At 61.2% G+C, this 115,343-nt stretch carries 100 protein-coding genes, 4 tRNA genes, 1 other RNA gene, 1 pseudogene and 1 riboswitch (1 of these 107 running past the window's edge); of the genes and pseudogenes, 17 read left to right on the top strand and 89 right to left on the bottom strand.

All coding sequences use genetic code 11. The features are described from left to right. The 25 genes from tig to AAAX77_RS04035 all read right to left on the bottom strand — a co-directional run. Positions 1-849, bottom strand: partial view of a trigger factor gene (gene tig, locus AAAX77_RS04155; RefSeq protein ID WP_253276047.1) — the 5' portion only. Its footprint begins 453 nt before the window's first position; the window shows 849 of its 1,302 coding nt (coding positions 1-849); it begins with the start codon at positions 847-849; its stop codon lies off the left edge, out of view. 88 nt (positions 850-937) lie between these two features. Continuing rightward, positions 938-1,021, bottom strand: a tRNA-Leu gene (locus AAAX77_RS04150). A gap of 427 nt (positions 1,022-1,448) precedes the next feature. Further along, positions 1,449-4,280 (bottom strand): molybdopterin cofactor-binding domain-containing protein, encoded by a 2,832-nt coding sequence (locus AAAX77_RS04145; protein WP_349104899.1) that lies wholly within the window; start codon positions 4,278-4,280, stop codon positions 1,449-1,451. Further along, positions 4,280-5,182, bottom strand: a complete 903-nt coding sequence (locus AAAX77_RS04140) for an FAD binding domain-containing protein (RefSeq protein ID WP_349104898.1) — start codon at positions 5,180-5,182, stop codon at positions 4,280-4,282. The genes AAAX77_RS04145 and AAAX77_RS04140 overlap by 1 nt, the downstream gene beginning before the upstream one ends. A 241-nt stretch (positions 5,183-5,423) precedes the next feature. Further along, complete coding sequence (gene gdhA, locus AAAX77_RS04135; RefSeq protein WP_349104897.1) at positions 5,424-6,779, bottom strand: NADP-specific glutamate dehydrogenase; 1,356 nt, start codon at positions 6,777-6,779, stop codon at positions 5,424-5,426. Positions 6,780-7,035: 256 nt separating this feature from the next. Beyond that, positions 7,036-7,431 (bottom strand): DUF3343 domain-containing protein, encoded by a 396-nt coding sequence (locus AAAX77_RS04130; RefSeq protein ID WP_195193057.1) that lies wholly within the window; start codon positions 7,429-7,431, stop codon positions 7,036-7,038. A gap of 15 nt (positions 7,432-7,446) precedes the next feature. Beyond that, entirely contained in the window at positions 7,447-8,079 is a 633-nt protein-coding gene (locus tag AAAX77_RS04125) for a molybdenum cofactor guanylyltransferase (protein WP_349104896.1), read from the bottom strand. A 155-nt stretch (positions 8,080-8,234) separates the two neighbouring features. Further along, positions 8,235-8,331: transfer RNA gene (locus AAAX77_RS04120), tRNA-Sec, on the bottom strand. A gap of 36 nt (positions 8,332-8,367) precedes the next feature. Next, positions 8,368-10,335 carry a selenocysteine-specific translation elongation factor gene (gene selB / locus AAAX77_RS04115; RefSeq protein ID WP_349104894.1) on the bottom strand — a complete coding sequence of 656 codons (1,968 nt, stop codon included), beginning with the start codon at positions 10,333-10,335 and terminating at the stop codon, positions 8,368-8,370. After that, positions 10,332-11,789 carry an L-seryl-tRNA(Sec) selenium transferase gene (gene selA / locus AAAX77_RS04110; RefSeq protein ID WP_349104892.1) on the bottom strand — a complete coding sequence of 486 codons (1,458 nt, stop codon included), beginning with the start codon at positions 11,787-11,789 and terminating at the stop codon, positions 10,332-10,334. The genes selB and selA overlap by 4 nt, the downstream gene beginning before the upstream one ends. 76 nt (positions 11,790-11,865) lie before the next feature. Beyond that, a complete protein-coding gene (locus tag AAAX77_RS04105; protein ID WP_349104891.1) occupies positions 11,866-13,983 on the bottom strand; it encodes a molybdopterin-dependent oxidoreductase in 2,118 nt (705 codons plus the stop codon). A 160-nt stretch (positions 13,984-14,143) separates the two neighbouring features. Then, on the bottom strand, positions 14,144-14,983 hold the full coding sequence (locus tag AAAX77_RS04100) for a formate/nitrite transporter family protein (protein WP_349090740.1): 840 nt from the start codon (positions 14,981-14,983) through the stop codon (positions 14,144-14,146). 39 nt (positions 14,984-15,022) lie between these two features. Further along, positions 15,023-15,526: a hydrogenase maturation peptidase HycI gene (gene hycI / locus AAAX77_RS04095; protein WP_215693726.1), complete on the bottom strand. Its 504-nt coding sequence runs from the start codon at positions 15,524-15,526 to the stop codon at positions 15,023-15,025. After that, positions 15,526-16,107, bottom strand: a complete 582-nt coding sequence (locus AAAX77_RS04090; protein WP_349104890.1) for a formate hydrogenlyase maturation HycH family protein — start codon at positions 16,105-16,107, stop codon at positions 15,526-15,528. Before AAAX77_RS04090 ends, hycI begins: the two co-directional genes overlap by 1 nt. Beyond that, on the bottom strand, positions 16,108-16,890 hold the full coding sequence (locus AAAX77_RS04085) for an NADH-quinone oxidoreductase subunit B family protein (protein ID WP_006234107.1): 783 nt from the start codon (positions 16,888-16,890) through the stop codon (positions 16,108-16,110). A gap of 2 nt (positions 16,891-16,892) precedes the next feature. Beyond that, positions 16,893-17,609 (bottom strand): formate hydrogenlyase complex iron-sulfur subunit, encoded by a 717-nt coding sequence (locus tag AAAX77_RS04080; protein WP_349104888.1) that lies wholly within the window; start codon positions 17,607-17,609, stop codon positions 16,893-16,895. Position 17,610: 1 nt separating this feature from the next. Beyond that, positions 17,611-19,383 carry a hydrogenase large subunit gene (locus AAAX77_RS04075; RefSeq protein ID WP_349104887.1) on the bottom strand — a complete coding sequence of 591 codons (1,773 nt, stop codon included), beginning with the start codon at positions 19,381-19,383 and terminating at the stop codon, positions 17,611-17,613. 4 nt (positions 19,384-19,387) lie between these two features. Continuing rightward, complete coding sequence (locus tag AAAX77_RS04070; RefSeq protein ID WP_349104886.1) at positions 19,388-20,953, bottom strand: hydrogenase 4 subunit F; 1,566 nt, start codon at positions 20,951-20,953, stop codon at positions 19,388-19,390. A 3-nt stretch (positions 20,954-20,956) separates the two neighbouring features. Further along, complete coding sequence (gene hyfE / locus AAAX77_RS04065; protein ID WP_035138044.1) at positions 20,957-21,610, bottom strand: hydrogenase 4 membrane subunit; 654 nt, start codon at positions 21,608-21,610, stop codon at positions 20,957-20,959. A gap of 10 nt (positions 21,611-21,620) precedes the next feature. Further along, the gene (locus AAAX77_RS04060; RefSeq protein ID WP_349104885.1) at positions 21,621-23,078 is read right to left on the bottom strand and encodes a hydrogenase 4 subunit D; all 1,458 of its coding nucleotides are present in this window, start codon (positions 23,076-23,078) and stop codon (positions 21,621-21,623) included. Between the two features lie 16 nt (positions 23,079-23,094). After that, entirely contained in the window at positions 23,095-24,018 is a 924-nt protein-coding gene (locus tag AAAX77_RS04055; RefSeq protein WP_055309580.1) for an NADH-quinone oxidoreductase subunit H, read from the bottom strand. Between the two features lie 17 nt (positions 24,019-24,035). After that, positions 24,036-26,054 carry a hydrogenase 4 subunit B gene (hyfB, locus tag AAAX77_RS04050; RefSeq protein ID WP_349104884.1) on the bottom strand — a complete coding sequence of 673 codons (2,019 nt, stop codon included), beginning with the start codon at positions 26,052-26,054 and terminating at the stop codon, positions 24,036-24,038. Next, positions 26,047-26,664: a 4Fe-4S dicluster domain-containing protein gene (locus AAAX77_RS04045; protein ID WP_349104883.1), complete on the bottom strand. Its 618-nt coding sequence runs from the start codon at positions 26,662-26,664 to the stop codon at positions 26,047-26,049. The genes hyfB and AAAX77_RS04045 overlap by 8 nt, the downstream gene beginning before the upstream one ends. 78 nt (positions 26,665-26,742) lie before the next feature. After that, complete coding sequence (fdhF, locus tag AAAX77_RS04040) at positions 26,743-28,965, bottom strand: formate dehydrogenase subunit alpha (RefSeq protein ID WP_117746397.1); 2,223 nt, start codon at positions 28,963-28,965, stop codon at positions 26,743-26,745. Between the two features lie 76 nt (positions 28,966-29,041). Next, positions 29,042-29,560, bottom strand: coding sequence for a 4Fe-4S dicluster domain-containing protein (locus tag AAAX77_RS04035; RefSeq protein ID WP_022095206.1), 519 nt, complete (start codon positions 29,558-29,560; stop codon positions 29,042-29,044). A 428-nt stretch (positions 29,561-29,988) separates the two neighbouring features. Here AAAX77_RS04035 and AAAX77_RS04030 point away from each other — a divergent pair, with 428 nt between their 5' ends. The 3 genes from AAAX77_RS04030 (at position 29,989) to AAAX77_RS04020 (ending at position 32,045) form a co-directional block, all read left to right on the top strand. After that, entirely contained in the window at positions 29,989-30,312 is a 324-nt protein-coding gene (locus AAAX77_RS04030; RefSeq protein WP_349104882.1) for a type II toxin-antitoxin system RelB/DinJ family antitoxin, read from the top strand. Further along, positions 30,305-30,781, top strand: a complete 477-nt coding sequence (locus AAAX77_RS04025) for a hypothetical protein (RefSeq protein WP_349104881.1) — start codon at positions 30,305-30,307, stop codon at positions 30,779-30,781. Before AAAX77_RS04030 ends, AAAX77_RS04025 begins: the two co-directional genes overlap by 8 nt. Positions 30,782-31,049: 268 nt before the next feature. Then, a complete protein-coding gene (locus AAAX77_RS04020) occupies positions 31,050-32,045 on the top strand; it encodes a hypothetical protein (RefSeq protein ID WP_349104880.1) in 996 nt (331 codons plus the stop codon). Positions 32,046-32,255: 210 nt separating this feature from the next. On the opposite strand, the gene AAAX77_RS04015 is transcribed toward AAAX77_RS04020, so the two are convergent. The 16 genes from AAAX77_RS04015 to glp form a co-directional block, all read right to left on the bottom strand. Then, positions 32,256-32,329 (bottom strand) — tRNA-Gly (locus tag AAAX77_RS04015). A 6-nt stretch (positions 32,330-32,335) separates the two neighbouring features. Continuing rightward, positions 32,336-32,412, bottom strand: a tRNA-Pro gene (locus AAAX77_RS04010). A gap of 91 nt (positions 32,413-32,503) precedes the next feature. After that, positions 32,504-33,862, bottom strand: coding sequence for a branched-chain amino acid transport system II carrier protein (gene brnQ, locus AAAX77_RS04005; RefSeq protein ID WP_349104879.1), 1,359 nt, complete (start codon positions 33,860-33,862; stop codon positions 32,504-32,506). A 67-nt stretch (positions 33,863-33,929) separates the two neighbouring features. Continuing rightward, on the bottom strand, positions 33,930-35,069 hold the full coding sequence (locus AAAX77_RS04000; protein ID WP_349104878.1) for an aminotransferase class V-fold PLP-dependent enzyme: 1,140 nt from the start codon (positions 35,067-35,069) through the stop codon (positions 33,930-33,932). Then, entirely contained in the window at positions 35,066-35,317 is a 252-nt protein-coding gene (locus AAAX77_RS03995; protein ID WP_117746402.1) for a DUF3343 domain-containing protein, read from the bottom strand. Before AAAX77_RS03995 ends, AAAX77_RS04000 begins: the two co-directional genes overlap by 4 nt. 19 nt (positions 35,318-35,336) lie before the next feature. Beyond that, positions 35,337-35,963, bottom strand: a complete 627-nt coding sequence (yedF, locus tag AAAX77_RS03990) for a sulfurtransferase-like selenium metabolism protein YedF (protein ID WP_349104876.1) — start codon at positions 35,961-35,963, stop codon at positions 35,337-35,339. 57 nt (positions 35,964-36,020) lie between these two features. Beyond that, positions 36,021-37,070: a selenide, water dikinase SelD gene (gene selD / locus AAAX77_RS03985; protein ID WP_349104875.1), complete on the bottom strand. Its 1,050-nt coding sequence runs from the start codon at positions 37,068-37,070 to the stop codon at positions 36,021-36,023. Further along, on the bottom strand, positions 37,063-38,289 hold the full coding sequence (locus tag AAAX77_RS03980) for a glycosyltransferase family 4 protein (protein WP_349104874.1): 1,227 nt from the start codon (positions 38,287-38,289) through the stop codon (positions 37,063-37,065). The genes selD and AAAX77_RS03980 overlap by 8 nt, the downstream gene beginning before the upstream one ends. A gap of 12 nt (positions 38,290-38,301) precedes the next feature. Then, positions 38,302-39,066 (bottom strand): acyl-CoA dehydratase activase, encoded by a 765-nt coding sequence (locus AAAX77_RS03975; protein WP_349104873.1) that lies wholly within the window; start codon positions 39,064-39,066, stop codon positions 38,302-38,304. 155 nt (positions 39,067-39,221) lie between these two features. Further along, on the bottom strand, positions 39,222-40,385 hold the full coding sequence (locus tag AAAX77_RS03970) for a double-cubane-cluster-containing anaerobic reductase (RefSeq protein ID WP_349104872.1): 1,164 nt from the start codon (positions 40,383-40,385) through the stop codon (positions 39,222-39,224). A gap of 154 nt (positions 40,386-40,539) precedes the next feature. After that, a complete protein-coding gene (locus AAAX77_RS03965; protein WP_138340013.1) occupies positions 40,540-41,823 on the bottom strand; it encodes a double-cubane-cluster-containing anaerobic reductase in 1,284 nt (427 codons plus the stop codon). Positions 41,824-42,254: 431 nt separating this feature from the next. Further along, the gene (locus AAAX77_RS03960) at positions 42,255-43,325 is read right to left on the bottom strand and encodes an ATP-binding cassette domain-containing protein (RefSeq protein ID WP_349104871.1); all 1,071 of its coding nucleotides are present in this window, start codon (positions 43,323-43,325) and stop codon (positions 42,255-42,257) included. Between the two features lie 3 nt (positions 43,326-43,328). Then, a complete protein-coding gene (gene modB, locus AAAX77_RS03955; protein WP_349104869.1) occupies positions 43,329-44,762 on the bottom strand; it encodes a molybdate ABC transporter permease subunit in 1,434 nt (477 codons plus the stop codon). A gap of 68 nt (positions 44,763-44,830) precedes the next feature. Further along, complete coding sequence (modA, locus tag AAAX77_RS03950; protein WP_349104868.1) at positions 44,831-45,703, bottom strand: molybdate ABC transporter substrate-binding protein; 873 nt, start codon at positions 45,701-45,703, stop codon at positions 44,831-44,833. 203 nt (positions 45,704-45,906) lie between these two features. Beyond that, entirely contained in the window at positions 45,907-46,386 is a 480-nt protein-coding gene (locus AAAX77_RS03945; RefSeq protein WP_349104867.1) for a MogA/MoaB family molybdenum cofactor biosynthesis protein, read from the bottom strand. A 10-nt stretch (positions 46,387-46,396) separates the two neighbouring features. Further along, positions 46,397-47,659, bottom strand: coding sequence for a gephyrin-like molybdotransferase Glp (glp, locus tag AAAX77_RS03940; protein ID WP_349104865.1), 1,263 nt, complete (start codon positions 47,657-47,659; stop codon positions 46,397-46,399). Between the two features lie 210 nt (positions 47,660-47,869). Between glp and AAAX77_RS03935 the strand changes: the two genes are divergently transcribed. Both AAAX77_RS03935 and AAAX77_RS03930 read left to right on the top strand, forming a co-directional pair. Next, positions 47,870-49,291 carry a chloride channel protein gene (locus AAAX77_RS03935; RefSeq protein ID WP_349104864.1) on the top strand — a complete coding sequence of 474 codons (1,422 nt, stop codon included), beginning with the start codon at positions 47,870-47,872 and terminating at the stop codon, positions 49,289-49,291. An 87-nt stretch (positions 49,292-49,378) separates the two neighbouring features. Continuing rightward, a complete protein-coding gene (locus tag AAAX77_RS03930) occupies positions 49,379-50,341 on the top strand; it encodes a diacylglycerol kinase family protein (protein WP_349104863.1) in 963 nt (320 codons plus the stop codon). 85 nt (positions 50,342-50,426) lie between these two features. Here the strand turns inward: AAAX77_RS03930 and AAAX77_RS03925 are convergent. The 4 genes and pseudogenes from AAAX77_RS03925 to AAAX77_RS03910 form a co-directional block, all read right to left on the bottom strand. After that, positions 50,427-50,726 (bottom strand): annotated as a pseudogene (locus tag AAAX77_RS03925) (peptide chain release factor-like protein); the annotation flags it as partial. 164 nt (positions 50,727-50,890) lie between these two features. Further along, the gene (locus AAAX77_RS03920; protein ID WP_152067730.1) at positions 50,891-51,469 is read right to left on the bottom strand and encodes a xanthine phosphoribosyltransferase; all 579 of its coding nucleotides are present in this window, start codon (positions 51,467-51,469) and stop codon (positions 50,891-50,893) included. Between the two features lie 159 nt (positions 51,470-51,628). Beyond that, positions 51,629-52,933 (bottom strand): MFS transporter, encoded by a 1,305-nt coding sequence (locus AAAX77_RS03915; RefSeq protein ID WP_349104861.1) that lies wholly within the window; start codon positions 52,931-52,933, stop codon positions 51,629-51,631. Positions 52,934-53,076: 143 nt separating this feature from the next. Then, positions 53,077-54,360 carry an O-acetylhomoserine aminocarboxypropyltransferase/cysteine synthase family protein gene (locus AAAX77_RS03910; RefSeq protein ID WP_349104860.1) on the bottom strand — a complete coding sequence of 428 codons (1,284 nt, stop codon included), beginning with the start codon at positions 54,358-54,360 and terminating at the stop codon, positions 53,077-53,079. Between the two features lie 231 nt (positions 54,361-54,591). Here AAAX77_RS03910 and AAAX77_RS03905 point away from each other — a divergent pair, with 231 nt between their 5' ends. Beyond that, entirely contained in the window at positions 54,592-55,038 is a 447-nt protein-coding gene (locus AAAX77_RS03905) for a C-GCAxxG-C-C family protein (RefSeq protein ID WP_349104859.1), read from the top strand. Between the two features lie 66 nt (positions 55,039-55,104). Here the strand turns inward: AAAX77_RS03905 and AAAX77_RS03900 are convergent, their stop codons facing one another. The 3 genes from AAAX77_RS03900 to rpsA form a co-directional block, all read right to left on the bottom strand. Continuing rightward, positions 55,105-55,743: a YigZ family protein gene (locus tag AAAX77_RS03900; RefSeq protein WP_349104858.1), complete on the bottom strand. Its 639-nt coding sequence runs from the start codon at positions 55,741-55,743 to the stop codon at positions 55,105-55,107. 331 nt (positions 55,744-56,074) lie between these two features. Continuing rightward, an RNA gene (gene rnpB, locus AAAX77_RS03895) (RNase P RNA component class A) lies at positions 56,075-56,436 on the bottom strand. Between the two features lie 324 nt (positions 56,437-56,760). Then, on the bottom strand, positions 56,761-57,927 hold the full coding sequence (rpsA, locus tag AAAX77_RS03890; protein ID WP_022095232.1) for a 30S ribosomal protein S1: 1,167 nt from the start codon (positions 57,925-57,927) through the stop codon (positions 56,761-56,763). Positions 57,928-58,242: 315 nt separating this feature from the next. On the opposite strand from rpsA, the gene AAAX77_RS03885 reads away from it, so the two are divergent. Then, positions 58,243-59,001 carry an HAD family hydrolase gene (locus tag AAAX77_RS03885; RefSeq protein ID WP_349104856.1) on the top strand — a complete coding sequence of 253 codons (759 nt, stop codon included), beginning with the start codon at positions 58,243-58,245 and terminating at the stop codon, positions 58,999-59,001. A gap of 189 nt (positions 59,002-59,190) precedes the next feature. Here AAAX77_RS03885 and AAAX77_RS03880 read toward each other — a convergent pair whose 3' ends face one another. After that, positions 59,191-60,510 (bottom strand): L-serine ammonia-lyase, iron-sulfur-dependent, subunit alpha, encoded by a 1,320-nt coding sequence (locus AAAX77_RS03880; protein ID WP_349104854.1) that lies wholly within the window; start codon positions 60,508-60,510, stop codon positions 59,191-59,193. A 271-nt stretch (positions 60,511-60,781) separates the two neighbouring features. Between AAAX77_RS03880 and rpiB the strand changes: the two genes are divergently transcribed. Then, positions 60,782-61,249: a ribose 5-phosphate isomerase B gene (gene rpiB / locus AAAX77_RS03875; RefSeq protein WP_349104853.1), complete on the top strand. Its 468-nt coding sequence runs from the start codon at positions 60,782-60,784 to the stop codon at positions 61,247-61,249. Positions 61,250-61,400: 151 nt separating this feature from the next. Here rpiB and ndk read toward each other — a convergent pair whose 3' ends face one another. From ndk to AAAX77_RS03855, 4 genes are all read right to left on the bottom strand, one after another. Continuing rightward, entirely contained in the window at positions 61,401-61,805 is a 405-nt protein-coding gene (ndk, locus tag AAAX77_RS03870; protein WP_006234152.1) for a nucleoside-diphosphate kinase, read from the bottom strand. Positions 61,806-62,189: 384 nt separating this feature from the next. After that, positions 62,190-63,620 carry an argininosuccinate lyase gene (gene argH, locus AAAX77_RS03865; protein WP_349104851.1) on the bottom strand — a complete coding sequence of 477 codons (1,431 nt, stop codon included), beginning with the start codon at positions 63,618-63,620 and terminating at the stop codon, positions 62,190-62,192. A gap of 118 nt (positions 63,621-63,738) precedes the next feature. Continuing rightward, positions 63,739-63,909 carry a hypothetical protein gene (locus AAAX77_RS03860; protein ID WP_349104849.1) on the bottom strand — a complete coding sequence of 57 codons (171 nt, stop codon included), beginning with the start codon at positions 63,907-63,909 and terminating at the stop codon, positions 63,739-63,741. A gap of 233 nt (positions 63,910-64,142) precedes the next feature. Then, complete coding sequence (locus AAAX77_RS03855; RefSeq protein ID WP_035138001.1) at positions 64,143-65,369, bottom strand: argininosuccinate synthase; 1,227 nt, start codon at positions 65,367-65,369, stop codon at positions 64,143-64,145. Between the two features lie 555 nt (positions 65,370-65,924). On the opposite strand from AAAX77_RS03855, the gene AAAX77_RS03850 reads away from it, so the two are divergent. Beyond that, complete coding sequence (locus tag AAAX77_RS03850; RefSeq protein WP_349104847.1) at positions 65,925-66,752, top strand: HAD family hydrolase; 828 nt, start codon at positions 65,925-65,927, stop codon at positions 66,750-66,752. Positions 66,753-67,025: 273 nt separating this feature from the next. On the opposite strand, the gene polA is transcribed toward AAAX77_RS03850, so the two are convergent. After that, the gene (polA, locus tag AAAX77_RS03845; RefSeq protein WP_349104845.1) at positions 67,026-69,776 is read right to left on the bottom strand and encodes a DNA polymerase I; all 2,751 of its coding nucleotides are present in this window, start codon (positions 69,774-69,776) and stop codon (positions 67,026-67,028) included. Between the two features lie 166 nt (positions 69,777-69,942). Here polA and AAAX77_RS03840 point away from each other — a divergent pair, with 166 nt between their 5' ends. Beyond that, positions 69,943-71,340: an aminopeptidase gene (locus tag AAAX77_RS03840; RefSeq protein ID WP_349104843.1), complete on the top strand. Its 1,398-nt coding sequence runs from the start codon at positions 69,943-69,945 to the stop codon at positions 71,338-71,340. Positions 71,341-71,443: 103 nt separating this feature from the next. Then, positions 71,444-72,253 (top strand): YaaA family protein, encoded by an 810-nt coding sequence (locus tag AAAX77_RS03835; protein ID WP_161144724.1) that lies wholly within the window; start codon positions 71,444-71,446, stop codon positions 72,251-72,253. 23 nt (positions 72,254-72,276) lie between these two features. On the opposite strand, the gene AAAX77_RS03830 is transcribed toward AAAX77_RS03835, so the two are convergent. After that, positions 72,277-72,792: a hypothetical protein gene (locus AAAX77_RS03830; protein ID WP_349104841.1), complete on the bottom strand. Its 516-nt coding sequence runs from the start codon at positions 72,790-72,792 to the stop codon at positions 72,277-72,279. 63 nt (positions 72,793-72,855) lie between these two features. Then, a riboswitch (TPP riboswitch) is annotated at positions 72,856-72,971 on the top strand. Here AAAX77_RS03830 and thiC point away from each other — a divergent pair. After that, positions 72,964-74,298 carry a phosphomethylpyrimidine synthase ThiC gene (gene thiC, locus AAAX77_RS03825; RefSeq protein WP_117820371.1) on the top strand — a complete coding sequence of 445 codons (1,335 nt, stop codon included), beginning with the start codon at positions 72,964-72,966 and terminating at the stop codon, positions 74,296-74,298. Its footprint overlaps the riboswitch before it by 8 nt. Before the next feature lie 182 nt (positions 74,299-74,480). Next, on the top strand, positions 74,481-75,311 hold the full coding sequence (thiD, locus tag AAAX77_RS03820) for a bifunctional hydroxymethylpyrimidine kinase/phosphomethylpyrimidine kinase (RefSeq protein ID WP_349104839.1): 831 nt from the start codon (positions 74,481-74,483) through the stop codon (positions 75,309-75,311). Between the two features lie 60 nt (positions 75,312-75,371). On the opposite strand, the gene AAAX77_RS03815 is transcribed toward thiD, so the two are convergent. The 4 genes from AAAX77_RS03815 to AAAX77_RS03800 form a co-directional block, all read right to left on the bottom strand. After that, a complete protein-coding gene (locus AAAX77_RS03815; RefSeq protein WP_260699160.1) occupies positions 75,372-76,031 on the bottom strand; it encodes an SGNH/GDSL hydrolase family protein in 660 nt (219 codons plus the stop codon). Positions 76,032-76,109: 78 nt separating this feature from the next. Continuing rightward, positions 76,110-77,243 carry a TIGR02452 family protein gene (locus AAAX77_RS03810; RefSeq protein WP_349104838.1) on the bottom strand — a complete coding sequence of 378 codons (1,134 nt, stop codon included), beginning with the start codon at positions 77,241-77,243 and terminating at the stop codon, positions 76,110-76,112. 138 nt (positions 77,244-77,381) lie between these two features. Then, positions 77,382-78,077 (bottom strand): Bax inhibitor-1 family protein, encoded by a 696-nt coding sequence (locus tag AAAX77_RS03805; protein ID WP_055309825.1) that lies wholly within the window; start codon positions 78,075-78,077, stop codon positions 77,382-77,384. Between the two features lie 83 nt (positions 78,078-78,160). Further along, positions 78,161-78,499 (bottom strand): hypothetical protein, encoded by a 339-nt coding sequence (locus tag AAAX77_RS03800; protein ID WP_117746758.1) that lies wholly within the window; start codon positions 78,497-78,499, stop codon positions 78,161-78,163. Between the two features lie 250 nt (positions 78,500-78,749). Here AAAX77_RS03800 and AAAX77_RS03795 point away from each other — a divergent pair, with 250 nt between their 5' ends. The 3 genes from AAAX77_RS03795 (at position 78,750) to AAAX77_RS03785 (ending at position 81,301) form a co-directional block, all read left to right on the top strand. Next, positions 78,750-79,799, top strand: a complete 1,050-nt coding sequence (locus AAAX77_RS03795; RefSeq protein WP_117640318.1) for an inorganic phosphate transporter — start codon at positions 78,750-78,752, stop codon at positions 79,797-79,799. A gap of 67 nt (positions 79,800-79,866) precedes the next feature. Continuing rightward, positions 79,867-80,490 carry a DUF47 family protein gene (locus AAAX77_RS03790; RefSeq protein ID WP_055309822.1) on the top strand — a complete coding sequence of 208 codons (624 nt, stop codon included), beginning with the start codon at positions 79,867-79,869 and terminating at the stop codon, positions 80,488-80,490. Positions 80,491-80,770: 280 nt separating this feature from the next. Continuing rightward, positions 80,771-81,301, top strand: a complete 531-nt coding sequence (locus AAAX77_RS03785; protein WP_349104835.1) for a nitroreductase family protein — start codon at positions 80,771-80,773, stop codon at positions 81,299-81,301. Positions 81,302-81,467: 166 nt separating this feature from the next. Here AAAX77_RS03785 and AAAX77_RS03780 read toward each other — a convergent pair whose 3' ends face one another. From AAAX77_RS03780 to AAAX77_RS03650, 27 genes are all read right to left on the bottom strand, one after another. Continuing rightward, complete coding sequence (locus AAAX77_RS03780) at positions 81,468-82,142, bottom strand: DivIVA domain-containing protein (RefSeq protein ID WP_349104833.1); 675 nt, start codon at positions 82,140-82,142, stop codon at positions 81,468-81,470. 61 nt (positions 82,143-82,203) lie between these two features. Continuing rightward, positions 82,204-82,449 (bottom strand): YggT family protein, encoded by a 246-nt coding sequence (locus AAAX77_RS03775; protein ID WP_227790178.1) that lies wholly within the window; start codon positions 82,447-82,449, stop codon positions 82,204-82,206. Positions 82,450-82,506: 57 nt separating this feature from the next. Then, positions 82,507-83,229, bottom strand: coding sequence for a cell division protein SepF (locus tag AAAX77_RS03770; protein WP_349104831.1), 723 nt, complete (start codon positions 83,227-83,229; stop codon positions 82,507-82,509). Positions 83,230-83,289: 60 nt separating this feature from the next. Further along, entirely contained in the window at positions 83,290-84,027 is a 738-nt protein-coding gene (locus tag AAAX77_RS03765; RefSeq protein ID WP_349104830.1) for a YggS family pyridoxal phosphate-dependent enzyme, read from the bottom strand. 119 nt (positions 84,028-84,146) lie between these two features. After that, entirely contained in the window at positions 84,147-85,004 is an 858-nt protein-coding gene (locus AAAX77_RS03760) for a PhoU domain-containing protein (RefSeq protein WP_349104828.1), read from the bottom strand. 92 nt (positions 85,005-85,096) lie between these two features. Continuing rightward, on the bottom strand, positions 85,097-85,900 hold the full coding sequence (gene pstB / locus AAAX77_RS03755; protein ID WP_055309817.1) for a phosphate ABC transporter ATP-binding protein PstB: 804 nt from the start codon (positions 85,898-85,900) through the stop codon (positions 85,097-85,099). A gap of 12 nt (positions 85,901-85,912) precedes the next feature. Next, positions 85,913-86,818, bottom strand: a complete 906-nt coding sequence (gene pstA / locus AAAX77_RS03750) for a phosphate ABC transporter permease PstA (RefSeq protein ID WP_006234250.1) — start codon at positions 86,816-86,818, stop codon at positions 85,913-85,915. 3 nt (positions 86,819-86,821) lie between these two features. Beyond that, positions 86,822-87,748: a phosphate ABC transporter permease subunit PstC gene (gene pstC / locus AAAX77_RS03745; RefSeq protein WP_152067753.1), complete on the bottom strand. Its 927-nt coding sequence runs from the start codon at positions 87,746-87,748 to the stop codon at positions 86,822-86,824. A 1-nt stretch (position 87,749) separates the two neighbouring features. Then, positions 87,750-88,586 (bottom strand): phosphate ABC transporter substrate-binding protein, encoded by an 837-nt coding sequence (locus AAAX77_RS03740; RefSeq protein WP_349104826.1) that lies wholly within the window; start codon positions 88,584-88,586, stop codon positions 87,750-87,752. Continuing rightward, positions 88,583-89,383, bottom strand: a complete 801-nt coding sequence (locus AAAX77_RS03735; RefSeq protein WP_349104824.1) for a polyphenol oxidase family protein — start codon at positions 89,381-89,383, stop codon at positions 88,583-88,585. Before AAAX77_RS03735 ends, AAAX77_RS03740 begins: the two co-directional genes overlap by 4 nt. A gap of 210 nt (positions 89,384-89,593) precedes the next feature. Continuing rightward, positions 89,594-90,748, bottom strand: a complete 1,155-nt coding sequence (gene ftsZ, locus AAAX77_RS03730) for a cell division protein FtsZ (protein WP_022094491.1) — start codon at positions 90,746-90,748, stop codon at positions 89,594-89,596. Between the two features lie 198 nt (positions 90,749-90,946). Continuing rightward, on the bottom strand, positions 90,947-91,735 hold the full coding sequence (locus tag AAAX77_RS03725) for an FtsQ-type POTRA domain-containing protein (protein ID WP_022094490.1): 789 nt from the start codon (positions 91,733-91,735) through the stop codon (positions 90,947-90,949). Positions 91,736-92,159: 424 nt separating this feature from the next. After that, positions 92,160-93,071, bottom strand: coding sequence for a UDP-N-acetylmuramate dehydrogenase (murB, locus tag AAAX77_RS03720; protein ID WP_349104823.1), 912 nt, complete (start codon positions 93,069-93,071; stop codon positions 92,160-92,162). A 5-nt stretch (positions 93,072-93,076) separates the two neighbouring features. Beyond that, positions 93,077-94,495: a UDP-N-acetylmuramate--L-alanine ligase gene (gene murC, locus AAAX77_RS03715; protein WP_148332204.1), complete on the bottom strand. Its 1,419-nt coding sequence runs from the start codon at positions 94,493-94,495 to the stop codon at positions 93,077-93,079. A 97-nt stretch (positions 94,496-94,592) separates the two neighbouring features. Next, a complete protein-coding gene (gene murG, locus AAAX77_RS03710; RefSeq protein WP_349104821.1) occupies positions 94,593-95,708 on the bottom strand; it encodes an undecaprenyldiphospho-muramoylpentapeptide beta-N-acetylglucosaminyltransferase in 1,116 nt (371 codons plus the stop codon). Further along, on the bottom strand, positions 95,698-97,191 hold the full coding sequence (gene ftsW / locus AAAX77_RS03705; protein WP_349104819.1) for a putative lipid II flippase FtsW: 1,494 nt from the start codon (positions 97,189-97,191) through the stop codon (positions 95,698-95,700). The genes murG and ftsW overlap by 11 nt, the downstream gene beginning before the upstream one ends. 35 nt (positions 97,192-97,226) lie before the next feature. Further along, positions 97,227-98,633: a UDP-N-acetylmuramoyl-L-alanine--D-glutamate ligase gene (gene murD, locus AAAX77_RS03700; protein ID WP_349104817.1), complete on the bottom strand. Its 1,407-nt coding sequence runs from the start codon at positions 98,631-98,633 to the stop codon at positions 97,227-97,229. Positions 98,634-98,642: 9 nt separating this feature from the next. Then, positions 98,643-99,662: a phospho-N-acetylmuramoyl-pentapeptide-transferase gene (gene mraY, locus AAAX77_RS03695; protein ID WP_006234262.1), complete on the bottom strand. Its 1,020-nt coding sequence runs from the start codon at positions 99,660-99,662 to the stop codon at positions 98,643-98,645. Positions 99,663-99,665: 3 nt separating this feature from the next. Continuing rightward, positions 99,666-101,090 carry a UDP-N-acetylmuramoyl-tripeptide--D-alanyl-D-alanine ligase gene (gene murF, locus AAAX77_RS03690; RefSeq protein ID WP_195245715.1) on the bottom strand — a complete coding sequence of 475 codons (1,425 nt, stop codon included), beginning with the start codon at positions 101,088-101,090 and terminating at the stop codon, positions 99,666-99,668. Positions 101,091-101,216: 126 nt separating this feature from the next. After that, entirely contained in the window at positions 101,217-102,917 is a 1,701-nt protein-coding gene (locus AAAX77_RS03685; protein ID WP_306421710.1) for a penicillin-binding protein 2, read from the bottom strand. A gap of 182 nt (positions 102,918-103,099) precedes the next feature. Further along, complete coding sequence (locus AAAX77_RS03680) at positions 103,100-103,570, bottom strand: hypothetical protein (RefSeq protein WP_055309808.1); 471 nt, start codon at positions 103,568-103,570, stop codon at positions 103,100-103,102. 90 nt (positions 103,571-103,660) lie between these two features. Next, entirely contained in the window at positions 103,661-104,626 is a 966-nt protein-coding gene (gene rsmH, locus AAAX77_RS03675; RefSeq protein ID WP_082421863.1) for a 16S rRNA (cytosine(1402)-N(4))-methyltransferase RsmH, read from the bottom strand. Positions 104,627-104,646: 20 nt separating this feature from the next. Beyond that, positions 104,647-105,081: a division/cell wall cluster transcriptional repressor MraZ gene (locus tag AAAX77_RS03670; RefSeq protein ID WP_006234269.1), complete on the bottom strand. Its 435-nt coding sequence runs from the start codon at positions 105,079-105,081 to the stop codon at positions 104,647-104,649. Positions 105,082-105,542: 461 nt separating this feature from the next. Next, a complete protein-coding gene (gene xerD / locus AAAX77_RS03665) occupies positions 105,543-106,484 on the bottom strand; it encodes a site-specific tyrosine recombinase XerD (RefSeq protein ID WP_171025140.1) in 942 nt (313 codons plus the stop codon). Positions 106,485-106,486: 2 nt separating this feature from the next. Next, entirely contained in the window at positions 106,487-108,148 is a 1,662-nt protein-coding gene (locus AAAX77_RS03660; RefSeq protein ID WP_055286060.1) for a CTP synthase, read from the bottom strand. 178 nt (positions 108,149-108,326) lie between these two features. Further along, positions 108,327-108,665, bottom strand: a complete 339-nt coding sequence (locus AAAX77_RS03655) for a hypothetical protein (RefSeq protein ID WP_040358312.1) — start codon at positions 108,663-108,665, stop codon at positions 108,327-108,329. A 256-nt stretch (positions 108,666-108,921) separates the two neighbouring features. Next, complete coding sequence (locus tag AAAX77_RS03650; RefSeq protein WP_006234276.1) at positions 108,922-110,403, bottom strand: DUF1846 domain-containing protein; 1,482 nt, start codon at positions 110,401-110,403, stop codon at positions 108,922-108,924. Between the two features lie 401 nt (positions 110,404-110,804). Between AAAX77_RS03650 and AAAX77_RS03645 the strand changes: the two genes are divergently transcribed. After that, positions 110,805-111,926, top strand: coding sequence for an IS110 family transposase (locus AAAX77_RS03645; RefSeq protein ID WP_349104815.1), 1,122 nt, complete (start codon positions 110,805-110,807; stop codon positions 111,924-111,926). A gap of 564 nt (positions 111,927-112,490) precedes the next feature. Here the strand turns inward: AAAX77_RS03645 and AAAX77_RS03640 are convergent. The 3 genes from AAAX77_RS03640 to AAAX77_RS03630 all read right to left on the bottom strand — a co-directional run. Next, the gene (locus AAAX77_RS03640) at positions 112,491-113,969 is read right to left on the bottom strand and encodes a YfcC family protein (RefSeq protein WP_195544182.1); all 1,479 of its coding nucleotides are present in this window, start codon (positions 113,967-113,969) and stop codon (positions 112,491-112,493) included. A gap of 147 nt (positions 113,970-114,116) precedes the next feature. Next, on the bottom strand, positions 114,117-115,112 hold the full coding sequence (argF, locus tag AAAX77_RS03635; protein WP_006234279.1) for an ornithine carbamoyltransferase: 996 nt from the start codon (positions 115,110-115,112) through the stop codon (positions 114,117-114,119). Positions 115,113-115,217: 105 nt separating this feature from the next. After that, positions 115,218-115,343: arginine deiminase family protein (locus AAAX77_RS03630; protein WP_229770747.1), on the bottom strand; the 126-nt coding region annotated here is incomplete at its 5' end.

Raw genomic sequence — 115,343 nt, 5'->3', positions numbered from 1 at the left:
CTTCTCGGCCGGCAGGCGGGAAGCCTTGTCCTGCTCGATCTCGATCTTGATGGCGTCGCGCATAGCGTCGATGCTGTCGAAGCCAAAGTCGGACTTGACGAGCTCGTCGGTGAGCTCGGGGGTGTTGCGGACCTTGATGCCCTTGACGGTGACCTCGACGGTGTGGGTCTCGGCCTCCTCGCCCTCCTCGACCTCGTCGGTCCAGGTGACGGTCTTGACGTCGTCAACGTTAGCGCCGATCAGGGCCTCGTTGAACTCCTTGGGGTTGCTGTCGCTACCGGCGATGAGCATACGGCCCTCGGCGGCAAAGTTGTCGGCGTTCTCGACGGCCTTGAGGTCGACAGTGACGTAATCCTCGGCCTCGACGGCGCGACCCTCGACGTCCTCGAAGGTGGCACGGTAGTTGAGGAGCATCTCGACCTGGTTGTTAATCTCAGACTCGGTGACCTCCGCAGGGGGCATCTCGATCTCGACAGCGTCGAAGGAGGAGAGTTCAGCGGCGGGACGCAGGGAGAACTCGACGGTGTAGGTGTAGTCCTCGTGATCCTTGGCGAGGTCGAGCTCCTTGTAGTCACCGTTCTTGGTGGGGACGATGTCCAGCTCGTTGAGGACGGCGGGCTCGTTGGCGGCGATCAGGTCGTTGGTGGCCTGAGCGAGGGTAGCCTCGGCGCCAAGAGCGGAGTCAATGACCGGACGGGGGGCCTTGCCGGCACGGAAGCCCGGGAAGCGGTACTTCTTGGCGGTGTCCTTGTAGGCCTTCTTGATCGCGGCGTCGACGTCGGCGGCCGGGATGGTGACCGTAGCGGTGAGCTTGGCGTCCTTGACGTCAGAAGCGGTGATGTTCAACACGTTCCTCCTCATACTGCCCAGCTTATCTGAGGTGCTGGTACCTTTATGCAACAAAGTGTCGCGACGACCGAGGCCGACGCAGATGCGTTGGTGCGGGCGAAAGGACTCGAACCTTCACGGGAATCCCACCAGAACCTAAATCTGGCGCGTCTACCAATTCCGCCACGCCCGCATGAGCGCACAGACTAGGAATGATAGCAGATACGAACGGCAAGCGCACGCACACCTTTTACAAGCTCACGACCTCACCACGAGTACGCATCGGATCCCCCGCCGCCCCATCGAAGTTGCGGTGGAATAGGGACTGTTTGGGGCTCCAGTCCTCCAAAACAGTCCCTATTCCACCGCAACTTCGGTAGGACTCGGCAGCCTGGCGATGCTGGCCATGCGCCGGAAAGCGTGTCCCAGTTTGGGGCCTCGGAATGGGATGCAATTTCCGCTATAGCCATCAACCGGAAACTGCAACCCGTTTTGAGCCCCTATTCCGGGATGCACTTTCCGCCAAGGCCCTCAAACGGAAACTGCAGCCCACAATTCAGTTGAAAAGTGGGCTGCAGTTTCCCCGGGCTAGGCAATGAGCGGGTACAGCGCCTCCTCGCCTACTCCCCCAGCAGGGCCTTCTCGGGCGTGATCGGCAGCGAGCGAACCTGGTGGCCGGTGGCGTGCGCCACGGCCGAGGCGACGGCGGCGAGCGGCGTGTTGATGACGACCTCGCCGATCGACTTGGCACCAAACGGACCCGTCGGCTCGTAGCTCGGCTCAAAGGCCACGCGAATGCTGCCGATATCCAGGCGCGTGGGCAGCTTGTAGCTCATAAAGTTGCCGGTGCGCAGGCGACCGCGGTCGTCGTGCTCGACGATCTCGTAGAGCGCGTGGCCGATACCCTGGGCAATGCCGCCCTCGGCCTGGACGCGCGCGAGTGCCTCGTTGATCACGGTGCCGCAGTCCACAGCCGCCGCGTAGTCCACCACGGTCACCTTGCCGGTGGCCTTATCGACCTCGACCTCGGCAATGCCGGCCATAAACGGCGGAGGCGAAACGGGCAGGCAGGCAGAGGCATGCGAGGTGAGCGCGTCACCGCCCGCGATGTTCTTGACGCACAGATTGGCAAAGTCGCGCAGCGTGAGGTAGCGGTTCTGCTCGCGCGCGGCACGCTCGTCGGACAGGCGCACGTACTGGCCATCGAAGACCACGTCGGCAGCGTCCACGTCCCACATCTGGGCGGCCTTGGCGCAGATCTTCTCGCGCAGCTCGGTCGCGGCGTTCTTGGCTGCCAGGCCCGTCACGTACGTGCCCGAGCTCGCGTACGAGCCGGCGTCGAACGGCGACACGTCGGTGTCTACGCCGCGCACCACGATCAGCGAACTCTCCACGCCCAGCTCCTCGGCGGCAATCTGCGCCAGGATCGTGTCGACGCCCATGCCGTTATCGGTGGCGCCGGTGCCGATGGTAATGAAGCCGTCTTCCTCCAGGCGCATGTCGATGCCGGCGATATCCACGTTGGAAATGCCCGAGCCCTGCATGGTGAGCGCACAGCCCAGAGCACGCACACGGTCGCCCAGGTCGACGGCCAGCGGCTTGTCGCGCCAGCCGATCATGTCCATCGCGCGCAGCAGGCAGCGGTCGAGCGCGCAGGCGTTGAGCTTCTCGTTGTAGTACTGCGGCATGATCTCGCCCTCGCGCACGATGTTCTTAAGGCGCAGGTCGGCGGGGTCCATATGCAGCATGTCGGCGAGCTCGTTGACGGCACTCTCCACGGCAAACTGGCCCTGGGTGGCACCGTAGCCGCGATACGCGCCGCCGCGGTTGGTATTGGTATAGACGGCGTCCCAGCTAAAGCGGCTCGCCTTCACATGGTTGTAGATGGGCAGGCTCTTGTGGCCCGAAAGGCCGATCGTCGTGGTAGCGTGCTCGCCGTACGCGCCGGCGTTGGACAGCGTGTGCAGGTCGATGGCCGTGATGATGCCGTCGTTCATGGCGCCCAGCTTAACGGTCATCTGCATCTGGTGGCGCGAGTTGCCCGCGGTGATGGTCTCCTCGCGCGTGTAGCAACAGTAACTCGGACGCCCGGTCTGCTGCGTCACAAACGCAACGAAGATCTCGCAGCAGCCCGTCTGCTTGGAGCCAAAGCCGCCGCCGATGCGCGGCTTAATGACCTGCACCTGCGACTGCGGAATGTCGAGCGACTGCGCGACCATGCGGCGCACGTGGAAGGGCACCTGCGTAGAGGTGGTCACCGAAATACGCCCGAACGCGTCGGTCGTCGCGAAGGCGCGAAAGGTCTCCATGGGTGCGGTCTGCGTGGCCTGGCTGGTGTAAGTGCGGGTAAAGACAATGTCGCTCTGGGCGAAGGCCTCGTCCAGGTTGCCAAAATCGCTGGTACCGCTGCACACCAGGTTGCGAGCAACGTCGCCGCCCTGCGGGAACATAAAGGTCACGTCGCCCTCGGGGTGGACCACGATGTCGTTATCGAGCGCCTTGGTAAAGTCGAGCAGCGGCTCGAGCACCTCATAGTCAACCTTGATGAGCTTGAGCGCCTTGTCGGCAGCCTCCTCGGTCTCGGCGGCGACGATCGCCACCTCCTCGTTTTGGTAACGGACGAGGTTCTCGAGAATTAGGCGGTCGTAGGGACTCGGCTGCGGATAGCTCTGGCCAGCGATGGTAAAGCGGCGCTGGGGCACGTCCTCATAGGTGTAGACGCCCACGACGCCGGGCACCTTCAGGGCGCGCGACGTATCGATGGAGCGGATCTTGGCGCGGGCATACGGGCTGCGCTTGAGTTTGACAATGAGCGCACCGGCGGGCACCATATCGCCGGTGTAGACGGGACGACCCTCGAGCAGGGCCTTCGAGTCCTTCTTGGGCTGCTTCTTGGTGATCTGCTTGTACGCGACACCGTCGGAGCTCGTCTCGTTGACGGGCAGCTCGGGCATCTCAAAGCCAACCTGCACGCCAGACTCATTGAGGAAGCGCACGATGGCGCGCAGCTGGCTCTCGTAACCGCTGCAACGGCAGAGGTTGCCGGCGAGCTGGCGCGAGAGTTCCTCGCGCGTGGCGACGAGGCTCGGGTCCTCCTTGGCGGCGCGGGCAAGCGCCAGCACGTTCATGATGAGGCCGGGGGCGCAAAAACCGCACTGTTCGGCGCCTTCGGCAGCCATCGCACGGGCCAGCGCCTCGGATTCGGCCTTGAGGCCCTCGAGCGTGGTGACGGAGCGGCCCTCAACGCGCGCGGCGGGAACCGAGCAGCTCAGCACCGGGTCGCCGTCGAGCCACACCGTGCACAGGCCGCAGTTGGTGGTCTCACAGGCGCAGCGCACCGACGCGCAGCCCTGCTCGCGCAGCAGCGCAAAGAGCATGGTGTCGGGGGCAATCTGAACCTTGACCTTGCGGCCGTTGAGCGTAAAGGAAAGATCGATGAGTTTGGCAGCCATTAGCGCACCTCACTAGAATCGACGCCGGGCACGCGGCGGCAGGAATACTCGTCCGTGGCGAACTTAGGCACTTGCACGGTCTCGAGCTCGCGGGCAAGCGCGGCCGAAAGCTCGATGCCGGCGGCGCGACGCAAAGCCTGGATGGCGAGCGGGGCCGAGATGCGACGGCGGTAGTCTGCCGAGCCCCACAGGTTGGTGCCGTAGCTCAGCGCGCGTACGGACGCGGCCAGGGTGCGCAGCTCGTCCTCGGAAGGCTGCTCGGCGGCAAGGCCGCATGCCTCGCCCTGCAGCAGAGTCGCGCGCAGCGGGCGGGCACCCACGGTGACATGCCAGCTGTTGTCCCACCAGGCGGCGGTGACGTTTAAGGAGGGGAAGTCGGTCGCGGCCTTGCGCACGGCCTCGTAGCTCGCACGGTAGTCGTGCTTGACGACCACGATGTGCTCGATCACGTCGCGCACGTAACCCATGTCCACGAACTCGGCGAGCGGCACGCGGCCGGCGCCCGTCAACTCAACATAGGAATCGAGCGCGAGAAAGGCGGAGAGAACGTCCGAGAAGCCAAAGCGGCCGTAGATGCTGCCACCCACCGTGGCGGTATTGCGCAGCTGCACGCCCACGATATCGTGGACGGCGAACTCAAAGACGTTGTTGACAAGCGCGTTGAGCTCGACATGGCGCTCGAGCTGGCGCAGGGTGCACATGGCGCCGATGCGAAACTCGGTCTCGGTCTCCTCGATCTGATCGAGTCCGCAGGCAGAAAGGTCAATCGCCGTCGCCACGCGACGCGAACCCAGGCGCATCCAGATGCCGCCGCCCACAATCTTGTTGTTGCGGTTCTTCTGTAAGAGCTCATAGGCTTCGGCCGCGTTTCCAACACGGACGTAGGTACCGAACTTGAGCACGTTCTCCCCCATCTCTTCACTTGTCCAGTACTTTTAAGTGTACCAAACGAGGGGCCGCACACCGTTTTAGGACAAAATCCACCCACCCATCCATAACTTGCGGTGATATACGGACTGATTAGCCGTTCTGGGACGCAAAACAGTCCGTATATCACCGCAAGTTATGAGGAGTCCTCCGGGATAGAAAAGGCTCCCAGCCAGATAGCTGGGAGCCTCATCGCATGCTATGTCGAGCGAAGATTTAGCAGACGCCCTGGGCGAGCATAGCGTCGGCGACCTTCAGGAAGCCGGCGATGTTGGCGCCCATGACGAAGTTGCCCTCCTGGCCGTACTCCTTGGCGGTGTCGTCCACGTTGTGGAACATGCCACGCATGAGCTGCTCGAGCTTGCCGTCGACCTCCTCGAAGGTCCAGGACAGGTGCTCGGCGTTCTGGCTCATCTCCAGGCCGGACACGAGAACACCGCCGGCGTTGGCAGCCTTACCGGGCATAAAGGCGACGCCGTTCTCCTGGAAGTAGGTCGTGGCCTCGATGGTCGTGGGCATGTTCGCGCCCTCGCCGACCACCTTGCAGCCGTTGGCGACGAGTGCCTGGGCGTCCTCGAGCAGCAGCGTGTTCTCGCGAGCGCAGGGCAGCGCGATATCGCAGGGAAGCTGCCACACGCCGCGGCCGTCGCCCTCGTGCCACACGGCGTTGGGCTTCTCGTCAACGTACATAGCGAGCGTAACGCCCTTGTCGTGGCCAGAGCGCTTCTTGTTGTAGATGTGCTCGAGCACGGTGTAGTCGATGCCGTCGGGATCCTCGACCCAGCCGTGGGTATCGGAGCAGGCGAGCACCTTGCCGCCGAGCTGAGTGACCTTCTGGACCGCGTAGATAGCGACGTTGCCGGAGCCGTGAACGACGACGTTCTTGCCCTCGAAGGAGTCGCCGCGGCTCTTGAGGTACTCGTCCACAAAGTAGGCCAGACCGTAACCGGTGGCCTCGGTACGGGCGAGCGAGCCGCCAAAGGAGAGGCCCTTGCCGGTAAGAACGCCGGTCCACTCGTTGGTCAGGCGCTTGTACTGACCGAACAGGTAGGCAACCTCGCGGCCGCCAACGCCCAGGTCGCCGGCGGGAACGTCGGTGTTGGGGCCGATGTGGCGATAGAGCTCGGTCATGAAGGACTGGCAGAAGTGCATGATCTCGTTGTTGGACTTGCCCTTGGGGTCAAAGTCGGAGCCGCCCTTGCCGCCGCCCATGGGAAGGGTGGTCAGGCTGTTCTTGAGGATCTGCTCCAGGCCCAGGAACTTGAGCATACCCAGGGTGACCGTCGGGTTAAAGCGCAGGCCGCCCTTGTAGGGTCCAATGGCAGAGTTGAACTCGACGCGATAGCCGCGGTTGACCTGAACCTTGCCCTGGTCGTCGACCCAGGGAACACGGAACATGACGATGCGCTCGGGCTCGACGAGGCGCTCCAGCAGGGCGGCCTCCTCGTACTCGGGGTGGGCGTCGAGCGCCGGCTGGATGGTGCCGAGGATCTCGGTCGCGGCCTGGATGAACTCAGGCTGCTCGGGATAGCGGGCCTTGAGCTCTTCGAGAACTTTCTGCGTGTAGCTCATGCTTCCTCCAATGATGGGAAACGAAAAATGTTGATCGCGGCACCCTATGCGCCGCGAACTTTATCGAGTATGGATAATATCGCACTGTTGCGGGAAAGTTTCGCATAAGCAGACGGGCAGATGTTTCGTTTTGATTACGATGCAGGTAAAAGCGTTTTTGAGTGCCTGACATGCAAAACCCGTGTTTCAAACCTGTTTCGTCCACGTGTTCCAAACCACAACAAAGGCGCCTGTCCCCAATGTGGTGGTGTGGTGGTTAGAGGACGAGCTGATGGTAGTCGGCGGGGGTTATGCGGCCCTCGGTGGCGGCGCGGAAGGCGGCGAGAGCATCGCCCGAGAACGGCATGGCCCAGCACAGCCCGCAGCCAGCGGTGATGGAGCCGGGCAGCGGCATGATGCGCCCGGGCACGCCGGCATCCAGGCAAAGCTGCTCGCACTCCATCACATCGAAGGTGCTGTCGAACGAAACGATAATCTTGCGCTCGTGGTCGAGGGCATCACCGGACGGGCCTTCGCGATGTGCCTCGCGATACGCCGCGGCGGCCGCTTCCTCTTCCGCAGTATGTCCACAGCCACCGCAGCCGCAGGTACAGGGCTCGGAACCATCGCAAGTGCAAGGCTCTCCCGTGTCGGGACAAATATCGTGAGACATGGCAACTCCAATCGTCTAGGCGAGTAACTCGGCCGCCGCAAACTCCTCGGGCGTATTGACGTTTTCGAAGCAGAGCGTCGAGCCCGCGGCCTTAACGATCTGCGGTTCATCCATATAACCAGCCTGAACGCGATTGATCAGGCAGCGAATGCGCTGGCGGTCGCAGGCGAGCAGCTCATGGGCGGCCGGCGCACACGCGTCACGGCGCCAGACGGCGCAAAGCGGCTCAATCCCCCGCTCCTCGCACGGCACGCACACGTCGAGCGCCTCGGCCTCAACACGATCGGCGAGCGCGCCGATGAGTTCCGGCGAGACAAACGGCATATCGCAGGCGACGATCGCCACGAACGGCAATCGCGCCGCGGCCAACGAGCTCGCGATGCCGCGCATGGCACCCGCCGGCCCCTCAAGGTCCGACACTATTCGCGGCACCAGACCGCCAAACGTGCGCTCCTCAAGATAGGCAAGCTCGCTGGGGCGCGAAGTCGTCACGACCAACTCGCCGGCAACTGTCGCCAGCCGACCCAGCACGCGCTCGATGAGCGGTTCGCCGCAAAACGTCATGCGCGCCTTATCGCGGCCCATGCGTGAGGACAGCCCGCCCGCTTGGACGACGCAAGAAAGATCGACCCGTCTTACGATAGTCATACGGCAAAACACCTCCATCGGCATGCTCGAAACCCGACACACGAAGCCAGATACCGTCGCCGATAAAGCGGGCGGCACGGCAAACCCACGCAAAAACAAAACAGCGCCTTTGCGGCACGCAGCAAGACCGCGAGCACAAAAGCGCTGGTAGCGTATGGCGGAAACGTATGTGAATCGAACACATCCAAGACGTTTTGCACGCCTCGCAACGGTTTTGAGGACCGCGGAGCCCACCGGAGCCCATCCGTTCCCAAGTGCGGCGGTATTTTACCAAACCGAGCAGCCAATCTAGCGTAGGGACCTCAGGCCGCCGGCATCCTTGTCGAGGACTGTGAAGCGTACGGCATCCAGGTGCTCCAAGATGCTGATGGCACGTTTGCGCGACACGCCCAGGGCCTCGCGCAGCACGCTCGTGGTGGCAGCGCCGCCGGCTGCCTCAATGGCGGCGGCGACGAGTTCGCGCGCATGGGCCTCGGCGGTAGTGGACAGGGCAACGTCGCGTTCGACCTTAACGATCGAGCGGTTGAGCGAAAGCTCGCGCAGGGCACGCGTCATGGTGTCGCGGCCGAGCTGCAGTTGTTCGCCTACCTCGGGCAACGTCGGCGCATCGAGGCCGGCCCCATCGAGCAGCGCCACGATGCGCTCACACGCCTCATGCACCACGCGTGCCGCCGCGGCGGCCGAATGCGGATCGAATACCTCGGCGCCCTCGGCGGCGCACACGCCACGCGAGCAGCCCTCGGCAATCAGAGCCGAGGCAACGCCTTCATCAGCGGCAGGCCACGCAGCATGGGCAACGGCGCCAGGCGTAAAGCCCGTCTCCTTGGGAGCCGCCGCGTGCATGGCTGACAGGGTCGCCGCCAGCGCATCCATAGCGGCGTCGAGCGCGGAAGAATCTGCATACAGCGAGCCATCCGAGCCAGCAAGCGCGCAAGCAGCGCCCTGCGCCACCAGCCCGCGCAGCGCGGTATCGACCTCGCCGATACCAAGATCAAAACCCCTAGCAACATCAACGGCCGCAACCGGCAACGTCTGCAGCGCCAGCCACGCCTCAACACCAGCGGCGATATCGCCGGCCTCAAGCGCCACATACAGCGCACGCTCTCCTTCGGCAAGCTCGCGCGAACGACGGCAACGCGAAAGCAGCACACGCCCGCCGCCAATGAGCATAACGGGCGAATACGACAGCACCACAGCATGGTCTCCGGCTCGCAGCGGCAACGGCTCCTCCAAGCGCACCTGCACGGTACGGGTCTCGCCCACCGCCATGGGGGCCTCGCCCTCCAAAAGCATGATGCGGCCGACAACCTCGGCCGTACCCGCCATCACGTGCACACGCGCGCCCGACTCGAGCACGCGCGGCTTGGCACCCTCGCGACCCAGGTAGGTGAACGTCATCATAAAGCGTAACGTCTGACCAAAACGGTCTGCCACGCCCAGCATCTCGCCGCGGTCAAGTGCCGCGACACCGTCACCAACCAGGTTGAGCGCCACGCGTTGCCCAGGCAGCGCGCGCGGCGTATCGCCATGCACCTGAATCCCGCGCACACGACAGACCGTACGCGATGGCAAAGCCATCAGCTCGTCGCCCACCGCAACCGGCGCATCGTGCAGCGTTCCCGTCACGACGGTGCCGACGCCCTTAATCGTAAAGCAGCGGTCAATCGGCAGGCGAGGCGCGGCATCGCTCCGCTCGGCACGGTCGCGACAGGCATCCCAGCAAACACCCACCTGCTCGTCGAGCACCGCAAGCAGCCCGTCGATCCCCTCGCCCGTCTTGGACGACACGGGCACGATCGGCGCGCCCGCAAACACGGTACCCGACAAAAAGTCATCGACATCGAGCTCGGCAAGCTCGGTCATCTCGGCGTCGGCCAGGTCGCACATCGTCAGCGCGACCACCATATGCGTAACGCCCAACAGCTCCAGCACATGCACGTGCTCGCGGGTCTGCGGCATTACGCCCTCGACGGCCGAAACCACCAGCACGCCCACGTCGATACCCGTGGCGCCCTGCACCATGGCGCGCAAGTAATGCGCGTGGCCCGGCACGTCGACCAGGCCAACGATCTTGCCGCTCGGCAGCGCCAGCTCGCCAAAGCCCAGCTCCACGGTCATACCGCGACGGCGCTCAACCTCCAGACGGTCGGGATTCTTGCCGGTCAGTGCCTCGATCAGTGCCGACTTACCGTGGTCGACGTGGCCCGCCGTGCCAACGATAACGGGACACTCCACCAGCGCTTTAACCTCACTCATCGAGCAATCGCCTTCTTAACGCACGCGACGAACGTCGTTGCCGCCGTCTCGATATCGCGGTCGCCCACGAGCGTACGCACGTCAAACAGGACGCGATCGTGCGAGGCGCGCGTGACGACCGGCGTGTCGAAATCTTGAACGAGCGAGCGCTTGAGCGCGTCGACTGTCAGGCGCTCGTCAACAAGACGCACGGCCACGCACATGGTGGGCAGCTCGACGGTAGGCAGCGAGCCGCCGCCGGGAGTCGACGACTCCTCGACGATTTCCAGCTGCACGGCACACGGGCAGCCAGCCTTATCGAGGCCCGCCACCATCAGCTCGCGCAGTTTGCGTGCGCGACGCTCCAGATGTGTCTGCGGAAACGTGAGCATGTTGAGCACCGGCACCTCGCGATGGGCCACATCCGCCCCATCCATGTAAATGCGCAGTGTGGCCTCGAGCGCCGCCAGTGCGAGCTTACCCGGACGCAGGGCACGCATAAGCGGATGCGACCCGCAGGCCTGGACCAGATCGCGACGGCCCATGATAATGCCCGCCTGCGCGGCGCCCAGCAGCTTATCACCCGAGCACGACACGATATCGAGTCCCGCCGAAACCGAAGCCGGCGTGGTTTCTTCGCCACCGCGCACCAAGATGTCGTCGGGCAACAGCGCGCCCGAGCCCTGGTCCTCGTAGAACAGCAGGCCGTGCTTATGGGCCAGTGCGGCGAGCTCCCTTGAGCTCACTTCCTCGTGAAAACCCTCGATGCGATAGTTGGAAGGATGGACCTTGAGGATCATGGCCGTATCGGGTGTGATGGCTTGCTCATAATCTGCCAGGTGCGTGCGGTTGGTGGCGCCGACCTCGACGAGTTTGGCGCCCGAAGCCTCCATAACATCGGGGATACGGAAGCTGCCGCCAATCTCGACAAGCTCGCCGCGGCTGACGATAACCTCTTTGCCCGCAGCATGAGTCGCCAGCACCAGCAACACTGCGGCGGCGTTGTTGTTGACCACAAGCGCGTCCTCGGCACCGGTGAGAGAGCGAATCAGCCGCGCGGCGTGCTCCTTGCGCGACCCGCGCGAACAGGTGTCGACGCTGTACTCGAGCGTGCTATACCCGCGCGCGACCTCGGCCACGGCTTTGGCAGCTGATTCCGCGAGCGGGGCGCGACCCAGGTTGGTATGGATAACCACACCCGTGGCGTTGACGGCGGGACGCAGGCTCGGCAGCGCGGAGCGATGCGCACGCCACTCGATGGCCGAGGCCAGCTCGCGCTTGGAACGCGGGGCGGCGCCGGCACGAATCGCGGCGCGCTCCTCGTCGAGCTCGGCCGTGACGGCGGCATGCACCACCGCGTCGCAGGTCTCCCCCGCCGCCTTCACAACCGGCCACTCTGCGAGCAGCTCGTTGACGGAGGGAATGGCGCGCAGGCGGGCGCGCACCTCATCGGACATGTTCTGGCTATCGCTCATGTGCGGCCTTTCAAAACCAAAGGTGAATCAATCGTTCGAATGTCAAACTATCAGCCAATTCGATCAGCTGAGTCAATTACTCGCTATTATCCTCGCGTGCCGCGATCTTTTCCACGCGAACGGCGTTTTCCTGGGTGAGCGCAGCGCCCGTCAACGGGTCCCAACGCAACGGCGTATGGTCGAGCGGGCCCACGCCCAAGGCTTGAGCGCCACCGGCATCGGCGCCAAACGAACGCCCGCCGGGAGCGGCCGAGGTGAAGATGCACGCCGGATGCAGATAGGGCGTCGTCTCCACGCGCACGCGGTCGCGGCCCATGTCGCTCACGAGTTCGACGATCTCGCCGTCGGCGATGCCCATGTGCGCAGCAGCATCGGCATTCATCTGCACGGCATCCAGGTCCGACCCAGCCTCGGCGGCACCGGCCGCCGCGAGTCTGCGCGAGGTATGTGACTCAAAGGGTCGATTGCCGCTAATGAGGCGAAACATCCCCGGGCTGGGCTCCACCATCGGCGCAATCCAGCCTGGCACGCGCCCCAGGCCGGCTCGCTCCCATACGTCACTTGCCAGCGCAATCTTGCCGCCGGCGAGCGGAATCACCGGCTCGCCCGTGCGCGTCGGCAGCGCCACGCCGGTGTCGGCCCAGCCGTGCTCCTTGAACTCGTCCAAATCGATCCCAAAAGGCGCCACCTGGGCAGCCGCCAGATCGTCAGACGTAAACTGGAAGTACTCACCCACGCCACACGCCTGCGCCAGACCGGCAAAAATCTCCCGACCGGGACGCGTGTCGTCATGCTGCACAGGCAGCACGGCGTTGCGGTAGAACACGCGCGCATCGTTAGCGCCCACGACCGTGCCTACACCGCGGTCGGCCTCCAGATACGTCACGTCGGGCAGCACGAAGTCGGAAGCGCGCGCCGTCTCGGACCAGCGAATGTCAATCGTCACGAGCAAGTCGAGCTGCTGCAAAATACCCAACCAAGCCTGTGCATTGCCATAGCCCGCACCAGGGTTACTGGCATAGACGATGAGCCCACGCAAATCGCCGGCAAGAATCGACTGACCGATGGTCGTGCACAGGCCGCGCACCGGATCGACCAGCGGATAGCGCTCGGACCCCAGCTTGGGCCCGCACGGCACCGGCGGCGTCGCAAAGCGTGCGGGATCGAGGTCGCCCAACACAAGCGGCGTGGGCGGGTTGAGGGCACCGCCCTCATGCCCGATGCAGCCCAGCAGCACATCGACCAAGCAGATAGCGCGCGCGGTCTGGGTGCTATTGGCATACGCGATGCCGATGCCACCATGAAAGCCTGCATCCACCACAGCGGCAGGCGCGGCGGCAGCTAGCTCGCGCGCCGTGGCGACAATCTCTGCGGCCGGCACGTCGCACATCGACTCGGCCCACTCGGGCGTCCAAGCACGGGCCGCCTGCGCCAGCTCGTCAAAACCCGTAGTATAGCGGTCCACGAACTCGTGGTCGTACAAGCCCTCGGCAATCAACACGTGGACAATACCCAACAGCAGCGCCAAGTCGCAGCCCGGACGCACGCGGAGCCAGCGATCGGCAAGCGCGGCCGAGCCGCTGCGCCGGGGGTCAACCACGATGATCTTCGCTCCGCGCCGGCGCGCATCGTTGAGCGCATCAACGGTCCCCATCGTCGACGAATCGACAATGGAACGCCCCAGGTACATGATGCAGCCGGTATGCGCAAGGTCGGAGGCGGGACTATAACCCAGGCTGTGTTCCCAACCGGTAAGTCGGCTTACCTCGCAGGCGCCATCGGCACCGTACACGTTGGGCGAACCCAACGCATGCATAAGGCGATAGGCCCAGTAGCGGTCGAACGAGGGAACGCCGAGCGTCATGCCCAGCGCACGGGGGCCGCACTCGTCAACAATCCCCAAAAGACGCTCGGCAATCTGAGCAAACGCCTCGTCCCAGGTAATCGCATCAAACCCCGAGCCATCCCGGCGGCGTCGCATGGGGTGCACAATGCGGTCGCGCTCGTCAAACGGCATTGCCAGGCGATGCCGTCCGCGGGCGCACAGGGCACGCGCCGCGCACGGATGCCCCGCAACCGGCAGCTCAGCCACCACACGTCCATCCTCAACATGGGCCGCAAAGGCGCAATCGGCATAGCATCCCCCGCATGTCGTCACCACGGAGCGACCGTCATGCATAACTATCGATGCCATCTCGACTATTCCTTCCAGCTCAGGGGTTCAAGCCCCACCGCACCACAGCTCTGCCACCAGCTGCCGCGACGCAAAACCCGCAGCATCCACCGCAGCAAGACACGAAGAGCCTCCCAAAAGGCAAACGCCCCTCGGGAGGCCCGTACGTGATTCCGGCTTATTACGCCTCGGACTTCTTGGCGTAGACAAACCAGTAGCCGAGCGCGATCAGAACCGCACCGCCCACGATGTTGCCCAGCGTGGCGGCGGACAGGTTAAACGCAATGCCCGCAGCGTTGAGCGCATCGGCGCCGGCGACGTCGGCACCATAGCCGCACGCGTGCATCACGGCACCCATAGGCAAAAAGTACATGTTGGCGACGCAGTGCTCAAAACCGCAGGCCACAAAGGCGGCGATGGGCAGCAGAATGCCCACAACCTTATCGACCACGGTCTTACCGGCGGTACCGATCCACACGGCCAGGCACACAAAGATGTTGCACAGGATGCCGCGGAAGAAGATCGTCACCCAGTCGATCGTCACCTTGCCGGCGGCGACGCTCACCATGGAGTTGGCGACCGCCTCGCCGTTGAGCTTATAGATGCCGGCCATGTACACCAAAAAGACGATGAACAGGGCACCGACAAAATTGCCGACCCACACGACGACCCAGGCCTTAAGCATCTGAACCAGGGTGATCTTTTTGCTCTTGAGTGCGCAGACCATAAGCGAATTGCCGGTAAACAGCTCGGCGCCGCACACCAGCACGAGCACCAGGCCCAGGCAAAAGCACAGACCGCCCACGACGCGCTGAGCGCCCCAGCCCAGCGTGCTATCGCTCAAGAACACGGTAAAGAACAGGCCGCCGAAGGCGATAAACGCGCCGGCGAACATTGCCAACAGAAAGGCCTTAGCGACCGGCAGGTTAGCCTTGGTCACGCCGGCGGCCTCGGTCTTGGCCTCGATCGCGGCGGGCGCCAGGCAATCGGGAGAGGGGTACTCCACCTTGGAATCTGCCATGTCAATCACTTCTTTCCTAATCAGCAGGAACAAGCGCTCCTATTGCTCTTGCCCCAAGCGGACAAAGTGGGAAAAGTCGTTGGCGGCCACGGCGTCGTACACGGCGTCGACGGCCTCAAAGACTTCCGGGGACATGGGGTTGTAGAACTCCGTGTCGCCCGGCTGAATCCCGACGAAGACGATATCATCACACGATTGCTCAATCTCTTCGATCAGAATCGACAAAGGAAGCGAATGCGTGGTGAACATCGATTTGCGCGCGACGTCGGTCTTATCGAGCAAGCGGATGGCGCCGACGGGCAGCGCCATGTCGGCGGCATCGACCAAAACCAAACGCGGCGGACGCTCGCGCTTGACCTCGATGATGTCATCCTCGGGCGTCTGACCGCCGTCGATGGTGTACCAACCGGCGATAGGCGTGTCCTCCATCTTTTTGGAGAGCACGGGGCCGGCGGCATCGTCGGCGCGCAGCACGCTTCCCGCCGTGAGCACGATACCCGCAAATGGGGCGCCGTTCACACGACCATCCACAACGCGACCCATTACTGCAACCTTCCCGTCAGATACACGCCCGACACATCGCGCACGCGCACCACCAGATCGCGGAACTTCATTAAGAACGCGACCTGCTGGGCATGCAGGCCAAAGTCGTCGTCGAACACCGAAATGCCAGCCTTGGCAGAACCGCGAAAACCGCGCTCGTCGAGCAGCGCATCGCAGGCCTCGAGCAGCGACGGCACCGCCGCCTTGTCGAGCTGGCACTCACCAAAGGAGCGGATGGCCTCGAACTTGGTCTTGGCCTCCCCCTCCGGCAGCGCATCGACGAGCGAATAGAACACATCCACCGGCACCGACAGGCGCGGCTCAAAGCAATCGAGCACGCCGGTGTGGTGGCCCACGGCGAGCGTGTAGTACAGCACGTCGCAGGCCTCCTGGGGAACGTCTTCCTCGGTCTCCACAAACTTACGCGTGAGCTCATAGAAGACCACCTGGTCGGGCGCGTGGCCCAGGCAGGGGTCGGCGACGCCCTCGGCGGCCTCGTCGCTTGCGCGCGAGGCATCGCCAAAAGAGCCGCCGAGCATACCGGGGCCCGCAAAGTAACCAGAGCGGTCCGTGAGCTCCATCTAGCGACCTCCGGCCAGCACCAGATCCTGCAGCGCCGAGTATACCTCGACGCGGCGCGGATCGTCCTGCTTGTCGATGAGCAGCGCCATGGCACCGCGGATATCGCCCTTGGGCGCGCCCTCGAGCGTATCCATAAACTCGTTGGCCAAGTCGCGGCCGTAACGGTAGCCGCTCATGGCGCGAGCTTCGCGCTCAATGGCAACGCGCAGCTTGTACGGCACGCCGGGGTGCAGGATATCGGCCTGCTCGCCGGCGGCCTCCACCGTGGTCTCGGCATGGAGTTTTTGGTCCAGCAGACCAAGTGCCATGGCAAAGCCGTAGACGGTCTGCGCGGGGCTGGGCGGGCAGCCGGGGATGTAGACATCGACCGGCAGAATCTTGTCCGTGCCGCCCCAGACGCAATAGTTGTCGTAGAAGATGCCACCGGTGCAGCCGCACGCGCCATAGGACACCACGATCTTAGGATCGGGTGCGGCCTCAAAGGCGCGCAGGGCCGGCATGCGCATGGCACGCGTCACGGCACCGGTGTACAGCAGCACATCGGCGTGACGGGGCGAGGGCACGACCTTGATGCCAAAGCGCTCGACGTCGAAGACGGGCGTGATGGAACCGAAGATCTCGATCTCGCAGCCGTTGCAGCCGCCGCAGTCAACACGGTAGACATACACCGAGCGCTTGATCTTCTTAAGAAGGGTCGCCTTGGCCTTCTCGATGCTCTCGTCGAGCTCGATCTTGGTCGGGCGGTACTGAAGCCGCTCGGGCAAAAGCGTGGGTTCGGCCATGGTTACTCCTCCTTCGTATCAAAATCCATGATGATGCCCTCGACCGGCGCAGGACCGGCGGGAATCTCGGGCGCATCGGGGTTGAGCTCGCGGTCGATATACTCCGGGTTCACGCCGTGGCCGCCCAGATACTCCATGCCGGGGCCCTGGGGCTCGCCGGACGCAAGCGTCTCGTTGGCAGCCATGCCGTGTGCGTTGCCGGTCTTTACGGCCGAGGCGGCGCGCAGGGCGTCGAGCTCGCGCTTGCATTCCTGGCACATACCGACGGTACGGGCGGCCTGGATGGCCTCCATGCCGCCGGTCTTTTGCAGCAGGCGCTTGGCGTAGTCGATTTCCTTGTGCGGGGCAAACGGCTTGCCGCAGCGCGAGCAGTGCTCGAGCGTGTAGACGCTCTTGCTGGTGAGGTCGTCCTTGCTCATGACGGCCAGCTCAAACTCCTCGGTGAGCTTGATGGCCTCCATGGGGCAGGCTTCCTCGCAGCGGCCGCAAAAGATGCAGCGGCCGTAGTCAATCGACCAGGTAATGGTATCGGCCGCAAGGTCGGTGTCCATGCGAATGGCATCGGCCGGGCACGCCACGCCGCAGGCTCCGCAGGCGATGCAGAGCTCGGCATTGTGCTCGGGCTTGCCGCGCATGTCCTTGTTGGTGGGGAACGGCGCAAACGGGTACTTGACCGTCGCGTCGCCGGCCTTGGCGTTAACCTTCCAAAGCTTCAGCATATTAGAGCGCCTCCTCATCGAGCGGAGCGGCCATGGTGCCCTCGCCCGCAAGCGGCGACTTGTCGCGCCAGACGTTCTCGAACTGCTCCTTATCGAGCACGTGGTCGCGCTTGGCGGCGACATCGGTCACCGTCACGCGGTCGGTGCAGGAGTAGCACGGGTCGAGCGAGCCGACGATCAACGCCGCGTCGCCCACGGTGTTGCCGCGGAACATGTAGCGCAGGACCGGCCAGTTGCTGTACGTGGCGGCCTTGGCGCGCCAGCGGTAGCACTTCTGGTTGTTGCCGAGCATGGCCCAGTGCACGTCCTCGCCGCGCGGCGCCTCGGTGGCACCGATGGCGTACTTGTGCGGGGTGTACCCCCAATCCGTGGTGAGGATGGGGCCCGACGGGCAGTTCTCGAGCATGGTCTCGATCATGTCGATCGAGTCGTAGACCTCCTGGATGCGAACGGCGGTACGGCCGAAGGCATCGCAGGTGTCGGCCGTGGCGGCGTGCATCTTTTGGACGTCCGGATCGGCGTAGCCGTCGAAGGGATGGTCAAAGCGCACGTCGCGGGCATAGCCCGAGCCACGCATGAGCGGGCCGACCGGCGAGAAGTCACGTGCGATCTTGCGGTCCAAGATGCCGATACCGCTCGTACGCTCAATAAAGTTGGGCGTGGAGAGCAAGACGTCGACGAGTTCCTGAACCTCGGAGCGCAGCTGGTGGATGGTCGTGAGCGTGGAAAGCTTCTGCTCGGCCAAAATGTCGCGACGCACGCCGCCGATCACGTTGAGGCCGTAGGTCTTGCGGTGACCGGAGAGCTTCTCGGCCAGGTCCATGGACTTCTCGCGGACGCGGAAGAACTGCTGGAAGCCGGAGTCGAAGCCCGTGTAGTGCGACGCCAGGCCAATGTTGAGCAGATGCGAGTGCAGGCGCTCGACCTCGAGCATGATGGCGCGGATGTACTGGGCGCGCGGCGGGACATGAATGCCCTGGGCGCGCTCGACGGCCTCGGCATAGGCCACCGAGTGGGCGCAGCCGCAGATGCCGCAGATGCGGTCGGCGAGGAACGTCACGGCGTCATAGTTCAGGCGCGTCTCAGCGACCTTCTCCATGCCGCGGTGCACGTAGAACAGACGGTAGTCGGCATCGACGATCGTCTCGCCCTCAACGAACAGGCGGAAGTGGCCGGGCTCGTCGGAAGTAATGTGCAACGGGCCCATGGGGACGAGCGTCGTCTCCTTGCCCTTGGTATCGGCCAAGAACTCGTAGTTTTCCATGTCGCTCGCGGGAGCGGGACGGAAGCGGTAGTCCATGGAGTCCTTGCGCAGCGGGTACAGGCCGCTGGGCCAATCGTCGGGCAACACCAGGCGACGACGGTCGGGCAGACCCTCGGGAATCAGGCCGAACATGTCGCGAAGCTCGCGCTCGCCCCACACGCAGGCGGGGACAAAGGGCGTCACGGACGGGAACGTCATCTTGGCGGGATCGACCTCGGTGCGCACGGTCACCCAGCCGGGGTCCTCCCCCTCCATGGAGATGACGTAGTACACGGCGTAGCGACCGCACAGACTGCGCTCGTCGTTGCCGATGATTACGGGAATCCAGCCGTAGCGCTCGTAATACAGGTAGTGGACGGCCTCGGGCAGCTTGTCCTGCTTGACGGTGATCGTCAGCTGGTCCTCGCACTGCCATTCGACCTTCTCGATAGCGCCCGGCACTGCGGCGCGCAGGGCCTCGACGTGGCTTTCGCAGCGACGAGCGTAGTCCTTCTTTTCAGGTTCTGCCATGGTGCTAATTCACCTCGCTTGTCTTGGTCTGGGAGCTGAACACCATGCGGTAGAGAGGGGCCTCGTGGAGCTCTTCGACGCTCTGGTTCAAAACGACGGACGTTGCATCCTCGACGCCGCTCGTAATGGCGACCGGGGTGGCGATACCGAACCACATGACCACGATCGCGAGGGCGATCTCGGGGATGATCATGAGGGCGGGCACCTCGTGGCGCTTCATGCCCTCGGGCGCCTTGCCGAAGATGGACTTGAGCGCGATGCCGGTAAGGGCAAAGTACACGCCGGTGAGGCCAATGGCCACGAGCACGACCACCCAGATGGGACCGGACTGGACGCCGGCCACGAAGGTGAGGAACTCGGAGATGAACAGGGCGAACGGCGGGAAGGCGGCGAGCGCGAGCAGGGCGATGATGGTGAGCGCTGCCGTGACGGGAGCGATCTCGACGACGCCCTTGATCTTGTTCAGGTCGCGGGTGTGGTAGATGTGCTGGATGTTACCGGCCATGCAGAAGGCGAGCGCCTTCGTGAAACCGTGGAAGATGCAGTGCAGCAGGCAGGCGGCGATACCGAGCGGACCACCGATACCCAGGCACAGCGCGACCACGCCGACGTTGTCGACGGAGGAGTACGCGAAGCGGCGCTTGATATCGTCCTGCTTAAAGATGCACAGGGCGGCCACCAGGATGGACAGCGTGCCCAGGATGAGCAGGAGCGTACGCGGATAGGTGTCGCCCACCGTGATGATGGACAAGGAGTAGAAGCGGATGATCACCAGCATGGCGCACTTGAGCAGCACGCCCGAGAGCAGCGCGGAGACCGGGCTCGGAGCCTGGGAGTGCGCGTCGGGCAGCCAAGTGTGCATGGGGAACAGGCCCGCCTTGGTGCCGAAGCCGATGACGATGAACGCGAACGCGAGGCGCACGAGCATCGGGTCGAACTGGTCGGCGTAGGGCATGATGGAGGTGAGGAAGGCTGCCTCATGCGCGTTGGGCATGATATCGGCGGCGTTCGCGTAGATGAGCAGCGTGCCGAACAGGCCGAAGGCCACGCCGGCGGTGCAGACCATCGCGTACTTCCAAGACGCCTCGAGCGCCTGCTTGTTCTTGTAGATGCCCACGAGGAACACGGTCGACAGCGTGGTGGCCTCGACCGCCGCCCAGGTGAGGATGATGTTGTTGGACAGGCAGGCGAGCAGCATCGTGAAAACGAACAGGCTAAACAGCGCGTAGTACTGCTTGGTGCGCTCGGCCGGCATGGTCTTCTCCTCGATATCGATCTTGATATAGGAGATGGAGTACACGCCGGTGATGAACCCGATGATGCCTACCAGAAGGACGAAGATCGACGAGAGCGAATCGAGATGGAGCCACAGGCCCAAAGCGTCGATATTCTGCCCGCTCGAGAGCATGGTTCCCGCGGTGACGACCGAAAGGACGAGGGTCGCCGCGACGGAGATGGTGTTGAGCCCCGCAAAGACGCTGTAGGACGTCGTCTTGGGGAGCGCAGCCATAATCAGGGAGAACACGAGGGGGCAAGCGAGCAGGGCGACCGCCAGCATTGAAACATCCATGGCCTACCCCTTCAATTCGGTCAGGTCGTGGGAGTCGAGCGACTTGGTGTCGTTCCAGATCCTCACGACGACGGCGGACATGATGATGACGGCGAAAATGGCGTCGGTGGCGATGCCGATCTCGATGATCTCGGGGGCCGTGGGCGCGAGCAGGGCGAGCGTCACGTGGCTACCGTTCTCCATAAGGCAGTACCCGAAGATCTGCTTGAGGATGTTGCGCTGGGAGATGATGCACGTGAGGCCGACGAAGAAGTGCGCGAAGCTGATGGCGAGGGCCGGAGTAGCCACCTCAGCGGTGGGCAGGCTCAGGCGCGTGACCACCGCGAAGCAGATGGCCACCTCCAGACCGGTGAGGATGATGGTCCAGGCCGGCTTGATGGAGGAGGTCAGCGTGCTATCGGCAGGCGAACCCATCTTTTTGTAGGCACGGTTGAGAATGAACGGAACGAGGATCACCTTGGTGACGAAGGCCGACGCGGCCCACATGAGAAGCTCGGTGGCACCGGTGGTGAGGCCCAGGGTGAGCAGCACGCCCACCAGGACAACCGACTGGATCGCGTACCACTTAATGGCGGACGGGATGGTCTTCGAGACGACCACCATGGTGGAGGTCACGATCAGAAGACCGCCCAGGATATTGACTAACGAATAACCCATGTCCTACCTCCTAACCCATCCAACTAGAGGACAGAGGACCGGCGACGACGACCATGATCATGAGGACGACGAACACGAACGCCATGGCGCGCGGAAGGGGCTGGCCGGCGGCCACGGTCTCGCTCGGCTCACCGGGCAGGACCTTACCCATCCAACGCAGGAACCATGCGAAGGTGGCGACGGTCTCGACGACCATGACGCACACGAGGACGAAGATGACCGTGTTGGAAGCACCAACCGCGAAGCCACCGGAAATAATCTGGAACTTGGAGAAGAACGTGCTCATGGGGGGCACGCCGGCGATAGCGGTCGCGGCGACCGCGAAGCCCACGCCCGTGACCGGGTACTTCTTCATGAGGCCCTGGATCTTGGGCAACATACGGGTTCCCAGCGCGAAGCTGAGGGAGCCGGCGATGAGGAAGAACAGGGTCTTGGTGAACGCGTGGTTGAAGATGTGCTCGACGGCGCCGTTGAACGCCATCTGGCTTCCGAACACGGAGAGGCCCAGGCCGAAGAACACGTAGGCGAGCTGCGCGATCGTCGAGAAGGCGAGCAGGCGCTTCATATCCTTCTGGGGCAGGTACATGAGGAAGCCGAAGAGCATGGTCACGACGGCGTCGATGATGGCGACCCAACCGACGATCTCGGGGATATCGCCGGCACTCGCAAGAGCGCGGGCGAACACGCACACGCCGACCTTCACCATGGACGCGCCATGGAGGTAGGCGGAAACGGGCGTGGGGGCCTCCATTGCGGAGGGCAGCCACATGTAGAGCGGGAACTGGGCGGACTTGGCCCAAGCGGCGAACAGGACGAGCAGCAGCACGACGGTCTTCATACCGGAATCGAGCTGGGAGATCGCGCTCAGCGCGAACGTGCCGGTTCCGGCGAACAGGAAGGCCGCGCCGATGTAGAGTCCCAGAGCGCCGATATGGGTGATGATGAGCGCCTTCATACCGGCCTTCTTGGCCGTGGGCGTCATGTAGTAGCTGATGAGGCCCCAGGAGCACACGCCGGTGATCTCGAAGAAAACGAGCTGGCCGACGATGGTGGAGCTGTAAGCGAGACCGGCCATGGCGCCGATGAACGTAGAGAAGTACACGTAGAAGCGGCGACGAGGCGCGTCGGGATGCTCCTTGTTCTTATCGCTCATGTACGGGAACGAATAGATGACGACGAGCAGGCCGATAGCGACGAACGCGGGTGCGAGCAGCGTGCTCATCCGGTCGAATATGAAGCCCATGACCAAGGTCTGGCCCATACTCGCCCAGGTTACATCGACCGCGTTCATGCCGTTTCCGGCAAACGTCGCGGCCAAGCCAACGGAAGCGACCGTGGCGATGCCGCCGGCGAAGGCGCAGATCCATTTAGCGTAGGGACGCGGCAGCATGACGATGAGCAGGGAGCCCAGCATGGGGACGGCAATCGCCACCATGGCAAAGAGGGACAAGCTCGATTCGATTGACATAGTTTCTCCCTTCTCCCTACACGCCTACGACGACGAAGACGAACGCGAGGACCGCGATGCCGACGACGGCCCAGGTCTGGTTACCGAGCACCTTGAAGCGCGAACGGGAAACGGAGTTCTCGAGCACGCCGCAGACAACGAAATCGACCAGGCACTTGACAAGGAAGACGACGGCGCCCACGAGAGCGGTGACGCCGATAGTCGCGGGCTCTCCCCAGGGGATGAAGATGGAGGTGAACCAAGCGACGACCACGACCTGCTTCATGCCCATGGCGAGCTTCATCATGGCCAGGGACGGGCCGGAGAGCTCGGCGAGCGGGCCCTCCTGGAGCTCCTGCTCGGCTTCGGCCTGATCGAATGGAAGCTTGCCGAGCTCCATGTAACAGGCGGCCGCGAAGGCGACGCCGGCGAGGATAACGGCGACGACGCTCGAGACGTTGCCCGTAACGATGTGCTGGCCCATGGTCGCAATGTCCGTGGAGCCGCACACGATGGCGACGGTGAACAGCGCGATGAGCATGGACGGCTCGATGAGCACGCTCATGAGGAGCTCGCGGATACCGCCGAAGCCCGCGTAGGCGTTGGAGGAATCCACGCCGGACAGCGCGAAGAAGAAGCGGGACAGCGCGAGCGCGTACATGATGGTGATGGCGTCACCAAAGACGGGCATGGGGCTCTCGAGCGTGAACATGGGCAGGCCCATGGCGAGCATGAACGACACCGCGAGGAACAGCGGCGGCATGATGCGCAGCACGAAGCTCGAGTCGGAACTCACGGACTCGGGACGCGCCATGAGCTTCGCGAGGTCCCGGTAATCCTGAAGGATGGACGGACCGCGGCGATTGTGCATCTTCGCGCGAATCACACGGGCGAGGCCGGAGAAGAAGGGCGCGACCAGCATGACCACGAGGCCCTGCGCTATCGCAAGAACGATGTTCATAATATCCTCTCCCCTCTCTAGACCATGACCACGGCGAGCACGAGGAAGACCACGAGCGCCGCGACGATGTAGCAGATGTATACGGAGTAGTTGCCGCCCTCGATCTTGGAGGCGAGGCCGGCCAGCTTATCGGCACCCTCGCTCGGTGCATCGACCAGGAAGCGGTCGGGCAGGGGCTCAACGCCCTGGGCGACACCGGTGAGCTTCTGGAACACGTGCGCGATGGACCAGCAGATCTTGGTGCATACCTCGCGCAGGGTGTAGAGCGGGCCCATGAAGAGCTCTACGTCTGACGCGAAGCTCGTGGCGACGACGGGCATGTGCTCGTTGGGCTCGTAGCCGCACGCCCAAGGGTCGGTCTTCTTAGCGGGGGCCTTGGTGCTGAGGCAGGACCTCAACACGAACGCGAGGCCGGTGAGGACCACGAGCGCGATGGCGATCGCGGGGGTGGAGGTGGCGGCACCGGAAATCTCGTTCACCAGAGACACGCCCGAGGTGGCTGTGACGGCAGAGCCGGCAAGCACGCTCTGGGCGACGTCGCCCAGAACCGGGGCGATGACGGGAGAGCCGATTCCCAGCACCACGCAGATGGCCGCGAGGAGCATCTGCGAGAACAACATCGGAGCCGGGGACTCCTTGGCGTTCGCGGCCTCCTGGGAACGAGGGCTGCTCGCGAACGAGACGCCGTAGGCCTTCACGAAGCACGTGACGGCCAGGGCACCGGTGATGGCGAGGGCGGCCGCGGAGGCGACGGCGAACACCATGACGACCGGGTCGGAGAGCGTCGAGATGTTGAACAGGGACTGGTAGGTGAACCACTCGGAAACGAAGCCGTTGAGCGGCGGGATAGCCGAGATGGCAAGGGCACCGATGAGGAAGCAGACGGCCGTGACCGGCATACGGCGGAACAGGCCGCCCATCTTCTCCATGTTGCGCGTACCCGTGGCATAGAGCAGGGAGCCCGCGCCGAGGAACAGCTCGCCCTTGAACATGGCGTGGTTGAGCGTGTGGTAGAGGGCGGCCATGAGCGCGATCGTCGCGATGACGTCGTTGCCCAGGGCGTGCGCCGTCATGGACGCGCCGACACCGAGCAAGATGATGCCGATGTTCTCGACGGAGTGGTAGGCCAGCAGGCGCTTAATGTCGTGCTCGTGGAGGGCGTAGACGACGCCCAGGACCGACGAGATGGATCCGAAGACCAGGACCATGAGGCCCCACCAGAGCTGGACGCCCGAACCCGCGAGCAGGTCGAGACCGACCTTGAGGATTCCCAGGATGCCGATCTTGATCATGCCGCCGGACATGAGGGCGGACACGTTGGACGGCGCCTCGGGGTGCGCCTGGGGCAGCCAGGAGTGCAGCGGGATGATACCGGCCTTTGCGCCGAATCCGAAGAACGCGAGGACGAAGCACGCGGAGGAGACGGCGGGTCCAAAGTCATGCGTACGGAAATCACTGAAGCTGAAGGAACCGCCCACGCCGTTGGTCATGAGCAGGAAGCTCGCCATGATAAGGACAAAGCCCACGTGCGCGATGACGAAGTAGAGCCAACCGCCCCTAATGGAGTTCTTGTTCTCCTCGATAACGACAAGGAAGTAGCTCGTAAGGGACATGAGCTCAAAGGCGACCAGGAACCAGAACACGTTGTCGGCGGTGATGACGAGCATCATCGAGGCGACGAAGGTGTTCATGAAGAAACCGGCGCGCCCGACCTTGCCCGGGTACTCATCGAAGTAGGACAGACCGTAGATGAAGCCCGCAAAGGCGAGGATTGAGATGAGGACCACGATCAGGCCCGCAAGGCCGTTGAGCAAGAGCTCGAGACGGGCGAACGGGAAAAAGAAGACCGTGTTGAGGGACGAAACGTCGCCAAGCACGGCCTCGAGGCCCGCGATGAACGACAGCACGGCCGCGACGGCGCCGATCAGGCAGCCGGCGGTCTTGGCGGCGTTATCGGCCTTGATCAGCAGAACCGAGGCGAGCGCACCGATGCACGAGACGGCAAGCGATGCGATAAACAGCGTCATGCTATCCATTGTTTACGCTCCCTTCTGCTTTCTCGGACAGGCCCTGGGCCACAGCGGTAACGTCGACGACTGGACCGTTTTCGATCGAGCGCAGGCGCTTGGCCTCGTCGAGCTCGCGATCGGCCGCGCCGCCCATGACGGTCAGCGCCTTGGTGGGGCACGCCGCCACACAATGCGGGCCGTCCGGATCGAAGGCACACAGGTCGCACTTGACGGCGCTGGTGTACTGGCCAGGAGCCCACGTAAGCAGGCTGCTCAGGGACTTAGGATACGAAGGCGTCGGGTCGCACATGCCTGCGACACCGGCGATAGACGTGCCATCGGGATGGATGGCTCCGAAGGGGCACGCGATGGCGCACAGCCTGCACCCGATGCACTCCTGCTCCTTGACGTGGATGCGATCGCCATCGTGCTCGATGGCATTCACCGGGCAAACCTCGGCGCAGGGAGCACCCTCGCAATGGTGGCAGGCAAGGGCGGCCGAAATACCGCCGGTCTTCACGAGCGCCAGGCGCGGCGTATCCTGAAGACCCTGCATCCGGTGGGCGTCGGCACAGGCGGACTGGCATGTTCCGCAGCCGATGCACCTCTCCGGGTTGATGTCGATGAAGCGGTTCATCCCCACTTCCTTTCAAAATAACGGGCCGGGCTCCCGAACGTACGGGACGCCCGGCCCAAAAAGCCAACGAGAACGGGACTACACGATTTGGTTCACGTGCGTCTCGTCGTCGAACTTGGCGGCGCCAGGCTCAACGTCCTGGGGAGCGGCGGCGTCCACCAGAGCCTGCTTGAGCTCGGTGTACTGACGCTCGACCTCGCCCTCAGCCCAGACCTGGTCGGCGATAGCGTCGACCTGGCAGGCGGAGAACTTGTCCTCGGGCGTATGCGAGACCGGGTCGACCTTGTGCATGGTCAGCTCGTTGCACTTGCCGATCCACCACTGGTAGGTCATATAGACCGTGCCCTTGTTGATACGGTCGCTCACGTCGGCGCGGCTGTATACCTGGCCGCGGCGGCTGTGAATCGAGACGATGTCGCCGTTCTTGATACCACGCGCCTGGGCGTCCGCGGGATTCATGCGGACAAAGCCAGGCTCGTCGGCGAGCAGCGCCAGCGTCTTGCAGTTGCCGGTCATCGAACGGCAACTGTAGTGGCCGACCTCGCGGACGGTGCACAGGATGAGCGGGTACTCATCGTCGGGAAGCTCGGAGGGCGCCTCCCAGTCGTGCGCCATCAGGTTGGCGCGGCCGTCCTTGGTGGTGAACTTGCCGCCAGCGAACATGTCGGGCGTACCGTGGTCATTCACATCGGTGCTCTTGACGGGCCACTGGGCGTAGCCGCCCTCGGGAGCCATCTTCTCGTAGGTCGCGCCCACAAAGTTGGGGCACAGACTAATGCACTCGTTCCAGATCTGCTCGGTGTTGTCGTAGTGCATGGGATAGCCCATGCGCGTGGACAGGTCCGCGAAGATCTCCCAGTCGTGACGGCACTCGCCCTTGGGCGGAACAGCTGCGTCAAAGTGCTGGAAGCTACGGTCGGATGCGGTAAAGACACCCTCGTGCTCGCCCCAAGAGGTGGCAGGCAGGATGACGTCGGCGAGCATAGTCGTCTGCGTCATAAAGATGTCCTGGCAAATGAACAGATCCAGCTCGGAGAGCGTCTTGCGCATACCGGCCGAATCGGGCTCGGTCTGCACCGGGTCCTCGCCGTAGTTGTAGAAGCAGTGCACCTTGCCCTCGTCGACCAGGTGGCCCAGGTCGGTGAGCTTGTAGCCCTCCTCGAGCGGGAGCTTTTCCTCGGGCACGCCCCAAGCCTTGGCAAACTTGGCACGCACTGCCGGGTCGGTGACCTTCTGGTAGCCAGGGTACAGGTTGGGCAGCATGCCCATATCGCAGGAGCCCTGGACGTTATTCTGACCGCGCACGGGCGCGAGGCCGGAATTGGGTTTGCCGATCTGGCCGGCAACGCAGGCGATGGAGGCGATGGTGTGCACCGTCTTCAGGTTCTGCTTCTGCTGGCATACGCCCATGCCCCAGCCAATGATGGCAGAGGGCTTCGCCGTGGCGTACATCTCGGCAGCTTGGTGGATCAACGCGGGCTCGACACCCGTGATGTCCTGTACGGATTCGGGAGTGTAGTTCTTGATGGTCTCCCACCACTCGTCAAAGCCGTTCGTATGCTCGGCGACGAATTCCTTGTCGTAGAGGCCATCGTTGACCAGACAGTTGGCAAAGGCGTTGAGGAACGCAACGTTGCAACCGTTCTTGATCGGAAGGTAGAGATCGGCGATACGCGCGGTTTCGATATGGCGCGGGTCGGCGACGATGATCTTGCAACCCTTTTCTTTGGCTCGCACGATACGCCTTGCGACGATGGGGTGCGAATCGGCAGGGTTATAGCCGAAGAGGAAAATGCAGCCCGCATCCTCCATACCGGGGATGGAGCATGACATGCAACCTGAACCAACCGTGTCCATCAGACCGAGGACAGTAGGGCCGTGTCAAGTACGGGCGCAGTTGTCCACGCTGTGGGTGCCGATGCACGCACGCGTAAACTTCTGCATGACGTAGTTCGCCTCATTGCCGCCGCCTCGCGAAGAGCCGGTGGTCATGACAGCGTTAGGACCATATTCGTCAATTATGGCCTGCATCTTAGATGCGGTGAAATCCAGTGCCTCGTCCCAGCTTACGCGCTCAAGATCCGCGCCCTTAGTGCGGCGGATCATCGGGTGCAGTACGCGAGGAGTCAAGATCTTGGTGTCGTTGATGAAGTCGTAGCCGCTCATGCCCTTAAGGCACAGCTCGCCCTGATTGGTGATGCCGTTGAGCGGTTCGGTACCCACGACCTGGCCGTTTTGGACCAGGAGGTTAAACTGGCAACCGGCGCCGCAGTACGGGCAGATCACTTTATGCTTCTCCATGACACCCTCCTTCCTTTTTCTGCTACCGAATGCTCGGTACTTATTTGACAATCATTGGGCCTGTATGGCCACCCGCCTACGCCTCGTTTTCGATGGTGGCGCGGGCACGCTCGGCAGTCAGTTCTGCCAGGCGCTCCTCGTCTACCAGGGTGAGGCCCTTGGTCGGGCACGCCTCGGCACACGCCGGACCGCCGGGACGGTCCACGCACAGGTCGCACTTGAGCACGAAGCTCTTGGTCTGCGAACCCACGCGCACATCACCCATCAAGACGGGGACCTGCGTGGTCGCAACGCTCACGGCGCCAAAGGGGCAGGCCATGACGCAGCTCTTGCAGCCGATGCAGTTGTCCTCGTTGACGCCGATGCGATGGTTCTTTGGATCAAAGAACAAGGCGCCCGTGGGGCAGGCCTTGGCGCACGGAGCGTCCTCGCAGTGGTGACATGCCACCGGCGCGGAAATCTCGTACGTTCGCGTCACGCGCAAGCGAGGTGCGGCGATGTTGCCGGGAATATCGTGTGCCTCGATGCACGCCGCCATACAGGTTTGGCACCCAATGCAGCGTGAAGAATCAGCCACGACTCGTTTATTGCCCATGTTGTTCACTCCCTCCTGAATCCCATGCCGGAGAGACCCTGTCGACGTTGCCCCGGACCGCCCGTGGTCCGGCATCGGCGTATCGAGCGCATGCGGCGAAACAGGCGCTTCGATAGAGTTCCTCCAACGATATACAGGCTAAATATACGCAGTTGCAGGTGGCAAACTTGAGCATAGGCCCTGCAATACGGGTGTATTGCAGGGGTTTTGGCAGGTTGGAATTATTCTCTAGAAGCTATAAAGGTGAGTGTATTACATGCGTACGCCTCAGAGATTTTTACGCGCTCTCATTTTGGATGTACTACGCTTGTATTCGTGTTAATGGTTATTTACTTGAGTAAAATAAAGTAATGGTTTTAAGATTCTAAGATGTCGGTATATACCGCATTTGACCGACTATATTGCACGCTAGCTAAGGGAGGGCAGTGATGTCATCGACGCAAAAACGAGCCATCCTGCAGGTGCGCATTCGCGAAGAGGACAAGCAGCATGCCGAGCGCCTCTACGACGCCATGGGCACATCGCTTGCCGAGGCTGTCCGCCTATTTGTCGCGCAGAGCATTTTGATGCGCAAGCTTCCCTTTCAGCCAGTCGCCGTGCGCTCAAAGGTTGGCACCGCCGCCTATGGATCGCTCAAAGCATATGGTGACCCCAATCGCCGCGCCGAGGAACGCAATGCCTGGATTGAGTACCTTGCCACAGAAAACGACGATTCGATTTTGGGTCCCGAGGAAGTAGATATCCATGAGTAGCACCATCATCGACGAGACCGTCATCCTGCGCTACCTGCTTGACGACGACGAAGTTCTGTCCCCGCGCGCCGCCAAGGTCATCGCCACGCGCGCCGCTCGTGTCTACCCCGAAATCATCACGCGCGTCGTGGTCACGCTGCGCGACGTCTATAAGGTTCCCCGCGTTGAGATTGCTGCGGCTATGAAAAGGCTGCTCGATGACGTCATGGTCGACGAGCCCACCGTTGTCGCCCTTGCCGTCAAACTCTTTGGCAAAACCCATATGGACTTTACCGACTGCCTCCTCGCAGCCCGAACCGCCATCTACAACGATGATGTCGTGAGCTTTGGCAAGCCCATCATCCAAGGCATGATCGATTACCGCCGCCAGCGCCAAACCGCTGCCGACGCCCGCGACCGCGCCGCCGAATCCCGCAGCCGAAGCACCGACTCCACCATCGACAAGCTCCGCCACCGCCCCCGCCACTAACCCCATCCCCTCTTAGGTTGCGGTGAAATAGTTCCTGGATTTAGGCTTATTCGAGCTTTTCAGGAACTATTTCACCGCAACTTTCTGTAAGGGTGGTTTTTAGTGCCACCGAGGGGCACTAATCAACCGTTTGCCGATATGTTTGGCTCTGGCTCATGGCTCTGACCTGCCCCGTCAAGCTTTTGGTCAGTTCATGGCAAGGTCTGGCGGACCAAATATGGGATAGCGTAGTGTCATTCACTCCCCCCTCGAGACCATGGGGTCGAAAATGAGTCATGATAAACGCTGTTCCAAACCGCAAGCAGAGCTGTTCTTCCGGTTATTCGAGGCCCATCATGGCGGGCACCTGTTTATAGCTACCAAAAAATGGGACGAACGCTGTGCCTACGCGCTCATGCAAAAAGAGATGATTATTCGACTCTACAACCATGTCTACGCTGATCCCGCGTATTGGAATGACCTCGGCGTCGAAGATCGCATCTTTCAATTGGCATCCGCTATTGCGGTCGTTGAACCGGATGCCGTGTTTTGTGGAGCAACGGCGGCGCTGCTCTATGGCATCGGTTCTGCATATTCGCTTCTCGACAAGGTGCAAGTGCTGCTACCGCGTTCCACCAGACGCGATATGTACGAATTCGTTGAATACCGACGCTGGCGACCGGGCGACGTATGGCAGCTCGGCCCGTTTACGCTAACGGATCCATATCGCACGGTGGTCGACATCGCCCGAACGAGCGCTTTTCGATATGCACTAGGCTATGTCGACGGGTTGGCTCGTGAGTACGGTGTCGAGCGTGAAGAATTGCGTGCATATGCACAAGCGAACTGCCGCGGATTGCACGGCATCGCGCGCGCATTTGACGTTTTTGAACACATGGATGGCAGGTCGGATAACGGTGGAGAATCCGAAGCACGAGCGGCAATGATTATGGCAGGAGTTGCCGCTCCCGAACTTCAGGTTGAAATCACTCGACCGGGAAACGCCGGCTATTATTTGGCAGATTACGGCTGGCAGATGCCAAACGGCTCTTGGATGCTGGCTGAGCTGCATGGGCTGGGCAAGTTTGAGGGCGATGCCCAAAATGATCCGGAACATACTGCGGCAAAAACCTATCGAGCTGCCCTCGTGCGCGACGCGAACCTGCGTGCTATGGGCCACAACGTCATTCATTTCAAGCTCTCAGACACCTACGATGTCAAAGCGTTCGGCTCCATGATGCGCGGCTACGGTATACCAACCACAAAACCCTACGCAGACTCCTGACCGGCTGTCCTCATCTTCTCGACAACAGAACCCATCATCGAACCGCCCCGCTCGGCCTCAATAAGTTGCGGTGAAATAGTTCCTGGACAACAGCTTTTGTGGCTAATCCAGGAACTATTTCACCGCAACTTAGGTGGGTATGTGGGGTCCCGGCATGTATATGAAAATGGCTCTGGTCCCAAAAGGAACCAGAGCCATTCATCTATCTTATGGAGCGGGCGACGGGAATCGAACCCGCGTCATCAGCTTGGAAGGCTGGGGTTCTACCATTGAACTACGCCCGCAAGATATGGTCGGGACGACAGGATTTGAACCTGCGACATCCTGCTCCCAAAGCAGGCGCGCTACCAAACTGCGCCACGTCCCGAAGGTGTTGAGCAGCTAAGGTCTAAACCTTGCGTGTCCCAAAGCGAAGGAAATTATAGGGGAGACTCCCCGCCTGTGCAAGCATTGATGCCTTAGCTCCTCGAATGTGCGACAAAACGACTATGGAGCAGGCCGATCACAAATGCCACCACGGCAACCGGCGCCCACGCGGCACCGATATCCGCCAACGGCAGCGCATCAAACGGCAGCCACGTGCCCCCAAAGAACACATCGCGGACCGAGGTGATCACGCTCTGCACGGCAACCACACCGCCAACCCAGACCCACACCTGCGGATGAGCGTCGCAAAAGCCGTGTACCAAACCCATGAGAACCAGCACGATGGCGACGGGATACAAGGCGTTAAGCATGGGCACCGAGAACATAAGGATCACGTCGAGGCCCACGTTGGAGAGCACGCACGAAAACGCCGCGAACACAAAGGCAAGGATCGCGAAGGGGCGGCGCATGGCCTCCTCGGAAGCCTCCGCTCCCCCTTCAACTACGTACGTCTCACAGAAATAGCGCGAGCAGCAGCTAATAAGACCGATGCACACGTTCATGCAGGCGAGGAAAAAGATCGCGAAGACCACGACCGTGCCAGCAAGCCCAAAATGCATGGAGGCCGAACGAGCGAGGATGGCAGCGCCGTTGGTGGCATCGGGCATAACCGTGCCGAGTTGCATTCCGGCAAGCGCCAGGCCGCAGTAGATGATGGCCATGAGCACGCCGGCGATCACACCCGAACGCGAGATCTCGAAGGCCACGCGCCTATCGTCGGTAACGCCCAACTCGTGGATGGTCTCGGCGATGATGATGCCGAAGGCGAGCGACGCGAGCAGGTCCATGGTCTGATAGCCAGTCAAAAAGCCCTGCACGGCGGCGCCTGCATCGTAGGGAGCCTGAGGCGCGGCAGCCGGTCCCAGTGGCGAGACCACGGCGGCACCCACGACCAACACGATGAGCGCAATGAGCGCGGGGCCCGTAATGCGGCCGAGCACGCGCGTGATGACACCCGGGCGCAGCGTGAGAGCAAACGCGACGAAAAAGAAGCCAACGGCAAACACCAGGCGAGCCGTGCCGAGCGAAACACCCTCGGGCAGTAGCGGCACCAGCATCTCGAAGGCCGTAGAGCTTGTGCGCGGAATGGCCAGGCACGGGCCGATGGCCAGATACACCGCCGCGACAAAGAACTCACCGAACTTGGGGTGCACGCGGCCGGCAAGCTCGCGTGCCGTTCCGGCAAGCGCCACGGCGATAAAACCCATGACGGGCAGGCCGATGGCGGCAATCAGAAAGCCGAGCATGGCGACCGGCGTGGCAGAACCTGCCTGCAGCGCCAGCAATGGCGGAATGATGAGGTTACCGGCGCCAAAGAGCATCGAGAACAGCGCAATGCCGACGGTAACGACATGGTCGGAGCGCAGACCGCGCGGTGCGGATGAGGCCATAGGCACACCTTTCGGGTCGAAACAAAAACGGGACGGGCAAAAGACCCGTCCCGCAAGTATATACGCTCTAGCAGGCTAAATCGCGCAAAGCGTCAATCGCAGTGTCGACTTCCTCGTCCGTGTTGAAATACCCAAACGAGAAGCGAACGACACCCTGGCGCTCGGTCCCGAGCGCGCGGTGCATGAGCGGAGCGCAATGGGCGCCGGGGCGCGTCGCAATCCCCCACCCTTGCATGAGCGCGTCCGAGATCTCGGCAGAGTCGATATCACCCACGTTGAGTGAGACGATCGCCGAGCGCACGGGCTGGTCAAACGCACCGTAGAGCTTAATCCCCGGAATCTCGCGCACACCGGCAAGGAAGCGATCCGCCAGTGCTCGCTCGTGTGCCGCAATCGCCTCGACCCCGCCTTGCGCCTCGATAAAGTCGAGACCTGCGGAAAGTCCCGCGATGCCGTGGCCGTTGAGCGTGCCCGCCTCAAGGCGCGTGGGCCACCCAAGCGGCTGCAGCGCATCGAAGCTGTGCACGCCCGTGCCGCCCATGGCCCACGGAGCCACGTCAATGCCCTCCGCCACGGCCAGGCCGCCGGTGCCCTGCGGACCCATGAGCCCCTTATGGCCGGTAAAGCACACAATGTCGAGCCCCATGGCCTGCATATCGATATGCATCGCGCCGGCAGACTGCGAGGCGTCGACGATCACCAGCGCGCCGGCAGCATGGGCCATGGCGGCCACGCGCGCAATGTCGACCTCATTGCCGGTCACATTGGAGGCGTGCGTCACCACCACGGCACGCGTGCCCGGCGTGACCAGCTGCTCGAGCTCGTCATAATCGAGAACGCCGTCCGCATCGCAACCCGCATGCTCAACCGTCACCCCCTGCTCCGCCGCCAAGCGATTGAGCGGACGTAGCACCGAATTGTGCTCAAGCACCGTCGTAACCACGCGGTCGCCGGGGCAAACCACCCCGTTGATGGCGGTGTTGAGCGCCGCGGTGGAGTTGGGCGTAAAGCACACATGGTCCGCCCTCGGGCAACCCAAAAGGCGCGCGAGTTTGGCACGGCAAGTGTGAATCGTACGCGCGGCATCGAGGGCACCCGACGTGGCGCCGCGCCCGGCATTGCCGAGCGAGCACATCGCCTGCGTCACGGCATCGATGACCGTCTGCGGCTTGTGCATGGTCGTCGCTGCGTTATCCAGGTAGATCATCGCACGACCTCCCACATATCAATCACGGTATAGCCCTCGGTGGGAACGCCCGCCGCGGTAAGCTCGCTGCGCAGCAGCTCCTCATCGGCAGGCAACGCCTTCCACGCCAGACCGCAGCCGGCAGCGACCTCCCCGGGCACGGGAATCGTTCGCCCGGGAAGGCCGCGCTCGATGCATAGGGTCTCGCACCCCATGGCGGCCGCCGTGGTGGGAAACGTGATGACAAGCGCCGGGCGCTTCTCCCTCATGGCAACTCCAACCAATACGCTACGGGCGCACGACGCGCACGGCCTGCTCCATCTTCTCCACGATCACGTACATGTTGGTGACCTCGCCCACCGCAAGCTGATCTTTAATGCCATAGTGGTCCAGGCAGGTACCGCAGGTGAGAATCTCGACACCCTGCTCGGCCAGGCCCTTCAGGTCGTCGAGCACCGGCGAGCCCTCGACGGTGAGCTTGGCGCCGCCGTTGTAGAACAGCATGGTCGCGGGCAGCTCCTCCTGCTGCGTCACGGCAAAGATAAACGCCTTCATGAGCTTGTGGCCCAGCTCGTCGTCGCCACGGCCCATGCAGTCGGTGTAGACGGAAATGACGAGTTTGCCCTTGCCGGCGCTGGCATCACAGAAGGCAGCGCCATCCTGCTCGGGATCGGCCACGGCAACGGCGCCAGAGGTCGCCACGGTCACGTGCCACTCGGCGTCCGAGATCTTCTCGACCGAAGCCGTGCAGCCCTTCTCCTGCGCCATCTTGGAAATGTTCTTGACGGCGGTCTCGTTGTCGACCGAGGTCACCACAGCGCCCTCGCCATCAAGCTGTTTGAGTGCCTTAAGCGTCTTGACGACGGGCAGCGGGCAGGCATCGCCCATGGCATTGACTTCAATCTTGGTAGACATAGTTTTTCCTTTCGAATAAATCGTTTTAGAACAGTGCATAGTTCAATAAACGTGTCGTTAACGGACAACGTGGACGGCAGGACCGCCTGGAACCAGCTCGCACACGCGACCGACGACGGCGGCGATACGTCCTTCGGCATGTAGGCGGCGCGCAAGCTCATCCACATCGGCAGCAGGTGCCGCGATAAGCAGGCCACCAGACGTCTGCGGATCGTACAGCGCGTCGAGCATGCCCGGCTCCAGGTCCTCGTCGGCAGCCACGCGCGGGCCAAAGAAGTCCTGGTTGCGGTAGGAGCCCGCGGGGATAATGCCCAGACGCGCCATGTCGAGCACCTGGTCAAAGAGCGGCACCGCCCCCGACGCAAGCTCAACCTGCACGCCCGAGCCCTCGGCCATCTCGCACGCGTGCCCGATCAGACCAAAGCCCGTAATGTCGGTGCAGCCGTGAAGCTCAAGTCCCTCGGCCAGACGAATCGGCGCCTCGTTGAGGGTGCGCATCGAGTCAAACATGGCTGCGGCCTCGTCCTGCTCGACAAGCTCACCCTTAATGGCCGTGGTGATGATGCCCGATCCGATCGCCTTGGTCAGCAGTAACGCATCGCCCACGCGCGCGCCGCTGTTGGCGAGCATGCGGTCGAGCTGCACAAAACCCGAGACGGACAGCCCGTACTTGGGCTCGTCGTCGTTGATGGTGTGGCCGCCCGCGATGGAGCAACCCGCCTCGACGCACTTGTCGGCGCCGCCCGCCAAGATCTGACCGGCAACCTCGACACCCAAGCAATTGGGGATACAGAGCAAGTTCATGGCATGACTCGGTCGTCCGCCCATGGCGTAGATATCCGACAGCGAGTTGGCAGCGGCGATCTGGCCAAAGAGGAAGGGGTCGTCCACCATGGGTGGGAAGAAGTCGACGGACTGCACGAGGCCCAGGTTCTCCCCCACCTTGAAGACGCTCGCATCGTCAGCGGTATCGAACCCGATGAGCAGGCGCTCGTTGGGAACATTGGGTAGCTCACCCAGGACCTGGGCAAGGGCTCCGGGAGCCAGCTTGGCGGCTCAACCGCTCGCGGCCGTCATCTGCGTCAGACGGATATGATCGTTAGCCATCGATGCCTCCTTTCTGTACGAGCAGGCGTTGAACGGTCTCTAGTATACGCTCCGAGCAGGCATCCCAAGAGACGCCTGAGGTGTCGAAGCACGGCGCAGGAGCGTCAAGTGCGTCCTGGATGGCTTGGGCGAGGTCGCGCTCGAAGCGCGGAAGGTCGCGGCTGTCCGGCGTATCGACATCGACCATGGTGGGCGGGGTAACCCACGCGACGGGTGCCCCAGGCAAGGCCGCCTCCATCCAAGGGCGCACGCCGGGAAGCTCGGTCATGACAACCTTGCAGCCGCAGGCGAGGGCCTCGATCGTGACGAGTGGAAGGCCCTCGAAAAACGAGGGCAGCACAAAGACCTCGCTCGTACGATACGTGCGGACGAGCTCCTCGCCGTCTACCCGCCCCGTGATCGTCACGGGAACGGTCGATGCTGCGGCTGCAGACTCGATTTGCTGGAACTCATCGTCGTGCGCATGCCCACCCACCAGCGTGAGGGAAAGATCCGGATGCGCCCCGCGGTCCACCAGGCCCAGGGCCTCAAAGAGGCTGGCCACGCCCTTCTTGAAGCAGACCTTGCCCACAAAGACCAGACTGTCGACGCGGCGCTGAACAGCGGCGTCGGGGCAGAACGCGTGATGGTCGTAGCCCGTGCCCACCACGCGCACGCGTGCCGGGTCGACCCCATAGGTCTCCACAATCTGCTGGGCCTGCTCCGCATGGAGCGAGAAGACGGCATCGAGCGCGCGCACAGCCACAAGGACGCGTTCGCGCTCAAGGCCGTGCGAGCGCATCTGGCGGATATCGGTCGAATGGCAGACGGCGCACACGGGGCGGTCGCGCACAAGCTCGCGTGCGAGGGCGCACACCAGATAGAGATGGTGGCAAAGCAGCACGTCGGGCTCAAACTCGGCCACTGCACGCTCGATCGAGCGGCAAAACGCGTCTTCGAATTCCGAGGCCATCTGAGATGTGAGATCGCGGTAGCGGGTGGACGGATAAGGCATGACATCGGACATGCCGCAGATATGAAAGGGCAGCTCAGGGGTGTCGAAGTCGACGGTATAGACGGGTACGCCCGCCGGGATGTCGCCCTGCGTGTCGCCCGGGGCGGCGCCGCAGAGGACGGCGGGCTCGCACCCGTCTGCCAGCTGGGAGCGCACGAGCGCCGAAAGATACGTGCCGCTGCCCGTGCTATCGGGCTTTTGGGCCGAGATGTTGAGGATGCGCATCGGCAGGGCCCCTTAAACCAGCGCCCGCGCGCGGACGGCAGCACCGATGGCCCCAGCAAAGCGAGCCTGGGGCGAGGTGGTCACCGGCGACCCCAGCAGCTCGCCCAACCGCTCCACCACGAAGGCGTTCTCGCACAGGCCACCGGTCAGGTAGTACGGGGCGCCCGCGGCCTGCCCGGCCATGGTCGCCACGCGCGAGACCACGCTGTCGATCACGCCACGTGCAATGTTCTCGCGCGGCTCACCGCGACCGATCAGGCTGATGACCTCGCTTTCGGCAAACACCGTGCACATGCTGCTGATCTTGGTGGGCTCACCGGAACGCGCAAGGTCGGCCATCTGCTGTTGGGAAATACCCAGACGGTCGGCCATGATCTCCAAAAAGCGCCCCGTACCGGCAGCGCACTTGTCGTTCATGGCAAACTTGGCCACGCGGCCACTTTTAAGCTGAATGACCTTGGTGTCCTGGCCGCCCACGTCAATCACCGTGCCGTGATCGCCAAACAGGCGCACGGCACCGGTGCCGTGGCAGGTGATCTCGGTCACGACCTTGTGCGCATAGGGCACGGCGACACGGCCGTAGCCGGTCGCGATCACGCGCACGTCGTCGGCAGCCACGTCGTAGCCAGCCGCTGCCAGTGCCTCGCGCAGCCGCTCGGAAGCATCGACCGAGGAGAACCCGGTTGGCTGCACGCACGTCCACGCCACCGAACCCTCCCCGTCGACCACAGCAGCCTTAGCCGCCGTAGACCCGATATCGATACCGATCCCTATCATGGCTCTCTCCCAATCTAAACATCAAAGGTAGCGGCGCGTTCAGGCGCCTTAGCTCTAGGTTTCTCAGGTGCCGGAGATTGCCCCGAAAGAGGAGCGCAGCGTACTTTGGGTTCGCAAGCGACGGTTTGAGGGGCAAGATCCGGTGCCTGAGGAAGCTAGAGGGTTTCGATGAAGGCGGCGATGCGGGTCTCGATCTGACCCATGTCGCCGTTGCTGTAGTCGGTCTCGATCTTCATATACGGAATACCCGCACCCTCGACGGCCTCCTGCATGCGTGCGCTCTCAACGTTAAAGGTGTGGCAGGCCTGCAGCACGCTCTCTACCACGCCATCGACATGGTACTTCTCGCACATGGCCAGCGTGTTTTCCATACGACCGTCGTTGGGCGTCATGACCGAGCAGTTAATGTCCAGGTAGCGGTCGGCAATCGCGCGCAGGATATCGGGAGCCTCCGGGTCGATCATCATGGCCGCCGTGCGCTCTCCCGAGCAGTCGTCCATACACACGACCACGCCGCCGTTGGACTCGATGGTACGGCCGATCTTGTTGATCACGCCGCCCACCGGGCAGCCGGTGATCAGAATGCGCTTGGCGTCTGCCGCGACCGGGCGCTCACCTGCGTCGTAGGCCTCGCGCAGCTTGGCAACCTTTTGCTCCAGCTGCTGCGTATAAGCCTCGATATCAAAGCTGAACGTACCGGCAAACATGGTGCTCATCAGGTCGACACCGCTCATGGCCGCCGGCTGGTTGGCCTGAAGCGCAAACATCTCGAGCTGGGCCGCGCGCAGGCGGTTGCGACGACGGACGGCAGCGCGCAGGTCGTCATCGGTGATAGTGATGCCGTAGAAGTTCTCGAGCTCTTCCTTGAGCAGACGGCACTCCTCGTACCAGCCCTCGCACTCGTAGGCGCGGTCGCGACCCTGCGGAAGATGCAGAATGTGCGTGCGCTTGAGCTCGTTGAGCAGTTCGTACATCTTCTTCTTGCCGTCGCAGGTGGTCTCACCGATGATCATGTCGCTAAAGTACGTAAACGGGCACTTTTGCGAGTAGGCAAAGCCGTACGTCGATTTGATGAGCGGACACAGATTTTCCGGCAGTACCTTCTCGGCCTCGGGAATCACCTCATCGGACGTACCGCACAGAGCGACACTTGCGGCCCCCGCGGCATCGATAATCTCGAGCGGCGTATAGCTACACAGATACCCGACAAGACGATTGCCCGCCTGCTTGTAATCCTTAACGCGAATAAACGCGGCCTTGCGCTGCTCGTTGAATTCCTCAAACGTGCGCGGCAACGGCTGCTCAATATTTTCCGACATATAACTCCTTAACAAACCTTTTAACCAACCAAGGAAACGACTTTCCCAGGTGCCCGAGGTTGCCGCGAAAGAGGAGCGCCGCGTACTTTGGTACGCAAGCGACGGTTTGAACGGCAAGATCGGGTGCCTGGGGAAGCCGCCGGGACGGATACCCCTAAATGGTTTCCAAGAAAGCCTCAATGCGCGTCTGGAGCTGACCGGCATCCTCGCCGGCGTAGTCGGTCGTGATGTGCATAAACGGAATACCGGCCTCCTCGGCGGCCTTCTCCACGGCAAACGACTCCATCTCATAGAGCGTGCAGAACTGCAGGGCCACGTCGACGATGCCGTCGGCATGCAGGTCCTTGGCCATCTGAACGATGTCCTTCATACGCTGGTCGTTGGGCGTAAAGACAGCGCAGTTGATCTTAAAGTAGCGCTCGGCAATGGCATCGAGCATCTCGTCGACCGTCTCGCCGGACTCGTCGACCAGGTCCTTGTAGTAGCGCGAGCCCGTGCAGGACTCCTCGCCTACCACAACGCCGCCGGCCTTCTCGATAAGGTTGAACAGTTTCCAGTTGGGCACGGCCATGGGCGTACCGGTGTACAGGATGCGCTTGGTGCCCTTGGGCGCCACGCCCTCGCCAGCCTCAACGCGCTGCTCGCACTCAGCCGCCATATCGTTAATGGCTCCGGTCAGACGCGGCGTGTCATCCATAAAGGCGGCCTGAACGGTCAGCAGGCTGTCGAGACCGCTGATGGGCGCCGGATCGGCAGCGCGGGTCGCAGCCAGACGCTGCAGGGCGCGACGCTTCTCGTTGACGGCGTGGATGGCAGCCTTCAGGCGCTCGGGCGTAATCTTGACGCCGCACTCGTCCTCGATCTTGGCCGCGAGCTTCTTGACCTCGGCCTTCCAGGTCACGAGCGTCGACTCGTCGTGTACGTTAGGAATATCCATGACGTACATGTTCTTTTGCGTGGCAAAAAACTCATAAGCCTTCTTCTTGCCATCGCAGGTGTTCTCGCCCACCACCAGGTCACTCGACTCAATGTAGGGGCAGACCTCGCCCAGCTTAAAGCCGGCAAAGCTCTTGATGAGCGGGCAGGTGTTGCGCGGCAGATGCTCCTCAACCTTGTCGGTCGCCCAGTCGGCACCCGAGCACAGGCCCACGGGGATGCCATCGCAGGCAAGTACGATCTCCTCGGGCACGTACACACAGAACGAACCGACGATCTTGGTGGCCTCGCCGGCCTCTTTCTTGTCGAGCATCTCCTTAATACGGCCGCTGTGGATGTTGGTGGCGACAAAATCCAGGTAGGACGTGGACTTGGGGCGATTGTTCTGCGTCAGGAACATATCGCCGTACATCTGGCCCACGGCGCCCAGCAGCATGTCGTGATCGGCAAGATTCATGCCGAGGCTCTCCCACATCGGATGGAAATCAAATTCTTCAGCCATGACAGTTCCCCTCTCGAACCAAAAACGGATAACAGCGGTATCGATGCACGACGGACGGCGATTGCCCGACCGTGCTCAAACCCGGAATTTTAGGGAACCTGCTTTGCGGTCGATTATTTAGTTGTGCGTCGTCTCTCCCGGAGCCGTGAACATACCTGCTCATATGCGACTCCGGGCCATATATAGGGCACGCGCGGCAACGCGGCAAATGTATGTCGTCTGCGGCATGTGCGCACCCTCCTTAACCAGTTGAGGTCAACTATATCAACGGTCATCGAACATGCGAACACCGTTGACATTCGTACGACAGCGTCGTGTACCGTCGTTTAATAAATAAGTATTTCGATTGATAAGAGTTTGTCATCTCTCATTTGACGAACGGCAAAAACAAAGCCGCCGAGGCTTATATCCCCCGATGGCATTACCCGGCGCTATCGACAAACCAAATGGATCCTGCTGGCATCAAAATGCATGCGCAACGTCTCGCCTGCTTGCGGCAGCTCGTCGACAGGCATGCCCACTTTGTTGACCTTCCACTGCAGGCGCGTCGGCGCGTCGGCGCGCGGCACGTCTAGCAGCACCAGGCGCTCAAAACGCGAATCGCTCACGCGCGCCACGTGCAGGTCGTAACTGTTGCGACCCCGCTCCGCGCGATTGTCAACATGGAAGTAGCTTGCGCGAATGCCCAGGTACGCTACATTACCGGGAACCTCGCGACCCACGTTAAAGGTCATGCCCCAGTCGAGGGCCTCGACCTCCTGGGGCCCAATCTTGCGCGCGCGGCTTGTATTCTTGCAGCCCGTTAGGCGCAGCGCCGCCAGCGTCTGCGGACGGCGGACCACGTCCTCGATGGAGCCGATTTCCTCAACATGCCCGTCGTGCATCACGCAGATACGCTGGCACAGGCGGCACGCTTCGTCGATGTCGTGGCTCACGTAGAGCACGGTGCGGTTGCATACATCGAACAGGTCGAGCATGTTCTGTTCGAGCGCACTCTTAAGATAGGAATCGAGCGCGCTCATGGGCTCGTCGAACATAAAGATGCCCGGATGCGCCGCCACCATGCGGGCAAGCGCCACACGCTGCTGCTGGCCACCCGAGAGGCGCGCGGGATAACGATCGGCGAAATCGGCCAAGCCAAAGATGCCCAGGTAGCGCTCGGCAAGTTTTTTACGCGCCGCGGCGTCGCCCGCATCCTTTACACCGGCGCATACGTTATCGGCCACCGTCATGTTGGGAAACAGCTGATAGTTTTGGAACAGCAGAGCGCATTTTCGCTCCTGGGGCGACAGGTTAATACCTGCCGCCGAGTCAAAAAAGGTCACGCCGTTGACGACGATCTTGCCCTCGTCGGGCGCCTCCACGCCGGCAATGCAACGCAGCGTGCAGCTCTTGCCGCAACCTGAGGCACCGAGCAGCGCCACACGCTCCTCGCCGGCCTCAAGCTGTATGTCGAGCATAAACCCGGGGTAGTGCTTTTTTATATCCAGAACGAGCGACATGGCTTATCGACCTCCCTTTGCGGCCGTGTCATCGCGCATGAGCTCGGCCAGCGCCTCGCGATCGATACGCAAGGCATCGCCGCCCGCCGGGTCGAGCGAATCGCCCTGTCCGGCGAGATCTTCGGCCTGTTTGCGCTTCGCACGGGAGAGACCACGCTCGCGATACTTTTGCGAATGCGCGGTGTACATGTTGATGAACAGGATGACTAAGAAACTGAACACGATTACGACGATGACCCAAAAGAGTGCCACCGACGTGTTGCCGCCCATCCACTCAAAGTAGATGGCGATGGGGATGGTCTGGGTAACGCCGGCGTAGTTGCCCGCAAAGAACAGGGTGCAGCCAAACTCGCCCATGGCACGCGCGAAGGCGAGCACCGTGCCGGCGGCAATCGAGGGCCAGCCAAGCGGCATCATAAGCTTGGTAAAGATGCGACGCTCGGACCAGCCAAGCGTGCGCGCCGCATCGAGCATCTGCGTGCCGAGGCTCTCAAAGGCACCGAGCGCCGTACGGTAGACCAGGGGAAACGACACCACCACGGCAGAGATCACCGCCGCCGGCCACGTAAAGACAATCGAGATACCGTGCGCGATCAGCCACTGCCCCACCCCGGTCGATCGACCAAACAGCATGAGGAGCAGAAAGCCGCAGACCGTGGGCGGCAGCACCATAGGAATCGTAAAGACCGAATCGAGCAGACCCTTGATGCGGCTCGTCGTACCCATGGTCTTCCATGCGGCAAACAGGCCCAGCGCAAAGGAGATCAGCAGGGCAAGGCCGCTCGTTTTTATGGACACCCAAAACGGGCGATAGTCGATGTCGCCCAAAAAGGAAGCCAGAGAGGTCAAGGGCCCCTGCTCATCCTGCAACACGACAGACGATGCTTCTACCATTTGAGCGCTATCAAGCCAACGCGCGCCGCCCTTGGCATCACCCGAGGCTGATGCAATCACCACATAGCGGTCCCCATCCGCACCGCGCTCGTCAAAGCCATAGGTATACCCGCCGGCATCAAACGTTGTTTCCGCCGTGACATACCAAGGAAGATCCACGTCCCCTAGCTGCGCACCTCCCATGCAGTTTGCGCTGTCGAGCTCACAGACGAGGGCTTTGAGACCCGATACGCACTCGTTATCCTGCGGATCCAATCCATACTTTTCGACCGCCTTGGGCGATATCCACACTACAACGCGATCGGCAGCAGGCGCCACTACAAGGTCCACGTCCTCGTCAACGGGAAACCGGTAGCCCTCAGGCTGGCCCTCCATGGCACGAGCGGTCCCCTTGGCCAACCGCTCAAAACCCTCGATCCCATAGGAAAGCCCATGAGCGGTCGCAGCAACCTGGGCCCCGTCCTCAGCAAACGCAAATCCCGGCACCCAGCAAAGCGCGAAGGTCAAAGCACAGGCGACAAGCATGCGGAATCTATAAAGCACGAAAAGCTCCAAGAGAATACAAGGAAGGAGTGAAACACAAAACGATGGAATTATCGCGCCAAGCCGCACTACGCGGAAAGCTCAAAGCCGTACTTGGCCCAAATCTTCTGGGCTTTCTTGTTGGACAGGCAAAAGTCAATAAACGCCTTGGCCTCGTCGGCGTGCTCGGAGCTCTCGGCAACGGCGCCCGGATACACGATGGGCTTGTGCGAATCCTCGGGGCACACGAAGGCCTCCTCGATGCCGTCGTAGCGGAAGATATCGGAGCTGTAGACAAAACCAGCTACACAGTCGCCTGTGGACACATAGGCGGCGGCGGTACCAACTTTGTCGGCCAGCGCGACCTTGTCGGCGATCTCGGGAGCATACTCGCCGTCGTCGCCCTCGGTGCCGGTGTAGAGGCCCACGGAGGCCAGGGCCTGGTTGGCGTACTTGCCGGCGGGGACGGTCTTGGCATCGCCGATGGCGATTTTGCCGTCCAGATTCGCGACGTCGGCGATGGCCACGACCTTGGTTTCGGAGCCCTCGGCGCGAATGATCACGAGGTCGTTGACGAACATGTCCTCACGCGTGTCGGCGTCGACGAGCTCGGCGGCCTCGGCGTCGTCCATGGTGCCCTTGGAGGCCGTGATGAGCACGTCGACGGCGGCACCGGCACGCATCTGTTCGACGAGGTCGCCGGACGCTTTAAACTGCGTGTCGGCAAAGGTGGTGCCGGTCTGGTCGGTGTAGAGCTTCTGGACCTCGGGCAGAGCCTTCTCGAGCGAGTTGGCAGCAAAGACCTGCAGCTCGACAGCTTTTTTGGAAGACGCCTTAGCAGAACTGGCATCGGATCCGGCCGGCTCGGACGTCTTATTGCCCGAGCAGCCAGCAAGGCCAAAGCCGGCGGCAGCGGCAGCAGAAAGCGAGACAAAACCGCGGCGTGAAACCATATCGAACATATTCAACCCTTTCGGACCTTGTGCCCGGGTACCCCACCGCGGACTTTAATCTGCAATCAGATTATACTTCTACGAGAATAAAGATAGTGAGAAATTATTCTCGTCAGAGAATATAGTTTCGAGTTGCCATACACCTTGGCGTCACTTCGGCGGAAAACAAAGGCGGAGCAGCCGTTCAGGTCGCCCCGCCGCAGGTAAACCGCTTAGTTGGTATGTCCGCCGCCCGCTGTCATCTGAGCCGCATGCTCCAGCTGGTCCGCTATGGCGTCCCAGCTTTCGCGGGCGGCCTTCGTAGAACCGGGAAAGTTTACGACAAGTGTATGACCTCGTTGCATGCACACGGCGCGCGAGAGCATGGCGCGGCGCGTCTTGGTCATCGAGTACGCGCGAATCGCCTCGGCAATACCCGGCACATCGCGGTCACAGACGGCACGCGTCGCCTCGGGTGTCACGTCGCGCATCGAAAGACCCGTGCCGCCGCAGGTGAGCACGACATTGGCGTGGCACTCATCGGCGGCTTCCGCAATGGCATCACCGATCTCGCTGACGTCGTCGCGCACGACCACATGTGAGGCGACCGTCCATCCCTGCGCCTCGATAAGCTCCTCGAGTGCGGCGCCCGCCTCGTCCTGGGCAAGGTCGCGCGTATCCGAGCACGTCACGATCGAAATCTTCAACTCCATAGCGCTCCTCCTATAGCACCGTTCCCTCAGGCAGGTCGACGCGCACAACGTCCACGACATCTCCCGCCTTGAGCTCGCACGGCCCTTCGTCAATACGCAGCAGGCAGTTGGCCCGCTGCATCGTGCCGAGCAGCGCCGAATTCTGCGTCTTGGCCTCGGTCACCAACAGCTCACCGGTCTCAGGGTCGCGCAAAACCGTGGCGCGATCGAAGAAGCGTCGGTCTTGGCGCTTCTTCACGCCGTGCGTCAATATCGCCTGCTGCACGGGACGCGTACCCTCGGCAAAGCCGCGCATCTTGCGGATCGCCGGGCGGGCGAGCATCTCAAAGCCCACATACGCCGCCGCGGGATTGCCCGAAAGCCCCAGGTAGGGCTTACCCCCGAGAAAACCAAACGTGATGGCCTTACCCGGACGCATCGAGATGCGATCGAAGAGCACCTCGCCCTCGCGCTGGACCAGCGCCGTCACATAGTCGTAATCGCCCGCCGAGGCGCCACCGCTCGTAATGACAAAATCGCACTCCTGCACGGCACGATGTACCAGCTCGGCAATCACCTGCTCATCATCGGGCGCGATGCCGTAGAACACGGGCTCGGCTCCTGCATCGAGTGCCTCGGCCATCAACGCCGAGGAGTTGGAATCGCGGATCTGACCGCGCGCCGGCACCTTACTCGGTGCGACCAGTTCCGTGCCCAGCGAGATGATGCCCACACGTGGGGCAGCGTGCACCTTCACGCTCGCGTATCCGGCGCTTGCCAGCAAGCCGGCGCCGGCCGGAGCCACGACCTCGCCGGCGCGCATCACAACATCGCCGGCATGGGCCTCCTCGGCAGCAGAGCGAACGTTCTCCCCTACCTTGGCAGGCGCTGAGAAGCTCACGTGCGAGCCCTCGTTGCCGTCGCCATCGAGCACGTCGACGATCTCGTATTTCACCACGGCATCGGCTCCTTCGGGTACCGGCGCGCCCGTCATGATGCGGACCGTCTCGCCCACGCCGACCGCGCCCTCAAAGACATGACCCGCTGCCTCGTGTCCGATAACGTCGAGCGTCACCGGCGCCTCGCCAGACGTCTGCGCCAAGTCCGCCGAGCGCACGGCATACCCGTCCATGGCGCTGTTGGCAAACGGCGAGATGTCGATATCGGCCACCGCGTCCTCTGCCAAGGGAAGACCGGCGGCCTGCCACACGGGAATCTCGATGAGATCCGTCGGAGCAACGTGCGACAAAACAATCGACTGCGCATCCTCCAGCGGAATGAGTTTCTCTGCCATATGCACCTCTTAATGCCACGGCGCACATCACGGGCGCCGATTCTTTATGTTTATCTCAGTATAATCCCCCGCCGCACGACGGCGGCACGGCCCATGCCCACGAATACACCTGTCGGTAACGGACGGCGAAACAGAACCGAAACCAACCTGCCGGTTTGTCTCGTTTGCCACGTTCTATAATGCTCGTGTTGCAACCCAAAAGAGGAACGTATGGCTTTTACCGACAAACCCGAAAGCGCAAACGAGGCGCAGGATCATTCCCAGCCGCTCGACGACGGCGGCCTTTTCTCCCTGAACGACGTCATCATGGCAGGCAGGCAACAGCTCACCCGCTCCGAGCATCTCTTGGCTGCCGACACGCGCCGCAACGCCCGCAACCTACTCGCGAGCTCCAAGTTGCTCGTGCTCGTCGTCATCGTCTCGCTCGCCATGGGCGTTGCCGCTTGGGCGTTTTTGGCCTCGCTGAATATCGCGACCGACTATCGCGAGCACCATGCATGGATTTACGCGCTGCTTCCCGTTGTGGGCATGGCCACCGCATGGGTCTACAAGAACCACGGTCTCGCCGCAAAGCGTGGCAACAACCTGGTCATCGACTCCGCTCTGGGCACACGCCTCATCCATATGCGCATGGCCGTCCTCACGTTTGTGTGCTCCACGCTCACGCACCTAACGGGCGGATCGGCCGGTCGCGAGGGGGCCGCGGTGCAGATCGGCGGCACCATCGCCAGCAACATCTCGAGCCTCGCCCACCTCAAAAAGCATGACCACCACGACCTCATGCTCGCCGGCATCTCGTCGGCCTTTGGTGCCGTATTCGGTTCGCCCCTTGCCGGAGCTTTCTTTGGCATGGAGATGTGCTTCATCGGCAAAATCGACTACACCGCGGGCATTTACTGCCTGGTCGCCTCGTTTACCGGCTACTTTACATCACTCGCCCTGGGTACCGAGTACGAGGCGAATGTCATCGCCAGCGTTCCCGCCATGACGCCCAAGACGGTCGTCATCGTTGTTATCAGCGCCATCATCTTCGGTCTGACGGCACGCCTCTTTGCCTGGTCGGTTCGAACCGTCAAGAGCCTGTACGGTCGCTCTATCACCAATTATCTTGTTCGCGCACTCATAGGCGCACTCGTGGTTTTGGCCGCCTATGCCCTCCTCGACGCCTGGGACTACGCCGGCCTTTCCACGTGGCTTTCCGGCGCTGGATTTGCCGGCAACACCACCCTGGCGGACGCAGCCATCAAGTTGGTCGTCACAGCGCTCACCCTGGGCGCCGGCTTTCAAGGCGGCGAGGTCACGCCCCTGTTTGGTATCGGTGCGGCGCTCGGCGGCTGGATCGGTTGCCTCGTCGGAATCGACCCCAGTTTTCTGGCGGCTCTCGGCATGCTCGGCGTGTTCTGCGCCGGCCTCAACGTGCCCATCACCACCTGCATGATGGCCATCGACCTGTTCCACGGCACGGCAGCCGGGTTCTTTGTCATCGTGGCCTTTATCAGCTACCTAACTGCCGGACACCGCGGCGTGTACCCCGCCCAGCGCATCATCTCGCCCAAGCGCCGTTCGCTTATTGTGGATGAGGGTGGTACGGTAGCGGATGCTATCGAGCGCCACAACGACCTGATAGAGTAGACGTAAGTATTCGACGTGCAGCCACAATCGGGGGCAATTCGACCTGAGCGCGACCGCACCGTCACGTCATACGCCGGGAGTCGCCCCATGCACGCAACTGATTTTGGCCGCACGCTCATCATCGCCAACCCAGCCGCCCAGTCGGGTGCGGCGCACGAAGTTGCCGAGCGTCTGCAACGCTTTTTGGACATGACTGCACGCGCATCCCAGTTTGACTTGGTGCTAACCGAGCGCATGGGACACGCCAAGGAGCTGGCCGCACAGGCCCAGGGCTATCGCACCGTTATCGCCCTTGGCGGCGACGGCGTGATTCACGAGGTCGTCAACGGGCTTATGACGCAAGAGGAGGACACCCGCCCCGCTCTTGCCATCCTACCCGTGGGCTCTGGCAACGATTTTGCCCAAACGCTCGGCATCGACGATTTCTCCGGTAAGGATTTTGGCGCGCTGCTCACCTGCGAGCTGCAGCGTCAGGACATCGGGCGCATTCGCTCGTGGAGCCCTGCGAGCGGCAGCGGCGAGGCTACCGTTGAGTACTACGACCAGACGCTCTCGGTCGGCATCGATGCCGCCATCGGCCTGGGCACCACCGAGCTGCGCAAAAAGACGGGCCTCGCCGGCGCTCCGCTCTACACCCTATCGGGACTTGAGCAGTTTGGCCTGCGCTATCGCAACTACCCCATGACCATCAGCTTTGATGGCGCGCCCGCCGAGCGCGTGCGGGCGATCATCATGGCAATTCAGCTGGGTCCTACCTATGGCTCGGGCTATCGCATCTGCCCCGATGCCGACCCCTGCGACGGCATACTCAACGTCTGCTACGCCTGCGGCCCCGTTCCGCGTGCGGTTGCCCTGCCTATGTTTCTTTCGGCCAAAGATGGCCACCATACCAAGTTGCCGCCGGTTCGCATGCGCCGCTGCCGCCATGTCGAGCTCACCTTTGAGGAGCCCGACTACCCCATCCAGGCCGACGGCGAGCCCGTTGTCGCCTCGCGCATCGAGGTCGACATCCTCGCCGGCGCCCTCCACGTCTGGCACCCCACCCGCTAGCTGCCCTAAGTTGCGGTGAAATAGGGACTGTTTATGCATCTAAAGCCGCAAAACAGTCCCTATTTCACCGCAACTTATGAGGAGGCTATTCGTCGCTGCCCGGTTTGCGACGGTTGGCCTTTTTAATGGCGTTGAAGTGTTTGTCGTTGAGCCTGCGCTGGCGCGATCGCTGTGGCACTTTGGTCTTGACGCGTCGGCGCGGTGGACGCCCGCGACGCTCAAGATCTGCCCTCAGCTTACGCAGACAGCAGCTGCGATTCTGAAACTGACTACGGCTCTCGCGCGCCGTCACGACAATTCCCGTGGGCCCATGCTTCATGCGCACCGCCGAGTCCGTCGTGTTCACACCCTGACCGCCTGGACCCGTCGCGCGAAACACCTGCACCTCGCAATCGCGTGCCAACTCCTCGGCCGACATCTCGGCATAGCGCGCATACTCGCGCCATCCCATCTTGTTCTCATCCATATCGACACCTCCCCTCATACAAAAAATGTGACAAAGGGACAGTCCCTTTGTCACATCGCATACCAATCGCTTGTGTTGCGCACTTAGGCGAAGGTGATCTCGCCGTTCTCGCAGTCCATTTCGGCGATACGAGCCAGGCTCTCGACGCGGAAACCGCGCTTGCGGAGCTTATCGCCGCCGCCCTGGAAGCCCTTCTCGACGGCGATGCCAATGCCAGCAACCTCGGCGCCCGCAGCCTCGCAGATCTTGATAAGACCCTCGAGCGCGCAGCCGTTAGCCAGGAAGTCGTCGATAATCAGGACTTTGTCGCCCTCGGACAGGAAGCGCTTGCCAACGATAACCGGGTACTCCTTCTGCTTGGTAAAGGAGTAGATGGTCGTGGCATACTGCTCACCGTCGAGATTGATGGACTGGGCCTTCTTGGCAAAGACCACCGGCACGCCGCCAAAATGCTGGGCTGCGATGCAGGCCATACCAATACCCGAAGCCTCGATCGTCAGGATCTTGTTGATCTCGACACCCTCGAACAGACGGGCCCACTCGGCGCCCATGTGGTCGAACAGCTCAACGTCGCACTGGTGGTTGAGGAATGCATCAACCTTAAGGACGTTACCGGCCTTTACGATGCCGTCATGGCGAATACGATCCTCAAGCTCCTGCATGGCGCAACCCCTTCTCGCGGCAACGATGCCGCGCGATTAATAAACGTTGTTCGATAGTCTACCACGGACCGACCCCCGCCCGCCCCACAAGCCGCATCGCACCACAAAGCCGCAAGACCGGTAGATAGGCCCGATTCATGGCAAGCCTGCCCCCACAAGCTAATGGCGGGCGCGTATCCTCACCAAACGCACCATGGCAAGCGCAAAGCCCACGGCGGCCACAGCCATGAGCACGTAGAACACCGAACGGAAACCAAACAGGAACACATCCGGACGACCTGCAACAAAACTGGTCACGGCCTCGCCCATCGCCACGCCCATCTGCCCATATAGGATATTCGACGCCACCGTAATACCGAGTGCCATGCCGGCATAGCGCGCCAAACTGCCCAAGCTACCTGCAAAACCGAGCGCCTCGCGCGGAGCCGAGCCCATGTACAGCGAGTTATTGGGGCTCTGGAAAATCGACGTACCGCACGACATAAATGCGACGCAGCACACGATCACAGGGATAGCAGAGTGCTCGTCGAGCGTGCTTACCGCAAAGAGACCGCACACGTACACGCCCAGGCCGACCGCCGTGGGGCCCTCGCAGCCAACACGGTCCGAAACCGTGCCCGAAAGCGGGCCGATAAAGGCATTCACCATCGGCAGCGCCAAAAAGAGTAGTCCAGAGATATCAGAACCAAGGCCGTGGGCGTCCTGAAAATAGAACGGCAGAATAAACTCGGATGCGCCAATAGCAACGAACACGATGAACATGCAGGCAAGGTTGATGGTGAAGGCCGAATTTGCAAAGCAGCGACGAGCGGCCTCGGCAAGGGGCATGGGACGTTCGCCGGCCTCTGGCCTAACATGCGGCAGCGTGTAGAGTCCCACGATAAACGAGATCACGCCAATGGGCAGGTTGATGAGGAAGATGCTCTCCCAGGGAAAGCTTGCCACCAGCATGCCGCCGAGCACGGGGCCACACATCATGCCGAGGGCCACAAAGGTCGCGAGAATACCCATGGCACGGCCTCGTTCGCGCGCCGGAAACGACTCGGTGATGATACCCATGTTGTTAGCCATGGCCGCCGCGCAACCGACGCCCTGAACAATGCGTGCCAGGATAAGAACCTCGAGCGAGGCCGAAAGGCCGCACAGCAGCGAACCGACCGAAAAGACGATGACGCCCAGCTGGAACACATTCACCTTGCCGCGCACGTCGCCCAGACGGCCAAACGGCAACATAGCCACGCATGTCGCAAGCAGGTACACCGAGCTCACCAGTTGAATGCGATCGAGGCCCACGCCCAGCTCCTTTTGCATCACGGGCAGCGCCACGGTCACGACAGTCGAATCCAGACACACCATAAACGTCATGATGAGCACGGTAAACAGAATCGCCCATTTGTTCTTGCCATGGGTGTCGCCCTCTAGAGCAATGTGCTCGCGGCGCAGCTGCTCTGCGGTTTTCTCCATATCCATCCTTTCGAGTGGCGCAACGCAAAAAAACGGGGCCCCGATCGCCTGCAAACAGCCGCGATTGGGGTCCCGCCTACGGAATCGGAACGAAAGGTCACCGAAGCTTTCTGCCAGCATCGGCGCCTTATGCGAACGCTAGCCTAGCACTGCTCAAGCGCCTGCTCAAGGTCGACAATCAGATCTGCCGTGTCCTCGAGGCCGCACGACAGGCGCACCATGTCGGCGGAGATGCCGCAAGCGATGAGCTCCTCATCGTTCATCTGACGATGCGTGGCATTAGCGGGATGCAGGCAGCAAGTGCGGGCGTCGGCCACGTGCGTGGCAATCTGGGCGAGCTTGAGGCTCTTCATAAAGGTCTCGGCCGCCGCGCGACCACCGTTAAAGCCAAAGCTCACAACGCCGCAGGTACCGTTGGGCATGTACTTCTGAGCCAGGTCATAGTACTTATCGCCCTCCAGGCCCGGATAGCTCACGAAGCGCACCTTGGGATGGCTCTGCAGGAACTTGGCAACGGCCAGGCCGTTCTCACAATGACGCGGCATGCGCACATGAAGGCTCTCGAGCGAGCTGTTCAGGAAGAACGCCGCCTGCGGGTTCTGCATGGGGCCAAGGTCGCGCATGAGCTGCGCGGTGGCCTTGGTAATGAAGGCACCCTCGCGACCGAACTTCTCGGCATAGGTCACGCCGTGGTAGCTCTCGTCGGGCGTGGTGAGACCCGGGAACTTGTCCGCATGGGCCATCCAGTCAAACTGGCCGTGATCGACGATTACGCCACCCAGGTAGGCAGCATGTCCATCCATGTACTTGGTGGTGGAGTGCGTGACGATGTCGGCACCCCACTCAAAGGGACGGCACATTACGGGTGTCGGGAAGGTGTTGTCGACCATCAGCGGCACGCCGTGGTCATGTGCGGCCTTGGCAAAGCGCTCAATATCGAGCACGGCAAGGGCGGGGTTTGCGATCGTCTCGCCAAAGACGAGCTTTGTGTTGGGCTGAAAGGCAGCCTCCAGCTCCTCATCGGTGCAGTCGGGGGCGACGAACGTGCAGGTCAGCCCCATGCGGCCCATGGTGTGGGCGAGCAGGTTATACGTACCGCCGTAAATGGCAGAGCTTGCGACCACGTGATCGCCGGCACCGGCAACGTTAAAGATCGCGAGGAAGTTCGCAGCCATGCCCGAGCTCGTGAGCATCGCAGCGGTGCCGCCCTCCATCTCGCAGATCTTGGCGGCAACCAGATCGCACGTGGGGTTCTGCAGACGGCTGTAGAAGTAGCCCGACTCCTCCAGGTCAAACAGCTTGCCCATGTGCTCGGACGTGTCGTATTTCCACGTGGTGGACTGGTAGATGGGCACCTGGCGCGGCTCGGCATCTCCCGGGTGATAGCCGCCCTGAACACATGTGGTACCGATGGTCTGCTCGCTCATATCTAGCTCCCTTGCCTGGGTTTTAGTTTTATTCGGTTCACGATACCGCTACCCTGCACCCCTCTCAACCCATCCCCAAGGTAGGTTATGGGACTTATTGATCAGGGGTATTTATCTCAAGCCTTGGGCATTTGCTCGATAGATAAAAATGAGGCATCCATGAAGCTCTCGATGATTACATACCCCGTCACGGGTACCATAGGCGGGTACACCGTAACCAAGGAGACAACGATGAAGCAAATCGATACGGCCCAGCTCGACATCACCGCCTGTCAGGCTCAAGCTGCCGAATACCACGCCCGTGGCTTTAACTGCGCCCAGGCCGTTGCCTGCACGCTCGCACCTGCCGTCGGGCTCGACCCCCAGACCGCCTTTACCCTCGCCGAGGGCTTTGGCGCCGGCATGGGTGGCATGACCGAGACCTGCGGCGCCATTTCGGGCGCTGTTGCCATCATGGGCTTTGTAATGAGCGACGGCATGGAGAACCCCAAGACCAAAGGCCAGACCTACAAGCTGTCGCGCGAGATTGCCAAGCGATTTGGCGAGAAGAACACGACGACCGTCTGCGGCACGCTCAAGGGCATCGGATCGGATAAAGGTCCGCTCCGCAGCTGCCCCGGCTGCATCGACGATGCCGTCGAGATCGCCTGCGATGTGCTAAAGCAGCTCGCCGAGTAAACGGCAGCAACATAAAACGACGGCTGGCGCGCTTGGGATATATCCAAAGCGCGCCAGCCGTCGCCGTTAGAACTCTGCAAATTCGGGAGCGCCGACCTCAATCTCCTCACGCCCCGCCATAAGCTCGCGCATCTTAGCGCAAAACGGCTCCTGCTCCCCCGCTTTGAACACCAAATGAATCGTCACGGTATCCGCGTAATCGGTATCCGAAACCTTGGCACCCGAATCCTGCGCCAAACGAAGCACCTGCTCATACTGCGGATAGGCCACATGCACGTCAACAGGCACGACACTCGTCATCTCGACAATCTGCCCGGCCTCCCGAGCAGCTGCCACCGCCGCCTGCGTCGCCGCAGTATAGGCGCGCACCAAGCCACCAGGTCCCAACAGCGTGCCACCAAAATAGCGCGTCACCACGCAGCAAACATTTTTGAGCTCTGCGCCGCGCAACACCTCGAGCGTCGGCATACCGCTCGTGCGGCTCGGCTCACCATCATCGCTCTGGCGCTCGCGTCCATCGACTAAAATCCACGCGGGAACATTGTGTCGAGCGTCGTAATGACGCTTGCGAACCATCTCGATAAAGGCATTCGCCTCATCCTCGGACTCAATATGGACCAGCTGGGCAATAAACCGGCTCTTGCGGTCCACAAACTCGCCCGAAGCCTCAATATTCGATTGCAGAGTAAAATAGCTGTCCAACAAAGCCCCTCAAACACAAGCAAAGCAACAAACAGCCTCAATAATAAGGCAAAGCCCGTACCGTTAGCCCCAGTAAATAGAACGGCAACGTCAATGACCAGGCAAAGACAGCGAGACGGCGTCAGCTGAGTCGATTTGGCCCGAAAGAGGAGGGAGCACGCCTTATGGCGGCGACCGACGAATGAGCGCCAAATCGGCCAGCTGACGCCGTCGAAGGCGAGAACCCGTCAGCGCGAGCAAGGTGCCTTGAAAGACGAGGGCATTGACCTTATGGTCATGCCCGAAGGCTTGTAAGGCAGATTGCCGCGCTGACGGGTTCGCAGCGTCAACATAGTTGCCAAGTGGGCCTGTAAGCCGGGTTCTGTCGTGAACGGTCATTTATCTTGTCTGCACGTTACCATGCAGCTCCACGCACGCTACCCGAACGCGGACCGGGCCGGCCCATAGCGTTCCTATTCGCGCTTGCTCCGGATGGGGCTTGCCAAGCCGTCGTGTTGCCACGACGCTGGTGGTCTCTTACACCACCGTTTCAGCTTTTCCCTTTACGCCTTGCGGCGCAGGTGGGAGTCTTCTTTTCTGCGGCGCTTTCCGTCGGATCACTCCGCCCGGCCGTTAGCCGGCATCCCGCCCTCTGGAGCCCGGACTTTCCTCACGCGTGCTGCAAGCAGCACATCGCGCGACCGTCTGGCCCACTCAGCAGTGCAAGAGTGTAACACACCGTTGCCGCAGGCAATGGCACAACGCAAACGCTCGACACGATAAACCAAGAACCGCCATGCGCTACAATGGTCCTGTCGATGGGCAACGTCGTCAGTCGAGACTCGACCGCGCTCCACACCCCTCCGTCTACTCGGTGTGTTCCCGCCTCCTCCCCGAGGCGGGATGTCGGCATTTTTCATGCACTGACAACCCAATAGCCTGTGGACAGCCCTGGCAGCATTGCGTACCTCGGCTGCAAATGCAAAAAGGGACCCGTCCATTGCGGACGGATCCCTTAAAACAAGTGATCGTCAAACCGATTTATTCGGCGTCGGTCTCCTCGTCCTTCTTCTCGGAAGGAAGCGGGGTAACCTCGATCTCGACACCCAGAGTCTCAGCAGCGGACTTCATGGACAGGGAGATACGACGACGGTCGAGGTCGATCTCCATGACCTTGACCTGAACCTTGTCGCCCACGTGGGTGACCTGAGAAGGCTGGTCGACGTGCTTGTTGGCCATCTCGGAGATGTGCACCAGGCCCTCGATGCCCTCGCCCAGATCGACGAAAGCGCCGAACGGGACAAGCTTGGTCACAGTGCCCTCGACGATAGCGCCGACGGGGTACTTCTTGACCAGTGCGCGCCACGGATCCTCGGTGGTCTGCTTGAGACCAAGGGAGATACGCTCGCGGTTGAGGTCGACGTCGAGAACCTCGACCTCGACCTCCTGGCCGACCTTGACAACCTCGGAAGGATGGTTGACGTGGTTCCAGGAGAGCTCGGAAATGTGGATGAGGCCGTCGATACCGCCGAGGTCGACGAAGGCGCCGAAGTCGACGATGGAGGAAACGGTGCCCTGGAGACGCATGCCAGACTTGAGCTTGGACAGGATCTCGGAGCGCTCGGCCTTACGGGACTCCTCGAGCACGACGCGACGGGAGAGGACGACGTTGTTGCGGTTGCGGTCCATCTCGATGACGCGAGCCTCGATGCGGGTGCCCATGTAGGAGGTGAGGTCCTTGACGCGACGGAGGTCGACGAGGGAAGCGGGCAGGAAGCCACGCAGGCCGATGTCGAGGATCAGGCCGCCCTTGACAACCTCGATAACCTCGCCCTCGACGTTCTCGCCGGAGTTGAACTTCTCCTCGATGCGGTTCCAAGCACGCTCGTACTCGGCACGCTTCTTGGACAGGACCAGACGACCGTCCTTGTCCTCCTTCTGGAGAACCAGAGCCTCGATGGGATCACCGAGTGCAACGATGTCTGCAGGGTTAGCGTCCTTGCGGATGGACAGCTCGCGGACCGGGATAACGCCCTCGGACTTGAATCCGATGTCAACGAGCACCTCGTCATGCTCGATCTTAACGACAGTGCCGTTAACGAGATCGCCCTCATCAAAGTCGGTAATCGTACCGTCGATGAGGTTGTTCATCTCCTCCTCGTTGACATCGTCAAGAGAGAAAATGGACGAGTTCTGAATCTCACTCAAAGGTGGACCCCTTTCGAACTACGGGGCCCCGATTGCTAGGACCTACAGAAGGGTGCGACAAGCACACAACGTTTAGGAACACTCGGGAGCCGACAGATACTAATGTGACGCTTATGCAATCACGTTCGTATAGGTTACGGGGAAATGAGTTCGATTTCAAGCGTGAACTGCGATTTTTTACTCGTGTGGAGACTTTTTCGTAATCTTATGAACACTCGTCTCCGCAACTTGACGATAACCAGCCAGGCATTCGGCTTTGGGGTAAAGTATCCGGAGCCAACGATTCTAGATCGATTTTTCGAGAAAGGTGCCCGCGTGCTCAAAGCAGTCGTTTTCGATATGGACGAAACGCTTCTTAGCATCAACCTTAACGCGTTCATCCTTCGCTATTTTAAGGATGTCTCTTCGATGCTCGCGGATATCGGGCGCCGCAGTCGCGGTGGCACGATGGCACGCCTCGGCACCATCCTGGTCGACCTCAACGCCAATCGCCGCAGCGGCACGGATAACCGCACCAATCTTGAGTTTTACCGCACCGAGGTCGAACGCAGGTGCGGCATCTGCCTCTCCGATCCCATCATCTACGAGGCGTTTACCTACTACGAGCGCGCAGTTCTTCCGTACAAGAATGACGAACTCATCAACGCCCACGCCATGCCGGGCGCACACGCCGCGCTCCAGGCCGTACAGGACGCTGGACTGCGTTGTGCGCTCTTTACCAACCCCAGCTTTCCCCAGGGGGCCATCGAGTGCCGCATGGGCTGGGGCGACCTGGCCGACGCCCCCTTTGAACTCGTGACGCACATGGGAAACGCCACCCGATGCAAGCCCGATGCCACCTACTATCTAGAGCAGCTTCAGGTGATGGGGCTCGAGCCACACGAGGTCCTTATGGTGGGCAACGACCCCAAGCGCGACTTTCCCAGCCCCGCCTGCGGTATTCAAACTGCCTATGTTGGCCAAGGAAAACCGGGACGCGCCACCTGGCGCGGAACCATGGAAGATTTCGCCCACGACTTTAACGCCGTAATCGAAGCCTTCTACGAGCACCAAATAGCCGACGAACTGTCGTAGGACCCCTCCCTCGCTCCAAAAAAGCGCCACAGGTTGAGCATAAGTCAGCGAAAACGCCCCTAAGCGAGCAATGTGCCTTGAAAGAGGAGGGCATAGGCCTTCTGGCCATGCCCGACGATTGAAAGGTAGATTGCCGCTTAGGGGCGTTTGCAGCGTCGACCGGTTACGCGGTTTGGTAAAACCGCGTAACTAACAAACCTGGGTTTTACCGATCATGATGTTGAGGATCTCGATGTCGGTGTCTTTCATGCCCACGCGGCCTACGTAGCCCATACTAGCGATCGTCTGTTCAACGGTATCCTGGATCAGACCCTCGCCGGCACGGAAGCCGCGGCCCTGCATGGCCATATTGTGGCCCAGAATCGCCGCATCGACGGCAGCGGAAATCTTGGCGGCACAGCTTGCCTTGGCGCCGTCGCACACGATGCCGCCCACGTTGCCAAGCGTATTCGAGACCGTCGCGCCAATCTGCTCGCGCGTGCCACCGCACAGCCAGGTAATCGCAGCGCCGGCGCCGCACGCGGCGCAAATAGCACCGCAAAACGCCGAGAGCGCGCCAATATAGCTCTTGATATGCACGGCGATAAGATCGGACAGCATCACGGCGCGCACCAGGCGCTCGTGGTCGCAGCGCAGGTACTCGGCATACTCCATGACGGGCAATGCGCAGGTAATGCCCTGATTGCCCGAGCCGCACACAATGGCGACCGGCAGTGCGCAGCCGTTCATGCGGGCGTCGGACCCGGCGGCCGCACGGGCACGGGCACGGCAGGCGACGTCATCGGCACGAGCACCCAGCAGCGTACGACCCACCTCGGCGCCCCAAGCGTGCGCGAGGCCCTCGGCACTGATCGCGCCATTCAGCTCAATCTGACGCTCAACGGCAGCGCGGGCTTCCTCAATGTCGCCGTCCTCGATAAAGTCGATGATGGACTCAATCGACATGGGCGTGTCGGCCTTATCCGCCGCCCGCTCGGCCACCACGCGCTCGGCGCATGCGGCACACTCCCCCGCTGACTTGCCGCATACCGGAATACCGTCGAGCGTATGGCACGTGACGTTGGTGTGGTGATCGGTAATCTCGACGACCGCGGTATGGCCCCCGGCCGTCGCAGTCACCTTGATGTAGAGGTTGGGCACGCCCTCGACAAGCGACACATCGCAGTAGTCGGCGTCGGCGAGGAGCTCGGCCACGCGTGCACGGTCTTCATCGTCAACGCTCTCGAGCACCTCGAGCGCGCTCTTAGCGTCGCCGCCCACGGCACCCAGCACGGCTGCGGCCTCAATACCGTGCATACCGCCCGAGTTGGGCACGGTCACGCTCTTGACGTTCTTGATGATGTTGCCCGAGCAGGCAACATCCATATGATCGGGCTCGCAACCGAGCGTCTGGCTCGCCAGCGCTGCTGCATAGGCAACGGCAATAGGCTCGGTACAGCCGAGCGCGCAGACAAGCTCGCGGTTCAAAACATCGCAAAACGCGGCATCACGGATGGAATCGATAGGCATAGGTATCTCCTGCTTGCATAACGGGCTGGGCTCTTAATAATAATTAGCTCTTTTATTTGATAACAATGCATCAAAAACCGCAACCCAGGTTCCGGTAGACGGCATTCAGGCGCAAACTGACGGCATTCATTCATGAGAAAACGGTCTTGTTGCATGCTAAAGCGTTTGACCAAAAAACGCCCAAGCGTTTACACAAAAGTCGCGCTATCATGCAGTCGAACGCGGTAAAACCTTTAGCAATTCCGCCGCACGGACCAGAGAGGAACCACTCATGAAGATTGGTATCGGTAACGACCACGCCGCCGTCGAGCTCAAGAACATCATTTCCGAGCACCTGAAGGAGCGCGGCTGCGAGGTCTTGAACTTTGGCACCGACACCTCCGAGAGCTTTGACTACCCCATCGCCGGCTACAAGGTGGGTAAGGCCGTTGCCAACGGCGACGTCGACCTGGGCATCCTGATCTGCGGCACCGGCGTCGGGATTAGCCTGGCTGCTAACAAGGTAGAGGGCGTGCGCGCCGTCGTGTGCTCCGAGCCCTTCAGCGCCAAGCTCTCCCGCATGCACAACAATACCAACGTGCTCGCTTTTGGCGCCCGCGTCGTGGGCTCCGAGCTCGCCAAGATGATCGTCGACGAGTGGCTCGACGCCGAGTTTGAGGGTGGTCGTCACGAGCGTCGCGTTAACCTCCTCAACGAGATCGATCACACGCGCGCCCTTAAGATCGTCGACGAAGCCTAAACTATTCAGTGCCACAAGCTAACAGCAGGGGCCCGCTCGGAACACATGTCCGAGCGGGCCCCTGCATAGATTTTGGAATAAAAGGGCGCCGCGGATGGAGTTCCGCGGCGCCCAAGCCACACGCTAACAGCTTTAAGGAGTCAAAGCTGGTTTAGCCAAAGAAGCGCTTGATCTCAATCTCGGCGTTCTCCAGGCAGTCGGAGCCGTGGATCACGTTGGCGTTGACATCGACGGCAAAGTCGCCGCGGATGGTGCCGGGGGCAGCGTCAAGCGGGTTGGTAGCGCCCATGAGGGTGCGCATCTTAGCAACAGCGGAGAGACCGGAAACGACCATCTTGACGACCGGACCGCTCGTCATAAAGTCGCAGAGACCGCCAAAGAAGGGCTTGTCGGCCAGATGGGCGTAGTGCTCCTCGACGGTAGCGCGCTCGAGCGTGGTCATCTCCATGCGCTCGATGACAAGGCCGCTGCGCTCAATGCGAGCAACGATCTCGCCGATCTTGCGGTCGCGCACGGCGTCGGGCTTAATCATGATGAAGGTCTTCTCGATAGCCATAAAAGTAGCCTTTCAAGTAGGTTCGCGCGTGCCCAAGTCCCATTCCGGCACCCGCCTGGACTGCATCGTAACAGAGTTTTAGCTGCAGTTAAACAAAAAGCTGTTTATTGAAACGTTGCAATTTATTAAAGCGCTCCATATGTGTCACTTCTGTTTCGAAGCCCGATTAGAGTACCATCCGACCGCCCATCAACCGCATCGAACAGAGCAGGCGGTCGGTTGCCGCCCGCGAACGTAACCCCTTCACAACCTGCCCAAAGGTCCTACAGAAGTTCTCGACAAGCCCCTCCCCCATAGCAACAAAATACGGCGCCCACATCAGCAGGCGCCCGTAAAGTGAAAACGATTTATCAATACATGGCCAAAACGGCTTCAGCCAAATCCCTACTTTACCCCGTGGCCCATCTCGACGACCTTAGTCAGCGATCCAAACACGCCCTCGTCGGCCACGAGCTGCGCCTCGGCACGCTGCAGCTGCACGGCAACGGCGGCAGGGGCGGTGCCGCCCTCGGTCGTGCGCGCGGCGACAATCGACGGGATGTCGAGCGCCTCGGTAATGTCGTGCTCAAAGAGCGGGCTTGCCTCCTGGAACACCTCAAACGGCAGGTCCTCAAGATTGCAGCCGCGCTTCTCACACATCAGTACCAGATGCCCCACCACGGCATGTGCCTCGCGGAACGGCAGACCACGCTTAGCCAGGTAATCGGCAACATCGGTGGCGGCAAGGTGACCCACGCCGCACTCGCGCGCCATGGCATCCTCGTTGACGGTCCAAGTCGAAATCATACCGGCCATAACCGACAGGCACTGCATGAGCGTATGAGCGGTATCAAGCGCGCCCTCCTTGTCCTCCTGCAAATCCTTGTTATAAGCAAGCGGCAGGCCCTTCATGGTCACGAGCAGCTGCACCAGGCTGCCATACACACGGCCGCTCTTGCCGCGAATAAGCTCGGCAAAGTCGGGATTCTTCTTCTGCGGCATGATAGACGAGCCGGTGGAGTAGGAATCAGAAAGCGTGATAAAGCCAAATTCGGAGCTCGACCACAGCACGATCTCCTCGGAAAGACGCGACAGGTGCATCGCCATGACGGATCCGGCGTAATGCAGATCGAGCAGGAAATCACGGTCGGAAACCGCATCGAGCGAGTTGGGAATCACGCCCGCAAAACCAAGTTCGGCAGCCGTCATCTGGCGATCGAGCGGATAGCTCGTACCGGCAAGCGCGGCAGCACCCAGCGGGCAGTTGTCGGCGGCATCAAAGGCGGCCTTCAGGCGCGTAAAGTCGCGCGCGAACATCCAGGAATACGCCAGCAGATGATGCGACAGCAGCACGGGCTGAGCGTGCTGCATGTGTGTGTAGCCCGGCAAAATCACCTTGTCGTACTTCTTAGCCGCATCCACCAGCACATGGCGCAGCTCTAGATTGGCCTCCATGAGCTCCTTGGCCAGCGCCTTGACGCCCAGGCGTGTGTCGGTCGCCACCTGGTCGTTGCGCGAACGTCCGGTATGCAAGCGCTTGCCAGCCTCGCCGATGCGACGCGTCAGCTCGCTCTCGATGGACATATGAATGTCCTCGTCGTTGATATCGAAGGTGAAGTTGCCGGCATCGATATCCTGTTCGATTCCGGTCAGGCCCTTGGCAATCGCCTGCTCGTCCTCGGCACTGATGATGCCCTGGGCCGCCAGCATTTTGGCATGCGCCTTAGAGCCGGCGATATCCTGCTTATAGAGATGTTTGTCGACCGGCAGCGACGCGCCAAACTCCTGCGTGACCTCGGCCACGCCCGCCTCAAAACGACCGCCCCAAAGAGCCATGGAACCGTCTCCTTTCTCCAAATACCAAAACAAGCGTCCAAAGCAATGTGCCCTGTCGCTAAAGCGATTTATCAACCGCTAGTTTTACACACTCCCTGCCGCGCGCGGGGCCATGTGGCTAATTTGCAAAGAAGTGACGCACCATGCACTTGGCGCCCAACGTCTCCCTCCGGATGTTGCCCTGCGAACCATCGATCCAGGCCTTCAGGCTCATAGGAACGTCCTCGACCCTTGCAGCATCGAACTCGGGCGCGAGGGCAAGCAAAGCATGCGCGATAGCATTGAACATAATGGATACTCCTCATATATATAGGCACAGAGCCGCCAAATTGATAGAAGGAGCCCCGCCGGACAACCCCGGCGGGGCTCGGACTCAGCCGCAGACGCGGCATCATATATGCGGGCGGAACGTAGGGGCCACCGATGTTAAGAAGTGTCAGCAAGCATAACGAAAGGTAGGGACCCCGTGCGCCCGTTATGTATCACGCGGATGGGCCGCGCGGATACCAAGGGAAGGAGGCGCTAGGCCTGGGCGGCCGCAGAGCTGGGGCCCTGGACCTTTGCCCACGTCTTGAGCGACAGCGTATCGATCTCGATAAAGCCGGCGCTGGCCTTCTCGTCAAACGTGGTGTCGCGGTCGTAGGTAGCCAGACCGTAGTCGTAGAGGCTGAAAGGGCTCTTGCGGCCGACGACATGGCAGTTGCCCTTAAAGAACTTCAGACGGACAGTGCCGGTCACGAACTTCTGGGTGTCAGCCATAAAGGCGTCGAGCGCGTTTTTGAGCGGGCTGTACCACTGGCCGTTGTACACGGCGGTGGCCCAATCCTGCTCGAGCTTAATCTTGGTCTTGAGCAGGTCGCCCTCGACGCAGATGTCCTCGAGCGCCTTGTGGGCGGTGATGAGCGTCAGGGCGCCGGGAACCTCGTAGCACTCGCGGCTCTTAAGGCCCACCAGGCGATCCTCGACCAGATCGAGACGGCCAAAGCCATTGTCGCCGGAGATCTTGTTGAGGGCGATGACGATCTCGGAGAGCTTCATCTTCTTGCCGTCGACGGCGACGGGCTTGCCGGCCTCAAACTCAATCTCGGTGTAGGTCGGGGTGTCCGGCGTGTCCTCGGGGTTCTTGGTCATAACCCAAGCGTCGTCGAGCGGCTCGTTCCAGGGATCCTCCAGGTGACCGCACTCAATGGCACGACCCCACAGGTTGTCGTCGATGGAGTAGGGGTTGTCGTTGGCACCCTCGGGAACCGGCACGTTGTGAGCGTGGGCATAGGCAACCTCGTCGGGACGGCACTTCAGATCCCACTCGCGCACCGGGGCGATAACCTTGAGCTCGGGGTCGAGGGCCTTGACGGCGGCCTCAAAACGGACCTGGTCGTTACCCTTGCCGGTGCAGCCGTGGGCGACGTAGGTCGCGCCAAACTCGTGAGCGACCTCGACGAGCTTCTTGGCGAGCAGCGGGCGAGAAAGAGCCGAGAGCAGCGGATACTTGTTCTCGTACATGGAGTTTGCGGCGATGGCCTTAGTCAGGAACTCATCAGAGAACTCGTCGCGCAGGTCGAGCACCTGGCAATCGAGAACGCCCAGGTCGAGTGCCTTCTGCTTCTTGGCATCCAGTCCGGTCTCTTCCTGGCCCACGTTGCCGCAGACACAAACGACATCGAGATTCTTCTCGTCCTGGAGCCACTTGACACATACGGATGTATCAAGACCACCGGAATATGCGAGAACGACTTTTTCCTTGCTCATGGCTGTTTCCTTTCGCCCTTGGTAGCTAGTTAGAACATCGGTCAGTTGCAAGTCACCTTGAGGTCAAAAACCGTGCAATATCAGGTTATTCAGCAGAATGCATCACAGGCATGCCCTAGAAACATGCGGCTATGTCGTGCTTAAAACCCAACGACCTCAAAATGACTCTGTTGAGGCATTGCGCCCCATGCGGACAGAGACGATTGTTGTCGTCGTCGGGAAATTGCGCGCTGGCGTCGGATGGCATTGTCTGCAGTGGTGATGATCTTTACGAACTGCATCTGCCTCTCCTTTCACCTATCGCCGGGCGCAATTCAAATATCGCAAACGGTACCTTTTCCTCGGTAAGCGGTTGTTTTTCCGTCTCCGTTTTCGATGGTCGCTATATTACGCTAAAGTGCCCGCAGCACAAGCGACAAATTCAAATTTCTGAAAAGTTTTTTCATTACTTTGTGAAGCGTGGTGCAAATACGCTCCGTTCCTGCGAAAATACGCCCGACTACGAATTGATGGTTATAACGTCTGAAACAATCTCGAAACGAAAGGCTCGCTTTTATGCAAACTTACGAATCGGACGCCAATATCGGAAACATTAAGATTCTCGCCGTCGACATGGACAAGACGCTGCTGACCGACGAGCGCGTGCTGCCCCAGGGTCTTGATGAGCGCCTAGACAAGCTCGCCGACGCCGGCATCGTATTCTGCCCCGCCAGCGGACGTCCCGCCCCCAAGCTCGAGGAGATGTTCGAGGGCATCAAAAACCGCCTCGCCTTTTGTCCCGACAACGGAGCGTGCGTGATCTATCGCGGCAGCTATATCTATAAGAGCAATATTGACGTGGAGCTGTATCAGCAGGTCTTGAGCCGTGCCTCGGAGGATCCGCGCGCTGTCCCCGTCCTTTGCTGCTTCGACGAGTTCTACGTGCTTGCCCGCGACCATCAATACCAAGACGAGATCAGCGTCTACTACAACACAATCAACTACGTCGACAGCTTTGATGGCATTGATTTCGAGTCCAACAAGATTTCGGTCTTCTTCCCCGGCTACGACGCCGAGCCCGCGTTTCGCGAGACCTATAGCCCCGAGTTCTCGGACAAGCTCTACGTCACCAACGCCGGACGCGAGTGGATCGACTTTATGAACCTGGGCGTCGACAAGGGCGCCGGCGTCGCGCACCTGTGCGAGCACTTGGGCATCGATATTGCCGACGCCGCCGCCGTGGGCGATACGTACAACGACATCCCCATGCTGGAGCGCGTCGGTCACAGCTTTATCGTAGACAATGCCGAGGAGCACATGAACGCGCACGCCAAGTGGCGCATTCCGAGCAACAACGACGGGGGCGTACTGACGCTCATCGACGCCATCCTGGCGGCTCGGTAACCGTCCCATCGGGCCTGGCCGGGCGGCACGGGTTAACTTTTCGCTCGGTCAGGTCCTGCGCAAGACGAAAGCCACATTAAGTGGCTTTCTTTGCGTGCGGAATCTACGAAAAGTTAACCCGTGCCGCCCGGCCAGGCCCTAGGTTTACTTACCTGCCGCCAAGATGGCGTCTTGGCGTCTAGATACTTGGCTGATTTTTCGGAATGAAGGGGGCTCCTTGTTGGCAAGGAGCCCCCTTCTGCTTTTGGCTACTTTGGGGTTGTTAGTACGTCTTTATTTGGCATCGGCCCAGGTTATGCCGGTGCTGGCTTCGGCGATCAACGGTACGCGGAGGTCTACTACGTGTTCCATGACGTCGCGGACCATGGTGGTCAGGCGCTCGACTTCATCGGTGGGGCACTCAAAGTCCAGTTCGTCGTGCACCTGCAGAATCATATGGGCGGCAAAGCCTTCTTCTTCCAGGCGGCGGCTTACGCGGGCCATCGCGATCTTGATGATGTCGGCGGCGGTTCCCTGCATGGGGTGGTTCATGGCCGTGCGCTCGCCAAAGCCGCGGAGCTGCGGGTTTTTGGCCTTGAGCTCCGGAATATGACGACGGCGGCCGTACATGGTCTCGGCGTAGCCCGTCTGCTTGGCGCGCGCCACCACGTTGTCGAGGAACGTACGCACACCCGGGTAGGCCTCGTAGTAGCGATCGATCATATCGCGCGCCTCGGCCATCGAGATATGCAGCGACTGCGACAGACCGTAGGCCTGCTGGCCGTACACGATGCCAAAGTTCACGGCCTTGGCGCGGCTGCGCAGGTCGGGCGTCACCTCGGACACCGGCACGCCAAACACGCGCGCAGCCGTCTCGGCGTGGAAGTCCTCGCCCTCGTTAAAGGCGCGCACCAAGTGCTCGTCACCCGAGAGATGCGCCAGCAGACGCAGCTCGATCTGCGAGTAGTCCACCGCCAAAAAGACGCTTCCCTCGCCTGCCGAAAACGCCGTCTTGACGGTACGACCCAGCTCCGAGCGCGTCGGGATGTTCTGCAGGTTCGGGTCGCTCGAGGACAGACGTCCCGTTGCCGTGATGGTCTGGTTGTACGTAGTGTGTACGCGACCGTCACCACGGCGTAGCGGGCCCAGAGTGTCCAGATAGGTGGACTTGATCTTAGACTTCTCACGCCAGTCCAAGATCAGACGCACGATTTCGTGGTCACGCGCAAGGTCGCTCAGCACCTTGGCGTTGGTCGAATAATAGCCGCGCTTGGTCTTTTTGAGACCCTTGGTCGGAAGCCCCATTACATCAAAGAGCACGTGCGACAGCTGCATGGGACTGCCGATGTTAAAGGTCTCATCACCGGCAAGGTCGCGAATGCTTCGCTCGACCTCGGTGATCTGGGTCGCCAGGCCCTCGGACAGACTGCGCAGCCGATCGGGATCCACGAGCATGCCCGCGCGCTCCATCTTGGCAAGCACCGGCACGAGTGGCATCTCGATGCCATCGAACACGTTGGCGGCGTTCTCGCGGGCCATGCGGTCGCGCAGCGGTGCGACCAGCGCCAGCGTCAAGGCCGCCGTGCGAGCGGCGGGTGCAGGAGCGTCCTCGCCGGCACCCTCTGCACCGCGCGCCGCAGGCAGCGACATCTGCAGATAGGTATCGGCCAGATATGCCTCATCGAACTCGGAGCGATCGGAATCCAGCAGATAGGCAGCGACCACGGTATCGAAGATACGCGTGGAATCGGCAGCGAGCGGATCCATGAGCTCGGGCTCAGAAGAATCGATGGGCGAAAGCTCATGCAGCAGCGCTTTCATATCCGGGCTCGCCACGCGGCCCGCCACAAACAGGCGCGCAAGCACGCCGGCAATCACGCCGTGGGCGAAGTTGAAGCCCTCAGTCTCAGCCGCCGCACAGCTGTCGCCCTCCTCGAGCGCGAACAGACCCTTGGACGTCGCCAACCACAGCATGCGCGTCAGTCCAAAGAGCGCGCCCTCTTCCTTGTCGTCGTCCACCACGGCGGCGACCCACTCGCCCGCCTCGATCGCACGCGAAACCTCGGACGCCACGGCAGCAAGCGCCTCGGCATCGCCGGCAGCGGTGCGCTCAATCGTGGGCATCTCAAACGTTCTAGCAGCGGCAGCAGCCCCGCCCTCGCCGCCGATCAGCGCCAAGAAACGGTTCTGCATGGCGGTGATACCAAGCGTACCCAGCGCCGCGGAAACCTCATCGGCAGAAAACGCCGGGAAGGACGTCGCCTCAAAGTCGAGCTCGACGGGCGCATCGGTGCGAATTGTCGCAACCTTGCGGCTCAGTAGTGCGTCATCGATGTGTGCACGCAGGTTCTCGCCCATCTTGCCCTTGACCTCGTCGGCATGCGCGATGACTTCGTCCAGGCTACCGTACTTCGCAATGAGCGCACTCGCCTTTTTGGGACCGATGCCCGGTACACCGGGGATGTTGTCGGACGTATCGCCCTTTAGACCGTAAAAATCGGGCACGAGCGCCGGCGTAATGCCGTGATACAGGTCGTCCACGCTCTCGGGCGTCATGATCGCCACGTCAGACAGGCCCTTGCGGGTCGAGACCACGTTGACGTGCTCGGTCACGAGTTGATACATGTCGCGGTCGCCGGTCACCAGTAGCATGTCGCAGCCGGCCTGCTCGCCCAGGCGCGCCATGGTTCCCAGGATATCGTCGCCTTCCCAGCCCTCGGACTGCAGAATCGGCACGTTGAGCGCGGCGAGCAGCTCCTTAATCATAGGAAACTGCGCATGCAGGTCGGGATCCATGGGCGGACGCTGCGCCTTGTACTGCGGCAGCATCTCCATACGCACGCGCGGCTTACCCTTGTCAAACGCCACGACCACACCGTCGGGGTTAAAGGCATCAATCATCTTAAGAAACATGTTCAGAAAGCCAAAGATCGCGTTGGTGGGGCGACCGTCCGGCGCGTTCATGGTCGGCGGCACGGCGTGAAAGGCGCGGTGCATGAGCGAGTTGCCGTCGATAACGGCAAAAGTGCGGCGCTTGTCAGACATATTAAATACCTCGCTTTGGGCTGGGCACGGTTTGCTCACTCCAGTTTACACGCTCCCCGCCCCGCGGCCACCTCACATCAAGCTCCCCCGCCACCGTGAGCCCGCGCGTGATACGATGGCTCACGGTACATCAACCAGCACGATCGATCCGAAAGGAGCCTGCGTCATGGAGCGTCCCTGCGCATGGAAAAAGTACACGCCACAGCAAGTCGAGGAGCTCGAGGAGCTTTGCCGCGGCTATAAGCAGTTTTTGAGCGAGAACAAGACCGAGCGCCTGTGCGTCAAGACCGGCATCAAGATGGCCGAGGAGGCGGGATACGTCGACCTGGAGACCGTGATCGCCGAAGGCCGCGAGCTCAAGGCAGGCGACAAGGTGTACGCCGCCAATCACGGCAAGGACCTCATGCTCGTCAACCTGGGCAACGCCCCGCTCGAGCAGGGCTTTAACATCCTGGGCGCCCACGTGGACTCGCCGCGCCTAGACCTTAAGCAGAACCCCGCCTTCGAGGCCGGCGACATGGCCTACCTCGACACGCACTACTACGGTGGCGTCAAGAGCTACCACTGGGTGGCCTCCCCGCTCGCGCTCGTAGGCGTCATCTGCAAAAAGGACGGCACCACCGTCGACATTAATATCGGCGACAAGGCCGACGACCCGGTCTTTACCATCTCCGACCTGCTGATCCATCTCTCGAGCGAGCAGATGGCCAAGCCCGCCAAGGACGCCGTCGACGCCGAGATCCTCGACGTGATCGTGGGCGGCCGTCCCGTCAAGTTCGATGAGGACGACAAGGACGCCCCCAAGGAGCCCGTCAAGCAGATGTTCCTGGACATCCTCAAGGAGCAGTACGACGTCGAGGAGGAGGACTTCCTCTCCGCCGAGATCGAGGTCGTGCCCGCCGGCCCCGCCCGCGACATGGGTCTCGACCGCTCCATGATTCTGGGCTATGGCCACGACGACCGCGTCTGCGCCTATCCGTCCATGCTCGCCCAGATCAATGTGGCCAATGTCGAGCGCACGAGCATCACGCTCATCGTCGACAAGGAGGAGATTGGCTCCGTGGGTGCCACCGGCATGACAAGTCGCTTCTTCGAGAACACCGTCGCCGAGATCATGACGCTCGCCGGCGAGGGCAGCCCGCTGGCCCTGCGCCGCGCGCTCGCCCGCAGCCGTATGCTCTCCTCTGACGTGTCCGCCGGCTTCGACCCGGGCTATGCCGGCAAGTTCGAGACCAAAAACGCCGCCTTTATGGGTCGCGGCCTGTGCTTTAACAAGTACACGGGCAGCCGCGGCAAGGGCGGTTCCAACGACGCTGATGCCGAGTACGTGGCCCTCGTCCGCGACATCATGGACGAGGCCGGCGTGGACTTCCAGACCTGTGAGCTCGGCCGCGTCAACGCGGGCGGCGGCGGCACCATCGCCTACATCATGGCCAAGTACGGCATGAACGTCATCGATTCCGGTGTTGCCGTCCTGTCCATGCACGCCCTGTGGGAGGTCGCCAACAAGGCCGACATCTACGAGGCCTATCGCGGCTACAAGGCCTTCATCGAGCGCGCCTAACCAACCCTTCATCAGTTGCGGTGAAATACGGACTAAACTGGCCCATAAACGGCCAAAACAGACCGTATTCCACCGCAATTTCTTTTTTGGCAGAGGAGAGTTCATGCTGCAGGTCATCATTTCGCCCGCCAAGCAGATGCGCGCGGCCCAAGATGCTTTTGAAGTCCTGGGCATCCCACCCTTTGTGCGCGAGACGGCTCGCCTCCACCGCGCACTGCTAGATATCGAGCGGAATGAAGGCAGCGGCGGCCTGCAGGCGCTGTGGAACGTGAGTGACAAACTGCTGGGGCCTTGCCTCAACACCCTGCATGAGTTCGGGCCCATCCTGAAAAGCGGCGATCTCGACAATCCCGCACTCGCTCGCCACCTCTCCCCTGCCGTCATGTCCTATCACGGCATTCAATACCAGAGCATGGCACCCGAGGTGATGGATTCCGCGCAGCTCGCATGGCTGCAAGACCATCTGTGGATCCTCTCCGGCCTCTACGGGTGCGTTCGTCCCTTTCATGCCGTCGAACCGTATCGGCTGGAGATGGGCGCGAAGCTCGCCGTTGACGATGCCCGAGACCTCTACGCGTTTTGGAGCGACAAGCTCGCGCGGGCTATCGCCCCGGCAGGCTCAAACACCACGATCGTCAACCTCGCCAGCGTAGAGTATGCCAAAGCCGTTCTGCCCCACCTCGCGGGCGACGCCACGGCCGTCACATGCCTCTTTGGCGAGGGTATCCGCAACGGGAAGCCCATCCAACGGTCGACCGCCAGCAAAAAGGCGCGCGGCTCCATGGCGCGGTGGATGGCAGAAAACAAGCTCGAGGATGCAAGCGAACTTACCGCATTCAACATCGGCTATCGACACATCCCCGAGCTTTCAGACAAAAACACCCTGGTTTTCATGAACGCGCAGGCACAATAGACCCGCCGTTTCCAAACACCCCGTTACTCCGCCAAGCCATCGGCCTTTGTAATCTCGCTCGTCGAGCCATCTTGGTAGGTAATCTTAACGTGCTCCACCTCGGATACCGCAGCGCCCGCCGGGGGCTCCAAGCGCCATTCCGTCAGCGCAATGTCCATGGTCGTGGGCACGTCCCCTTGATCTTTGAGCTTCACCGTCAGCGTTTTGAGCGTCGCATCAAACGTCACGCGTTCGATTTCTTCGCCCGGAATAGACCCGCCGCTCAGCTGCAGCTGCACAAACTCGTCGCACGGATACCAATAGTCGCCCGGTGCGGCAACCGTGTTGCCACCAGAATCTTTCATGGTCATAATCGGCAGGCCCTCGTCGGCTTCAAACCCCCAGGTGGCGCCGCCAGGACCGCCGAACGTCCAAATACAAAAGGCAATCACCAGTACGGCAAGCACCGCAAAACCAATCGCGACCAACCCATGGTGCGCACGGCTTTCCTCGGCCGATACATCCCATTGCGTCTCTCGATATAGATGCTTGTCTTCCATGTACGCCTCCCCACAGGCACGCTCGTTAGGCCAATCGTACCCATTCGAGCTATACTTGAGCCCATTACATAAACGGGGAGCTTGCAGGACAAGACGGCAGGCTGAGACTGGGCGCGCCCGCCCTGACCCGCAAACCTGATATGGGTAATGCCAACGAAGGGAGCCGTGCCAATGAGCACACAGACCGAGCCCAAGCTCGTCACGCAAATCGACTTCGCCCGTGCCGGGCAGATCACGCCGCAGATGAAGGAAGTCGCCGAACGCGAGCATCGCGACCCCGAGTACATCCGCGAGCGCGTGGCCGACGGCCGCATCGCCATTCCCGCCAACATCGTGCACATCAAAAAGGGCATGCGCGCCTTTGGCGTCGGTGAGGGCCTGTCCACCAAGGTCAACGTGAACCTGGGTATCTCGGGCGACAAGGCCGATGCCGCCGAGGAATGGAAGAAGGTCAAGATCGCCGAGGACTTTGGCGCCGACGCCATCATGGACCTTTCCAACTCGGGCAAGACGCGCCAGTTCCGCCAGCAGCTCATCGACGAGACGCCGCTCATGGTAGGCACCGTCCCCATGTACGACGCCATCGGCTACATGGAAAAGCCGCTGGTCAAGCTTACCAAGGACGACCTGTTCGAAGTCGTGCGCGCGCATGCCGAGGACGGCGTGGACTTTATGACCATTCACTGCGGCATCAACAAGTCGGTCACCAAGACCTTTAAGGAGACCGGCCGCCTCATGAACATCGTGAGCCGCGGCGGCTCGCTGCTGTTTGGCTGGATGGAGGTCACCGGCAACGAGAACCCCTTCTATGAGTTCTACGATGAGTTGCTCGAGATTTGCCACGAGTACGACGTGACCATCTCGCTCGGCGACTCCTGCCGCCCGGGCTGCCTCTACGACTCCAACGACGCCACCGAGACCGCCGAGATGATCGAGCTGGGCAAGCTATGCAAGCGTGCTTGGGCCGCCGGCGTACAGGTCATGGTCGAGGGCCCGGGTCACATGGCGCTCGACGAGATCGCCGCCAACATGAAACTGCAGAAGCGCCTGTGCCACAACGCCCCGTTCTATGTGCTCGGGCCGCTGGTGACCGATATCGGCGTGGGCTACGACCACATCACCGCTGCCATCGGCGGCGCCATCTCCGCCAGCTCCGGTGCCGACTTCCTGTGCTACGTGACACCGGCCGAGCACCTATGCCTGCCTAACGCCCAGGATGTGCTCGACGGCCTCATGGCCACCAAGATCGCCGCACACGCCGCCGACATCGCCAAAAAGGTGCCCCACGCCCGCGACATGGACGACAAGATGGGCCAGGCACGCCGCAAGCTCGACTGGGACGCCATGTGGAAGTGCGCACTCGACCCGGTTACGGGCAAGAAGCGCTACGAGGAGTCCCCCGCCGCCACCGAGGGCACTTGCACCATGTGTGGCAAGATGTGCGCCGTCCGCACCGTCAACAAGATCTTCGAGGGCACCACGATCGACCTCGGCATGGAGGACTAGCCCTGTCGCTGCGGCCGCTTCTGGCGACGAGCTGGCGCCTGTCAATTGTTGACGTGTGAACATTTGCTTACATTTGCGTAAAGATTGCATCGCCCGCCCGGGTTCGGCATAGAGTCGGCCCGGGCATCTTTATAATGCTGGCTTAAAGACCCATTTGATTCCGACCGAACAAGGGAGCGAACATGGATCGCAGTAAGGTACCTGCCGTTCTATCCATCGCAGGATCCGACTCCAGCGGTGGCGCCGGCATTCAGGCCGACATCAAGACCATCACGGCGCACCGCCTGTATGCCGAGACGGCCATCACTGCTATCACCGCACAGAACACCTTGGGTGTCACCGCCGTGCAGAACATCTCCCCGGATATTGTCGCGGCGCAGATCGATGCCGTTTTTGACGATATTCGACCCAGCGCCGTCAAAATCGGCATGGTTTCCTCTGCCGAGATTATCGAGGTTATCGCCGACCGCTTGAGCGCCTGGGACGCACAAAATATCGTCGTCGACCCCGTCATGGTGGCCACCTCGGGCGCGCGGCTGATTGCCGAAGATGCCGCCGAGGCGCTCACCCGCCGCCTGTTCCCGCTGGCGACGGTTATCACGCCCAATATTCCCGAGGCCATGGCCCTGCTCGACTACGAGGTCGACTCCGAGCGCACGCAGCAAAATGCTGCCATGCTCCTCACCCGCCGCTTTGGTTGCGCATCCCTCGTTAAGGGTGGGCATCTTGTCAACGAGGCCAACGATGTACTGGCCGAACCCGCGCCACTCGATGATGAGGGCAACCATCTGGGAGATCCACTCACCACGTGGTTCCGCCACAAGCGCATCGAGACCGACAACACGCACGGCACCGGATGTACGCTCTCGTCCGCCATCGCCTGCGCGCTGGCCCAGGGCATGCATCTTGCCGATGCCGTCAACGCGGGCAAGGCATACCTGACAGGCGCTCTGGCCGCCGGCCTAAACATGGGCAAAGGCTCCGGCCCTGTCAACCACATGTGGCAGTATTAAGATTCGCAGCCCAAGCCACCGCAAAGGCGCCCGCCCCCTTTGCGGTGGCTTGGGGTCGCGCTACTCTCCGAGCATCTCTTGGAGCTTGGCTGCCACGGCGTGACCCAGGCTCTCATGGCTTTCGGGCATCATATGCAGATAGTCGATATCGCCCGGCTCGGCAAAATCAGCGGCATTCAAAAAGTCGCAGCCAAACTGTTTAGCAGCATACGCATAGTACTCGGCAAAATGCTCCGAGGCCTCGACGGAGCGCTCGTCAAAGTCGGTCATGTACACATCGGCGATCTGCGGTTTAATCTTGATAGGCGCCATCAGCAGAATACGCGGGCAGGGCGCGGCTTCGGTCCAGGGAAACGCGCGGACGGTGCGAATCAGCGCCATGGCACCGTCAGCGATATCGGCAGCCCCCACGCTAAAGACCGTCTTGCAGTCGTTGGTGCCCAGCATAATCACGATCGCATCCAACGGCTTATGAGTCTCGAGCAGCATCGGCAACGCGCGGATGCCGTTGAGATTAGTGTCCAGATGGCACATGTCGTCACGCACCGTCGTGCGGCCGTTGAGGCCTTCCTCAATCACGTGCCAGCCCTCGCCCAGGTCGCGCTGGGCCACGCCGCACCAGCGCACATCGTGCGCATAGCGTACCGCGGTGCCGTCGCGCATGCCCGCCGGATCATAGCCGTAGGTATTGCTGTCGCCAAAGCACAGAACGTTTTTCATCGTAAGCCCTTCCTCTAGTAAAAAGTCGGCGGGAGCAGTCTCTCCCGCCGAATCGACCTATCTGTCAGCACATACCGATTACAGGTACTTGCGCCAATCGTCATCGTCTTCATCGTCCTCGGCGGCAGCCTGGGCCTGCTCGGCGGCGCGGGCAGCCGCAGCGCGAGCGGCAACCTGGGCATAGGACTCCTCGTTGCGCTCGGGGAAGTTTGCCAGCACGTGCTCGAACTTAGCGAAGTCCTCGTCCCAGCGCGTAGAGGGCACGGCAAAAAAGACCTGCTTGACCTTAAAGTCGCCCGATGCGAGCTCCTTGCGGAAGAGCTCGGCCACGGCCTCGGCGTCAAAGCCGTTGTTGTCGCAGCCCCAAGCGCCCAGCACGAGCTTCTCGCGACCCAGCTCGTCGCAGATGGCAAGCACAAAGCGGATGCGATCGCGCAGGGCGTCCAGCAGGGCATCGTCACCCACGCGATACTCCTGGCGAGCGCGCTTGGCGTTGGGTGCGGCGGCCACGATCACGTCGGCATACGCATGCACGTGGTTGCGGTCGAAGCGCACCGCAGGCACCACCAGCGCACGGTTGCGGTAAAGCTCGCAGTTGATGTTGCGGCGACGGTTCTCGCCGTACCATTTGCGCTGTTTATCGAGCACGTTGTACAGGTACGAATCGGCACAGAGCGTGGCCTCCTGACCCAGATAGCCCTGGATGTAGCCGCCGCCCGGGTTGGTGAACGAGGCAAAGGCGAGCACGGCCATGTCGCAGAATTGCGCGTAGCCTCGGCCGTTATCCAGAATGGTCTGCGTGGCAGAGGCGTCGAGCACGGTGACCTCGGGCAGGACCGGAGCGGGCTCCTCGGCGGCAGGCGCGGACTCGGTCTCCGTGGCCTCCTCTGCGGGTGCAGGCTCGGCCGTAACCTCGGTCTCGGCGGACGCAACCTCAGCGGTCTCGGCCTCGGCGGCCTCAGACTCCTCGGCAACCTGTTCCTCGACAGCGTCGGCCGCTTGGGCCTTGGCCTTCATCGCCGCGACAAAACCGGCAGGCATACCATCGAACTCGCACACGCCGGCAAGCGAACGCTCGATATCCTTGGCGCACGCTTCGGACACAGTTGACACGTGACGCTCGGCGGTCTTGGCACGGGCCTCGCGCTTGGGATTGGGCTGACCCGCTCGGTTGGACCTGCGGTTACGGTTCCTGTTGTCGACGTCTGCCATACGTGGTCACCTTTCTCGGTCTCTGCCGCTATCGGCTTTTCCCATCCATGATACCCCGCCGCGTACAAAAAAGACGGCCCCGAAGGACCGCCTTTCGCATCGATTTACACGCACGGCAAGCACCGCCGCAATTCGCCACTAGTCGCGACGGCCGAGGATGTTCAGGATGCGCAGGAACACGTTGATAATGTCCACGAACAGATTGGACGCCATGAGCACGGCGTTGGGCAGCGTGGACGGCACCGTCGTTGCCACATAGGTGTCGTAGCCGATGAAGCCGGCGAACACCACGATCACGATCAGATCGGTGATGGTCTGCGAGACTCCCATGAACATCAGCACGATCTCAACCAGAATAGTGGCGAGCAGAATACCAAAACCGATGCCATACACACGCTGGAAAAACTTGGGGAAGGTCACGCCCAAGGCGCCAAAGACAAAGGTGATGGCGGCCGTGGCGATAAAAGCGGTGTTGATGGTGGGCAGGTCATAGTTGGCAAGGCCAAACGACGCGGTCAGGCCAAAGGTACTCGCAAAGATTACGTAGCCCACAAGGGACAGGCCCACGGACTGCTTGCTGGCGGCGGCCGACATCATAACCATGCCGACGATGGTCAAAATAAACGAGCCAAAGACCAGCGGCAAGGCGGCGCCGCTCATCATCATGCGCGCAAACGACATGGTGCTCGTAAAGTAGGCGCCGGCGCCCATGGCGCAAAAGCCCAAGAAGATGAGGGCAGACATGGTAAGATTGTACGCGCGCGGCGACATCTCCTTGGCGCGGCTTGCGCCGCTCTCGACGGGGCCGTTCTGATAGCCCTGGATATCGTTCATACTTCGTCCTTTCACAAAGCGCCGTGAAAGACGGCGCAGCAGATGACAAGATTCCTGTCATTGTACCCGAATGCCGTACGTCCTTACCTACGGCGCTCGCCCTCGAGCGTGCGATCAAAGGCCCAGACCCACCAACGCATCACGTGTGCCTGCGAGCCGTCCGCCCGCTCGCGCGTCTGGTCCTCCAGATACAACTCGGTCGCGTGCCCGCCAAAACGCACCTTATAGGTCGCCGTACGGATGCCGTGGACCATCAGGCCAAACCCGGTGGTCGAGATAATTTCATCGATTGTAAAACAACGTCCGTCGACCCAGCAGACGGTGACCGGCACGACTTGTCCGCCCGCGAGGATGCGAGCCACGACGTCCACATACTGCTTGTGTACGCGCCGAGTTTTGCCATCTGTCTGTCGATATTCCATGCCTCCTATTATCGAACGCATGTTTGCATGTTGTAAAGCGAACAGACTGTGGTTTTGGAGTGTCGTAGTAATCGCACGTGTCCGCATGGCGTGTTAGCAAAAAGAACACCCGCGGTCAACAGGGCTAATATTCAATTTTAGTGCCAAAAAGTTCACTTCTCCCATCAGAACTCGGTAAAGAGACCCGCAGGAGGTGATACGATTTATCATGTTTTTGTAACGTGTCTGCAAACTTCGAGAAAGCCCATATATGGACGTAACGTTCTCAACCTTCCTCGGCCAAATTGTGTCGAACCCAGTCCTTGCCGTCACCGTGATCCTCGCGTTGGGCGCCATCTTCGTCAATGGATGGACCGACGCGCCCAACGCCATCGCGACCTGCGTCACTACGCGTTGCATGCCCGCCCGCGCCGCCATTCTCATGAGCGCCGCATTCAACTTCCTCGGCGTGCTCATCATGACGCACTTTAACGCGAGCGTCGCCAACACCATCTCACATATCGTCGACTTTGGCGGAAACAGCACCATGGCGCTCGCCTGCCTCTGCGCGGCGCTGTTCTCCATCGTCGTCTACGGCGCCACAGCGTCGCGTTTTGGCATCCCCACCTCGCAAAGCCACAGCCTTATCGCCGGCCTGACCGGTGCCGCCATCGCCCTCGGCGGTGCGAGCAGCGTCAACGTCCACGAGTGGATGAAGGTCATCTACGGCCTGGCGCTCTCCATCGGCCTGGGCTTTGTCATGGGCTGGGTCCTGTGCAAGCTCGTCTCGATTCTTTTCGCCGCCGCCAACAGGCGACGTGCCAATGTCTTCTTTAAATACGCTCAGATCGCGAGCGCCGCGGCCATGAGCTTTATGCACGGCGCGCAGGATGGACAGAAGTTCATCGGCGTGCTCTTTTTAGGCGTGGCCTTTGCCAGCGGCCAGACGAGCGTCGGCGATGCAGGCATCCCCATCTGGATTATGCTGCTGTGCTCGGCCACTATGGGTATCGGCACCAGCGTGGGCGGCGAGCGCATCATCAAGTCCGTCGGCCAGAGCATGGTCAAGCTCGAAAAGTACCAGGGCTTCTCCGCCGACCTGGCGGGCGCCGCAAACCTGCTGCTTGCCACCCTTACCGGCATCCCCGTGTCCTCCACCCACATCAAGACCTGCGCCATCATGGGCGTCGGTGCCGTCAAGCGCCTTTCGGCCATCAACTTTGGCGTCGTCAAGGACATGATGTTCACCTGGTTCTTCACCTTCCCTGCCTGCGGACTCATCAGCTTTGTCATGGCCAAGCTGTTCATGATGTTCATCTAGTCAAACCGAGCGTCCATCCGGACTGCAATGCTTCGCCCACCCGTCTTCGCCTCGAAAGGACCCACCCATGGCAAAGAAACCCGATTCGTTCTACTTTGACAACTACGTCGCTTGCGCCGACCTCGCCGTCCAGGCCGCAGAGCTGCTCACCAAGATTTTTGAGAACTTTGACCCCGCGCAGATCCACGACATGCTCGATAAGATGCATGCGATTGAGCATGCGGCAGACAAGAAGCACCATGAGCTCGAAGACGCCCTGCTCACCGCCTTTATCACCCCGCTTGAGCGCGAGGATCTGGACCTGATGAGCTGCTCGCTCGACACCGTACTCGACCGCATCGAGGGCGTCGTGCAGCGCGTCTACTTCACCAACATCCAGAGCATCCATCCCGACGCCATCGTCATCGCCCACAAGGTAACCGATGCCTGCCGCGCCATGAAGGACCTGATGGTCGAGCTGCCCAACTACCGCAAGTCCAAAACGCTGCGCGAACTGGTCATCCAGATCAACACCATCGAGTCCGAGGCCGACGAGCTCTACATCAACGCCATGCGCAACCTGCACGTTAACGGCAAGGACCCGCTCGAGGTCATCGCTTGGCGTGACGTGTACGCCTTCCTGGAGTACTGCGCCGACTGCTGCGAGAATGTGGCCGATGTCGTGGATTCGATTGTCATGAAGAACAGTTAATTGGGGGTACGTGTCCCACCGGTCGCGGGCCCGACCACTAATACCTTTTTCACTCCGGCTGCAAGCAGAGTCGTTCAAAAGGTATTAGTGGTCGGGCCCGCTCCCTTACGTACCGCCATTGAAACTTTGGCTGATACTTTGAAAGTGATGGGGCTTTTGTTGGCAGGGCCTTTGAGCCCGATGGGGAACTTTGGGACCGCCTTAAACGTTTGGGTGGATGGGGCTTTGGGTACCCTTTGGTTTACTTTGGATTGATTTGCTGACTTTGGAGGGTTTGGTTATGGGGTATTTGGATCTGGCTCGGTCTCGGTATTCTTGTCGCGAGTTTGAGAATCGTTCTGTGGAGCAGGCTGTGGTGGATGCCATTGTTGAGGCTGGGCGTATTGCTCCCTCTGCTTGTAATAACCATCCAACCCGTGTGATGGTGTTGGATACGCCTGAGCTTCTGGAGAAGGCTGCTGCTTGTCAGCCTCGGTTTGCTCGTGATGGGTCTATCTTTGGGGCTCCGCTTGTCTTCCTTATTTGCAGCGTTACCGATGACGCTTGGGTGCGCCCCTATGACCAGATGAATTCCAGCGAAATCGATACGTCCATCGTGTGTGATCAGATGATGATGGAGGCCACCGAGCAGGGCCTGGGAACGTGCTGGGTGTGCCATTTTAAGCCTGAGGTGGCACAAGAGCAGTTCAATCTGTCCAAGGGCGTCTATCCCTATCACATGCTCGTCTGTGGCTATCCCGCCGACCACATCGCCGATCCCGAGCATCGCGAGGCCCGCACCATTCCCCTCTCCGACTTCCTCCTCAAGTAGATTTTTGGGACATGCCTTAAAACCTACCCTTGACCGCTCACCCGTTCGCCGAGTTCTGCGCCACTATGTGCAGGGCTCGGTTTTTATGTTACGCACCCCGGCACAGTCATAAAAAAGGACCCGCAAGCTGCGGGTCCTTTCTAGGCACTAAATTGTAGGCCGAATGTTAGTCCAGGTCGTCGGCAGCGAAGTTGTCGATCGGGGCGAAGGGATCGGCCACGGGGACAACCGGATCAGCGACGGGCAGCGGCTCGGCGGGAACAGTCACCGCAGGAGAAGCGGCGGAACCGACCGGCGTGGAGGCCATGAGGTCGGCCGGGAAGGAGTTCTGGGCATCGTCCATGAAGTGCTGGATGAGCTTGAGATACTCGGCCTTGAACTCCTCACGGGAAGCCTTGAGACGATCGATCTCCTCGAGCTCGGCCTGCTTCTCGGTCAGAGCTTGGCGGATAACCTCGCGTGCCTTGGCGTCAGCCTCGTTGCGGATACGCTCAGCGTTCTCATTGGCATCGTTGACGATGGTCTCAGCGGTCTGCTGGGCAGCGATCAGGGCAGCGGAAATCTGGCGCTCCTGAGCGGAGAAGTCAGGGGTGGGAGCAGCCACGGGGGCGGCAGGAACGGCCTGGACGGGGGCATCCTGAGCCTGGGCAAGCTGAGCCTGCGCATCGGCAAGCTGCTGCTCGGTAGCAGTCAGACGACCTTTAAGGTCGACGATCTTAGCAAGCATAGCGTCAACCTCGGAGGACAGCGTCTCCAAGAAGACGTCGACCTCGGCAGGATCGTAGCCACGCTTGGCCTCAGAGAAAGTCTGAGCCTGGATGTCTGCAGGGGTAATAGCCATAACAAGTCTCCTTTTTCATCGCCTCGGCGCTACACGCCCGACGTAAGTTACTAAGTCAGTTCTACACGAGTATACCTATAAGAAGCTGCAGAACCAGCCTCTGCACCAACTGCAACGCAATAATCGCAACGACCGGCGAAAAATCGATACCGCCCATCGGCGGGATGAAACGACGGAACAGGTTAAGCCACGGACCGCACACGCTATCAAGCACCGCGGCAATATCCTGAAGCAAACCACCTTGCTTCATGGGAATCCACGTCATAAAGCAGTAGACGACAATGAGCGTAGAATAGAAGTTGAACAGCGTGTTGACCAGCTGGACGATAGTGTAGATGTTGATGGGAATCTCCTCGTCTTGTCTTTACTTGAGGTAGCCGTCTGCACGAAGCTTCTTGAGATCGGAATCTTTGACCTCGCAACCGGCGGGCAGCACCATGAACACGCGGTCGCCCACCTCCTTGACCGTGGCACCCAGACCGCAGGCAAAGCCGTAAGAGAAGTCCAAGACGCGCTTGGCAACTTCGGTGCGTACGCCCACAAAAATCAGTGCGACAGGCTGCTTGGTGCGAACGCGGCGCACCACGGTCTCCACGTCGTCATAGCTCTCGGGGCGCAGGACATAGGCCGGCAGCTGCGGTGTGGCGTTGATGATATTGCTCGCATAGGCCGAGGCATCGCTCGGTGCAGGCGCAGGCGTAGCGGCGGCACGGGCGCGGGTGTTCTCGGCGTAGCTCGACGGCGTGTCATAGGCACCAGGACGATAACCGCTCGCAACACTGTCCTGCGAGCGCGAAGGCGGGTTATACGTCGTGGCATGGCGGGAGTCATCGCCGACCAGCTGCCCGGAGCGTGTATACACGGCAACCGACTCAGCTTCACCACGGCGCGTCTGACCAAGCAGGCCGTTGCTCGGCTCGTCTTGGGTGTAGAAGCCCTCGCCCGAAGCACCGCTGTAGCCGTTGCCCTGATAACTATCGTCATAGCCGTCATCGTAGCCGTAGTCGTCGTCCTGGCCATAACCCTGGTCGTAACCCTGCTGGCCGCCCAGGTGCATCTTATTTTTAATCTCGTCAAGGAAGCCCATGGTTGTGTCCTCTCGCGGTTTAGTGCAGGCGCCCCGATAATCAGTGCGCACTTCAGAGCCTTATTTTACTGCAAACTCCGGGCTAAATACTACCCTGCCCAGGCGAACGAGCGTAGAGCCCTCCTCAAGGGCAGGCTCAAAGTCCTCGCTCATGCCGCAGGAAAGCTCAGGCAGGTTCAAATCGGGATGCGCCGCCTCCAGCTCATCCCTCAGCTCACGAAGCCCCGCAAAGGTGCGGCGTGCCACATCCTTATTCCCCCGGGGCGCCATAGTCATAAGCCCCTGCACGCAAATTCCCTCAAGTTCCGCAAGCTCACCCGCGGCGGCGCGAATCTCATCGGGCGAAAAGCCTCCCTTCGACTCCTCACCACTCACATTGACCTCAATGAGCACACGCTGGGGGCCGGCGAGCTCGCCTGCCTCAATCTTGCGGACAGCACGGCTCGAGATTGCCTGCGCCAGATGCAGCGAACCCACCGAGTGAATCAGCTCGGCTGGGCCCAGCACCGCATTGATCTTATTGGTCTGCAGGTTGCCGATCATATCGAAGCGCACCTCGGGCAGCTCCGGATGCTCCGCCAGACCCGTGAGCTTGCGAACCAGCTCCTGCGGGCGATTCTCGGCAAAATGGCGATACCCCGCCTGGATGGCGGCAACGGTCTCATCGACACCAACGGTCTTGGACACGGCAATGAGGCTCGCGGCGTCGTGGGGACGGCCCGCGCGATCGAGCGCCGCATAAAAACGTTCCAGAATCTGCTCGCGGCGAGCGCGCATCAAGTCCAAATAGTTATCCATTGCCAATCGCCTCCGCTGACAGCCAAACAAGTAGTCCCATGCTAACGCAAGAGCGCGGCCCCGCATGTGCAAGGCCGCGCTCACTTAGGTATTTACAATCTTTCGACGAACGGGGTTACTTACTCCTCGTCGTCCTCGCCATCGTCCTCATCCTCAAGATGATCGAGCAGGTAGCGAAGACCCTCGCTGACCTCGTTAACGGGCACCTTGGCAACGTAGCGTGCGTCGACGGCGGGCCTCATGATAACACCCTCGCCCGAAGGCACGCGCATGCTCTCGAGCTCATCCTCGTCTGTACGGGCGATATCACCGGCATTCATGCGCTGACCAGTCAACAGGAAGGTCAGACGGCAAGCGGCATCGATGGAAATCGAAGCGATGCGATCGAGGTAGCGCGAAACCATGATGGCGCGGCGCAGATCGTCATAGTTGCTGTCGTCGTCCATAAAGTCGCCCGTATCCATACGGTTAAAGGTGCGGAAAAACTTCTCGTAGGCGGCGTGCACTGGCTCGTCCTCGACGGCCAAGTTGCAGATGATGGACATATCATTGGTGACGAGCGCGGAAAGCGAAGAGCCCAGCACCTGGTAGACGGCCTCAGCCTCGGCCTCGACCGTGCCGGCAAGCTCCTTGGGCAGCGAGATATCGGCCTTGACCATGTGACGCGTAGCGCGGCAGATCTGGCGAACCTTATCGGTCATGCGCTGCAGGTTAAAGTCGACGTAGATAATCGTCTGCAGCAAGCGGAAGTCGGAGGCGACCGGCGACTGCGTGGCAATCAGGTTGTAGCAGACGGCCTCTAGGTTGGCGCAGCGCGCGTCAATCGAAAGCGTGCGCTTCTTGGTCTTGGTGGCGAGCTTGCGGTCGTCGGTCACATAGGCCTTCACGGCATCGTGGAGGGCCAGATCGACGGCCTCGTAGATGCTCAGCATCTCGTGGCGGGCCTCGATGAGCTGACGGGAAAACAGTTTGCGCATGGTTCACTCCAATCAGTTGGGTGCGGTCATGCCGCCCGCACAGTGAATACGCACCGGACCAGGTCCGATCGGCTTGGGACTAGTCGCACCGATCAGCCAAAGCGGCCGGTGATATAGTCTTCCGTCCGCGAGTCCACCGGGCTGGTGAAGATCGCGTCGGTTTGACCATACTCGATGAGTGTGGCGGGCTCGCCGGCAACTTCCTGCAAGAAGAATGCGGTGTAGTCGCTGATACGAGCTGCTTGCTGCATTGAATGCGTGACGATGATGATCGTCATCTCGGGCGCCAGCTCGGCCATCAAATCCTCGACCTTAGAGACGGACGTGGGGTCGATGGCGGAGCAGGGCTCGTCCATCAGAAGGACATCGGGTTGCACCGCAAGCACGCGCGCGATGCACAGACGCTGCTGCTGACCGCCCGAGAGCGCCAAACCATCCTTGTTGAGCTGATTGGATACCTCTTTCCAGAGGTTGGCGCGCTTGAGCGATTCTTCCACGATGTCATCGAGGTCGCTTTTGCTAGTCACGCCCTGCAGACGAGGGCCAAAGGCGACATTCTCGTAGATGGATTTGGGAAACGGGTTGGGCTGCTGAAAGATCATGCCCACGCGACGACGGAGATCGACCGGGTCGACACCCTCGGCATAGATATCGTTGCCGTCGAGCGTCATGGTGCCCTCGATGCGCGTGCCCTCGATCAGGTCGTTCATGCGGTTGATGCAGCGCAAAAACGTCGATTTGCCGCAGCCCGAAGGGCCAATAAACGAGGTGATGGCGTTTTTGGCGATGTTGAGGTCGAGCCCCGTCAGCGCATGAAAGTCACCGTACCAAAAGTTGAAATCCTTGGCCGTAATGGCCGCTTGCTCCAGCGTGGGAGCGGACTGATAAACGGACATGGGACTCCTTAACTAGCGACGCTTGCGCGACAGGAAGCGCGCAAACAGGTTGAAGGCCAGAATGATCACCATCAGCAAGAGCGCGGTGCCGTAGGCTGCGTTCATGTTGATGCCGTCGTTGGCAAGCAGGTACAGGTGAACCGTCATGGGGCGGCCGGAATCGAGCGGCGAAATAGGTAGATTGATGGCCTGCCCCATGGTGTAGAGCACCACCGCGGTCTCGCCAATGGCACGGCCGATGGCGAGGACGATGCCGGTGGCGATGCGGCCAAAGGCAGAAGGAAGCACGATCTTGGAGACAACCTGCCACTTGGTGGCGCCCAGACCGTACGCGCCCCAACGGATATAGCGCGGAACGGCGCGAATGGCCTCTTCGGTGGTGCGCATGACGATGGGAAGCATCAAGAGCGCGAGTGCCAGGGCGGCAGAGACCATCGAAAGGCCCAAGCCCATGGCCTCGACAAACAAGGCGTAGCCAAACAGACCCATAACGATGGAGGGCACCGAGGCCAAAGCGTCAGCAGCGTAGCGAATGAGCTCGACGACCTTGCCCTGCTTGGCGTACTCGGCCAGATAGACGGCTGCCAGCACAGCGATCGGCGTGCAGATAAGCATGGCGAGCGCCGTCACGTAGACGGTCGAGACGATCGTGGGCCAAATACCGCCCTCGGCGTTGACGCCCTGGGGCCAACCGAAGATAAAGTCGAGCGAGATGTGTGGCAGGCCGTTGATGACCACGTAGGCGATGATAGCGACCAGCACCAGCGTGGTGATGTAGGCAGCGGCACGGAACACGCCAAGCATGATCTTGTTGGACAGGTCCTTGTTGATGCGGCCCTTCTTGCCGTGGGAAAGGGCACGCTTGATGCGCTCGCGCGACGAGGTCGTATCGACCGTCGTGTCAACGGAATCGGACATAGCCTACCCCCTCTTCTTCTTGGAAATCAGACGGACGATGCCCACCAGCGTGGCGGAGATGATAAACAGGACCACACCCATGCCGAACAGCGCCGAGCGGTGCAGACCCGAGGAATAGCTCATGTCGAGCGCAATCTGGCTCGTGAGCGTCGAGATGGGGCTCGCAATGCTGTCGGGAATAACCGGGGCGTTACCTACGACCATGAGCACGGCCATGGTCTCGCCGATGGCACGGCCCATACCCAGCACGATGGCATCAACGATACCCAGCTTCGCGGCAGGTAGCACGACCTTATAGATGGTCTGCCACTTGGTGGCGCCCATGGCATACGATGCCTCGCGAATGCCCATGGGAATGGAATTGAGAGCATCGATGGTGAGCGTGGTGATGGTAGGGACGATCATGATGGCGAGCACAAACCACGCCGTCAGCGCACCAAAACCAAGGCCGCCGGTCAGTTGTGCGATAAACGGGCGGATGATGATCATGCCAAAGAAGCCGTAGATGATGGAGGGTATGCCCGCCAGCAGGTCAACGGCGGGGCTGATGAGCTTGCGCACGCGCTTGCTGGCAATCTCGACCAGGTAAACGGCCGTACCCACGCCCAGCGGCACGCCCATGGCGAGCGCACCGACGGTCACCAGACCCGAGCCGGCAAGCAGCGACAAGATGCCGTAGTGGCCCTCGGAAGGCGCCCACGTAAAGCTAAAGAAGTCCGCCAGACCGATGTCAGTAAAGACGGGCAGCGCCGAGTACGTGGTAAAGACAAAAATCAGGATGACGGTAACGACCGCCAAGAACGCGCAGGCAAAGAAGATCCACTGCAGCGCCTTCTCCTTGATATAGGTACTGTGCGATACGAGCGCCAGCTCGCGCTTCTTGGGCGTCTGAACATTCTGCTCAGTCTGGGAGTTTTCCTGTGCTTCCATGCTACTCACTCCCCTTCTCGTCGTTGGTGACGGGAATAAAGCCCGCCTCGCGAATCTGCTTGTCCATCTTTTCGGACGTCACATAGTCGATGTAATCCTGCGCCTGCTGCGAAGGCGCACCCTTCACAAAGAAGTAAAGGTCGCGTGAGATGGGATAGCCGCCGCTCGCGACCGTCTTCTCGGACGCCTCAACATGATTGACCGAGACGGCCTTGACCGAGGTCTTGGCGTTGAGGCTATCGACGAAGCCCAGCGAAATGTAGCCAATGCCACCGCGCGAACGAGATACCACGTCGCGCACCTGGCCCGTGCCCGAAAGAACGGCCGAGCGGCGATCGAACGGGGTGCCGTCCATCACGATGGTGCGGAAGGCCTCACGCGTGCCGGACGCCTCATCTCGATTGATGACCTGGATCCTCAGGTCCTCGCCACCGACTTCTTTCCAGTTGGTGATCTTGCCGGCGTAAATATCGCGGAGCTGCTCGGTCGAGAGGTTATCGACGGGGTTGTCGTCGTTCACGATGACCGCAATACCGTCGTGGGCAATGACGATGGGAGTCAGGCCCAGATCCTGTTCGTCGGCATTGAGTCCACGGGAGGAGCTGGCGATATCGGCCGTGCCGGCGCTGACGGCCTCGATGCCAGCGGAAGAACCCAAACCGGAAACGAGCACGTCGATGCCGGTCTCCTCCTTAAAGCCCTCGGCCGCAATCTCAGCGATAGGAAGGCAGGTCGTGGAGCCAGCGACGGTAATGGAAGAGGTAGAAGATCCCGAAGAACAGGCGCACAGCGTAAGCGTAAGCACAGCGGCGCTCAGGACCGATACGATCTTTCTCATAGCATCACGCCGATCGCAGCATGGCGCCCACAGGTGCCATCCTCGTTACGGTAGGAATAAAAGCGGTCGTTCTGACGCACGGTCGAAAGCTGGGTATCCACGATATTATCCGCGTCGACACCGGCATCTACCAGCGCCTCGCGAATGGCAGCGGAAAGATCGAGCATGCGAGAGGTACTCGCATCGATGCACGAGAACTCGGCGGCAAAGCGATCCATGAGTTCCTGGGATACCTCATATTCGTCACCCAAGATATGGGGGCCGATATAGGCGGAAACGTCGCTCGCATCGCAGCCGGCAGCATCGCAAAGCGCCTGGCACGCCTTGGCGGAAATACGTGCAATCGTGCCCTTCCAACCGGAGTGCACCACGGCAAATCCGCCAGGGGCCACCAGCACCACGGGAACGCAGTCGGCAAAGCAGAGCAGCACGGGCACGTTATGCGCCGTACAGACGATGGCATCGCAGCCCTCGGCAATCTGCTCGCGGACGTCCTCAAGGTCATCGGCGCCGTTCGAGGTCACCGCAACGATATGATCACCATGGACCTGATTGGGAACGAGCAGGTTGTGCTCGCACTCGGCGGCACCCATAGCCTCGAGCGCACGACGACGATTTTCTTGAACAGCAAAGGGGTCATCGCCAACATGCGAGCCCAAGTTGAGTGAGGAGTACGTATCTTCGGAAACGCCACCGGCGCGCTCGGTGAAGGCAAAGCGAACATCGGATGTCGCGCCCTCCACCAACGTAACTCCATCATGGTCGACACGCGAAACGTTGTCCGCACGTGCTGCCATACTAAAGCCTCCTAATAACACAAGTACCGCGGCATCGCCGCTACAGCCCGCGTTTATACGGCTGTCATACTTCTCTTAAAGGATACCTGCTGCGCTGGAGGCAATCGTAAAGGGAACGTAAAGAGATTGGAGGTTCTAGTTTACAAAGTCGAAATAAAAAGGGCGCGTCCATACGGACACGCCCCTGTGCACAACAATGCAAAGAACGACTTAGAAGCTACCGCGCTTCAGGAAGTCGGGAAGCTCGAACTGATCGTTGCCGAAGTTAGGAAGCTCGGTGCCACCGACGTTGCGGGTCGGAGCGGCCTGAGCCGGGCTCGTGGCAGGAGCGGTGCGCTGCGGCTCAGCGGAGGCAGCGGCCTTGCTCTGAGACTGCTGAGCAGCAAAGAGCTCGTCCTGACGGTTGACGTTGGAGTCGGAGAAGCCCGTAGCGATGACGGTGATACGCACCTGATCGCCCAGGGACTCGTCGACAACGGTACCGAAGATGATGTTGGCCTCGGGGTCGACGGCGTTGGCGACAACGTCGGCGGCGTCGCTGATCTCCTGGATGCCCAGGTCCTTGGAACCGGCGATGGAGAGCAGCACGCGCGTGGCGCCATCGATGGAGCTCTCGAGCAGCGGGCTGGAGATGGCCTGCTGGGCAGCGTCGACGGCACGGGTATCCCCAGAAGAGGTACCGATACCCATCATGGCGGTACCGGCCTGCTTCATGATGGTCTTAACATCGGCGAAGTCCAAGTTGATGATACCGGGGACGGTGATGAGGTCGGTGATGCCCTGGGTGCCCTGTGAAAGGACGCCATCGGCAATCGCGAAGGCCTCGAGCATGGTGGTCTTCTTCTCGGCGATGTCGAGCAGCTTATCGTTAGGGATGACGATCATGGTGTCGACGCAATCGGAGAGGGTCTTAATGCCCTCCTCGGCGCTCTTCTTGCGCTTGCGGCCCTCGAAGGTGAAGGGCTTGGTCACGACGGCGACGGTCAGCGCACCGACCTCGTTCATCGCGATATCGGCAACGATGGGAGCAGCGCCGGTACCGGTGCCACCGCCCTCGCCGCAGGTGATGAACACCATGTCAGCGCCAGCGAGCGCCTCGGCAATGTCGTCGCGGGACTCATCGGCAGCCTTGCGGCCAACCTCGGGGTTGGCGCCGGCGCCCAGGCCGCGGGTAAGGTCGGTGCCGATGTGCACCTTGATATCGGCATCAGAGATCGCGAGTGCCTGAGCATCGGTGTTGATGGCAACAAACTCGACGCCGCGGATGCCCTCTTCGATCATTCGATTGACCGCGTTGGTACCGCCGCCGCCGACGCCGACCACCTTAATGACGGCAAGGTAGTTGTTGATCTCTGTCTCGTGCATGTCGGTCCTCCGAACAAAGGTTATAGCCATAGCATGGGTCGACCCCGCGCACATTAACCTTCAGGTTGAAAGTAAATGCAAAGGTAAACCGTATTATGGTTGCACATTATGAACGTATCAGTCAAATAATTGACCGTGAAAACCAAACAAACCAGATAAACGGCGTGGTATGACCCCTCAACAAAGCATCAACCAGCGCTACGAGGTCGGAGCGTTCCTAAATGTATAGTTACCCGGAGAGCGCACATTGATATACGTTACGCCCTCTACCTGCGAAAGCAGCTTGGTGACTACGCGCTCCTTCTTGACGATATCGTTCGAATCACCCAGCGACACCTCAATGCCGTTATTGAGGTTTGCCGAGATGGCTTCGACCGAAGGCGTGGAAATATCCTTGACTTGTCCCAAGAACTCGCTCGAAAAACCACGCACATAATCCAAGCCAGCCTTAACGGCCTTGGAGCTCACCGCCTGGCCGGAAACCGGAGCGACATCCGCCGAGACATCAGTCAACAACACCGCGCCATAGTGCTTAGCGAGCGCCAGCGCGGCATCAATGCCGGTCAGGGTATTTGAGCCCTGCCCCGTCGTGATGACGTTGCCCTGGTCATCCACTTCGACCGACGTCGACAGCGGGGCGATCCAGGTGTCATCATCCCCGATGGCCCAGGCAAGGTCATCGGAGCTGATATAGGCAATTGCGATGACCTTGCGCTCCATAGGCGTAATGATGAGCGTATGCGGGAACTGACGCTGGACATCCACGCCCGAGACCCACGGGTTCTGCTTGAGGTCCTCGGTAATCTGGTCGGGATCGACGTTAAAAAGCGACGTTCCCTCGGGCAAATCGATCAGCTGGATAGCATCGTGCTTCGTCACATGCTCGCTGCCTTGAATCTGAATATCAGTGGCGGTAAACAATCCAGAGTTAATCACCACGATGGCAACGACGACGAGCACGGCCAAGACGGCCAAAACGCCGCCCACGATTTTGCCTTTGCCTGTAACGACAGAAGCGGCGTCTGATGTTTTATTTGCCATCGCCCTAAGTGAAGACAACGGGTTGACGCCTTTTTTACCCGAAGGCTTCTTGGCGGTAGCCGGCACCGATGTCAGCGAGCGCGGTTTCGATGCGCCCAGTGTGCGACCCGGACGCGCCGCTTTAGCTCCCGTCGAGGGCTTAGGAGTTGCCATAGGACGGGCAGGCTTGGCGCCCATAACAGGCTTTGACGTCACCGAGGGACGCGAGGACTTTTTTGCGGCCGGACGATTGCCGAGCTGCGAGCCGACAACCGGACGACTGGTCTGTCGAGCATGCCCGACAGACTTAGAGTGCGCGATGGTATTGCGTTGAGGTTTGGCAGGCGCGCCGGAACGCCCTCCGGCGCGGCGGAAGGTGGGTTTCGATGCTCTAGAAGCCGAGGAATTTAACTTCCGGTCTGAGCTCGATGCCATACGCCTCCCTCACCTTTCCGTGCACATGTCTGATAACCGCGGCAACGTCATCGGCCGAGGCAGTTCCGTTATTAACGATAAAATTAGCGTGAACGGGCGAAACTTCCGCACCGCCAATCGAAAAACCCTTTAATCCACAATCCTCGATAAGCTTGCCCACACTCGCATCGGGCGGGTTGCGAAAGACCGACCCGCAGGATGCGCGACCCATGGGCTGCGTACGCTTGCGCCTCGTCAGGTACCGCTCCATGCGCTCGCGAATGTCGACCTTGGGCGCCGGTTTAAGCTTAAGCACGCACTCGAGGATGATCTCATTGCGGGGAAGGCTACATTCTCGGTAGCCCCAAGTGATCTCGGACCCCGCATAATGCTTGATACCGGATGCCGGGTCAAACGTTACGACATCCTCAACCAGCGAGCCAATCCACTCGGTCCGTGTGCCTGCATTCATAGATATCGCACCGCCAACCGAACCAGGGATGCCAACGGCAAACTCAAGGCCCGAGAGGCTACGCGACAGGGCATCGTTGACCAGGCGCGCAAACATCACGCCCGCACCGACCGTCAGCGTACAACCGTCATCGGCAACAACCGTGCGCTGAAACTCACGTCCGAGCGAAATGACGGCACCGCGATAACCGCCATCGGCAACCAGCAGATTGGAGCCCTTGCCGATGATGACCCACGGCACCTGCTCGCGATCGAGCACCGCCACGGCGCGGCGGAGGGCATGATAGCTATGGCACGTCACAAAGAGGTCGGCCTTGCCGCCGATACGATAGCTCGTATGACGCGCAAGGCGCTCGTCCTCGATCACATCCGTGTCGATCATACCCGAGAGCGCCATGACGGCGTTAAACAGACCCATTAGACTTAAGCGTCTTTCTTGGCAGTCAGATACTCGATAAACTCGGGACCGACGGTCGTAACGTCACCAGCACCCATAGTGAGCAGCAGGTCGCCCGCGCCCACCATCTGCTCGAGCTCCTGATTGAGCTCAAGACGGCTGGAGCAGTACACGACCTCCTTGCCAGGATGCTTGGCGCGCACGGTATCGGCGAGCATCTTAGAGGTAACACCCGGAATGGGCATCTCGCCAGCCGAGAACACATCAATCAGCAGCAGTTTATCGGCATTGGCAAATGCATCGGCAAAGTCGTCGCACAGGGCCTGCAGACGCGAATAACGGTGCGGCTGGAACACGACGTCGACATGCTTGTAGCCCAGCGACGAAGCGGCAGCAAGCGTCGCCTTGATCTCGGTGGGGTGATGGCCGTAATCATCGACCACGGTGATGCCATCGATATCGCCCACGTGGGTAAAGCGACGGCGGACGCCCTCAAAGCTCGAGAGCGCCTTGGCGGCGGCGTCGATGTCAAGGCCCAGGACATGGGCGACGGTGAGCACCGCCGTGGCGTTGAGCATGTTGTGGCGACCGGGATTGCTCTTGATCTCCACAGCGTGCTCAGTGCCGTCCTCAAAGCGAACGATAAAGTCGCTCTGGATGCCCTTGACATCCGGGTGCATGCAGACGATGTCGTTGCTCTCGGCAAAGCCGTAGGAAAGCACGTGACGGCCCGTCGACTTGGCGAGCTCGACCAGATGCGGGTCCTCACCGCAGACGATGACGGTGCCGTCCTCGCCCACCAGGCTCATGAATTTGGCGAAAGTTGCCTCGATCTCCTCGATACCCGAGTAGTGATCGAGGTGGTCGGCCTCGACGTTGGTCACAATGACCACGTTGGGGTTCAGGAACAGGAAGGAGCTGTCGGACTCGTCGGCCTCGGCGACAAAGTAGTCGCCCGAGCCGTTCTTGCCGTTCGTGTCATAGCCCTCGACGATGCCACCGATCAGGAAGCTCGGATCCAGACCCATGCGGTCGAGCATGGTGGCGCACATCGAAGACGTGGTGGTCTTGCCATGCGTGCCGGCAACAGCAACGGTGGTGTAGCCGTGGCCCAAAGCAGAGAGCATCTTGGCACGGGGCCACACGGGAATACCAAGCTCGCGAGCGCGCACGAGTTCAGGGTTGGACTCCGGAATAGCGGTGGAGACAACAACCACGTCGGGCTTGACCTCGTCGATCGTGGCGGCCTCATGGCCCACATGCACCTTCACACCAGCGCGGGTAAGCTGGCGGATATAACGTGACGTCTTAAGGTCGGAGCCGGTAACGGCATAACCGCGCTCGTGCAGAACGAGGGCGATGCCGCTCATGCCGGCGCCGCCGATACCGATAAAGTGGGCGCTCTTAAACTCGGGCGCGGAGGTTGCAGTCTGGGAATCAGCCATGTGCTCGTGTACTCCTTGCGTAAACACTGCCTGTAACCCGTTAACTGTACCGCACCTACCGCATCAGCGCGAGGGCGACCGACGATATCCCGTCTAACTAACGCAAACCCTCTACCGCATCCGCCAGAAGAGCGGCGGCCCTATCCTGAGCCAGACCACGCGCCGCCTGACGCATGGCGTCGCGCGCCGCCGCGTCATCGACCAGGTGCAGCAGTTCATCGGCAAAGGCAGAACCGTCGATATCGGCATCGGCGCAGAGCACGCCGGCCCCGGCGTCGACCAGATAACGGGCATTGGTGGTTTGGTGGTCGGCCGTCGCATGCGGATACGGCACGAGCACCGAAGGTACGGCGAGCGCAGCGATCTCGGCCACGCTCGATGCGCCCGAACGCGAGAGCACCAAATCGGCAGCAGCCAGCATATCGCCCATGTTGTCGATGTAAGACTGGACGCGGTAACGCTTCGCCTCCTCGGGCGTCAGCGCCAAAGCGCGCTCGGTCTCCTCAAAGCCGTCGGCACCCGTCGAATGCAACACATAGAGGTTCTTGCGCGAAAGCAGCTCGTTTTTGAGCGAAACCACGCGCTCGTTGAGGTGCTGGGCGCCAAGTGAACCGCCAAAGACGAGCAGCAGCGTAGCGTCCTCGGGAACGCCAAGTGCCTTGCGGCCGCGAGCGCGATCGCCCTCGATCACCGAGCGACGTACGGGGTTGCCGGTCATGAGCACGTGGTCAGGGTCACCTTCGCGCTCAAAGACCGAACGCGCTGCCGGCACCGAGATGCACACGCGGGCGGCGTGGGAGTTCATCATCTTGTTGGCCAGGCCCGGAACAGAGTTCTGCTCATGCAGCAGATACGGAACGCCCGCGCCCTTGCACCACCCCAGCAGCGGAACCTCGACATAGGCACCAAAACCAATGGCGGCATCGGGCTTGCCGACCTTTGAGAAATGACTGGCGAGCGCACGCTTGGCTTTGTTGACACGCCACAGCGAGGTCAGCGCCGTCCAAGGACGGGAGCGGTCGAAGCCCGTGACCGTAATGGGCACAAAATCAAACCCAGCCTCGGGGACCAGACGACCCTCGAGCTTGCGCGACTGGCCCACGAACACAACGTGGTGGCCACGGTCACGCAGCTCTTCGGCCAAGGCGAGCGCGGGGTTGATGTGCCCTGCCGTGCCGCCGGCTGCAATAGCAACGGTCATTTTATCGGTCATGGTAGTCCCTTCGTACACGCGGTCCCTGGCCGTCGGTACGCAGACGCGCCGACGGGTCTGAGTTCAAATCGATTCGATTATATCCGCCGCCCGCATTGCGAGGAGTGGGGCGCTGAGGACGACCTTGCGGCGCCGTTCGCTGACGCGGGCGGGCTGCGGGGTCGGTCGCAGAGCCATCCAGGACGGTAAAACCGTTACGCGAAGATCGCTCGCCGCGCACGTGGGGCACGCCGGCGGTACTCTCATCCATAACGGCAAAGCTCTCACGGCGGCGGTCATACTCATCGCGGCGGGCGCTCTCGTACGAAACGCGCAGGATCAACCCGGCAAGCATGAGCGACACAATAATCGACGAACCGCCGTAGCTAATAAACGGCAACGGTTTGCCCGTCATGGGAAACACGTTGAGGATGCCCAGCGCGTTAATCAAAAACTGCACTGCGAGAATGACCGCGGAGCCAGACGCCATGAGCGCGCCCCGACGATCGGTCGCCTGCTCGGCAATGCGAAACGCCGAGTAGATCAGCATCGCAAACACCAAGAAGAACAGCACGGTTCCGACAAAACCGACTTCCTCGCCAATGATGGCCAAGATGTAGTCGTTGTGTGCCTCGGGCAGATACGAGTACTTCATGGTTGAGTTGCCGATGCCACGGCCGAACAGACCGCCCGAGGCAAAGGCCATGATGGCAAGCGTGGCCTGATAGCCGTCACCATACTCGTCGGCCCAAGGGTTCAAGGCAACCTGAATACGCACCATACGGTATGGCTCTGCGACAAGCGCAATCACGATCACGAGAATGCCGAAGATTAGCACGCCGATGATAAATCTGGGGTCGAGACCCGCAAACAACGCCATGCACATGAGGGTCAACAGGATGATCAGGACAGTACCGAAATCGGGCTGGATAAAGATCAGAAAGAGCGAAATGCCCAGGTAGATGCCCATCTTGCGAAGGAATTCGTTGATGTTGCCACCGGGCGAAAAGAAGCGATCAAGCATGATGGCCGAATACGCAATGGCAAATGGCTTTAAAAACTCGGAAGGCTGGAACTGAATACCGGCGATGTTGAGCCAGCGCGTGGCGCCGCGGCTGCCGCTGCCCACCAAGAACACCAGAAGCAGTAGCCCTATCATGCCGATAAGGAAGATCCTGAGCACATCCTCCCCAAACCAGCTGTCCGGCAAAACGCGCACGATGGCAATCAGCGCCAGAACACCGACCACGGCAAACGCGGCCTGTCGACCCAGAAAAAACGTCGCCGAGCCATTCTCGTGCAGCGCCTCGACCGAAGACGCCGAGTACACCATCAGCAGGCCAAAGCATACCAAGGTAAACAAGCAGGCCATGAATATCAAACGGGGACGCATGATACGGGCGGGAACGCCGGCAATATAGCGTTCGCTAAACGACTGCCCGCCGCGGCCGGAACGCGGTGTGGTGCGACGTGAGGAAGCACGGTCCGAGTCGGGCCTCCTCATACCTTGTCGGGGGCTCTCCTCTCTCACCGCAACCCCTATTCCATTTGTGATTTCGCTGTAGCGGCAAGCTGAGCCACGTAGTCCTTAAACACGCGGCCGCGCTCCTCATAGCCCGAGAACTCATCGAACGAAGAGCAGGCAGGAGAAAGTAAGATCACGTCACCACGGCTCGAAAGCGAACGGGCAACGTCCACGGCGTCGCGCAGGTCATCCGCCTGGGCGATATCCACATCGCCATCGACATCAGCCTCGTCCATAGCGGCGGTGAAGCGCTCGCGCGCATCGCCAAAGCAGACGACCGAGCGCACGTTGTCCATAACGACGCGCGCGAAGTCCGTGAGCGGCGTGCCCTTATCGTGGCCGCCGAGCAGCAAGATCACGTCGTCATCGGAAAATGCCGTCAGTGCCTTCTCGACCGCATCGGTGTTAGTCGCCTTGGAATCGTTGACGTAGCGCACGCCGTCAATCTCGCCACACGGCTCCACGCGGTGCTCGAGCGGCTGGAACGAGGCCAGACCGCGGCAGACACCGTCGACATCGGCACCGACTGCCAAGGCAGCCGTGGCAGCGCACAGGGCATTGATAACATTGTGATGGCCCGAGATCTTGAGCTCGGATGTAGCGATGAGCGGGGTCTCGACACCCTTCAGACGCACGATCATCTTGCCATCGCGCACAAAGGCGGCATCCTCGCCCTCAGGCTCGTCAAAGGCAACCTTGCAGATGCGACGACCCGGCGTGTAGATGTACTCATCGAACTCGTGAATGCCGGCGTCTTCGACGTCGACAACCACCAGATCGTCATCGACCATATTGTCAAACAGTTTGATCTTGGCAAGCGCATAGTTCTTATGGCTCTTATGCCAGCCCAAGTGGTCGGGAGTGATGTTGAGCAGCACCGCCACGCGGGGGTGGAGCTCGGTTGTCGTAGCAATCTGATAGCTCGAGAGCTCAGCCACAAACCACTCGTTGTGGGCTCGGCCGTCAATCTCGTTGACCGGCGGCTCGCCGATGTTGCCGACAGCAACGCTGGCCTCGCCGGCAGCCTTAAGCAGATAATCAGTCAGCGACGTGGTGGTCGTCTTGCCGTTGGTGCCCGTGATGGCAATCCAGTTATCGGGCGACAGGCGATAGGCAAACTCGGGCTCACCCATAATCTGGGCGGCATGCTCGCGCCCAGCCTTAAAGAAGCCCGAGAACTCCGAGATGCCCGGGCACGTCACGCATACGTCATAGGCGCCCTCGACCTGTTCGGTCCCATAGACAAACGACGCACCAGCAGCCTCGAGCGCACGCGTGGCGTCATTGGGCTCAGAGGTGCCACCGCCATACACGGTAACGGCACTTACGCGCTCGGGATGTGCCAGCGCCCAGCGGGCGACATCGAGACCGGATTTGCCCTGACCCAAAACGAGCAGGCTAAAGACATCAGCAAGAGACATGAAAGACCACTATCCCAACTGGAAGAACAGAGCAAGGCCAACGGCACCAAAGGCAGCAGCGATAATCCAAAAACGGATGACGACCTTGGTCTCGGCCCAGCCCTTCTTTTCGAAATGATGATGGATGGGCGCCATAAGGAAGACGCGCTTGTGCGTAAAGTGGAAGTAGACAACCTGAATCATGACCGACAGGGTCTCAACGATAAACAGGCCGCCGATGATAAGGGAGACGACCTCGGTGTTGGTCATGATGGACGTGCAGGCAAACGCGGCGCCCAGGGCAAGCGAGCCGGTATCGCCCATAAAGATGCTCGCCGGATAGCAGTTGAACCACAGAAAGCCCAAGCAGGCACCGGCACACGCGGTGCAGAAGATGGACAGGTTCACGTCTCCGTGCAAAAACGCCATGGCAGCCATGGCGAGCATGGCAATCATGGAGGTGCCGCCGGCAAGACCGTCAAGGCCATCGGTCAGGTTCACGGCATTAGAAAGACCGGCGATCATCAGCCAGCAAAAGACAATGTAGAGCCACGGGAACGAAAGGCCGCAGATGGTGGTCGAAAGCACGCCAAGGTCAATCGTCAGGCCGCCGGGAAAACGAATCTCGGGGGCGACGCCGCACCAGTTGACGGCAAGTACCGTAAAGGTGACACAGATAATGGTTAGGCCGATCATCTTGGCATGAGGCGTCAGACCGAGCGAGCGCCCATGCGTAACGGAGGTCAGGTCGTCGATCAGGCCCAGCACGCCGGTCGCCAGCGTGGCGAGCAGCACGAGCACGAGCTCGGTGGTGAGCTTGCCCATCAGCAGGCAGGTCAGCGAAATCGCGACGAGAATGACAACGCCACCCATGGTGGGCGTTCCCTGCTTAACCAAATGACGCTTGGGGCCGTCGGCACGAACCTGCTGGCCGATACCCTCGACCTTGAGCAGCTTGATCCACCACGGCATGAGCAGCAGCGCAATGGCAGCGGCGATGCCAAGCCCCAAAAAAGCCTGATACGTTGGATACGAGGGATTGCCGAACATGGGCTAGCACACACCTTCCACAAAGCGGTCGAGCTCAACAAAGCGGGAACCCTTGACCAGTACAACATCATGTTTTTCAAGCGCGCCGCCCATGCGGTCGAGCACCTGCTGATAATCGGAGAACACCTGGATGCGGTCCTCGTCCATGCCCATCATGCGCGCGGCATCGGCCATAAGCTGGGCCAGCTCACCACCCACGCACGCCAGCATGTCGAGCTTCTTGGCGGCGGCATAGGCGCCCACGAGCTCATGCATGCGAGGAGCCTCATCGCCCATCTCGCCCATCTCGCCCAGGATCGCCATACGAGACCCCGTGCACGAAAGCGAGCACAGCAGATCGAGGCCAGCAGCCATGGATTCGGCACTGGCGTTATAGGAATCGTCGATGACGCGGGCGCCGCTCTTGGCGCGCTTGATCTCCTGGCGGTGACCGGTGATCGTGAGGCCTCTAAAGGCAGCATCGATCTGCTCGGGCGTCACGCCCAGGCGATAGGCAACTGCGGCGGCCTTAACGGCATTTGGGACGGACTGCACGCCGGGGATGGCAAGCATGGTATCGATCGTCTCACCCTGGCCAAAATCGAGCGTAAAGACCGGACGGCCTTCGTCATCAACACGAATGTCGCGGGCGCGGACCTCATCATCGTCCGAGACGCCGGCCAGCATCACGTCGATACCAGCAGGCTGGGCGAACGTATCGCGAATGAACGGTGTAAAGTCGTCCTCGCCGCCCAAAACCAGCAGCGGCAAGAAGTCGCCGGCGGCGCACATACCCTGGACAATCTCGGCCTTAGCGCGGGCGATGTTCTCGCGGCTGCCCAAAATGCCGATGTGAGAGGTACCAATCTTGCTCACGATGGCAAGGTTGGGATTGGCGGACTGGGACAGGCGCTCAATCTCGTGGAAATGGTTCATGCCCATCTCGAGCACCAGGACCTCGGTATCGGCCGGAGCGGAAAGCACCGTGAGCGGCATGCCGATCAGGTTATTGAAATTGCCCTTGGTGGCCCAGACACGATAGCGCTTGGCGAGCACAGCGGCGAGCACGTCCTTGGTCGTCGTCTTGCCGATGGAACCGGTAATGCCAACGACCAGGCAGCCAAGCTCCAGGCGATACGCGTGCGCCAAACGCAGCAGAAACTCCTCGGGATCATCGGTCAGCAGGATGGCGCATCCTTTGTCCTGCGCCAGCGAGACCAGCTCGGCCTCGGGCTCACGCGTCATCACGACGGCGCCGGCACCCGACTGGACGGCACGGGAAGCAAAATCATTGCCGTCGACGTTTTCACCGGGAAAGGCGACGAAAATCGTCCCTTCCTCGACCTGGCGCGAGTCGATAACGCACCCGCGGCATACCCGATCGGCTTCTCCCGTCACGGTTCGGGCCCCTGTTGCGGCCGCGAGGTTGTTGACGGCGATCTCTATCATTGCAGCTCCCCTGTAAACCTAATAATGCTATCGGCGTATTGTATCCCAGCGCCGCACATGCGTGGTGCAGGGCATGTGAACACCCTCATATGGGACAACAAACAACGCCCCAAAGATTGTAACCCCCTACTTCGTGTGCGGGATACCCAGCACGTCGAGCGCGTTGGCCATAATGGACTGGAACGGCACCGCAGCGGCATCTGAGCCGCTCGGCGTTCCGTCGAGCGTGATATAGCACAGCACCTTGGGCGATTGTGCCGGTGCAAAGCCCATAAAGGACGACATGTAGTTCTCCTTGAGGTAGCCGCCGTTCTCGTCGGCACGTTCGGCCGTACCGGTCTTACCCGCCACGTCATAGCCGTCAACCGCGCCGCCAACGCCCGTTCCCTCGGACACGACCGTCTGCATGCACGATGTCACCTGGGATGCGGCATCCTCAGAAATCGCACGCTCGCCTTCGCCCCAGTCCTTCTCGTCGCCCTTGCTGGACTTATAGAAGTGCGGGGTCATCATCACGCCGCCGTTGGCGATACCGCCCACGGCACGTGCGATCTCAATCGGCGAGACGGACAATGCCTGTCCAAAGCTCATCGAGCCCAGCGTGGCGCCGTCATACTGGTCACGCTCCTTGACGATACCCAGGCTCTCGCCCGGAAAATCTACACCGGAGCTATGACCGATGCCCCACTTGTCCACATAGGCGGCAAAGTCGTCGGCACCGATCTTGCGCCCCACCAGGACAAAGCCCACGTTGGACGAACGGCGCATCATCTCGCGCACATCCATGGTCATGGCGTAGTCGCGCTTGTCGGCATCGGTGACGGTATCGTCGCCCACCTTGATGCTCGCCGGCACCTCAAACGACGTACTCGATCGCACGACGCCCAAGTCGAAGCCGGCGCCCGCCACGAGCGTCTTAAAAACCGAGCCGGGCTCGTAGGCGTCGGTGACCAGGCGCAGATTCATATCCTCGGTCTTGGCATTCTCCAGATCGGTCTGGTCGTAGGTCGGGTACGAGCAGGCTGCCAAAATCTCGCCTGTCGTAGGATCGGTGACCAGCGCCGAGCCGTTCTTGGCCTTAGTCTTCTCAACTGCCTCTGCCAGGGCATCCTCGGCCGCACGCTGGATATTGACGTCGAGCGTCGTCACGATATCAACGCCGTCGACCGCAGCCACCTTTTTATAGGCACCGCCCGCGATATAGCTGCCGTCCCTCGCGCGCTCGCGTACGAGAGAACCGTTCGTGCCGGTCAGAAGCTTGTTGTATTGCTTTTCGAGACCCGTCAAGCCGTCGTTGTCTACATTCACTACACCCAGCACCTGCGATGCCAGATTGCCGTATGGATATACGCGCTTCATGGCCTGCTCAAAAAGCACGCCGGGCAGGTTCTTCTTCTCCAGCGCCGCAACATCGTCTTCGTCCACCTGGCGCTTGATATACACCCAGGTTCCATCGGACTCAACGAGCTTGCGGCAGGTCTTTTTATCGATTCCAGTTGCCTTGACCAGCGCCGACACCGTCTTGTCAACATCCTCGACAAGCTGCGGGTTCACGGCGATGTTGCGACATTCGACCGACGACGCCAACACGTTGCCGTTGCGGTCGTAGATGGTGCCGCGTTTGGCATAGAGGGTCTGCGCAAGCAGGCGGCGCGCATCGGCACGCTCGCGCAGTTTATCGGCTTCGACAATTTGATAGTCGGCAAGGCGAAAGACGCCCAAGCCCAAGCCAAGCCCGATGAAGCCCATGACGGCTTTGCGGCGAGGCAGAGGTGCGCCTGTGAGCCATTCGGTCGACGAACTCTTGCGCGACCTGGTGTTATGCACTTGAGGGCCGCCCGAGCCGCGAAGTCGCGACGCCGGGTCGTTGCCACGGGACTGCCCGGCGTTGTAAGATTGCCGACCCGTTCCTTGATAACCAGAACGTCCCCGCGACGAGGGACGTCCAGAACCGCGGCCCCCATCGGAACCGCGGCGATAGTCATTTGTCATACTCAGCTACCGTCTTGCTACTGAGCGGTCGCGGTCGCGTTGGCGCCCGCGGCTGCATCCTGCGAAAAGTCAAGTGTAACGCTCTCGCTGGGCTCCACCATGCCATAAGCGCCCGCAAGGTCGCGAATGCGCGTGTCGGCGCCATAGACCGAATGCATGACCTCCAGGTCGGAGCTCTCATCGGTCGCCTTTTCGAGCGTGCTGGTAAGCTCGGCGTTGCTGTTGAGCACCTGGGCCGTAACGCCGGCGAGCGCCACGCGGGCGACGCCGATCGTCATGAAGATAGCCGCAATGATGCAAAACGTTTTAAGAACGCTCATGAAAACCGGGCTTACCGCCTGGTTTGCCTGACGGCCCGCGCCCGTGTAGACATCAAAGCGCGGCGCGCGCTGCTCACGGGGAGCAACGGGGGCCTGCGGCGTCTCACGATAGGCGGGCATGGCGTTCATATCATAGGCGAGTGCTGCGCTTGAAGTGTTGTAGCCCATGATATGCCGCCTCCCATCCCGAGTACGTTGGTAGTGTGTTTAAGCTTCGTTTATGGTGCGAGCGGGAGGTCCAATATCGCGCGGTCGCGCCTACAGACGCTGCGCCACGCGGATTTTGGCTGATCTCGCCCGAGGGTTGCGCTCAACCTCATCAGGCTGGGCAACCAAGGGTTTGCGGGTGATGACCTTGAGTATCGGCACGTTGCCGCACACGCACACCGGAATCTCCGGCGGACACGTGCACCCCTGGCTCATCTCCTTAAAGTGGTTCTTTACGATACGGTCCTCGAGCGAGTGATACGAGATGACGCAGATACGTCCGCCCGGGTTGAGCCACCTGGTGGCGGCATCAAGCCCTCGTTCGAGCACATCGAGCTCGTGATTGACCTCGATGCGAATGGCCTGGAAACTTTTCTTGGCCGGGTGTCCGCCATGCCGACGAGCGGCAGCCGGGATACCCGCCTTGATGATCTCGACAAATTGGCCGGTGGTTTCGATCGGTTCTTGCTCGCGGCGGCGCACGATCTCGCGCGCGATCTGCGAGGCGAACTTCTCTTCGCCGTAGACGCGTAGAATCCGGGCGAGGTCGTGTTCGTTATAGGTGTTGATGACCTCAGCTGCGTTTAAGGTGTTATTGCCCGGATCCATCCGCATGTCCAATGGGGCGTCCTCGTTATACGAAAAGCCCCTGCCAGGGATATCGAGTTGCGGTGACGAAACGCCCAAATCGAACAGGAAGCCATCGACCCCGGGCACCTCGGCCGAGCAAAGCAGCTCGTCCAAGTCGCCGAAGTTGCCCTTCAGCAGCCGGTGCGGAACGCCGGGAACCTCGCGGTCCAGACGGGCGCCAGCGGCCTCGAGGGCCATGTCGTCCTGATCGACGCCGAGCAAAAGGCCCGTCTCCCCCACCTGCGCGGCCATCTTTACCGAATGGCCGGCACCGCCAAGGGTGCAATCGCAGACAACGGAGCCGCTCTTTAGCCGCAGCGACTCAAGCACTTCGCCGAGCATGACAGGTTCATGCCGATATTCTTGTGTCAAGATCCCACGCTCCATCCGTTACCCGTGCCTTGCCCTTACGAGAAGAAGAGGTCCAGCAGGGCCTCATCGTCATCGTCCTCATCGGCCGCGGCGCGATCCCAAACCTCAAGGTGGTCGTAGTTGCCCACAACCGTGACCTCGCGGTCGAGGTTCGCCTGCTTGCGGAGAGACTCGGAAAGACCGATACGACCGGCGCTGTCCACGTCCATCGACGTGGTGCGCTTGTTGATCGCCCTCATGAGCTTCTGGTCATTAATGTCACGCGGGTTAAAACCCTCGTGGCCCTCACGACCCGCGAAGAGTCCTTCGACCCACTTATCGAAGGCCTCGGCAGAGAACACGTACAGAGCATCGACATCCAGGGCTTTGAACACGCGAACGTGCTCTCCAAGCTCCTCGCGAAGGGGTGCAGGCAGGGACAGACGACCTTTTGCATCGAGATTGCGCTCGTATGCACCAGTCATTCCCATGTGCGCCCTCCCCTCGGTTACTCAGATGGCACGTACGCGGGGAACCACCCCGCCTGTCGACGTCATTAATAATATGGGGAACCGCCCCATTTTTCAACACCTTTCCCCACCCCTTCCCCCACCCCGCCCCACCACTCCACCCACCATATATCGCAAAACACCCCAAGCATATGTTCGAAAACACAATATGTTGTGTTTACAGCAACGGCGGGATGCCACCTGTGGCACCCCGCCGTTCAACCTCAACCTTCAAGTTGACCTTGAGGCGATTTTTACGTCCCCTTACATGCCGTTCACATCGCCCCCAAACTCCCCCACCCACGACACACACGGCCCACCACCGCGTCGGTGTCTGGCGAAAAATGGGACGGGCCCCAGATTGCCCATGCGCGCAAAAGTGCGTCTCGGCAATCTGGGGCCCGTCCCCTTTAATATTTATAAATATGCAGGTCAGCGAGGTGCTAGCGATGTGCCAGCGGATGCGCCGCCAGATAGACCTCGGTCAGTTGCGTACGATCGACATGCGTGTAGACCTGCGTGGTCGATATATCGGCATGTCCCAAGATCTCCTGTAGCACACGGAGGTCTGCGCCGCCCGCAAGCATATGGGTGGCAAAGGAGTGACGCAGCGTATGGGGATGGAGCCCCACCAGTCCCACCTGGCGCCCGTAGCGCTCACAGATGGCATGGATGCCCTGGCGCGACAGACGGCGGCCGTTCTTATTTAAAAAGACCGCCGAGGTCTCGGTTCCGCGGGCATGGGCCGCCAAGCGAGAACGCCCCTCAGTTACATAAAGCGTCAGAGCTCGCGCCGCGCTTCCTACCAGCGGGGACAGGCGTTCCTTCGAGCCCTTACCACGAACGAGCACAAAGCCATCGTCGATATGGATATCGCCCACATCGAGCCCCACCAACTCGCTCACACGCAAACCGCATCCGTAGAGCACTTCCAAGATGGCATGGTCGCGCAAGCCCATCTCGCCCTCGGGGAAGTCTTGATCGAGCAGCGCCGAGACATCCTCCACCGATAGATACTCCGGCAAACGCTCAGCCTTTTTAGGCAGGCGCAACGCCGCCGTTGGATTTTGGGCCACAGCCCCATCGCGCACCAAAAAGGCATGCAGGCCCTTCACGGCCGCAAGCGCACGCTCCACCGAGGCATCCGAATAGCCCCCATCGCGACGGTCGGCGACAAAGCCCTCCACGACCTGACGGGTCACCTCTTCAAAAGACACAATACCCGCCCGCTCCAGATAGGCGCAGTACGTCGTCAGGTCACGACGATAGGCCGCAATCGTGTTGCGCGCCAAACCCCGCTCGACCGCGAGGTAATCGAGATACTCCCCCGCCGCCACGGCGAGCGACGAGGGAGTAGCTTCGGTATGTTCCTTATTCGCCGGCACCCTTAGTCCGTAGCGAGGTTCATGGGCGTCACCTGCAGACGGTCGACACCCTCGTGCTGGCCGATCGAAGCGCGCACGAACTCGCGGAACAGCGGCTGCGGGTTGGTCGGGCGGCTCTTGAACTCGGGATGAGCCTGGGTTGCCACATACCACGGATGCACGTCGCGCGGCAGCTCGACCATCTCGACCAGGCGCTCGTCGGGCGACAGACCCGAGATAACCAAGCCGGCGTCCTCGAGCTGGTCACGGAAGGCGTTGTTGAACTCAAAGCGATGACGGTGACGCTCGTAGACGAGCTCCTCGCCATATGCCTCGCGAGCAAGGGTATCGGCGGCGAGCTTACACGGATAGGCGCCCAGGCGCATGGTGCCGCCCTTCTCGGTCACGTCCTCCTGCGAGCTCATCAGATCGATGACGCTAAACGGGCCGTCCGGATCGAACTCGGAGGAGCTGGCGCCGGCAAGGCCGACGACGTTGCGGGCGAACTCGCACACGGCCACCTGCATACCCAGGCAAATGCCCAGATACGGAATCTTGTGCTCACGGGCAAACTCGGCCGCGAGGATCTTGCCCTCCAGGGCGCGCTTGCCAAAGCCGCCGGGGACCAGGATGCCCGAGGCGTCGCCCAGAACCTCGGAGACATTCTGCTCGTCGAGGCTCTCGCCGTCGACCAGCTGGACGTCCACATGGCGATCGTAGAAGACGCCCGCATGGTGCAGGGCCTCGATAACCGACAGGTACGCATCGGGCAGCTGCGTGTACTTGCCCACGACAGCGATCTTCACCTTGTCGGCGTGATGGTTGGCGTGATTCTGTTTGCGCAGGAACTCGTTCCACTCGCTCATGTCGCGCTCACGCGGGTCCAGACCCAGGCGCTCGCAAATGCGCAGGTCAAAGTCCTGCTCGGCAAGCAGCTGCGGAACATCGTAAATGCTCGCGCAGTCCTCGTTGGTAAAGACACAATCGGTGTCGACGTCGCAGAAGCTTGCGATCTTTCCGCGGATAGCGTCATCGATATGGTGGTCGGAGCGCAGCACGATGATATCGGGCTGGATGCCAAAGCTGCGGAGCTCCTTGACGGAATGCTGCGTGGGCTTGGTCTTGACCTCGTGGGCGGCGGCGATATAGGGAACGAGCGACACGTGGATGTAGCAGACGTTCTCGGGGCCGGCCTCCTTGCGGTACTGACGGATGGCCTCGACAAACGGTTGGGACTCGATGTCGCCGATCGTGCCGCCCAGCTCGGTGATGACTACATCGGAGCCGGTCTGCTCCTCGATGCGGCGGAACTTGTCCTTAATGGCATTGGTGACGTGAGGAATCACCTGCACGGTACCGCCCAAAAAGTCGCCGCGACGCTCGCGGGCGATCAAGCTCTTATAGATGGCGCCGGTCGTAAAGTTGGAATCGCGGGTCAGGTTCTCATCAATAAAACGCTCGTAATGACCCAGGTCCAGGTCGGACTCGTAACCATCCTCGGTAACGAAGACCTCACCATGCTGGAAGGGGCTCATGGTACCGGGGTCGACGTTCAGATACGGATCGGCCTTCTGCATCGTTACTTTGTAGCCACGCGACTTGAGCAGACGGCCCAGCGAGGCCGCGGTGATACCCTTGCCCAGAGACGAAACCACGCCACCGGTTACGAACACGTGCTTGGTCATATTGAGTTACCTGCGCTTCCCGTAGAAGTTGTTTATCCACATCTTACGGGTCTTCATTGTAATACTCTCGCCGCGGACCGTTCGCAATTTTTCTCGCGTGAGATTGCATTTCTCAATCTTGAAACAAAACGCCGCCCGGTTTCCCAGGCGGCGTCGCTATGGCAAGGGTTACATGCTGCTATCGATCAGCAACCTCGTCCTCAAGCATTTCTTGAACGAGCATGCCGGTACGGACGCCCTCAAGATACCACTCGCCACGTTCGGTGAGGCAAATGCCATTTGCAAGCTGACCGCCGTCGTCGCTATAACGCGAGACGACATCAATCATGCCTTCGGAATCCAAGCGATCGATTGCGGCGCGGGCACGATACGGCGAAACCCCCACGCGCTCGGCAAGCGTTTTGCGCGAGAAACCATACGGCCCGCCATTGTCTTCGGTTTGCTGGTCGATCTCCATCAACACCAGCACCTCGACACGCTTCATATCGTTGACACTCGCACGACCCTTGCCCGCCATAGCAGCCTCCTCAAACCGAGCACGAGCATCTAACGCGCCGTGCGCGACCGACACACCTCACGATGGCAGGTAATATCCATCATGCGGCATCCCGCTAAGGATGAAACAGTTACGGTTATTGTATACCGCTCAAATTGTTTCTAGGCAGGTAAACAGCTATTTTTCGCCGAAATAGGCGCTTTATTGATCAAAAAGCCGTACCGGGCGCTAACCCGATACGGCCAAAATGCAATGCAATTACCGCGGTGCTTCAAACTTAGCGATGGAAGAAACCGCGGCGCTCAAACTTGGGCTCGCAGCACACGTTGATACCCAGTTTGCGCAGTACCGTCTCGTCCGTCGGCGAGATAATCACGCTAAAGAAGGCATCGCAACCGCGCAGCTGCTCCAGGCCCGAAAGGACGCGAGCGGCCGTCTCACTCGTGGCCGAGGTGATCGACAGCGCCATAAGCGTCTCGTCGGTGTGGAGGCGCGGGTTTTTGCTGCCCAGGAAATGCGTCTTGAGCTTGCTGATGGGCTCGATCGCTTCATCGCTAATGACCTCGAGCTCAAGGTCGACGCCCGAGACATGCTTAAGTGCATTCATGATGAGCGAGCTCGCGGCGCCCAGGCGCGTGGAAGTCTTGCCGGTCACCACGGAGCCATCGGGCATGACCATGGCACCCACGGGACCACCCGTCAGCTGCTCCCTGGTGAGGGCCGCCGAGCGCGCCGGTGAGTAGTTCTTATCGATGCCGGCTTTCTTCATAATAATCTTGAGACGGTCGACTTGCTCATCGCCCACGCCGGTACGGCGCACATTTTCGACCGCGGTAAAGTAGCGGCGGACGATCTCCATCTTGGAAGCGTCGCGGCAGGCATCGTCATCGGTGATGGCAAAGCCGACCATATTGACGCCCATGTCCGTAGGGCTCTGGTAGGGGCTCTTGCCCAGGATCTTTTCCATCAGGGCACGGACCACCGGGAAGGCCTCGACGTCGCGGTTGTAGTTGACCGTGGTCTTGTTGTAGGCCTCAAGGTGGAACGAATCGATGATATTGGCGTCGTCGAGGTCAGCCGTGGCGGCCTCGTAGGCAATATTGACCGGATGCGTCAGGGGAAGATTCCAGACAGGGAAGGTCTCGAACTTGGCATAGCCGGCGGCCGTGCCATGCTTGTGCTCGTGATAGAGCTGAGACAGGCAGGTGGCAAGCTTGCCCGAGCCAGGACCGGGGGCAGTGACCACGACGAGCGGTCGGGTGGTCTCGACAAACTCGTTCTTGCCGTAGCCATCGTCGGACACGATCAGATCGACATCGTGCGGATACCCCTCGATGGGATAGTGCAGCTTGGCGGGAATACCGAGCGCGTTCAGGCGGTTGCGGAACACATCGGCAGCGGGCTGGCCGGCGTACTGGGTGATGACCACAGCCGCGACAGCAAAGCCGTTGCCGCGAAACAGGTCAACCAGGCGCAGCACATCCTCGTCATAAGTAATGCCGAGGTCACCACGAGCCTTGTTTTTCTCGATGTGGTTCGCGTTGATCGCGATGATAACCTCGACATCGTCGGCGATACTCTTGAGCATGCGGAACTTGCTGTCCGGTTCAAAACCCGGCAGCACGCGGCTCGCATGATAGTCATCGAACAGCTTACCGCCAAACTCCAAATAGAGCTTGCCACCAAACTGCGAGATGCGCTCCTTAATGTGAGCAGCCTGCAGCTCGATATACTTCGCGTTGTCGAAACCCTGGCGCATATATGGCTCCCGTCCCGTTTCCATTTAATGTTCTAGGCGATTATAACGGAGCCCGCCCTCCCCGATACCCAGACCATCAACAGGCACCAACCAAACACGCCCACCGCAACCACCGGGGACCCAGGGTAGATCATTTGGGACGGGAAACAAGGCACTCAGCGCCAACAATGAAAACGTCACAGGCAGAGCCAAAGCCAGCGAACGGGCACCAGAGCGAGCAAGCTACCCCCCCTGCACCAACAATGGCAGCGCCGCAGGTGGAGCAAAAGTCAGACACTATGACCCAATCCAGGGGCACGGAAACGACAGGAGCCCCCGCTCGTGACCGCGGGTCGGGGCTGCGACAATGTTGTTGAAGTGCCAGAGGCGCAGCCGCGCCGCAACGAGGTTGGGAGGCTCCCGTGCCTAGATATTCTACCGCCTTCGGAATGGACGTACACCTCAGGTCCACCACCGTCTGCGCGCTCGACGCGGAGACGGGCGAGGCCGTGACGAGGAGGTTCCGCGGCAACCCCTGGGGCGAGGTCGCGGAGTGGATGTCGGGCTTCCCCGGCCCGTCGCTCGCCGCCTACGAGAGCGGCTACCTCGGCTTCGCCCCGCAGAGGGAGCTCTCCGGGCTCGGCGTCGACTGCGTCGTCGCGGCCGTCTCCAAGGTCCCGAGGTCGGCGGCAGACTTCTCGTCCAAGAACGACCGCAACGACGCGGCCAGGATGGCCAAGGCGATACTGTCGCACGATATCTCCCCGGTATGGGTGCCGTCCCCCGAGATCGAGGGGCTCAGGGACCTCGCCGGGGCCCACGACGCGGCGACCGCGAGGCTCGCGGCGGCGAAGCAGCGGCTCCTGGCGTTCCTGGCCCGCCGTGGCTACGCCTACGGCGGCACGACGCCGGCCGGAAACCCCCGGAGGTACTGGACGTACGACTTCCTCAGGTGGCTCGACAAGGTTTGGCCCGCCGACGACGGCGGCATCCGGGCGCTTGCGGCGCTGAGGAACGAGGTCGAGGCGGCCGCCGAGACGCGCGACGACCTCCTCGCCGAGTACAGGGCCGCCGTCGCGGCGGGCCCCCTCTCGGCGGAGGTCGAGGCGCTCCAGTCGATCAAGGGGTGCGGGTTCGCGCTCGCCGCCGCCTTCGCGTCCGAGGTCGGCGACTTCTCGAGGTTCCGCTCCGGCAGGCAGGTGACGTCCTACTTCGGCCTCGCCCCGAAGCAGAGGTCGAGCGCGGACTCCGTGCGCCTCGGCGGGATCAGCGGGGCCGGCAACGCGCTCGTCAGGAGGTTGGCAGTCGAGGGGTCCTGGAGCTACGTCCAAGCGAGCCACCAACCGAAGCTGATGCCCAAGGGCAGCGGCGTCCCGCTCGAGGTAAGGATGCACGGGAGGAAGGGTTCCGAGCGCCTGCTCCGGCGCCGCGAGGAGATGCTCGCCAGGGGCATGCCCCAGGCGAAGGCGAACGCCGCCACCGCCGCCGAGCTCGTGAGGTGGCTGTGGGCCCTCGGCGCGATGTGCCGGGAGGCAACCGAATAGACATAGCCCCCGTCCCGGCGAGCCGGGCAGCCTTCGGGGATACCCCCGCTTTCGCTGGGCGCGCGGCAGCGGCCGCATGCGCGTAGTCAGACTTGGGGAGCCCCGCCGAAGGAGAGGAGTGCGGGCCGACAGAACGGTATCCGCGGATATGAGACTGAGCCGAAGGCGTCGACGGCATGCCGGGGGCGGACCGGGACGGGTTCAACGGCGGGCCCCGCCGACCGATTGCAAGCGGTCGGCGGGGCCATTGTGGCTCTTGACAGCGGATTGGGTCATATGAGCGAAAGCCCACCAGAGCGAGCAAAGTGACGTGAAAGAGGAGGGCATAGGCCTTTTGGCCATGCCCGACGATTGAACGTCAGATTGACGCTCTGGCGGGCTTGCAGCGTCGAGTGGTTCCGGCGTTTGGTAAAACGCCGGAACACAAGAGCGCCCCCTCCCGCGCACGGAACGGGAGGGGGCTAAAGGTAGGAGTCTACCGGTGGGTTGACCCCACCGGACAGACGATGACCAGGTGATCCTTTACAGGATCGTCAAGGTTTCCGTGGGGTACCCGTTGGGTACTTAGATCAGCACGCAGGCGACGGTCAGGATGACGGCGCAGACGACGGAGAGAGCGACAATGAGCTTAAGGGCAAACTTGAGCCAGGTCGTCCACTCGATCTTGGCCAGGGCGAGACCGCCCATGATGGCGCCGGAGGTCGGGGTGAACAGGTTCACGACACCGATGGCGGCAGAGAAGATCATGACCATGACCTCGGGCGAGAAGCCGAGCTTAACAGCCAGCGGTCCCATGATGGGCATGGAGACGGTAGCCATACCGGAGGTCGAGGGGATCAGGAAGGACAGGCCGAAGTAGACCAGGAAGCTCATGGGAGCGAAGATCACGCCGGACAGGCCAGCCAGAGCATTGGCGGCAGCGTCGAGGACGAAGACGTCGAGGCCGGTGTTAGCCATGAGGACGGAGATACCACGGGCGAGGGCGATGACGAGAACAACGGACATCATGTCGGCAGCGCCGGTGATAAAGGTGTTAACGATCTGCTTCTCGGACAGGCCACCGATGATACCGATCAGGACGGCCATGAGGAAGAACCAGGTGGAAGCCTCGTCGAAGTACCACTGGCCAATGGGCAGGCCGGTGATCAGGGCAGACCAGCCCTGGACGACGGCGTTACCGTCGGCGTCGTAGACAGCGCCAGCGTCGAAGAAGTTGGCGACGCCCTCGTTGAGGTCGGCCAGCGGAATGAAGCCGACGATCATGACGACGAAGGTGAAGGCGAAGGCGATCAGAACACCCTTCTGACGACCGGTGAGCTTGACCTCCTTGTGGACCTCGGAAGCAGCCTTGCCGTGAGCCTCTTCGGCGTCCTTGAGCTCCTGCATCGACAGGATGGTGGAACCCTTGTCAGCCTTGACCTTCTTGGCGTAGCTCATCACGAAGAAGATGGACATAGCGGTAGTGACAATCCACAGGACGGCACCGAGGCCGATGATGATGGACTGGTTGACCTCAATGCCAACGCCGGTCAGAGCGTCGACGGCAGCGCCGACGGCGAACGGGTTAACCGTGGAGCCCAGGCAGCCGCAGCCAGCGCCGAGCAGGACGGTAGCGGCACCGACCATGGGGTCGAAGCCAGCGGCCATCATGGTAGCGGCGAGCAGGGCGTAGAAGGGAACGGTCTCCTCGCACATACCATAGGTGGTACCACCGAGGGAGAAGATGAGCATCAGCACGGGAATGAGCATAATCTCGTTGCCCTTAAGCTTCTGCACCAGAACGGCGATGCCGTTGTCCAGGGCGCCGGTCTCGGTCATCATGCCGAGGAAGCCGCCCAGGATCATAACGAAGAGGCAGACGGGCAGAGCGTCAGCGAAGCCCTTAATCGGGGCGGTGCAGAAATCGCTCAGACGGGCGGCAGTAACCGCGCCGCCGGACGTGCCGGAGACGATAACGGTAATCACTGCGACAATTGCCAGCAGAGCAAGAAGAATGGTGAACGATGAAGGCATACCGCGCTTTTTCTTAGCGGTCTCAGTCATAGTTCTCATCCCCCCTTCATAAATCATTTACTGATCTCGCCAGAAGCGGCTCTTCCGTGCCGTGCCTGCCGCTTGATGCGAGATTATTACCAGATAAAACTGCTCGGGGTGTGCAGCAATACACCCCGAGCGAGATGCTAGATGCTCTTACTTGAGCGTGGCGTACATGACAGCCTTGATGGTGTGCATGCGGTTCTCGGCCTCGTCGAAGACCTTGGAAGCGGGGCTCTCGAAGACCTCGTCGGTGACCTCCTGCTCGGTGATGCCGAACTGCTCGCACTTCTCGGCGCCAATGGTGGTGTTGGTGTCGTGGAAGCTGGGCAGGCAGTGCAGGAAGATGGCACCCGGGTTGGCCATAGCCATGACCTCGGAGGTGACACGATACGGGGTGAGCTGAGCGATGCGCTCGGCCCAGACCTCGTCGGGCTCGCCCATGGAGACCCACACGTCGGTGTAGATAACGTCGGCACCGGTGACGCCGTCCTTGACGTCGGTGGTCAGCTTGATGGTGCAACCGTTGGCCTCGGCGATGGGCTTGCAGGCCTCGATGACGTCGTCGGCGGGCATGCACTCCTCGGGGCCGCAGGCCACGAAGTTCATGCCGAGCTTGGAGCAGACGACCATGAGGGAGCGAGCGACGTTGTTCTTGCAGTCGCCCATGAAGACGAGGGTCTTGCCCTTGATGTCGTAGTTGAAGTTCTCCTGGACGGTCAGGATATCGGCGAGCATCTGGGTGGGATGCCACTCAGTGGTCAGGCCGTTCCACACGGGCACGCCGGACTTAGCAGCGAGCTCCTCGACGTCGTCCTGGGCAAAGCCACGGAACTCGATGCCGTCATACATGCGGCCGAGAACGCGGGCGGTGTCCTCGATGGACTCCTTCTTGCCCATCTGCGACGAACCGGGATCGAGATAGGTCACGCCCATGCCCAGGTCCATGCCGCCGACCTCGAAGGCGCAGCGGGTACGAGTGGAGGTCTTCTGGAAGAGCAGAACGATGTTCTTGCCCTCGAGATAGCGATGCGGAACGCCAGCGCGCTTCATATCCTTGAAGTTCTTGGAGAGCTTGAGCAGGTACTCGATCTCCTCGGTGGTGAGGTCGAGAAGCTTGAGGAAGCTACGGCCGGAGAGGTTAACACCCATGGTTCGATTCCTTTCGAAGAAATGAATTACGTAAGTATCAGTGTTGCCCGTTTAACGGGCGAAGCCGGTGCGGTTGTAGGGGGACCGCACCGGAAACGGAAAGACTTAGAGGTCCTCGCGCCAGAAGGGCATGCTCATGCAGCGCGGGCCGCCGCGGCCGCGGGAGAGCTCGGCGGAGGGCACGACGAGAAGGTCCAGGCCCTCCTTGTACAGCACGTCGTTGGTGACGGT

It is taken from the genome of Collinsella sp. CLA-ER-H6 (assembly GCF_040092305.1).
Lineage (GTDB): Bacteria > Actinomycetota > Coriobacteriia > Coriobacteriales > Coriobacteriaceae > Collinsella.
This window is presented reverse-complemented; position numbering and strand designations above follow the sequence as displayed.

Bases quoted from the DNA above. Each gene is read 5' to 3' on its own strand.
- AAAX77_RS04145 (WP_349104899.1), bottom strand. From the start codon at position 4,280: ATGGCTGCCAAACTCATCGATCTTTCCTTTACGCTCAACGGCCGCAAG.
- gdhA (WP_349104897.1), bottom strand. From the start codon at position 6,779: ATGAGCTACACGCAGAAAGTTCTCGAAGAGCTCAAGGCCCGCTATCCC.
- AAAX77_RS04130 (WP_195193057.1), bottom strand. From the start codon at position 7,431: ATGTCTCACGATATTTGTCCCGACACGGGAGAGCCTTGCACTTGCGAT.
- AAAX77_RS04125 (WP_349104896.1), bottom strand. From the start codon at position 8,079: ATGACTATCGTAAGACGGGTCGATCTTTCTTGCGTCGTCCAAGCGGGC.
- selB (WP_349104894.1), bottom strand. From the start codon at position 10,335: ATGAGTGAGGTTAAAGCGCTGGTGGAGTGTCCCGTTATCGTTGGCACG.
- selA (WP_349104892.1), bottom strand. From the start codon at position 11,789: ATGAGCGATAGCCAGAACATGTCCGATGAGGTGCGCGCCCGCCTGCGC.
- AAAX77_RS04105 (WP_349104891.1), bottom strand. From the start codon at position 13,983: ATGGCATCGATAGTTATGCATGACGGTCGCTCCGTGGTGACGACATGC.
- AAAX77_RS04100 (WP_349090740.1), bottom strand. From the start codon at position 14,983: ATGGCAGATTCCAAGGTGGAGTACCCCTCTCCCGATTGCCTGGCGCCC.
- hycI (WP_215693726.1), bottom strand. From the start codon at position 15,526: ATGGGTCGCGTTGTGGATGGTCGTGTGAACGGCGCCCCATTTGCGGGT.
- AAAX77_RS04090 (WP_349104890.1), bottom strand. From the start codon at position 16,107: ATGGAGCTCACGGACCGCTCTGGTTACTTTGCGGGCCCCGGTATGCTC.
- AAAX77_RS04085 (WP_006234107.1), bottom strand. From the start codon at position 16,890: ATGGCCGAACCCACGCTTTTGCCCGAGCGGCTTCAGTACCGCCCGACC.
- AAAX77_RS04080 (WP_349104888.1), bottom strand. From the start codon at position 17,609: ATGCTGAAGCTTTGGAAGGTTAACGCCAAGGCCGGCGACGCGACGGTC.
- AAAX77_RS04075 (WP_349104887.1), bottom strand. From the start codon at position 19,383: ATGGCAGAACCTGAAAAGAAGGACTACGCTCGTCGCTGCGAAAGCCAC.
- AAAX77_RS04070 (WP_349104886.1), bottom strand. From the start codon at position 20,953: ATGGATGTTTCAATGCTGGCGGTCGCCCTGCTCGCTTGCCCCCTCGTG.
- hyfE (WP_035138044.1), bottom strand. From the start codon at position 21,610: ATGGGTTATTCGTTAGTCAATATCCTGGGCGGTCTTCTGATCGTGACC.
- AAAX77_RS04060 (WP_349104885.1), bottom strand. From the start codon at position 23,078: ATGTCAATCGAATCGAGCTTGTCCCTCTTTGCCATGGTGGCGATTGCC.
- AAAX77_RS04055 (WP_055309580.1), bottom strand. From the start codon at position 24,018: ATGAACATCGTTCTTGCGATAGCGCAGGGCCTCGTGGTCATGCTGGTC.
- hyfB (WP_349104884.1), bottom strand. From the start codon at position 26,054: ATGGATAGCATGACGCTGTTTATCGCATCGCTTGCCGTCTCGTGCATC.
- AAAX77_RS04045 (WP_349104883.1), bottom strand. From the start codon at position 26,664: ATGAACCGCTTCATCGACATCAACCCGGAGAGGTGCATCGGCTGCGGA.
- AAAX77_RS04035 (WP_022095206.1), bottom strand. From the start codon at position 29,560: ATGGGCAATAAACGAGTCGTGGCTGATTCTTCACGCTGCATTGGGTGC.
- AAAX77_RS04030 (WP_349104882.1), top strand. From the start codon at position 29,989: ATGTCATCGACGCAAAAACGAGCCATCCTGCAGGTGCGCATTCGCGAA.
- AAAX77_RS04025 (WP_349104881.1), top strand. From the start codon at position 30,305: ATGAGTAGCACCATCATCGACGAGACCGTCATCCTGCGCTACCTGCTT.
- AAAX77_RS04020 (WP_349104880.1), top strand. From the start codon at position 31,050: ATGAGTCATGATAAACGCTGTTCCAAACCGCAAGCAGAGCTGTTCTTC.
- brnQ (WP_349104879.1), bottom strand. From the start codon at position 33,862: ATGGCCTCATCCGCACCGCGCGGTCTGCGCTCCGACCATGTCGTTACC.
- AAAX77_RS04000 (WP_349104878.1), bottom strand. From the start codon at position 35,069: ATGATCTACCTGGATAACGCAGCGACGACCATGCACAAGCCGCAGACG.
- AAAX77_RS03995 (WP_117746402.1), bottom strand. From the start codon at position 35,317: ATGAGGGAGAAGCGCCCGGCGCTTGTCATCACGTTTCCCACCACGGCG.
- yedF (WP_349104876.1), bottom strand. From the start codon at position 35,963: ATGTCTACCAAGATTGAAGTCAATGCCATGGGCGATGCCTGCCCGCTG.
- AAAX77_RS03980 (WP_349104874.1), bottom strand. From the start codon at position 38,289: ATGCGCATCCTCAACATCTCGGCCCAAAAGCCCGATAGCACGGGCAGC.
- AAAX77_RS03975 (WP_349104873.1), bottom strand. From the start codon at position 39,066: ATGATAGGGATCGGTATCGATATCGGGTCTACGGCGGCTAAGGCTGCT.
- AAAX77_RS03970 (WP_349104872.1), bottom strand. From the start codon at position 40,385: ATGTCGGAAAATATTGAGCAGCCGTTGCCGCGCACGTTTGAGGAATTC.
- AAAX77_RS03965 (WP_138340013.1), bottom strand. From the start codon at position 41,823: ATGGCTGAAGAATTTGATTTCCATCCGATGTGGGAGAGCCTCGGCATG.
- AAAX77_RS03960 (WP_349104871.1), bottom strand. From the start codon at position 43,325: ATGTCGCTCGTTCTGGATATAAAAAAGCACTACCCCGGGTTTATGCTC.
- modA (WP_349104868.1), bottom strand. From the start codon at position 45,703: ATGTTCGATATGGTTTCACGCCGCGGTTTTGTCTCGCTTTCTGCTGCC.
- AAAX77_RS03945 (WP_349104867.1), bottom strand. From the start codon at position 46,386: ATGGAGTTGAAGATTTCGATCGTGACGTGCTCGGATACGCGCGACCTT.
- glp (WP_349104865.1), bottom strand. From the start codon at position 47,659: ATGGCAGAGAAACTCATTCCGCTGGAGGATGCGCAGTCGATTGTTTTG.
- AAAX77_RS03935 (WP_349104864.1), top strand. From the start codon at position 47,870: ATGGCTTTTACCGACAAACCCGAAAGCGCAAACGAGGCGCAGGATCAT.
- AAAX77_RS03930 (WP_349104863.1), top strand. From the start codon at position 49,379: ATGCACGCAACTGATTTTGGCCGCACGCTCATCATCGCCAACCCAGCC.
- AAAX77_RS03920 (WP_152067730.1), bottom strand. From the start codon at position 51,469: ATGCAGGAGCTTGAGGATCGTATTCGCCATGACGGCATCGTAAAGGCC.
- AAAX77_RS03915 (WP_349104861.1), bottom strand. From the start codon at position 52,933: ATGGAGAAAACCGCAGAGCAGCTGCGCCGCGAGCACATTGCTCTAGAG.
- AAAX77_RS03910 (WP_349104860.1), bottom strand. From the start codon at position 54,360: ATGAGCGAGCAGACCATCGGTACCACATGTGTTCAGGGCGGCTATCAC.
- AAAX77_RS03905 (WP_349104859.1), top strand. From the start codon at position 54,592: ATGAAGCAAATCGATACGGCCCAGCTCGACATCACCGCCTGTCAGGCT.
- AAAX77_RS03880 (WP_349104854.1), bottom strand. From the start codon at position 60,510: ATGCCTATCGATTCCATCCGTGATGCCGCGTTTTGCGATGTTTTGAAC.
- rpiB (WP_349104853.1), top strand. From the start codon at position 60,782: ATGAAGATTGGTATCGGTAACGACCACGCCGCCGTCGAGCTCAAGAAC.
- ndk (WP_006234152.1), bottom strand. From the start codon at position 61,805: ATGGCTATCGAGAAGACCTTCATCATGATTAAGCCCGACGCCGTGCGC.
- argH (WP_349104851.1), bottom strand. From the start codon at position 63,620: ATGGCTCTTTGGGGCGGTCGTTTTGAGGCGGGCGTGGCCGAGGTCACG.
- AAAX77_RS03860 (WP_349104849.1), bottom strand. From the start codon at position 63,909: ATGTTCAATGCTATCGCGCATGCTTTGCTTGCCCTCGCGCCCGAGTTC.
- AAAX77_RS03855 (WP_035138001.1), bottom strand. From the start codon at position 65,369: ATGAGCAAGGAAAAAGTCGTTCTCGCATATTCCGGTGGTCTTGATACA.
- AAAX77_RS03850 (WP_349104847.1), top strand. From the start codon at position 65,925: ATGCAAACTTACGAATCGGACGCCAATATCGGAAACATTAAGATTCTC.
- polA (WP_349104845.1), bottom strand. From the start codon at position 69,776: ATGTCTGACAAGCGCCGCACTTTTGCCGTTATCGACGGCAACTCGCTC.
- AAAX77_RS03840 (WP_349104843.1), top strand. From the start codon at position 69,943: ATGGAGCGTCCCTGCGCATGGAAAAAGTACACGCCACAGCAAGTCGAG.
- AAAX77_RS03835 (WP_161144724.1), top strand. From the start codon at position 71,444: ATGCTGCAGGTCATCATTTCGCCCGCCAAGCAGATGCGCGCGGCCCAA.
- AAAX77_RS03830 (WP_349104841.1), bottom strand. From the start codon at position 72,792: ATGGAAGACAAGCATCTATATCGAGAGACGCAATGGGATGTATCGGCC.
- thiC (WP_117820371.1), top strand. From the start codon at position 72,964: ATGAGCACACAGACCGAGCCCAAGCTCGTCACGCAAATCGACTTCGCC.
- thiD (WP_349104839.1), top strand. From the start codon at position 74,481: ATGGATCGCAGTAAGGTACCTGCCGTTCTATCCATCGCAGGATCCGAC.
- AAAX77_RS03815 (WP_260699160.1), bottom strand. From the start codon at position 76,031: ATGAAAAACGTTCTGTGCTTTGGCGACAGCAATACCTACGGCTATGAT.
- AAAX77_RS03810 (WP_349104838.1), bottom strand. From the start codon at position 77,243: ATGGCAGACGTCGACAACAGGAACCGTAACCGCAGGTCCAACCGAGCG.
- AAAX77_RS03805 (WP_055309825.1), bottom strand. From the start codon at position 78,077: ATGAACGATATCCAGGGCTATCAGAACGGCCCCGTCGAGAGCGGCGCA.
- AAAX77_RS03800 (WP_117746758.1), bottom strand. From the start codon at position 78,499: ATGGAATATCGACAGACAGATGGCAAAACTCGGCGCGTACACAAGCAG.
- AAAX77_RS03795 (WP_117640318.1), top strand. From the start codon at position 78,750: ATGGACGTAACGTTCTCAACCTTCCTCGGCCAAATTGTGTCGAACCCA.
- AAAX77_RS03790 (WP_055309822.1), top strand. From the start codon at position 79,867: ATGGCAAAGAAACCCGATTCGTTCTACTTTGACAACTACGTCGCTTGC.
- AAAX77_RS03785 (WP_349104835.1), top strand. From the start codon at position 80,771: ATGGGGTATTTGGATCTGGCTCGGTCTCGGTATTCTTGTCGCGAGTTT.
- AAAX77_RS03780 (WP_349104833.1), bottom strand. From the start codon at position 82,142: ATGGCTATTACCCCTGCAGACATCCAGGCTCAGACTTTCTCTGAGGCC.
- AAAX77_RS03770 (WP_349104831.1), bottom strand. From the start codon at position 83,229: ATGGGCTTCCTTGACGAGATTAAAAATAAGATGCACCTGGGCGGCCAG.
- AAAX77_RS03765 (WP_349104830.1), bottom strand. From the start codon at position 84,027: ATGGATAACTATTTGGACTTGATGCGCGCTCGCCGCGAGCAGATTCTG.
- AAAX77_RS03760 (WP_349104828.1), bottom strand. From the start codon at position 85,004: ATGCGCAAACTGTTTTCCCGTCAGCTCATCGAGGCCCGCCACGAGATG.
- pstB (WP_055309817.1), bottom strand. From the start codon at position 85,900: ATGTCCGTTTATCAGTCCGCTCCCACGCTGGAGCAAGCGGCCATTACG.
- pstA (WP_006234250.1), bottom strand. From the start codon at position 86,818: ATGTCCGATTCCGTTGACACGACGGTCGATACGACCTCGTCGCGCGAG.
- pstC (WP_152067753.1), bottom strand. From the start codon at position 87,748: ATGGAAGCACAGGAAAACTCCCAGACTGAGCAGAATGTTCAGACGCCC.
- AAAX77_RS03740 (WP_349104826.1), bottom strand. From the start codon at position 88,586: ATGAGAAAGATCGTATCGGTCCTGAGCGCCGCTGTGCTTACGCTTACG.
- AAAX77_RS03735 (WP_349104824.1), bottom strand. From the start codon at position 89,383: ATGGCAGCACGTGCGGACAACGTTTCGCGTGTCGACCATGATGGAGTT.
- ftsZ (WP_022094491.1), bottom strand. From the start codon at position 90,748: ATGCACGAGACAGAGATCAACAACTACCTTGCCGTCATTAAGGTGGTC.
- murB (WP_349104823.1), bottom strand. From the start codon at position 93,071: ATGGGTCTGTTTAACGCCGTCATGGCGCTCTCGGGTATGATCGACACG.
- murC (WP_148332204.1), bottom strand. From the start codon at position 94,495: ATGGCTGATTCCCAGACTGCAACCTCCGCGCCCGAGTTTAAGAGCGCC.
- murG (WP_349104821.1), bottom strand. From the start codon at position 95,708: ATGACCGATAAAATGACCGTTGCTATTGCAGCCGGCGGCACGGCAGGG.
- ftsW (WP_349104819.1), bottom strand. From the start codon at position 97,191: ATGAGGAGGCCCGACTCGGACCGTGCTTCCTCACGTCGCACCACACCG.
- murD (WP_349104817.1), bottom strand. From the start codon at position 98,633: ATGTCTCTTGCTGATGTCTTTAGCCTGCTCGTTTTGGGTCAGGGCAAA.
- mraY (WP_006234262.1), bottom strand. From the start codon at position 99,662: ATGTTCGGCAATCCCTCGTATCCAACGTATCAGGCTTTTTTGGGGCTT.
- murF (WP_195245715.1), bottom strand. From the start codon at position 101,090: ATGATAGAGATCGCCGTCAACAACCTCGCGGCCGCAACAGGGGCCCGA.
- AAAX77_RS03680 (WP_055309808.1), bottom strand. From the start codon at position 103,570: ATGGGCTACAACACTTCAAGCGCAGCACTCGCCTATGATATGAACGCC.
- rsmH (WP_082421863.1), bottom strand. From the start codon at position 104,626: ATGGAGCGTGGGATCTTGACACAAGAATATCGGCATGAACCTGTCATG.
- AAAX77_RS03670 (WP_006234269.1), bottom strand. From the start codon at position 105,081: ATGGGAATGACTGGTGCATACGAGCGCAATCTCGATGCAAAAGGTCGT.
- AAAX77_RS03660 (WP_055286060.1), bottom strand. From the start codon at position 108,148: ATGACCAAGCACGTGTTCGTAACCGGTGGCGTGGTTTCGTCTCTGGGC.
- AAAX77_RS03655 (WP_040358312.1), bottom strand. From the start codon at position 108,665: ATGGCGGGCAAGGGTCGTGCGAGTGTCAACGATATGAAGCGTGTCGAG.
- AAAX77_RS03650 (WP_006234276.1), bottom strand. From the start codon at position 110,403: ATGCGCCAGGGTTTCGACAACGCGAAGTATATCGAGCTGCAGGCTGCT.
- AAAX77_RS03640 (WP_195544182.1), bottom strand. From the start codon at position 113,969: ATGACTGAGACCGCTAAGAAAAAGCGCGGTATGCCTTCATCGTTCACC.
- argF (WP_006234279.1), bottom strand. From the start codon at position 115,112: ATGGGTGTTAACCTCTCCGGCCGTAGCTTCCTCAAGCTTCTCGACCTC.